At 59.9% G+C, this 110,511-nt stretch carries 123 protein-coding genes and 1 tRNA gene (1 of these 124 running past the window's edge); 70 read left to right on the forward strand and 54 right to left on the reverse strand.

Features of this window, described 5'->3' with window-relative positions; all coding sequences use genetic code 11:
* Positions 1 to 116: 116 nt before the first annotated feature.
* Together FHT84_RS15505 and FHT84_RS15510 are read left to right on the forward strand one after the other, a co-directional pair.
* Positions 117 to 3,362: an adenylate/guanylate cyclase domain-containing protein gene (locus tag FHT84_RS15505; RefSeq protein WP_113250705.1), complete on the forward strand. Its 3,246-nt coding sequence runs from the start codon at positions 117 to 119 to the stop codon at positions 3,360 to 3,362.
* 71 nt (positions 3,363 to 3,433) lie between these two features.
* Positions 3,434 to 4,114, forward strand: a complete 681-nt coding sequence (locus tag FHT84_RS15510) for a peroxiredoxin-like family protein (RefSeq protein ID WP_113250706.1) — start codon at positions 3,434 to 3,436, stop codon at positions 4,112 to 4,114.
* A gap of 72 nt (positions 4,115 to 4,186) precedes the next feature.
* Here FHT84_RS15510 and recO read toward each other — a convergent pair whose 3' ends face one another.
* The 11 genes from recO to rpoZ all read right to left on the reverse strand — a co-directional run bounded on the left by recO (position 4,187) and on the right by rpoZ (position 13,418).
* Positions 4,187 to 4,954, reverse strand: a complete 768-nt coding sequence (gene recO / locus FHT84_RS15515) for a DNA repair protein RecO (protein ID WP_113250707.1) — start codon at positions 4,952 to 4,954, stop codon at positions 4,187 to 4,189.
* Positions 4,955 to 5,012: 58 nt separating this feature from the next.
* Positions 5,013 to 5,495 (reverse strand): response regulator, encoded by a 483-nt coding sequence (locus FHT84_RS15520; protein WP_246781523.1) that lies wholly within the window; start codon positions 5,493 to 5,495, stop codon positions 5,013 to 5,015.
* A 218-nt stretch (positions 5,496 to 5,713) separates the two neighbouring features.
* Entirely contained in the window at positions 5,714 to 6,469 is a 756-nt protein-coding gene (locus tag FHT84_RS15525; RefSeq protein ID WP_113250709.1) for a Crp/Fnr family transcriptional regulator, read from the reverse strand.
* Positions 6,470 to 6,553: 84 nt separating this feature from the next.
* Complete coding sequence (gene era / locus FHT84_RS15530) at positions 6,554 to 7,498, reverse strand: GTPase Era (protein WP_112342697.1); 945 nt, start codon at positions 7,496 to 7,498, stop codon at positions 6,554 to 6,556.
* A gap of 21 nt (positions 7,499 to 7,519) precedes the next feature.
* Positions 7,520 to 8,239 carry a ribonuclease III gene (rnc, locus tag FHT84_RS15535; protein WP_113250710.1) on the reverse strand — a complete coding sequence of 240 codons (720 nt, stop codon included), beginning with the start codon at positions 8,237 to 8,239 and terminating at the stop codon, positions 7,520 to 7,522.
* Entirely contained in the window at positions 8,236 to 8,982 is a 747-nt protein-coding gene (gene lepB, locus FHT84_RS15540) for a signal peptidase I (protein ID WP_113250711.1), read from the reverse strand. The genes rnc and lepB overlap by 4 nt, the downstream gene beginning before the upstream one ends.
* Before the next feature lie 114 nt (positions 8,983 to 9,096).
* Positions 9,097 to 9,501 (reverse strand): holo-ACP synthase, encoded by a 405-nt coding sequence (gene acpS, locus FHT84_RS15545; RefSeq protein ID WP_112342694.1) that lies wholly within the window; start codon positions 9,499 to 9,501, stop codon positions 9,097 to 9,099.
* A 40-nt stretch (positions 9,502 to 9,541) separates the two neighbouring features.
* Complete coding sequence (locus FHT84_RS15550; protein WP_112342693.1) at positions 9,542 to 10,129, reverse strand: DUF2062 domain-containing protein; 588 nt, start codon at positions 10,127 to 10,129, stop codon at positions 9,542 to 9,544.
* Between the two features lie 219 nt (positions 10,130 to 10,348).
* Positions 10,349 to 10,498 (reverse strand): DUF3563 family protein, encoded by a 150-nt coding sequence (locus FHT84_RS15555; protein WP_081615336.1) that lies wholly within the window; start codon positions 10,496 to 10,498, stop codon positions 10,349 to 10,351.
* Positions 10,499 to 10,687: 189 nt separating this feature from the next.
* A complete protein-coding gene (locus tag FHT84_RS15560; RefSeq protein WP_112342692.1) occupies positions 10,688 to 12,919 on the reverse strand; it encodes a bifunctional (p)ppGpp synthetase/guanosine-3',5'-bis(diphosphate) 3'-pyrophosphohydrolase in 2,232 nt (743 codons plus the stop codon).
* 100 nt (positions 12,920 to 13,019) lie between these two features.
* Positions 13,020 to 13,418, reverse strand: a complete 399-nt coding sequence (gene rpoZ, locus FHT84_RS15565) for a DNA-directed RNA polymerase subunit omega (RefSeq protein WP_069616142.1) — start codon at positions 13,416 to 13,418, stop codon at positions 13,020 to 13,022.
* Positions 13,419 to 13,729: 311 nt separating this feature from the next.
* Between rpoZ and FHT84_RS15570 the strand changes: the two genes are divergently transcribed.
* Positions 13,730 to 14,314, forward strand: a complete 585-nt coding sequence (locus FHT84_RS15570; RefSeq protein WP_112342691.1) for an NYN domain-containing protein — start codon at positions 13,730 to 13,732, stop codon at positions 14,312 to 14,314.
* A gap of 176 nt (positions 14,315 to 14,490) precedes the next feature.
* Here the strand turns inward: FHT84_RS15570 and smpB are convergent, their stop codons facing one another.
* A complete protein-coding gene (gene smpB / locus FHT84_RS15575; RefSeq protein WP_112797040.1) occupies positions 14,491 to 14,970 on the reverse strand; it encodes an SsrA-binding protein SmpB in 480 nt (159 codons plus the stop codon).
* A gap of 137 nt (positions 14,971 to 15,107) precedes the next feature.
* Positions 15,108 to 15,992 (reverse strand): 4-hydroxy-tetrahydrodipicolinate synthase, encoded by an 885-nt coding sequence (gene dapA / locus FHT84_RS15580; protein WP_113250712.1) that lies wholly within the window; start codon positions 15,990 to 15,992, stop codon positions 15,108 to 15,110.
* A 217-nt stretch (positions 15,993 to 16,209) separates the two neighbouring features.
* Between dapA and FHT84_RS15585 the strand changes: the two genes are divergently transcribed.
* Entirely contained in the window at positions 16,210 to 18,261 is a 2,052-nt protein-coding gene (locus tag FHT84_RS15585) for a transglycosylase SLT domain-containing protein (RefSeq protein WP_183763145.1), read from the forward strand.
* A 75-nt stretch (positions 18,262 to 18,336) separates the two neighbouring features.
* A complete protein-coding gene (locus FHT84_RS15590) occupies positions 18,337 to 19,230 on the forward strand; it encodes an alpha/beta hydrolase (RefSeq protein ID WP_113250714.1) in 894 nt (297 codons plus the stop codon).
* Positions 19,231 to 19,366: 136 nt separating this feature from the next.
* Here FHT84_RS15590 and FHT84_RS15595 read toward each other — a convergent pair whose 3' ends face one another.
* The 6 genes from FHT84_RS15595 to FHT84_RS15620 all read right to left on the reverse strand — a co-directional run bounded on the left by FHT84_RS15595 (position 19,367) and on the right by FHT84_RS15620 (position 24,711).
* The gene (locus tag FHT84_RS15595) at positions 19,367 to 20,434 is read right to left on the reverse strand and encodes a porin (protein WP_112342687.1); all 1,068 of its coding nucleotides are present in this window, start codon (positions 20,432 to 20,434) and stop codon (positions 19,367 to 19,369) included.
* Between the two features lie 443 nt (positions 20,435 to 20,877).
* Positions 20,878 to 21,939 (reverse strand): porin, encoded by a 1,062-nt coding sequence (locus tag FHT84_RS15600; protein ID WP_112342686.1) that lies wholly within the window; start codon positions 21,937 to 21,939, stop codon positions 20,878 to 20,880.
* A 684-nt stretch (positions 21,940 to 22,623) separates the two neighbouring features.
* A tRNA-Ser gene (locus FHT84_RS15605) sits at positions 22,624 to 22,713 on the reverse strand.
* Positions 22,714 to 22,828: 115 nt separating this feature from the next.
* Complete coding sequence (locus FHT84_RS15610) at positions 22,829 to 23,938, reverse strand: tyrosine-type recombinase/integrase (protein WP_183763142.1); 1,110 nt, start codon at positions 23,936 to 23,938, stop codon at positions 22,829 to 22,831.
* A 156-nt stretch (positions 23,939 to 24,094) separates the two neighbouring features.
* Positions 24,095 to 24,289, reverse strand: a complete 195-nt coding sequence (locus FHT84_RS15615; protein WP_183763139.1) for a hypothetical protein — start codon at positions 24,287 to 24,289, stop codon at positions 24,095 to 24,097.
* Complete coding sequence (locus FHT84_RS15620) at positions 24,286 to 24,711, reverse strand: hypothetical protein (RefSeq protein ID WP_183763137.1); 426 nt, start codon at positions 24,709 to 24,711, stop codon at positions 24,286 to 24,288. The genes FHT84_RS15615 and FHT84_RS15620 overlap by 4 nt, the downstream gene beginning before the upstream one ends.
* Before the next feature lie 112 nt (positions 24,712 to 24,823).
* Here FHT84_RS15620 and FHT84_RS15625 point away from each other — a divergent pair, with 112 nt between their 5' ends.
* Positions 24,824 to 25,072 carry a DUF982 domain-containing protein gene (locus tag FHT84_RS15625; RefSeq protein WP_183763134.1) on the forward strand — a complete coding sequence of 83 codons (249 nt, stop codon included), beginning with the start codon at positions 24,824 to 24,826 and terminating at the stop codon, positions 25,070 to 25,072.
* Between the two features lie 7 nt (positions 25,073 to 25,079).
* Here the strand turns inward: FHT84_RS15625 and FHT84_RS15630 are convergent, their stop codons facing one another.
* The 11 genes from FHT84_RS15630 to FHT84_RS15680 form a co-directional block, all read right to left on the reverse strand.
* Positions 25,080 to 25,364: a hypothetical protein gene (locus tag FHT84_RS15630; protein WP_183763131.1), complete on the reverse strand. Its 285-nt coding sequence runs from the start codon at positions 25,362 to 25,364 to the stop codon at positions 25,080 to 25,082.
* Positions 25,357 to 26,181: a hypothetical protein gene (locus tag FHT84_RS15635; protein ID WP_183763128.1), complete on the reverse strand. Its 825-nt coding sequence runs from the start codon at positions 26,179 to 26,181 to the stop codon at positions 25,357 to 25,359. Before FHT84_RS15635 ends, FHT84_RS15630 begins: the two co-directional genes overlap by 8 nt.
* A 3-nt stretch (positions 26,182 to 26,184) precedes the next feature.
* On the reverse strand, positions 26,185 to 26,511 hold the full coding sequence (locus FHT84_RS15640; protein WP_183763125.1) for a hypothetical protein: 327 nt from the start codon (positions 26,509 to 26,511) through the stop codon (positions 26,185 to 26,187).
* A 60-nt stretch (positions 26,512 to 26,571) separates the two neighbouring features.
* A complete protein-coding gene (locus FHT84_RS15645) occupies positions 26,572 to 27,567 on the reverse strand; it encodes a DUF2303 family protein (protein WP_183763122.1) in 996 nt (331 codons plus the stop codon).
* Between the two features lie 45 nt (positions 27,568 to 27,612).
* Positions 27,613 to 27,957, reverse strand: a complete 345-nt coding sequence (locus FHT84_RS15650; protein ID WP_183763119.1) for a hypothetical protein — start codon at positions 27,955 to 27,957, stop codon at positions 27,613 to 27,615.
* 45 nt (positions 27,958 to 28,002) lie between these two features.
* Positions 28,003 to 28,353, reverse strand: coding sequence for a hypothetical protein (locus FHT84_RS15655; RefSeq protein WP_183763116.1), 351 nt, complete (start codon positions 28,351 to 28,353; stop codon positions 28,003 to 28,005).
* Positions 28,346 to 28,513, reverse strand: coding sequence for a hypothetical protein (locus tag FHT84_RS15660; RefSeq protein WP_183763114.1), 168 nt, complete (start codon positions 28,511 to 28,513; stop codon positions 28,346 to 28,348). The genes FHT84_RS15655 and FHT84_RS15660 overlap by 8 nt, the downstream gene beginning before the upstream one ends.
* Positions 28,510 to 29,016, reverse strand: coding sequence for a hypothetical protein (locus FHT84_RS15665; RefSeq protein ID WP_183763111.1), 507 nt, complete (start codon positions 29,014 to 29,016; stop codon positions 28,510 to 28,512). The genes FHT84_RS15660 and FHT84_RS15665 overlap by 4 nt, the downstream gene beginning before the upstream one ends.
* Positions 29,013 to 29,249: a hypothetical protein gene (locus tag FHT84_RS15670; RefSeq protein ID WP_183763108.1), complete on the reverse strand. Its 237-nt coding sequence runs from the start codon at positions 29,247 to 29,249 to the stop codon at positions 29,013 to 29,015. The genes FHT84_RS15665 and FHT84_RS15670 overlap by 4 nt, the downstream gene beginning before the upstream one ends.
* A complete protein-coding gene (locus FHT84_RS15675; RefSeq protein ID WP_183763106.1) occupies positions 29,246 to 29,728 on the reverse strand; it encodes a hypothetical protein in 483 nt (160 codons plus the stop codon). Before FHT84_RS15675 ends, FHT84_RS15670 begins: the two co-directional genes overlap by 4 nt.
* Before the next feature lie 87 nt (positions 29,729 to 29,815).
* Positions 29,816 to 30,001, reverse strand: coding sequence for a hypothetical protein (locus FHT84_RS15680; RefSeq protein WP_183763104.1), 186 nt, complete (start codon positions 29,999 to 30,001; stop codon positions 29,816 to 29,818).
* Between the two features lie 337 nt (positions 30,002 to 30,338).
* Here FHT84_RS15680 and FHT84_RS15685 point away from each other — a divergent pair, with 337 nt between their 5' ends.
* A complete protein-coding gene (locus FHT84_RS15685; RefSeq protein WP_183763100.1) occupies positions 30,339 to 31,391 on the forward strand; it encodes an exonuclease domain-containing protein in 1,053 nt (350 codons plus the stop codon).
* Positions 31,392 to 31,420: 29 nt separating this feature from the next.
* On the opposite strand, the gene FHT84_RS31445 is transcribed toward FHT84_RS15685, so the two are convergent.
* Entirely contained in the window at positions 31,421 to 32,047 is a 627-nt protein-coding gene (locus tag FHT84_RS31445; protein WP_246698545.1) for a S24 family peptidase, read from the reverse strand.
* Positions 32,048 to 32,118: 71 nt separating this feature from the next.
* On the opposite strand from FHT84_RS31445, the gene FHT84_RS15695 reads away from it, so the two are divergent.
* From FHT84_RS15695 to FHT84_RS15805, 23 genes are all read left to right on the forward strand, one after another.
* Complete coding sequence (locus FHT84_RS15695) at positions 32,119 to 32,304, forward strand: helix-turn-helix domain-containing protein (protein WP_183763097.1); 186 nt, start codon at positions 32,119 to 32,121, stop codon at positions 32,302 to 32,304.
* A gap of 151 nt (positions 32,305 to 32,455) precedes the next feature.
* Entirely contained in the window at positions 32,456 to 32,953 is a 498-nt protein-coding gene (locus FHT84_RS15700; RefSeq protein WP_183763094.1) for a hypothetical protein, read from the forward strand.
* Positions 32,950 to 34,320, forward strand: coding sequence for a class I SAM-dependent methyltransferase (locus tag FHT84_RS15705; protein WP_210278863.1), 1,371 nt, complete (start codon positions 32,950 to 32,952; stop codon positions 34,318 to 34,320). Before FHT84_RS15700 ends, FHT84_RS15705 begins: the two co-directional genes overlap by 4 nt.
* Positions 34,317 to 34,862 carry a hypothetical protein gene (locus tag FHT84_RS15710; RefSeq protein ID WP_183763091.1) on the forward strand — a complete coding sequence of 182 codons (546 nt, stop codon included), beginning with the start codon at positions 34,317 to 34,319 and terminating at the stop codon, positions 34,860 to 34,862. The genes FHT84_RS15705 and FHT84_RS15710 overlap by 4 nt, the downstream gene beginning before the upstream one ends.
* Positions 34,859 to 35,500, forward strand: coding sequence for a hypothetical protein (locus tag FHT84_RS15715; RefSeq protein WP_183763087.1), 642 nt, complete (start codon positions 34,859 to 34,861; stop codon positions 35,498 to 35,500). Before FHT84_RS15710 ends, FHT84_RS15715 begins: the two co-directional genes overlap by 4 nt.
* A 5-nt stretch (positions 35,501 to 35,505) precedes the next feature.
* Positions 35,506 to 35,790 (forward strand): hypothetical protein, encoded by a 285-nt coding sequence (locus FHT84_RS15720; RefSeq protein WP_183763203.1) that lies wholly within the window; start codon positions 35,506 to 35,508, stop codon positions 35,788 to 35,790.
* On the forward strand, positions 35,787 to 36,503 hold the full coding sequence (locus tag FHT84_RS15725) for a DNA methyltransferase (RefSeq protein WP_210278864.1): 717 nt from the start codon (positions 35,787 to 35,789) through the stop codon (positions 36,501 to 36,503). The genes FHT84_RS15720 and FHT84_RS15725 overlap by 4 nt, the downstream gene beginning before the upstream one ends.
* Positions 36,500 to 37,720 carry a helix-turn-helix domain-containing protein gene (locus FHT84_RS15730; RefSeq protein ID WP_183763084.1) on the forward strand — a complete coding sequence of 407 codons (1,221 nt, stop codon included), beginning with the start codon at positions 36,500 to 36,502 and terminating at the stop codon, positions 37,718 to 37,720. The genes FHT84_RS15725 and FHT84_RS15730 overlap by 4 nt, the downstream gene beginning before the upstream one ends.
* Before the next feature lie 28 nt (positions 37,721 to 37,748).
* Positions 37,749 to 38,375: a transcription termination/antitermination NusG family protein gene (locus FHT84_RS15735; RefSeq protein WP_183763082.1), complete on the forward strand. Its 627-nt coding sequence runs from the start codon at positions 37,749 to 37,751 to the stop codon at positions 38,373 to 38,375.
* Between the two features lie 218 nt (positions 38,376 to 38,593).
* On the forward strand, positions 38,594 to 38,983 hold the full coding sequence (locus tag FHT84_RS15740) for an HNH endonuclease (protein ID WP_183763080.1): 390 nt from the start codon (positions 38,594 to 38,596) through the stop codon (positions 38,981 to 38,983).
* Positions 38,984 to 39,103: 120 nt separating this feature from the next.
* Positions 39,104 to 39,730, forward strand: coding sequence for a phage terminase small subunit P27 family (locus tag FHT84_RS15745; RefSeq protein ID WP_183763078.1), 627 nt, complete (start codon positions 39,104 to 39,106; stop codon positions 39,728 to 39,730).
* A gap of 3 nt (positions 39,731 to 39,733) precedes the next feature.
* The gene (locus FHT84_RS15750; RefSeq protein ID WP_183763076.1) at positions 39,734 to 41,473 is read left to right on the forward strand and encodes a terminase TerL endonuclease subunit; all 1,740 of its coding nucleotides are present in this window, start codon (positions 39,734 to 39,736) and stop codon (positions 41,471 to 41,473) included.
* On the forward strand, positions 41,470 to 42,783 hold the full coding sequence (locus tag FHT84_RS15755; RefSeq protein ID WP_183763074.1) for a phage portal protein: 1,314 nt from the start codon (positions 41,470 to 41,472) through the stop codon (positions 42,781 to 42,783). Before FHT84_RS15750 ends, FHT84_RS15755 begins: the two co-directional genes overlap by 4 nt.
* Positions 42,780 to 43,490: a head maturation protease, ClpP-related gene (locus FHT84_RS15760; RefSeq protein WP_183763071.1), complete on the forward strand. Its 711-nt coding sequence runs from the start codon at positions 42,780 to 42,782 to the stop codon at positions 43,488 to 43,490. The genes FHT84_RS15755 and FHT84_RS15760 overlap by 4 nt, the downstream gene beginning before the upstream one ends.
* 65 nt (positions 43,491 to 43,555) lie before the next feature.
* On the forward strand, positions 43,556 to 44,776 hold the full coding sequence (locus FHT84_RS15765) for a phage major capsid protein (protein WP_246698546.1): 1,221 nt from the start codon (positions 43,556 to 43,558) through the stop codon (positions 44,774 to 44,776).
* A 72-nt stretch (positions 44,777 to 44,848) separates the two neighbouring features.
* Positions 44,849 to 45,049 (forward strand): hypothetical protein, encoded by a 201-nt coding sequence (locus tag FHT84_RS15770; protein ID WP_183763064.1) that lies wholly within the window; start codon positions 44,849 to 44,851, stop codon positions 45,047 to 45,049.
* Positions 45,050 to 45,051: 2 nt separating this feature from the next.
* A complete protein-coding gene (locus tag FHT84_RS15775; protein WP_183763061.1) occupies positions 45,052 to 45,693 on the forward strand; it encodes a hypothetical protein in 642 nt (213 codons plus the stop codon).
* The gene (locus FHT84_RS15780; RefSeq protein WP_183763058.1) at positions 45,651 to 46,031 is read left to right on the forward strand and encodes a hypothetical protein; all 381 of its coding nucleotides are present in this window, start codon (positions 45,651 to 45,653) and stop codon (positions 46,029 to 46,031) included. The genes FHT84_RS15775 and FHT84_RS15780 overlap by 43 nt, the downstream gene beginning before the upstream one ends.
* The gene (locus FHT84_RS15785) at positions 46,031 to 46,708 is read left to right on the forward strand and encodes a hypothetical protein (protein ID WP_183763055.1); all 678 of its coding nucleotides are present in this window, start codon (positions 46,031 to 46,033) and stop codon (positions 46,706 to 46,708) included. The genes FHT84_RS15780 and FHT84_RS15785 overlap by 1 nt, the downstream gene beginning before the upstream one ends.
* Positions 46,708 to 47,118 (forward strand): hypothetical protein, encoded by a 411-nt coding sequence (locus FHT84_RS15790; RefSeq protein WP_183763052.1) that lies wholly within the window; start codon positions 46,708 to 46,710, stop codon positions 47,116 to 47,118. The genes FHT84_RS15785 and FHT84_RS15790 overlap by 1 nt, the downstream gene beginning before the upstream one ends.
* Positions 47,119 to 47,159: 41 nt before the next feature.
* Entirely contained in the window at positions 47,160 to 48,638 is a 1,479-nt protein-coding gene (locus FHT84_RS15795; protein ID WP_183763049.1) for a phage tail tube protein, read from the forward strand.
* 24 nt (positions 48,639 to 48,662) lie between these two features.
* Entirely contained in the window at positions 48,663 to 49,082 is a 420-nt protein-coding gene (locus tag FHT84_RS15800; protein ID WP_183763046.1) for a hypothetical protein, read from the forward strand.
* A 23-nt stretch (positions 49,083 to 49,105) separates the two neighbouring features.
* The gene (locus FHT84_RS15805; protein WP_183763043.1) at positions 49,106 to 49,402 is read left to right on the forward strand and encodes a hypothetical protein; all 297 of its coding nucleotides are present in this window, start codon (positions 49,106 to 49,108) and stop codon (positions 49,400 to 49,402) included.
* A 3-nt stretch (positions 49,403 to 49,405) separates the two neighbouring features.
* Here the strand turns inward: FHT84_RS15805 and FHT84_RS15810 are convergent, their stop codons facing one another.
* A complete protein-coding gene (locus tag FHT84_RS15810; protein WP_183763040.1) occupies positions 49,406 to 49,714 on the reverse strand; it encodes a hypothetical protein in 309 nt (102 codons plus the stop codon).
* Positions 49,715 to 49,768: 54 nt separating this feature from the next.
* Here FHT84_RS15810 and FHT84_RS15815 point away from each other — a divergent pair, with 54 nt between their 5' ends.
* The 10 genes from FHT84_RS15815 to FHT84_RS15860 all read left to right on the forward strand — a co-directional run bounded on the left by FHT84_RS15815 (position 49,769) and on the right by FHT84_RS15860 (position 60,564).
* Positions 49,769 to 52,291 (forward strand): phage tail length tape measure family protein, encoded by a 2,523-nt coding sequence (locus FHT84_RS15815; protein ID WP_183763038.1) that lies wholly within the window; start codon positions 49,769 to 49,771, stop codon positions 52,289 to 52,291.
* Entirely contained in the window at positions 52,288 to 52,953 is a 666-nt protein-coding gene (locus tag FHT84_RS15820) for a hypothetical protein (RefSeq protein ID WP_183763036.1), read from the forward strand. Before FHT84_RS15815 ends, FHT84_RS15820 begins: the two co-directional genes overlap by 4 nt.
* Before the next feature lies 1 nt (position 52,954).
* Entirely contained in the window at positions 52,955 to 53,578 is a 624-nt protein-coding gene (locus tag FHT84_RS15825) for a hypothetical protein (protein ID WP_183763033.1), read from the forward strand.
* On the forward strand, positions 53,575 to 54,000 hold the full coding sequence (locus FHT84_RS15830; protein WP_183763030.1) for a hypothetical protein: 426 nt from the start codon (positions 53,575 to 53,577) through the stop codon (positions 53,998 to 54,000). The genes FHT84_RS15825 and FHT84_RS15830 overlap by 4 nt, the downstream gene beginning before the upstream one ends.
* A gap of 3 nt (positions 54,001 to 54,003) precedes the next feature.
* Complete coding sequence (locus tag FHT84_RS15835) at positions 54,004 to 57,078, forward strand: phage tail protein (protein WP_183763027.1); 3,075 nt, start codon at positions 54,004 to 54,006, stop codon at positions 57,076 to 57,078.
* A gap of 11 nt (positions 57,079 to 57,089) precedes the next feature.
* Positions 57,090 to 58,097, forward strand: coding sequence for a hypothetical protein (locus FHT84_RS15840; protein WP_183763024.1), 1,008 nt, complete (start codon positions 57,090 to 57,092; stop codon positions 58,095 to 58,097).
* 1 nt (position 58,098) lies between these two features.
* Positions 58,099 to 58,647, forward strand: a complete 549-nt coding sequence (locus FHT84_RS15845) for a hypothetical protein (RefSeq protein ID WP_183763022.1) — start codon at positions 58,099 to 58,101, stop codon at positions 58,645 to 58,647.
* A 61-nt stretch (positions 58,648 to 58,708) separates the two neighbouring features.
* Positions 58,709 to 59,608, forward strand: a complete 900-nt coding sequence (locus FHT84_RS15850) for a glycoside hydrolase family 108 protein (protein ID WP_183763019.1) — start codon at positions 58,709 to 58,711, stop codon at positions 59,606 to 59,608.
* A complete protein-coding gene (locus FHT84_RS15855) occupies positions 59,605 to 59,862 on the forward strand; it encodes a hypothetical protein (protein WP_183763016.1) in 258 nt (85 codons plus the stop codon). The genes FHT84_RS15850 and FHT84_RS15855 overlap by 4 nt, the downstream gene beginning before the upstream one ends.
* A 255-nt stretch (positions 59,863 to 60,117) precedes the next feature.
* Entirely contained in the window at positions 60,118 to 60,564 is a 447-nt protein-coding gene (locus tag FHT84_RS15860; RefSeq protein WP_183763013.1) for a hypothetical protein, read from the forward strand.
* Here FHT84_RS15860 and FHT84_RS15865 read toward each other — a convergent pair.
* The 10 genes from FHT84_RS15865 to FHT84_RS15910 form a co-directional block, all read right to left on the reverse strand.
* Positions 60,554 to 60,748: a hypothetical protein gene (locus tag FHT84_RS15865; protein WP_183763010.1), complete on the reverse strand. Its 195-nt coding sequence runs from the start codon at positions 60,746 to 60,748 to the stop codon at positions 60,554 to 60,556. The two genes, FHT84_RS15860 and FHT84_RS15865, sit on opposite strands and share 11 nt — an antisense overlap.
* A gap of 1 nt (position 60,749) precedes the next feature.
* On the reverse strand, positions 60,750 to 61,049 hold the full coding sequence (locus FHT84_RS15870) for a hypothetical protein (protein ID WP_183763007.1): 300 nt from the start codon (positions 61,047 to 61,049) through the stop codon (positions 60,750 to 60,752).
* On the reverse strand, positions 61,046 to 61,783 hold the full coding sequence (locus FHT84_RS15875; RefSeq protein ID WP_183763004.1) for an SOS response-associated peptidase: 738 nt from the start codon (positions 61,781 to 61,783) through the stop codon (positions 61,046 to 61,048). Before FHT84_RS15875 ends, FHT84_RS15870 begins: the two co-directional genes overlap by 4 nt.
* Positions 61,784 to 61,794: 11 nt before the next feature.
* A complete protein-coding gene (locus FHT84_RS15880) occupies positions 61,795 to 62,298 on the reverse strand; it encodes a hypothetical protein (protein ID WP_183763001.1) in 504 nt (167 codons plus the stop codon).
* A gap of 54 nt (positions 62,299 to 62,352) precedes the next feature.
* Positions 62,353 to 62,592, reverse strand: a complete 240-nt coding sequence (locus FHT84_RS15885) for a hypothetical protein (protein WP_183762998.1) — start codon at positions 62,590 to 62,592, stop codon at positions 62,353 to 62,355.
* 109 nt (positions 62,593 to 62,701) lie between these two features.
* A complete protein-coding gene (locus tag FHT84_RS15890) occupies positions 62,702 to 63,298 on the reverse strand; it encodes a hypothetical protein (RefSeq protein WP_183762995.1) in 597 nt (198 codons plus the stop codon).
* Positions 63,267 to 63,824 carry a hypothetical protein gene (locus tag FHT84_RS15895; protein ID WP_183762992.1) on the reverse strand — a complete coding sequence of 186 codons (558 nt, stop codon included), beginning with the start codon at positions 63,822 to 63,824 and terminating at the stop codon, positions 63,267 to 63,269. The genes FHT84_RS15890 and FHT84_RS15895 overlap by 32 nt, the downstream gene beginning before the upstream one ends.
* A 2-nt stretch (positions 63,825 to 63,826) precedes the next feature.
* Positions 63,827 to 64,570 carry a hypothetical protein gene (locus FHT84_RS15900; RefSeq protein ID WP_183762989.1) on the reverse strand — a complete coding sequence of 248 codons (744 nt, stop codon included), beginning with the start codon at positions 64,568 to 64,570 and terminating at the stop codon, positions 63,827 to 63,829.
* Between the two features lie 417 nt (positions 64,571 to 64,987).
* Positions 64,988 to 66,205 (reverse strand): FAD-dependent oxidoreductase, encoded by a 1,218-nt coding sequence (locus tag FHT84_RS15905; RefSeq protein ID WP_113250715.1) that lies wholly within the window; start codon positions 66,203 to 66,205, stop codon positions 64,988 to 64,990.
* 146 nt (positions 66,206 to 66,351) lie between these two features.
* Positions 66,352 to 67,470 carry a Gfo/Idh/MocA family oxidoreductase gene (locus tag FHT84_RS15910; RefSeq protein WP_113250716.1) on the reverse strand — a complete coding sequence of 373 codons (1,119 nt, stop codon included), beginning with the start codon at positions 67,468 to 67,470 and terminating at the stop codon, positions 66,352 to 66,354.
* A 232-nt stretch (positions 67,471 to 67,702) separates the two neighbouring features.
* Here FHT84_RS15910 and FHT84_RS15915 point away from each other — a divergent pair, with 232 nt between their 5' ends.
* The 5 genes from FHT84_RS15915 (at position 67,703) to iolB (ending at position 74,518) form a co-directional block, all read left to right on the forward strand.
* Positions 67,703 to 68,575, forward strand: a complete 873-nt coding sequence (locus tag FHT84_RS15915) for a MurR/RpiR family transcriptional regulator (RefSeq protein ID WP_113250717.1) — start codon at positions 67,703 to 67,705, stop codon at positions 68,573 to 68,575.
* A gap of 178 nt (positions 68,576 to 68,753) precedes the next feature.
* A complete protein-coding gene (iolC, locus tag FHT84_RS15920; RefSeq protein ID WP_113250718.1) occupies positions 68,754 to 70,688 on the forward strand; it encodes a 5-dehydro-2-deoxygluconokinase in 1,935 nt (644 codons plus the stop codon).
* A gap of 25 nt (positions 70,689 to 70,713) precedes the next feature.
* Complete coding sequence (gene iolD, locus FHT84_RS15925; RefSeq protein WP_113250719.1) at positions 70,714 to 72,564, forward strand: 3D-(3,5/4)-trihydroxycyclohexane-1,2-dione acylhydrolase (decyclizing); 1,851 nt, start codon at positions 70,714 to 70,716, stop codon at positions 72,562 to 72,564.
* Between the two features lie 66 nt (positions 72,565 to 72,630).
* Positions 72,631 to 73,548, forward strand: coding sequence for a myo-inosose-2 dehydratase (iolE, locus tag FHT84_RS15930; protein WP_183762986.1), 918 nt, complete (start codon positions 72,631 to 72,633; stop codon positions 73,546 to 73,548).
* 172 nt (positions 73,549 to 73,720) lie between these two features.
* Complete coding sequence (iolB, locus tag FHT84_RS15935) at positions 73,721 to 74,518, forward strand: 5-deoxy-glucuronate isomerase (RefSeq protein ID WP_183762983.1); 798 nt, start codon at positions 73,721 to 73,723, stop codon at positions 74,516 to 74,518.
* 64 nt (positions 74,519 to 74,582) lie between these two features.
* Here the strand turns inward: iolB and FHT84_RS15940 are convergent, their stop codons facing one another.
* Positions 74,583 to 75,950: an MATE family efflux transporter gene (locus FHT84_RS15940; RefSeq protein ID WP_113250769.1), complete on the reverse strand. Its 1,368-nt coding sequence runs from the start codon at positions 75,948 to 75,950 to the stop codon at positions 74,583 to 74,585.
* Between the two features lie 64 nt (positions 75,951 to 76,014).
* Positions 76,015 to 76,449: a glyoxalase superfamily protein gene (locus FHT84_RS15945; RefSeq protein WP_113250722.1), complete on the reverse strand. Its 435-nt coding sequence runs from the start codon at positions 76,447 to 76,449 to the stop codon at positions 76,015 to 76,017.
* Positions 76,450 to 76,759: 310 nt separating this feature from the next.
* Here FHT84_RS15945 and FHT84_RS15950 point away from each other — a divergent pair, with 310 nt between their 5' ends.
* Complete coding sequence (locus tag FHT84_RS15950; RefSeq protein ID WP_181592364.1) at positions 76,760 to 77,158, forward strand: PilZ domain-containing protein; 399 nt, start codon at positions 76,760 to 76,762, stop codon at positions 77,156 to 77,158.
* 16 nt (positions 77,159 to 77,174) lie between these two features.
* On the opposite strand, the gene FHT84_RS15955 is transcribed toward FHT84_RS15950, so the two are convergent.
* On the reverse strand, positions 77,175 to 78,083 hold the full coding sequence (locus tag FHT84_RS15955) for an AraC family transcriptional regulator (protein WP_112342676.1): 909 nt from the start codon (positions 78,081 to 78,083) through the stop codon (positions 77,175 to 77,177).
* A 97-nt stretch (positions 78,084 to 78,180) separates the two neighbouring features.
* Between FHT84_RS15955 and FHT84_RS15960 the strand changes: the two genes are divergently transcribed.
* Complete coding sequence (locus FHT84_RS15960; RefSeq protein ID WP_183762979.1) at positions 78,181 to 78,933, forward strand: SDR family oxidoreductase; 753 nt, start codon at positions 78,181 to 78,183, stop codon at positions 78,931 to 78,933.
* 242 nt (positions 78,934 to 79,175) lie between these two features.
* Positions 79,176 to 80,288 (forward strand): pyridoxal phosphate-dependent aminotransferase, encoded by a 1,113-nt coding sequence (locus FHT84_RS15965; RefSeq protein WP_113250724.1) that lies wholly within the window; start codon positions 79,176 to 79,178, stop codon positions 80,286 to 80,288.
* 131 nt (positions 80,289 to 80,419) lie between these two features.
* Here FHT84_RS15965 and FHT84_RS15970 read toward each other — a convergent pair whose 3' ends face one another.
* Positions 80,420 to 80,683: a sel1 repeat family protein gene (locus FHT84_RS15970; protein WP_015339268.1), complete on the reverse strand. Its 264-nt coding sequence runs from the start codon at positions 80,681 to 80,683 to the stop codon at positions 80,420 to 80,422.
* Between the two features lie 467 nt (positions 80,684 to 81,150).
* Between FHT84_RS15970 and FHT84_RS15975 the strand changes: the two genes are divergently transcribed.
* From FHT84_RS15975 to FHT84_RS15985, 3 genes are all read left to right on the forward strand, one after another.
* A complete protein-coding gene (locus tag FHT84_RS15975; protein ID WP_113250725.1) occupies positions 81,151 to 81,489 on the forward strand; it encodes a DUF2147 domain-containing protein in 339 nt (112 codons plus the stop codon).
* A gap of 202 nt (positions 81,490 to 81,691) precedes the next feature.
* A complete protein-coding gene (locus FHT84_RS15980; protein WP_169644828.1) occupies positions 81,692 to 81,868 on the forward strand; it encodes a hypothetical protein in 177 nt (58 codons plus the stop codon).
* 120 nt (positions 81,869 to 81,988) lie between these two features.
* Positions 81,989 to 83,491, forward strand: a complete 1,503-nt coding sequence (locus tag FHT84_RS15985) for an AMP nucleosidase (RefSeq protein WP_112342671.1) — start codon at positions 81,989 to 81,991, stop codon at positions 83,489 to 83,491.
* A 32-nt stretch (positions 83,492 to 83,523) separates the two neighbouring features.
* Here the strand turns inward: FHT84_RS15985 and FHT84_RS15990 are convergent, their stop codons facing one another.
* The gene (locus FHT84_RS15990) at positions 83,524 to 83,754 is read right to left on the reverse strand and encodes a hypothetical protein (protein WP_113250726.1); all 231 of its coding nucleotides are present in this window, start codon (positions 83,752 to 83,754) and stop codon (positions 83,524 to 83,526) included.
* A 156-nt stretch (positions 83,755 to 83,910) separates the two neighbouring features.
* On the opposite strand from FHT84_RS15990, the gene FHT84_RS15995 reads away from it, so the two are divergent.
* From FHT84_RS15995 to FHT84_RS16010, 4 genes are read left to right on the forward strand one after another with little or no spacing between them, the layout of a single operon-like run.
* On the forward strand, positions 83,911 to 84,270 hold the full coding sequence (locus FHT84_RS15995) for a YciI family protein (protein ID WP_113250727.1): 360 nt from the start codon (positions 83,911 to 83,913) through the stop codon (positions 84,268 to 84,270).
* 10 nt (positions 84,271 to 84,280) lie between these two features.
* A complete protein-coding gene (locus tag FHT84_RS16000) occupies positions 84,281 to 84,643 on the forward strand; it encodes a YciI family protein (protein ID WP_112342668.1) in 363 nt (120 codons plus the stop codon).
* 18 nt (positions 84,644 to 84,661) lie between these two features.
* Complete coding sequence (locus FHT84_RS16005) at positions 84,662 to 85,039, forward strand: YciI family protein (RefSeq protein ID WP_112342667.1); 378 nt, start codon at positions 84,662 to 84,664, stop codon at positions 85,037 to 85,039.
* Between the two features lie 10 nt (positions 85,040 to 85,049).
* Positions 85,050 to 86,294, forward strand: coding sequence for an RNA polymerase sigma factor (locus FHT84_RS16010; protein ID WP_162737031.1), 1,245 nt, complete (start codon positions 85,050 to 85,052; stop codon positions 86,292 to 86,294).
* 16 nt (positions 86,295 to 86,310) lie between these two features.
* Here the strand turns inward: FHT84_RS16010 and FHT84_RS16015 are convergent, their stop codons facing one another.
* Complete coding sequence (locus FHT84_RS16015) at positions 86,311 to 87,279, reverse strand: lysylphosphatidylglycerol synthase domain-containing protein (protein WP_113250729.1); 969 nt, start codon at positions 87,277 to 87,279, stop codon at positions 86,311 to 86,313.
* A 95-nt stretch (positions 87,280 to 87,374) separates the two neighbouring features.
* On the opposite strand from FHT84_RS16015, the gene FHT84_RS16020 reads away from it, so the two are divergent.
* Together FHT84_RS16020 and FHT84_RS16025 are read left to right on the forward strand one after the other, a co-directional pair.
* The gene (locus FHT84_RS16020; protein WP_181592366.1) at positions 87,375 to 88,394 is read left to right on the forward strand and encodes a glycosyltransferase family 2 protein; all 1,020 of its coding nucleotides are present in this window, start codon (positions 87,375 to 87,377) and stop codon (positions 88,392 to 88,394) included.
* Between the two features lie 48 nt (positions 88,395 to 88,442).
* Positions 88,443 to 89,063: an NUDIX hydrolase gene (locus FHT84_RS16025; protein ID WP_113250730.1), complete on the forward strand. Its 621-nt coding sequence runs from the start codon at positions 88,443 to 88,445 to the stop codon at positions 89,061 to 89,063.
* On the opposite strand, the gene FHT84_RS16030 is transcribed toward FHT84_RS16025, so the two are convergent.
* A complete protein-coding gene (locus FHT84_RS16030; RefSeq protein ID WP_113250731.1) occupies positions 89,064 to 90,431 on the reverse strand; it encodes an aspartate aminotransferase family protein in 1,368 nt (455 codons plus the stop codon).
* A gap of 145 nt (positions 90,432 to 90,576) precedes the next feature.
* Here FHT84_RS16030 and FHT84_RS16035 point away from each other — a divergent pair, with 145 nt between their 5' ends.
* The gene (locus FHT84_RS16035; RefSeq protein WP_113250732.1) at positions 90,577 to 91,917 is read left to right on the forward strand and encodes a glutamine synthetase family protein; all 1,341 of its coding nucleotides are present in this window, start codon (positions 90,577 to 90,579) and stop codon (positions 91,915 to 91,917) included.
* 5 nt (positions 91,918 to 91,922) lie between these two features.
* On the opposite strand, the gene FHT84_RS16040 is transcribed toward FHT84_RS16035, so the two are convergent.
* The gene (locus FHT84_RS16040; RefSeq protein WP_113250733.1) at positions 91,923 to 92,870 is read right to left on the reverse strand and encodes a diacylglycerol kinase family protein; all 948 of its coding nucleotides are present in this window, start codon (positions 92,868 to 92,870) and stop codon (positions 91,923 to 91,925) included.
* A gap of 320 nt (positions 92,871 to 93,190) precedes the next feature.
* On the opposite strand from FHT84_RS16040, the gene FHT84_RS16045 reads away from it, so the two are divergent.
* The gene (locus FHT84_RS16045; protein ID WP_113250734.1) at positions 93,191 to 94,408 is read left to right on the forward strand and encodes an MFS transporter; all 1,218 of its coding nucleotides are present in this window, start codon (positions 93,191 to 93,193) and stop codon (positions 94,406 to 94,408) included.
* Here FHT84_RS16045 and FHT84_RS16050 read toward each other — a convergent pair.
* Entirely contained in the window at positions 94,373 to 94,777 is a 405-nt protein-coding gene (locus FHT84_RS16050; protein ID WP_112342658.1) for a helix-turn-helix domain-containing protein, read from the reverse strand. The genes FHT84_RS16045 and FHT84_RS16050 overlap by 36 nt on opposite strands.
* Before the next feature lie 105 nt (positions 94,778 to 94,882).
* Here FHT84_RS16050 and FHT84_RS16055 point away from each other — a divergent pair, with 105 nt between their 5' ends.
* Positions 94,883 to 95,896: a zinc-binding alcohol dehydrogenase family protein gene (locus FHT84_RS16055; RefSeq protein ID WP_113250735.1), complete on the forward strand. Its 1,014-nt coding sequence runs from the start codon at positions 94,883 to 94,885 to the stop codon at positions 95,894 to 95,896.
* Between the two features lie 355 nt (positions 95,897 to 96,251).
* Entirely contained in the window at positions 96,252 to 97,625 is a 1,374-nt protein-coding gene (gene mgtE / locus FHT84_RS16060; protein ID WP_113250736.1) for a magnesium transporter, read from the forward strand.
* Positions 97,626 to 97,674: 49 nt separating this feature from the next.
* Here mgtE and FHT84_RS16065 read toward each other — a convergent pair whose 3' ends face one another.
* The gene (locus tag FHT84_RS16065; protein WP_113250737.1) at positions 97,675 to 98,148 is read right to left on the reverse strand and encodes an Lrp/AsnC family transcriptional regulator; all 474 of its coding nucleotides are present in this window, start codon (positions 98,146 to 98,148) and stop codon (positions 97,675 to 97,677) included.
* A 144-nt stretch (positions 98,149 to 98,292) separates the two neighbouring features.
* On the opposite strand from FHT84_RS16065, the gene FHT84_RS16070 reads away from it, so the two are divergent.
* The 3 genes from FHT84_RS16070 to FHT84_RS16080 all read left to right on the forward strand — a co-directional run bounded on the left by FHT84_RS16070 (position 98,293) and on the right by FHT84_RS16080 (position 99,857).
* Positions 98,293 to 99,195, forward strand: coding sequence for a DMT family transporter (locus tag FHT84_RS16070; protein WP_112342759.1), 903 nt, complete (start codon positions 98,293 to 98,295; stop codon positions 99,193 to 99,195).
* Between the two features lie 102 nt (positions 99,196 to 99,297).
* Positions 99,298 to 99,495, forward strand: a complete 198-nt coding sequence (locus FHT84_RS16075; protein ID WP_112342654.1) for a type II toxin-antitoxin system VapB family antitoxin — start codon at positions 99,298 to 99,300, stop codon at positions 99,493 to 99,495.
* Positions 99,492 to 99,857, forward strand: coding sequence for a type II toxin-antitoxin system VapC family toxin (locus FHT84_RS16080; RefSeq protein WP_112342653.1), 366 nt, complete (start codon positions 99,492 to 99,494; stop codon positions 99,855 to 99,857). Before FHT84_RS16075 ends, FHT84_RS16080 begins: the two co-directional genes overlap by 4 nt.
* A 1-nt stretch (position 99,858) precedes the next feature.
* Here FHT84_RS16080 and FHT84_RS16085 read toward each other — a convergent pair whose 3' ends face one another.
* Together FHT84_RS16085 and FHT84_RS16090 are read right to left on the reverse strand one after the other, a co-directional pair.
* Positions 99,859 to 100,386: a GNAT family N-acetyltransferase gene (locus tag FHT84_RS16085; protein ID WP_112342652.1), complete on the reverse strand. Its 528-nt coding sequence runs from the start codon at positions 100,384 to 100,386 to the stop codon at positions 99,859 to 99,861.
* A gap of 6 nt (positions 100,387 to 100,392) precedes the next feature.
* On the reverse strand, positions 100,393 to 102,057 hold the full coding sequence (locus FHT84_RS16090) for an electron transfer flavoprotein-ubiquinone oxidoreductase (RefSeq protein ID WP_113250738.1): 1,665 nt from the start codon (positions 102,055 to 102,057) through the stop codon (positions 100,393 to 100,395).
* A gap of 291 nt (positions 102,058 to 102,348) precedes the next feature.
* Here FHT84_RS16090 and FHT84_RS16095 point away from each other — a divergent pair, with 291 nt between their 5' ends.
* The 6 genes from FHT84_RS16095 to FHT84_RS31450 all read left to right on the forward strand — a co-directional run.
* On the forward strand, positions 102,349 to 103,137 hold the full coding sequence (locus FHT84_RS16095; protein WP_113250739.1) for an SDR family oxidoreductase: 789 nt from the start codon (positions 102,349 to 102,351) through the stop codon (positions 103,135 to 103,137).
* Positions 103,138 to 103,561: 424 nt separating this feature from the next.
* Positions 103,562 to 104,794 carry an efflux RND transporter periplasmic adaptor subunit gene (locus FHT84_RS16100; RefSeq protein WP_113250740.1) on the forward strand — a complete coding sequence of 411 codons (1,233 nt, stop codon included), beginning with the start codon at positions 103,562 to 103,564 and terminating at the stop codon, positions 104,792 to 104,794.
* Positions 104,791 to 107,910 carry an efflux RND transporter permease subunit gene (locus FHT84_RS16105; RefSeq protein WP_113250741.1) on the forward strand — a complete coding sequence of 1,040 codons (3,120 nt, stop codon included), beginning with the start codon at positions 104,791 to 104,793 and terminating at the stop codon, positions 107,908 to 107,910. Before FHT84_RS16100 ends, FHT84_RS16105 begins: the two co-directional genes overlap by 4 nt.
* 224 nt (positions 107,911 to 108,134) lie before the next feature.
* Positions 108,135 to 109,424, forward strand: a complete 1,290-nt coding sequence (locus FHT84_RS16110) for an Hsp70 family protein (protein ID WP_113250742.1) — start codon at positions 108,135 to 108,137, stop codon at positions 109,422 to 109,424.
* A gap of 54 nt (positions 109,425 to 109,478) precedes the next feature.
* Positions 109,479 to 110,363 (forward strand): uracil-DNA glycosylase, encoded by an 885-nt coding sequence (locus tag FHT84_RS16115; protein ID WP_113250743.1) that lies wholly within the window; start codon positions 109,479 to 109,481, stop codon positions 110,361 to 110,363.
* 138 nt (positions 110,364 to 110,501) lie between these two features.
* Positions 110,502 to 110,511, forward strand: partial view of a hypothetical protein gene (locus tag FHT84_RS31450; protein WP_112342541.1) — the start only. The gene runs 182 nt beyond the window's last position; the window shows 10 of its 192 coding nt (coding positions 1-10); its start codon is at positions 110,502 to 110,504; its stop codon lies beyond the right edge, outside the window.

Consider the following 110,511-nt stretch of genomic DNA (forward strand, 5'->3'; position numbering starts at 1 on the left):
CGCCAATTGTTTAGCTTGCGGACCCAAGGCAGCAGGCGCATGCTTATCGCTCGTTTTGAACCCGTCGGTTGCGGCTAAGATAGTCGTGGCGTGCGGGCTTGCGCGAGGTGCGTCCGATGGAGTGCGCCGGCTGCGGTTTCGATATTCAGAGCGGCTTTGCTTTCTGTCCGCGATGCGGGGCAAGGCAGCCTATCTCCTGTGCCGCGTGCGGCTATCCCTGCCAATCCGACTTTGCCTTCTGTCCCCAATGCGGCGCGGCGATTTCCGACAAGGCCCAGCCCGCAGCCAAGCCGGCCATCAAGACTGCGCCTGCAAAATCCGAGGATGATGCCGACCGGCGGCCGGTAACCGTGCTTTTTGCGGATCTCTGCGGCTTCACGACATTGAGCGAGCAGATCGATCCCGAAGTCATGCGGATGCTGCAGAACGAATTGTTCGAGGAAATGACCCAGGCAGTCGAGGCCTATGGCGGCTTCGTCGACAAATTCGTCGGCGATGCGCTGCTGGCGCTGTTCGGTGCGCCGGTTGCCCATGAAGACGATCCGGTGCGGGCACTGAATGCAGCACTCGACATGATCGAGCGGGCGGCGCAGGTCGGCGAGCGCTGGCAACCGCGTGCCGGCGTCCCGCTGCGGCTGCATATCGGCATCAACAGCGGTCCCGTCGTCACCGGCGGCTTCGGTGCCGTCAGCACCAAATCCTATTCCGTGACAGGCGATACGGTGAATACCGCCCAGCGGCTGCAATCCATGGCCGGCGAAAACGACATCCTCGTCGGACCGCTGACCTATCGCCTCACCCGCCATGCCTTCGCCTTCGACAGCCTCGGTGCCCAAGCCTTGCGTGGCAAAAGCGGCAATGTGCTTGTCCATCGGCTGAAGGGACCGCTGGAGGCACCGCATGCGGCGCGCGGGCTCGAAAGCTTCGGCCTTCAGGCACCGATGATCGGACGCGATACGGAACTGTCGCGGCTTTTGACCTGCCTCGACCTTGCCCGCGGGGGTGCGGCGCAGCTTGTCCGGCTCATCGGCGAAGCGGGTATCGGCAAGTCGCGGCTGGTCAACGAGTTCATCGGCATTGCAGGCGACACGGCCCGCTTTCCGGGCCTCGCCATCCGCAAGGCGACCTGCTCGCCTCTCGGCGAACAGTCCTATGGGACGCTTGCCGCAGTCGTGCGCAGCGCCTACGGCATCGGCGAGCGCGACAATCTCGACAGGATGCGACAAATGCTGGCGACGGGTTTCCGCGCGCTCGATCTCACGCAGGAGGATATCGACGGGCTTCTGCCGCTTTTCCTGCATGTTCTCGGCCTGGGTGACCCCAGCGGGGCGTTGCGCCATATCGAGCCGGAACAGTTGCGCCGGCAGATCTTCTATGCGGTCCGCACCGTGTTCGAGCGGCGGCTCGCGCAAGGGCCTTTGCTGCTTGTCATCGAGGATCTGCATTGGGCCGATGCCGCTTCGCTGGAAGTGCTTCGCTTCATGATGGATCGGCTGGAACGCAGCCGGCTCATGCTGCTGGCGATCTACCGGCCGACATCGCAGATCGACCCGCTGGATTCCAATCGGGTCAGCGTCACCGTCCAGCGTCTCGGACCACTCGCCGCCGCCGACGGGCGGAAGCTGCTCGCCGCCTTTTTTGGCGAGAGCCATGGCAAGCTGCCGGTTGCGATGTGTCAGCGCATCCTCGATCGAGCCGGCGGTAACCCTCTCTTCATCGAGGAGATCCTTCGGGGATTGATCGACATGGGCAGGCTGCACAATGACGGTCAGCGTTGGCAAATTGCGGCCGAAGACACGGATGTCGATATTCCGGTCAATCTGCAGGCTCTGTTGCTTGCCCGTGTCGATCGCCTGCCGCAGGAGAGCAGACGGTTGGCGCAGGAGGCGGCGGTAGTCGGGCCGAAATTCGACACCGCCCTGCTCCGCACCATCGCAACCGACCCGGCAGCCATCGATGCTGCGTTGGATTTCCTATGTGATGCCGATGTCATCGAGGAATTGCGCGGGCCGGATGCCGGTGCGTCACCCACCTATCGTTTCAGCCAGTCGCTGTTGCATGACGTCATCTACCATAATCTCCTGCTGCAGCGGCGCATGGAGCTGCATCACCGGATCGGCCGGGTTCTGGAGCGCCAATATGGCTCGACGCCGGACCGACCCGAGCATCTGGCGCAGCTCGGCCATCATTTCAGCCTGACGACAGAGAAGGCAAAAGGTGCCGCCTATCTGATGGCCGCAGGCGATCTGGCGCGCAAGACCTACGCCAATGACGACGCGATGCGCCTTTATCGCCAGGCGCTTGCCACCTTTGCAAACGAGCCCAAATTAGCGCCGGAACAATCGGCGCTCCTAGAGCGTCTTGCCGATCTCTACGGCCCTGCCGGTCGCCGCGATGCCGCGTTGGATCATTATCAACGAGCGCTGGCGATCTATCGCACCGGAGACGATCGGATGGCCGCGGCGAGGATATTGCGCAAGATCGGCCGGCTGCATCTCGAAGCGGGGCGCCGCGATCAGGCGGAAGCGCACTGCGCCGAGGCCGAAGCGATGATAGCGATGATCGACGCACCGGTCGAGCACGCGCATCTCTTGCAGGAGCGCGGCCATCTGGCCTTCCGCATGGGCGACCAGGCTGCAGCCGCCGAATGGGCGACGCAGGCCCTGCAACGGCTGGAGATGCTGCCCATCGACGGAACGACCGAGGCAGGACGGGAGGCGGCCCGCGCCATGGCGGAGGCGCTGAACACCAAGGGCGTGGCACTTGCGCGACTGGGCCGCCGCCGCGATGCCGTGCAGGAAGTGGAACGCAGCCTCACCGTCGCCGAAAAGGCCGATCTGCAAAGTGCTGCCTGTCGCGCCTATTCCAATCTCGGCGTGCTCTACACCATCGTGGATCCGGCTCACGCCATCAAGATTTGCCGGCGGGGGCTGGAGGTCGCGACCCGCATCGGCGATCTCGGCTTTCAGGCGCGCCTTCTCGCCAACCTTGCCGTTTCCTGCTGCACCTTCACCGATCGTTGCGCCGCCGAGGGCGTGCCGGCAGCGGAGAAGGCGGTGGAAATCGACCGGGCGCTCGATCAGCGCGACCACCTTTCCGTGCCCCTGATCGTCCTTGGGCAGATCCATCAATGCCACGGGCAGCCGAAGCTGGCTCGCAAGTATTACGAGGAAGCCCTTGAGGTCGCGAAGGAGATCGATGAACCTCAATTGCTCTTTCCATGCTATGATGGCTTGGCGACACTGAGCCTGGAACATGACGATCTGGCCGAAGCAGAGCGATTTTTCACGCTGGCACAGGATGTGTGCATGCGTCACAACCTCGATCCAGGAACACTCGTCGTATTGCCGTTTCTCGACTGACCGCCTCGCTTTGACGGTCGTCGGCAATTGTCAGGAGACTTTATTCAAGCACATAAAGGGAGGAACGAAACATGCAGGAGAACCACACCGAAAGACCGTTGCAGCCGGGAGATCGCGCGCCGAATGTCGTGCTGGATGCGATTACCCGCCAGGGCAAGATCGCGATCGACGATTTTCGGGGCCAAAAGCCCGTGCTCGTCGGATTGTTCCGCGGGCTGCATTGTCCCTTCTGCCGCCGGCAAATCGCCGCTATGTCCGAACTCTCAGGCGCTCTGCAGGAGAAAGGCATCGATAGCCTGACCGTCGTCAACACGCCGATCGAACGCGCCAGGCTCTATTTCCGGTTTCATCCGCTTCCCAATCTGCTGGCCGCTTCCGATCCGGAGCGGGTATCGCACAAGGCCTTTGGCCTGCCGAATGTCCAGTTCACCGAAGACGAGACCGACTGGCCGCGCAAGGTCGGCATCAGCGCCGTGCGGTCGATGCGCATCGACATGCCGGGCGAACTTCCCGAGCCGATGGATCCGATGGCAGCGACAGAATTCCTCGACAAGGCGGACGGATATGAATTCACGCCGGACGACAAGCAGATGATTGCCACCGGCGAAGGCCAGCTCGTCGGTGAATTCCTGCTTGATCGGGATGGCGTCATCCGCTGGTGTTTCACCGAGGCCGAAGAGGCCGGCCGTCATATGTTCGGCATTCCCGCACCGCGGGAAGTGATGTCGGCGGCGTCGAATATGGCTGTTTGAAGCGACCGGTCTTTCAGCTCCGACCACGCCTCGAGCGTGAACCCCTTTGCCGTGCACTTTGTCCGGCGTGTTCTATCTTTTTGCCGCAATGGCCGGCCGCTCCGGCGACACCGCATGCAGCGCCTTCATCGCGGCCTGAATAAAGCCCTCGCGCGCCGCGGCGATCTCTATGCCGCGCGGTTCGTAGACATGGCGATGCAGGAAGAAGCCGGTCAGGCGGAAGGCCGCCGCAAGGCTCTCCGTATCGGCGGCAACCACAGCTCCCGTCGATAGAAACGGCGGCAGCGCCAGCATCTTGTCCGCCCAAGGCATGCCGGCCGCACGGCAGACGGCACGCCCGCTCTTCGGCGAAACGAAAGCCAAATCCTCGCGCACGCCGGTTGCCGCGCATTCGGTCAGGTCGAGGCCGAAGCCCAGATCGTTCAACACGGCAAGCTCGAAGCGCACGAAAAGCTCACCGGCATCGGCTGGATTCTGCAGATTTTCGAGGATCACATCGAGCGCGTCGTAGAGATGCGGATGCGGATCCCGCTCCGGGAGCAGCCGCAGCAAGGCGGCCATTGCCTGCACGCCATAGACGGCGGTCGCGGTCTCCATCAGCCGCGCGGCCCGCAATGTGACCGGTTCCATGCGAAATTCACCAAGATGCTCATGCAGCCTTGCCCGCCAGGTTACCTCGACGAGATTGCCGGCCTGCAGCACCGGCTGCATGGCACGCGAGCGGCCTGATCGCACCAGCCCCATATGGCGGCCGCGGGCACGCGTCATCACCTCGGCGATGACGCTGGTCTCGCCAAGGCGCTTGACGCCCAGGATGATCGCGTGGTCCTGCCACTGCATCGGCCGGCTGCCCAGAAAGATTTTTGCGATTCGAATTTAAGGCAAATGCGCGCCGCTGTCACATGGCATGGGAATCGCCGGCCGCCAATGTCTGGACAAAGAGGCGCATGGCTTGTTCATCGAAGGGCTTGTTCAAAAGCGGCACATGCCGCAGGTCGGCCGGGAAATCGAGCGTGTCGGAATAACCACTGACAAAACCAAAGGAGATGCCGCGATCCATCAGCAATCGGGCAAAGCCGAAGCTCGTCGATTCCCCGAGGTTCACGTCCAGCATCGCAAAATCATAATGTTCGGAATGAACGGCATTCACTGCCTGTTCCAGATTCGAAGCAATCTCAATATGTTGAATACCCACGAGGCGAAGAATTTCTTCCGCCTCCATAGCGATAATGAGATTGTCTTCCAGAATAAGGACGCGCTGAAACGTCATATCAGCGCCATCCTTGCATGCGCGCGCCAGTCGGCGCTCCCCATAAAAAGTCCCACATCGATCCCTCCGGTGCCAATCATCGGCCCGTATTGAATGAATGGTTTTTGCCATTCGTATTGGCTTAGTCTCTTGTAACATGACCTTGCCTCCAAACCGCTTCGCACTTTTTGCACCGCGGTACTATGGGCTCGTTGACGTGCTCCAATCGCTTTTGCCGCCGGGGTTAGTAAAAGGTGAAACTGGTGGAAAAGTGACGGTGAGATTAATCTATGCTGATACAGTTGCAGTCAGCATTTAAAAAAGACATGCTGCTTTGCACTCAGAATAGCTCAGATGAAGGGGCGTTTGCCCGAATCAAGTCCATCCCAGCCGGCAAGTGCTGCAAGCCCCTCTCCATCCAGCACCTCGCAGCCTCGCTCCTGCCAAGCAAGCAATCCGCGCGCAGCCAGCTTTTTCAATGTCTTATTGGTGTGAACAACGGAAAGGCCGAGCGTATCCGCCACATGCTGCTGCGTGATCGGGATGACTTTGTTGCCATCGAAGAGGCGGAGCGCTCCGGCGCGCTGATGCAGGTATGCGATCAGATAGGCGGCCCGTTCGACGGCGGACCTGCGCCCGATGCTTAGGAGATGTTCATCCAGAATCCGCTCCTCTCTTGCTGCAATCCAGGTCAGATCGAAGGCAAGAGAGGCGTGCGAATTGTAAAGGGTCATCAATTCGGTGCGCTCGAAAACGCAGAGCGATACCGGTGAGAGCGCCTCGGTCGAGTGCTGCATCTCCCCCATGATCGACCCCTGCAGCCCTATGAGGTCGCCGGGCATTACATAGTTGAGGATCTGGCGTCGGCCGTCCTCCAGGGTTTTGTAGCGAAACCCCCATCCCGAAAGGATTGTGAAAAGGTGGGCGCTGTGCGCACCTTCGAGGAAGATCGTGGCGCCGGCATCGACAAGAAGCTCGCCCTTCTTGAAGCTGCTAACGAAATTCAGCTCATCGCGGTCGAATTCACGAAAATGCGGCAGAGACCTCAATGGACAGAGCTGGCACGGTGTTCGCTGTCCATGCATCGCCGCCGCCGCTTTCGCCATGAAACGCTCCCTGAATGGCGGCGGCGTGGACGACACGCCCGATAAACCGCTGCATTATAAAGCATTCATGAAAGCAAAGTTCCATCAATGCGGGAAGTCCAGCCCCATCTCGCGGAAACGCTCCGGATCATCTCCCCAGTTCTCGCGAACCTTGATGAAGAGGAAAAGATGCACCGGCTGCTCCAGGATTTCGGAGAGCTCCTTGCGCGACGCAGTCGAAATCGCCTTGATCGTCTCGCCGCCTTTGCCGAGGGCGATCTTTTTCTGGCTTTCGCGCTCGACATAGATCACCTGTTCGATGCGCACCGAACCATCCTTGCGCTCCTCCCACTTCTCCGTCTCGACATGCGAGGAATAGGGAAGCTCCTGGTGCAAGCGCAGGAACAATTTTTCGCGGGTGATTTCGGCGGCCAGCTGTCGCATCGGCAGATCGGAAATCTGGTCCTCCGGATAATACCAGGGGCCTTCCGGCAGGGTTTTCGCCAGATAGTCCATGACGTCGTCACAGCCGGAGCCATTTTCAGCCGAAATCATGAAGGTCTGATCGAAGGCGATCTTCTCATTGGCGGCGGCGGCAAGCGCCAGCAAATCCTCGCGACGGACACGGTCGATCTTGTTCAAGACCAGGATCTTCGGCTGAGAAACGTCCTTCAGCCCTTCCAGAATGGCTTCGGCATCGCCGCGCAAACCACGCTCGCTGTCGATCAGCAGCATGATGAGATCGGCATCCTTGGCGCCGCCCCAGGCGGACGTCACCATCGCGCGGTCAAGACGGCGGCGCGGCTTGAAGATGCCGGGCGTATCCATGAAGACGATCTGCGCATTGTTGTGAATGGCGATGCCGCGCACGATCGCGCGCGTCGTCTGCACCTTGTGGCTGACGATCGAGACCTTCGCGCCCACGAGCCGGTTGACCAGCGTCGATTTGCCGGCATTGGTGGGGCCGATAAGGGCTACGAAGCCCGAATGCGTCGGGGCGATATGTTCAACCGCACCGTCTTCGGCGGGCGTGTCCTGCTGATTGCTCATTTTTTCATTATTCCCCGGCAGTCACTTCTCAGTCAACTGAGGCTGCCATACGCCTTCGCGCTCCAGGATCCGCGTCGCCGCCATCTGCTCGGCCGCACGCTTGGAGCGTTCTATTCCTGTCTCGGGTGCCGTTCCCGCCACCTGTACCGTCACGGTGAAGCGCGGATCATGATCCGGTCCGCTGCGATCATCAACCCTGTAGACCGGGGTGACGCCAAATTTCGCATGCGCCCATTCCTGCAATTCCGTCTTGGCGTCGCGCCTTGCCCCTTCCGGCCTGATGGCGCGGCGCTCCCAAAAACGCAGGATGAATTTGCGGGCGACTTCGAGGCCGCCATCCAGATAGAGCGCGGCAATCAGGCTCTCGACGACATCGGCGCGAACGTTGAGCATGCGTTTGCCCGTCAGCTTCTTCACGTCGGCGCCCGTACGAATGTAAAGATGCAGCTCCATCTCGTCGGCAACTTCGGCGCAGGTTTCGGCACTGACCAGCTGGTTGAGGCGAACCGAAAGCTCGCCTTCCGTCGCCGCACCGAAGGTCTTGAACAGCAACTCGGCGATGCAAAGGCCGAGGACCCGGTCGCCGAGAAATTCCAGCCGTTCGTAATTGCCCGTCTTGTGCGTGCGTGCGCTGGCATGTGTCAGCGCACGGTCGAGACGCTCCTTCTCGGCGAATTCATGACCTATCGCAACCTCAAGCTTCGTACGATCCGCCTGGGAGAGCGCCTGCGCCTTCGTCATTCGACAACCTTGAAGAGGCGATCCCAACGCATGTTGGTCGGCCATTTCCAGACTTCGCGGAACGAGATGTCATGGCCCAGCGAGAAGAAGATGACGCTGGCGCGGCCGATGAGGTTTTCGGCCGGCACATAGCCGACGTCGAAACGGCTGTCGTCGGAATTGTCGCGGTTGTCGCCCATCATGAAGTAATGGCCGGCCGGCACGACATATTCCTGGGTGTTGTCGCCGCGCGAATTCGGCGAAAGATCCAGCGTGTCATAGACCTTGCCGCTATCCGGCAGACGCTCGCTATAGACGGGGATGTTGTCGCCCGGCTCCTGGCTGTAGTCCGACGAGAACGTGCCGTGCGGCTCGCGCGGAACGGCCTGGCCGTTGATGTAGAGGATATCGTTCTTGACCTGAATGCGGTCGCCCGGCAGGCCGATCACGCGCTTGATGTAATCAACGTCCGGATTCGGCGGGAAACGGAACACGACGACGTCGCCACGCTTCGGCTCGCTGCCCAGAATACGGCCGCTGAAGAGATCCGGCGAGAACGGCAGCGAATATTTCGAATAGCCGTAGGCGAATTTGTTGACGAAGATATAGTCTCCGACAAGAAGCGTCGGCATCATCGAACCGGACGGGATGGTGAACGGCTGAAAGAGAACCGTGCGGATGATCATGGCCAGGACGAGCGCCTGTACGATGACCTTGATGTTTTCCCACAGGGCGTTCTGCTGTTTTACGGCTTTTTCGGACACGCAGTCTTATTCCTTTTTCGCACCCCACCGGCGCACTTGCTTTCAGGCACTGTCTACTCGCTTCACATCATTGCGGCAATGGCGCGGATGCCAAAAGCGACATATGGCTGTGATTCAGCCATCCACCGGCAATGCCTCGATGATCACAAAAGCCTGAGCAAGAGGAAAATCATCGGTGATCGTCAAATGAATGGCGGCGCGATGATTTGGCGGCAGCATGGACGCCAGTCTCTCTGCCGCCCCACCGGTCAATTGCATCGTCGGCTTGCCGCTCCGCAGATTGACGACACCCATGTCGCGCCAGAAGACGCCTTGCGCCAGGCCGGTGCCCAAAGCCTTGGAACAGGCTTCCTTGGCTGCAAAGCGCTTGGCGTAGGAGGCCGCCTTGTTCTTGCGGCCTTCGGACTTGGCGCGCTCGATATCGGTAAAACAGCGCTCGGTAAACCGCGTGCCGAAACGCTCGATCGTCTTCTCCACACGGCGGATGTCGATGAGATCACTGCCTATGCCGATAATCATGGGGAGGCCCTCCTGGCGGCCGGGGCGATGTCAGGCGCCGTCAGACGCTCGATGCGTTTTCGGCAAGCGCCAGCCGTTCGCGAGCGCGCTCCATCAGGCGTTCCTTGCGGCGTGTCTTGAAGGTCTTCACGCCATAATAGGTGAGCGCATAGACGATCACGCCGGTCACGATCGCCGGCGGAATGCCGCCTATCAGCATCGGCTTCAAAACCGGATCCCAGATTTGCGAGAGATCGCCCTTGTGCCACAGCGCAGGCAAATCGATGCTGCTACCCTGGCCGCCGCTGTCGCGCGCCAGGATCAGATGACCGATTTCCCAAGTGAGAGCCCAGATGAAGGGATAGGTGATTGGATTGCCGGCCGCCAGACATCCGAGCGCCGACGCGATGACATTGCCGCCGACCAGATAGGCGATGATGATCGCCATGACGAAGTGCACGCCGATGAACGGCGTCCACGACACCACGATACCAGCAGCAAAACCGGCCGCAACGGAATGCGGCGAGGCGGCAAGGCGAACAAGACGCTTGCCGAAATATTGGAACGAACGGACGAAACCCTTGCGGGGCCATAGGTGCTCCCGCAGTTTTTCCTTGAATGTCAGTGGTTTTCGGCGACGAAATAGCATGCGGCTTATCTAGTGCAATGGGGGCCGTCGTGACAAGACCGGCCTTGCGTATCACGCACCGATTAAGAACCGAAAGTGCGGCCCTTTTTGGGAACGCTGCCTGCTCAGGATGCAGAAAATCGACGTTCCTCATTTGCGGGAAGCAATCCCGCAAGATCGGGATGCTCCAAGGGCGCAACAACGACGCGCCCTTCCTGGTCTTTCAAGTATTAACGGCTGTTAACGCTGACGGAACAGACCGCGATCGACCTGACGCTGACGATATTCAAGGTCAAAACGGTCGTGCGAACCATTCAGATAAGCCATTTCGCGCTCTTCGACACTCGGAACACGCAGGGCGCGGGCGATTTTCTTGATCGGACTAAACATTGTCTTCTCTCATCTCTGTTTCGTTTCTTCGATGATCAGAAGATAAGCGCGACCAAGGTAAATTACCACCGCTCTAAAATAGACGCAGCCATGCGCTTATTGCATATCTATCCGGAAAGGCGCTCGATTTTGGTCATAAAATGATCACAAAATATGCAGCCTGCCTCGGATCGAGTGATATCGCGCGGCTTACTCGTAAAGACGTTTCACCGTCGCGATACAATCGAGCTCCTTGAGCTGCACCAGAAGCTGGTTGAGCTGACGCAGATCCCATACTTCCACGTCGAGCGCCATTTCGGTGAAATCGGCGGCAACGCGAACGGTGTTGAGCACACGAATATTGACATCGACATCGGCGACGGTCTGCGCCACCTTGGCCAAGGTGCCAGGTTCGTTCAGCGCGTTGATCATGATACGCGCCGCAAAGCGGGACTTGTTGGCCTCGTCCAGATCCCAGCGCACGTCGATCCAGCGCTCCGGCTCGTCATCGAACCGCTGCAGCACCGGCGACTGGATCGGATATATGGTGATGCCCTTGCCCTTTTCCATGATGCCGACGATACGGTCGCCAGGAACGGCGCCGGTCGGGGCGAAATGCACCTCGACATTGGCTGCCAGGCCGCGGATCGGCGGCGCGTCGGCATCTGTGCCGTCGGCCAGATCGGCCTTGGTCTTGCCGGGGATCTTGAAGATCATGCCCGCGGCGCTGCGGACGTTGAACCAGCCTTCGTCGCCGGCAGGCTTCACGGTCACGCGCTCATCCTGATGATCGGGGAAGACGGCGCGCAAGACATCCAGCGACGACATCTCCCCTCGCCCGACGGCAGCGATCGCATCCTCGACATCCTTCTGGCCGAGGCGGTGCAGGGCCGGCTTCAGGGCGTCGCGCGAGAAGACCTTGCCGGCGCGCTCGAAGGTGCGCTCCAGAATACGGTGGCCAAGGCCGGCATATTGCTTGCGGATGGCAAGACGGGTCGCGCGGCGGATGGCGGCACGCGCTTTGCCTGTCACGACGATCTCTTCCCAGGCGGCCGGCGGCACCTGCACGCCGGATCGGATAATCTCGACTTCATCGCCATTGTTCAGCCGCGTCACCAGCGGCATGATGCGGCCGTTGATCTTGGCGCCGACTGTGGTGTCGCCGATGTTGGTGTGAACCGCATAGGCGAAGTCGATCGGCGTCGCGCCACGCGGCAGGGCGATCAGCTTGCCCTTGGGCGTGAAGCAGAAGACCTGATCCTGGAACAGCTCGAGCTTCGTGTGTTCGAGGAATTCTTCAGGGCTGTCGCCTTCCGCCAGCGCTTCGATCGTGTGGCGCAGCCAGGAATAGGCATTGCTTTCGCGCGACAGAAGTTCACCATCCGCGCCATTGCTATTGCTATTCGTGCCATCCTTATAGAGCGTGTGGGCGGCAATGCCGAATTCGGCGATTTCATGCATGCGCTTGGTGCGGACCTGCAGCTCGATGCGCTGGCTGGAAGGGCCGACGATGGTGGTGTGCAGCGAGCGGTAGTCATTCTGCTTCGGCGTCGAGATATAGTCCTTGAACCGCCCGGGAACGACGCGCCAGCGGGTGTGCACGATGCCGAGAGCACGGTAGCAGGACGGAATATCGTCGACGAGAAGGCGGAAGCCGTAAATATCGGAAAGCTGCTCGAAGGAGAGCGACTTCGACTGCATCTTGCGGAAGACGGAATAAGGCTTCTTCAGCCGACCCTTGACCATGGCATTGGCAAGGCCGTTGGCGACAAGCAGATCGCGCAGCTCGGTCTCGATCTTCTTGACGAGGCCCTCGTTGCGTCGCGACAGCTCCTCGAGGCGCTTGGTGACGGTGTCATGCGCTTCCGGATTGATGTGACGAAAGGAGAGCTCCTCCAGCTCCTCGCGCATGTCCTGCATGCCCATGCGGCCGGCGAGCGGCGCATAGATTTCCATCGTCTCCTCGGAAATGCGGGCGCGCTTTTCCGGCGACATGTGATCGAGCGTGCGCATGTTGTGCAGGCGATCTGCAAGCTTCACCAGCAGCACGCGCACATCGTCGGAAATGGCGAGAAGCAGCTTGCGCAGGTTTTCCGCCTGCTTCGCCTTCTTGGTGACGAGATCGAGCTTCTTGATCTTCGTCAGGCCCTCGACCAGGCGGCCGATATCCTCGCCGAACAGCTCGTCGATCTCGGCGCGCGTCGCCGTCGTATCTTCGATCGTGTCGTGGAGAAGAGCGACCGCGATGGTCGATTCATCCAGACGCATATCGGTCAGGATCGCAGCAACTTCGAGAGGATGGGAAATATAGGGGTCGCCGCTTGCACGTTTCTGCTGGCCATGCTTCTGCATTGCATAAACATAGGCTTTATTGAGAAGAGCTTCGTTGGCATCGGGCTTGTATTTCTGCACGCGCTCGACAAGCTCGTATTGCCGCATCATTCCAAAGCTACTCCAGCAAAAACAAAAGCGCGCCAGTCATATGACCGGCGCACGCATTTCCCCATCATATCGCTCCTGCCCGGAGCATCAAGGTCGACGATCAGTAATCGTCGCTTTTTTCCGGCGGAACCAGGCCTTCGATACCGGCCAGAAGTTCTTCTTCCGACATCTGATCGAACGTCACGGTCTCCGGCAGATCTTCTTCCTCGTCGCTGGAGGCGGAAGCGCCGGCTGCAAGCAGGCTTGCGGGATCGGGCTCCGGCTCATCCACTTCCACGTGCTTCTGCAGCGAATGGATGAGATCTTCCTTGAGATCGTCCGGCGACAGCGTCTCGTCGGCGATTTCGCGCAGCGCAACGACCGGGTTCTTGTCGTTATCGCGATCGATCGTGATCGAGGAGCCCTGCGAAATCAGACGGGCGCGATGGCTGGCGAGCAGCACGAGCTCGAACCGGTTCTCTACTTTATCAATGCAATCTTCTACTGTGACACGGGCCATTGCCTGTCCTTTGCGGTCGTGATGTCGTCATCATGTCTCGGAGTAGCACGCCGATACAAGCAAACGATGGCAAATTCAAGTTTTTCCTGATTCAGCGCCTTCGCACCCTCCGGGAAAGTGCTAAAATACCCCTAGACAAACGGCGATTTCTACCTGCGATTGCTTGGAATATCACATTTCGTGCCCTACATGTCGGTTATATGAATAATTCATAAAGTACTACGAATTATTCTGCAACACGTTGCAACGGATTGTTTTAGCTGAACTTTGAATGAAATCATTGCGTTTTTATAACAGTGGATATGTAAGCGATGTTTGACCCACGCGAAAAAATTGCACTCTTTATAGATGGCGCCAATCTCTACGCTGCATCCAAGAGCCTCGGTTTCGATATTGACTACCGCAAGCTCCTGAAGGCCTTTCAGAAACGCGGATATCTCCTGCGCGCCTATTATTACACCGCTCTAATCGAAGATCAGGAATATTCCTCGATCCGCCCGCTGATCGATTGGCTGGATTATAACGGCTATAAGGTCATCACCAAGCCGGCCAAGGAATTCACCGACTCCATGGGACGCCGCAAGATCAAGGGCAACATGGACATCGAGTTGGCCATCGACGCCATGGAACAATCCGAAACCGTCGATCATCTGGTGATCTTCTCCGGCGACGGTGACTTCACGACCCTCGTGGAGGCCCTGCAGCGCCGTGGCCGCAAGGTGTCGGTCATCTCGACCATGGCAACGCAGCCGCCGATGATCGCTGACGATCTGCGCCGCCAGGCCGATCATTTCATCGATCTCGTATCGCTGAAGGCCGAAATCGGCCGCGAAGCTTCGGAGCGCCCGCAACGTCCCGCCGAACCGACACCAGCCGCTTCGGATGTCGAAGAATAATTGGGACCGCGTCAACCGGATTCGTTGTCTGCCGAGGGATAATTGCGCACTCGGCGGGCGCGTTTCATAGTTGCCGCGGCAGCCGGCCCTTCGCTAGGGCTCAGGGCGTTCGTCGCTGCAATCGATTCACTGGATCGATTGCTCGGGCTTTGCCCGACCGCTCCTCACCCTCACTATCATCCATTGTCCTTGAGCAGGCGGCTCTTCTGCCTGTTCCAATCGCGCTCCTTCTCGGACTCGCGCTTGTCATGCAGCTTCTTGCCCTTGGCGAGAGCCAGTTCCAGCTTGGCGCGGCCATTGTCGTTGAAATAGATCTTCAGCGGCACGAGCGTCATGCCTTCGCGATTGATGGCCGAGCGCAGCCGGCCGATTTCGCGGCTTGAAAGCAGCAGCTTGCGGCGGCGGCGCGGTTCATGGTTGAAGCGATTGGCCTGCAGATATTCCGGCAGATAGGAATTGATCAGCCAGATCTCGCCGTCCTCGTCGGAGGCGTAGGATTCGGCGATATTGGCCTTGCCTTCGCGCAGCGACTTGACCTCCGTGCCCTTCAGCACGAGCCCTGCTTCGTAAGTGTCGATGATCTCGTAGTTGAAGCGTGCCTTGCGGTTCTCCGCCACAATCTTCTTCACCACGCGCTGGCTGCCTTTGGGTGCCATGGTTCTTCTTCTTTTCTTGCGTCATTGCGGCAGCGGCCAAAAGCGCGCCAAGTTGCTGCCTCCTAAATAAGCGAGACCGCCCTCCTTGTGAAGAGAGCGGTCCGGCAGAGTTTCGGCAGGACGGTTCGTAAGCCGCCTCAGTTCAGAAGACCGGCATGGCGCATGGCGGCATCGATCGCCGCTTCCGTTCCCGGCTCCAGCGTCGACAGAAGCGGCGAGCGCACATTGCGGCTCATGCGGCCAAGGCGGGAGAGCCCGTATTTGGCGCCGCAGAGACCGGGTTCCAGGAAGATCGCCTTGTGCAGCGGCATTAGGCGATCCTGGTAGTCCAGAGCCTTGGCATAGTCACCGGCGAGCGTCGCCGCCTGGAATTCGGCACATAGGCGCGGCGCGACATTGGCGGTTACGGAAATGCAGCCGACGCCGCCATGGGCGTTGAAGCCGAGCGCCGTGGCATCCTCGCCGGAAAGCTGGCGGAAATCGCGACCACAGCTGATACGCTGCTCGGAGACGCGCTCGATCTTGCCGGTCGCATCCTTCACGCCGACGATATTGGCGTATGTCTTCGCAAGCGCCCCCATCGTCTCCGGCGTCATATCGACAACCGAGCGGCCCGGAATGTTATAGATATAGATCGGCAGCTTTACCGCCTCGGCAATAGCGGCGAAATGTGCGTAAAGCCCCTTCTGCGTCGGCTTGTTGTAGTAAGGCGTGACGACCAGAACCGCATCGGCGCCGACCTTTTCGGCGTGCTGCGCAAGCTCGATCGCCTCGCGGGTATTGTTCGAACCCGCGCCCGCCATGACCGGAACGCGCTTGTTGGCGACTTCAATGCAAAGCTCGACGACGCGCTTATGCTCGTCATGCGACAAGGTCGGCGATTCCCCAGTGGTGCCGACGGGCACCAAACCCTTGCTACCCTCTTTTATCTGCCAGTCGACATGTGAGGCGAAGGATGCCTCATCCACCTTGCCGGCGTCAGTAAAGGGCGTAACGAGTGCGGGAATGGATCCCTGGAACATGCAAGTCTCCTAGCGGCGCGGCATTCATGCTTCAGCCGCAATCCATGGTTATGAATCCGCGCACCATAAAGCGCCGGCTTGACGGCGACAAGCACGCTTTGGATGGTAGAGGGCAGTTTCCGATATCATAATTGATTGAAATTCGGACCACCGGTAAGGTTTCGTTAATATAGCGTTTGGCAAATGGAATGGGACCGTTTGTTTTGTGAGTAGCCGGATGAAGAGACCAGTCATGATCTGGACCGTCGTGGGCTTGGCGGTGGCTTGGGGCGCCGTGGCGTCGCAGCTTCCCGGTCAGCAGCAATCCACACGCGCCAGCGCCGATCTCGCCATGGCGACGGATCCCATAAGCACGGCCGCGATCCCGCGCGGCGGCACCATCGCGCCGGTGAGCGGAGACCTGAAGGCAGGCCTGGACGCGCTTTCCAACAAGAATCCGATGCAGGCGCTTGCCATCCGCAACAGCATGGACGAAGGCACGCTTGATCGCCATATCCTGACCTGGGCGATTGCCACTTCGGGCCAGCCGGGCATTCCCTCGGGTGAGATCGCCAGCGCCGCTCGCGAGCTCGCGGGCTGGCCTGGTCTCGGCAGCCTGCGCGCCAATTCCGAGCGAGCGCTCTACTTAGAAAATCCGGCAACGGATCAAGTCCTTGCCGCCTTCGGCAGCTCGCAGCCGGAGACCGTGGAGGGCAGCATCATCCTCTCGCGCGCGCTCATGGCGCGCGGCTCTTCAGCTCAAGCCGGCAAGCTGATCCGCAAGATCTGGCGTGACGAGCCACTCGATAAGGCGCTTGAAGACAAGATTCTCGCAGAATTCCCCAGCCTGCTGTCGCCTGCCGATCACAAGGCGCGCATGGATTATCTGCTTTACCGCGACCGGACTGCGCAGGCCAAACGCTTCGGCGATCTCGGCAAGGCGCAATCGCTCTATAAGGCTTGGGCCGCCGTCAATGACCGCTCGCCGAAGGCTGACGCGCTGATTGCGGCCGTCGATGCGCAATGGCGTAAGGATCCCGCCTATCTCTTCATGCGGATCGAAAACCTGCGCCGCCAGAACAGATATGACGACGCCGCCAATCTGCTGGCGCAAATGCCGCGCGACCGCAGCGTCCTTGTCAGCCCCGGCCAATGGTGGAACGAGCAGCGCATCGTCAGCCGCGGCCTGGTGGACCAGGGTGAATTCAAGGCGGCCTATCGTGTTGTCGATGCCAGTGTCGCGGAAAGCCCGCAGGATGTCGGCGAGGCCGAATTCCATGCCGGCTGGTACGCTCTGCGCGGCCTGCAGGACGGCGCAAGCGCGGCAAGCCATTTCCGCAAGATCCTGCAGGTCTCGAACGGGCCGATCTCGCAATCGCGCGGCTGGTACTGGCTCGGCCGCGCGGCCGAAGCGGGCGGCCCGGGCAAATCGGCCGATTTCTACGCTAGGGCCGCCTCCTATCCGAGCACGTTCTATGGACAGCTCGCAGCCGAAAAGCTTGGCCGCCGCACGCTGAATGTCAGCTACCCCTCACCCTCGGCTGCCGATCGCCAGCGCTTCCAGGAACGTGAAGCGGTGCAGGCGATCTCACGGCTCGAGGCGGCAGGGCATGGCTGGCGTGGAGAGGCGCTCTATCGCGCCCTGGCAAAGCAGCTGGAAAGCCCCGGTGAAATCGCCCTGTTGACCGCTCGAGCCGAGCGCTCTGGCAACCACCAGCTTTCACTGCAGATCGGCAAGATTGCTTATGGGCGCGGCGTCGACGTGGCGGCACTCGCCTTCCCGATCGGCGTCATTCCGGACAACGCCAATATCTCCGGCTCCGGCAAGGCGCTCGCCTACGCCATTGCCCGGCAGGAAAGCGCCTTCAATCCGGCTGCGGTCTCCTCCGCCAATGCGCGGGGCCTGCTGCAGCTGCTGCCGAAGACGGCAAAGGCCGTTGCCGGCCGGCACGGAATGGCCTATTCCGCCGATAAGTTAACGCAGGATGCGGGCTATAACGCCACGCTTGGCGCTCATTACCTCGGCGAGCAGATCGACACCTTCGGCGGATCCTACATCCTCACCTTCATCGCCTACAATGCCGGGCCGAACAAGGTGCCGGAATGGATCAGCCGCTATGGCGACCCGCGCGGCAAGTCGCTCGACGACGTGATCGACTGGATCGAGCGTATTCCCTTCCCCGAGACGCGAAACTATGTCCAGCGGGTCATGGAAAACTATCAGGTCTACAAGGCGCGCCTCGGACAAAAGGCCGACATCGTACAGGATCTGGTCAATGGCCGCGGTTAACACGGGACCGCGGTTGTACGCCTTACGGAAATGCCGTTACATCCCTCGTAATATCCGAAGCATGAGGGACGATGCATGCGCAGTGACGATCAAAGCGGGTTCCTTGCCAGAACCATCCCGGCCACGGACGGCCTGAAGCTTCATGTGCGGGATTATGCCGGTGACAAAGCGGCGATACTGAACCCCACGCCCGTCTTCTGCCTGCCGGGGCTGACACGCAATTCGCGTGATTTTCACCAATTGGCGCTGCTTCTGTCGCGGGATTCCCCGGCCCCACGCAGGGTGATCACACTGGACGCTCGCGGGCGCGGCCTATCCGAACGGGATCCCGACAAATCCCATTACAATCTGCTCGTCGAAGCGCAGGACGTGCTGACAGTTTGCGCCGCTCTCGATATCAAGCAAGCCATCTTCGTCGGCACGTCACGCGGCGGTCTGATCCTGCATATGCTCGCGGCCAGTCGACCGGATGTCCTGGAAGCGGTCATCCTCAACGATATCGGTCCCGTCCTGGAAAAGATCGGGCTGGCGGATATTCGCGACTATCTCAACCGCGACAGGAAACCCGCCAGTTGGAGCGAGGCGGTCGAGATCCTGCGGGAAAACCATGGCAGCGCCTTTACGGCGCTTGCCGAAGAGGATTGGCAGGACATGGCGCGAGCGATCTACACCGCTGTCGACGGCAAACCGGTTGCCGATTACGATCTCGCCATTGCGGCCCAGATGCAGGCACTCGATCTGGAAGCGCCGATTCCCGATCTTTGGACGCAGTTTGAGGGATTTCAGGATATCCCGCTGATGGTGATTCGCGGCGAGAATTCGAAGCTGCTTGCGCAATCCACGACCGACGAGATGGCAAAACGCCATCCAGGCACCATCGTCAAGATCGCCAATGGACAAGGCCATGCCCCAATCCTGCATCTCGGCGATATTCCAGACGCAATTCGAGATTTCATCTCGGGGCTTTGAGGATGGCACCTCAAATCGCTCGGTTCCTAAGGAACAAGAAGGCGGGAACAAGAAGGCCCGGTGGGAGACCGGGCCTTTTCTCTTCCGATCGGAGGTCTGATCGGAAGATCTGTCAAATTCGATTCGGCGAGCCGAATTAGAAGGTGCGCTGGAAGCGGAGGATACCAGCCCAGGTATCCTTGTTGACGGCGTCGTAGTTGACGTAGGTCACTTCCGGCTCGATCAGCAGGTCCTTGACGGGGTTGAACTTGACGTTCGTCGTCGCGGCGAAAGTCTTCAGATCGTCGTAGGAAAGCTGCAGGTTCCACTTCAGCTTTTCGTTGATCGGAACGCCAACGCCGCCCCAGACGGCCCAGTCGCCCCAGCCGAGACCAGCACCGCCGGCACCGGCATACTTGTTGAGCTTGTCGCCATCGGTGTTCCAGCCGCCCATGACGAAAGCGGTGAGAACGCCGAAGTCGGCATCGACACGAGCCTTGACGGCGCCTTCTTCAACGATGGAGTCATAGCCGCCGACGACGCGGAACTGCCATGCGCCGGCCTTGTAGCCAACACCTGCGACAACGTCCGGAGCGTAGTGGTCGGAGCTGTCTTCGCCGTTCGCACCGGTTGCGCCCGTGCCGGAATTGGAATCTTCCAGCGAGATCACAGCCGTGAAGCCGTTGCCGGCATCATACTTGTAGGTGATCTGGTTCAGTTCGTCGGTGCCGTTGATGCCGTATTCGATCACGTCGTCGTTGATGACGTCGCCGGCATAGCCGAGGAAGGTCGAGTAGACCGAATCGGCCTTGCCGACGAGGAAACCGCCGAGGCTGATATTGGCCCAGAGGAGCTTCGTCGTGGTCGCATTGCCGTCGTTCCAGTCCCAACGAGCAACGGTATTGGTCTTCAGCGGACCGTATTCGGTGTCGGTGGCAGTGTCGAGAGAGAGTTCAGCGCGGGTGTGCCAGTAGGTACCGCGGGCACCTGCGTCCTGGCCAGCCTTGTAGGCGTTGTACCAGCCGCCTTCCGTACGGACGCGGCCGCCGATCTTGAGGCAGGTTTCCGTGCCCGGAATGAAGAAGTAGCCAGCACCGTAAGCATCGCAGATGCGGACGTATTCCAGCGGCTCGGGCTCAGCAGCGACGATAGCGTCAGCGGCGTGAGCACCGGAAACTGCTGCCAGCGCAGCAGCGGAGCCGAGAAGAAGGCTCTTGATGTTCATAGTAACTCCAGTTTCAATATCAATTAGGTATGAGAAATCACGCCGAGAAAATCGACGCGCCCTACCCCACCTAGTTTTAAAAGTTGACCCCTGATCCGGGAGAACCAAGACAGTAAGTCTTGCTTCCGATTTGGAACCTACAGATCGTTTTTTTCAGAGCAATATCAGAGATAGACTATCGGCAATTGTGACGGGCGTTTCAAAGTGTGCGTTGCACAAAAATCACGTCGCAAAACTGTCATACTGCGGTCGCGTCGAAAGCCGTATCCTCTGGATAGCTAAAAGATTCACGGAATTCAGCGGATTGAATTTAATGACGGCTGAATGTCCACAACGAATACAGCTTTTTAGTTTGCTAATACTTGCAAGCATGAAAAAGCCCGGCCGATGGCCGGGCTTTTCCTTCACCGTAGTGAAAATCTTATGACCGAGGTCAGATCAGATTAGAAGGTACGCTCGAAGCGGAGGATACCAGCCCACTGGTCTTCGTTGATCGAATCCCAGTTGGTGTAGGAGACTTCCGGCTCGATGAGCAGGTTCTTGACCGGGTTCCACTTGACGTTCGTGGTAGCGGCAAAGATTTTCGAGTCGGTGTAGGCGAGCTGCAGGTTCCACTTCAGCTTTTCGTTGATCGGAACGCCAACGCCGCCCCAAACTGCCCAGTCGCCCCAGCCGATGCCGGAAGCAGAGCCAGCGCCGTTAGCGCCGGCATACTTGTTCAGCTTGTCGCCATCTGTGTTCCAGCCGCCCATCAAGAAGGCCGAGAACGCGCCGAAGTCGGCGTCAACACGAGCCTTGACAGCGCCTTCTTCGACGATCGAGTCATAACCGCCGACGACCTTGAAGCCCCACGCGCCGGCCTTGTAACCAACACCTGCGACAACGTCAGGAGCGTAGTGGTCGGAGCTGTCTTCGCCATTGGCGCCGGTAGCACCCGGGCCCGAATTGGAATCTTCCAGCGAGATCACAGCCGTGAAACCGTTGCCGGCGTCGTAGTTGTAGGTGATCTGGTTCAGTTCGTACGGGCCGTCATAGACCACGTCGTCGTTGATGACGTCGCCGGCATAACCGGTGAACTGGTTGAACTGCGAGTCCGTCTTACCAACGGTGAAGCCGCCGAGGCTGATGTAAGCCCAGAGCAGGTTGGTGGAGGTGGCGTTGCCGTCATTCCAGTCCCAACGGATGATGGTTTCGGTCTTCAGCGGACCGTATTCGGTGTCGGTCGCGGTGTTGACGTTCAACTCAGCGCGGGTGTGCCAGATCGTACCGTCGCGTGCATCCGGGTTGTAGGCATCGTACCACTTGCCTTCGGTACGAACCTTACCGCCGATCTTGAGGCAGGTTTCAGTGCCCGGAATGAAGAAGTAGCCAGCACCATAGGCGTCGCAGATGCGGACGTATTCAAGCGGCTCGGGCTCAGCGGCGACGATAGCGTCAGCCGCATGAGCACCGGAAACTGCTACGAGTGCAGCAGCGGAGCCGAGAAGAAGGCTCTTGATGTTCATATTGACCTCCAGTCAAAGTTTTATCTCGAAAATGAGAACTACCCGAAGGTATTCCCTGTCTCATTCTCGCGTTTCAAGAAGTGGACGATCAATCGCCCTCGCTTCCGAGAGTGAAAATACAAGACGTGCTCTGTCACGCAATCGACATCTTCTCCGAAAGGGGGATTTGCGTGAACCTTCCGCAAGTCCTGTTGCCGAAAGGACACAAGTTAGCAACACCACCGCCACATAGATTTAGACTTCGTTAAGAAATCCTTTAATCTACCGGTACTTAGGCGGCACATAATTCAATAGGCCCGGCATGTGCAAACGGGTGGGAAAATGGCCAATCCGCGGCGATTTCGGGATCTCCATGACAGCAAAGACGCGATCTGCATCATTTCAGGCGACGACTTTCGGTAGTGTGAACGGACAAGTCTTGCTTGCAGCCGTCCCAAATCGAGGCAGGTGCCCGAACGATTCTCGCCGCGCGATTCGCAACAGGGTGACACGGCATCGGCGATATTCCGAAGATGCTCCAGGGGTTCGGCTACATATCGGCTGTCGAATCGAGGAAAGCTCCGTACCCGACGGGCGAAGCTGCTCCGCATAAACGGGAATGGCAGACATCGCACTCCAATCCGGCAAATCGATTATATCGCTTGCGGGACTGACGACGATCAAATGCACGATATTTTGGGAAAATGGCGGAGAAGATGGGATTCGAACCCACGATACCATTTCTGGTATACTCCCTTAGCAGGGGAGCGCCTTCGACCACTCGGCCACCTCTCCGGTGCGGCCTAACTATGGTGAGGCGCTTAGGATTGCAAGGCTTTTTTGTTGTCTCCGCTGATTTTTCGGCTGAAAACTTCTGACGGGCAAAAACCGGAACAGACGTGAACTTTCCTTAGTTTTCGGCTTGAAACCGCAAACTTTCCGCAAAGTCTGATCTCTCTTCGTTCTCAGGGTCGGCGATGAAGCCGAGCTTCAGGGCCAGCCGGCCGATGGAGGGATTTGCCAGTTTCACGTAGCGCTCCCACTCATCTGATTCCCAGCCGCCTTCAGCCTTGAGGCGAACGACGTCCTTCGTCTGGCTGTAGAACCATGTGGCCCACGAATGCCGCGCGACGTGCGGCGTATATATAGAAGTGTCGAAATCCATTTCGCTGATTGCGCGCGTCCAGAAGGTGAACTTATAGCCCCTGTCCTCTTTCTTCTCGTAAGGGCGGCCATCGTAGCGCAGGAAAAGCGGGCCTTTGCTGCCGAGGTTCGGCAAGGTGGAGAGCGCCGCCACGACGCGCGGGCAGAGATTGACCATGCGCTCCTTGCCATTCTTCGTGTCGCGGAGAATCGCATAGCGATGCTCAAGCGAAATGTCATCGCGGCCGTCCACGGCCAGCGTTTCGCTGACGCGCGATCCCTGGCCGAAAAGGAAGGTGGCGAGCGCTGGCGACCATGGATTGGGAAAACGAGAGGCAGAGACGCGCGTCAGGAACGTCAGCGCCTGGTCCGGCCGCAGGAAATGGGTTCGCTTCTCACCATCGTCGGGCCGGGTGATATCGGGGCGGTACTTATTGGCGCGCATCACGGCGATGATTGGGCCGTGCCATTGCCGCCGTCGCGTCGAATCATTGGGGTAAAGCTTCTTCCCTTCCGCGTTGATCAGCTCTTCCTTGATCTGATCAAGAGGCTTCGAAGCTATGGGATCGAAGCGTGAATGAAGGCGGAAGCGTTCGCCTTCCTTGTGGCTGGCCCGCAGAAAGCGGGCCTCGCCGCCGTTCTTTACGTAGTTTTCCGCCGCTGCGCGGAACGTGATAATGGGTTCGCGACCGGTGATATTGCGCTCGGCGACCTCGTTTTCGATTTGCCGGCGGATGGCGTCTGCTTGTGCTTCGTCGCGGACCTTGGTCGATCGTCTGACCTCAGTTGAATGAGGTTCCCCATCTCGCCAGATTGTGACGGTACCGGTGACATAATATATTCCGGACGTTTCATCTCGTTTGAGCTTGAGTGGCATTCGACCATCTTCTCGGACAGCAGGCGCAACTGATCAGGACGCAACTTAACCGTTCGACCGCAGCGGACAAAGGGAATTTCGTGGCGGCGAATCAATTCGCGCACCACGCGGGCGGGGTTTCCGACTTCGGTAATGCCGAGCAGGCCAGCTGCCTCCTCAAGCGGAATGGGTTGCGGGAGAAACATTGATCCCCTCCTTCACCTTGGCAAGCGCGTTGCGGCTGGTGACCATCGTGTAGCCGTCCGCAAAGCGGACGCAGCAGCTGTTCATCGTACCGCGCGCGATGACATCGCAATGTTGGCCTTTGCGGCCCTGGCGATTCCAGCGATAGACGTAGGGTAACGCTGTCATAGCCTTGACCTTCCGTAGGCCGTGATCGCGTCGGCGACAGCCCACCGTGTCTCGCGATCTAGGCTAAAGAAACTGAGCTGCCCACGGCAGGGAATGAGCGGAAGCGGGAATGCGTCGCGCAGGACAAAGCCGTATCGGCCATAAAACCAGCGGCTTTCCATTTCTGTGACGCAATCGACGATGCGGGCCATGCCGACAACGCCGCCGCGCGGCAGCGCCAAATGGTAATCGTCGCCCTCAATCAGCTCGGACTTGGAGATGCCAGCATGAACGATAAACCAGCCGCGCGCATTCGTCGGCCAGTCCCTGTTTTCGACATCCTTGCCATCGTGGAAGATGTGATGCGGGTATGGCTGCTTGATGCTGAGCGCCTTGATATCGCCAGCGTCGACGCGGGACGCTAAGGTAATGTAGTCGATCATGGTCCTACGCCTCCTCGATTCCAGCGGAGTGTGCAGTGTGGTCGCTCTCGGTTTGGGCCATTGCTAGGAACATCCGCAGATCCGCAACGTTCTCCTGTGGGAGGATTTCAACATGTCTGGTTGGGGAAAGCCGGTGATCGTGGAAACGCGCAAGATCGGCCAGCGGCTCGTGATCATGAATGCCGAGCGCGCGGCTGAATTCATGCTGCAGGAATGGCCATCCAGCATCCGAGGCAAAGCCTTCGCCCGAGCGCAGGGCGCGCTGCTCGACGTGCTCGAAGGAACGGCCAGGCCTGACAAGGCTAGAAAGGCCTTTCTGGACGCGCTGAGCGAGAGCGATATCTATGTTTTTCCCGAATGACGCCATGTCAGTTCTCCGGCGTTCCGGAGGAAGGAACGACACGTTCAAAATCTAAGACGAGGCACAGCAGCTTAGCGCGCGCCCATGCCATATGGTGTTTTCGCCACGGTTCGCCCTGCATGACGGCGAGAGCTTCGCAAACCGATAGGCCGCCACGACTGGCAAGCCGGTTTAGGCTCTGGCTGTGATTTCGCTGTGCCTGCGCCTCGTGCGGTGCGATGGCAGCCCAAGGGATCGCCTTGATTACCTGGTCATTGAGGATCGGGAACATCGGTGCGGAGTTCTCAGCCATTGGCGTTGCCCTCCGAGAGTTCCGCCAATTTGATCTGCAGCTGCTCGACGGATTTCAGATACCCGTTTGCCTCGGTCTCTTTGACAAAGACATCGATCAGCAGCTGGTTGACCTTGCCACGCAGGGTCACCAGTTCGGCGCACGCGGCATCCATGACGGCGTAAGCCTCCGGCTGATAGCCGGTGATGCCCGCACCAATGGCCTTCATCCATCTGTCCAGATCCCCTTCAAAGCGCAGGCGTTCGCGCTCGGCGGCTTTCGAGGTTTCGTCGCGCATGCGCTTCATGCTGTAGCGCGGCCGGGTATCCTGATCGGCAGCATCGGTTAACCAGGCATTCGGCTTGCCATAAAGGTAGTGGATCTCGTGCCCGTTATCGCGGGCGTTGGCTTCGATCAGCGGCACGTCGAGGCTCATGTGGAAGCAGCCGGTGCTGTCTTCATACCATGCGGCCTGCGGCTTTACTTCCTCGCCTGCAGCTTCCTTTTCTTTGAGCGCACGGATAGACGAGAGCCACCAGTCCGCCTCGCTGAAGCGCCCATTTGCCGATGCTTGCTGCAGAAGCGGGCCGATATCAGCAGGAAGCTTACATTCGCCCTCCTCGTCGAGGAAATCATCTAGGCTGGGGTATTCTTGCTGCTTTCGATCAAAATATGCCCTTTGCGCTGCGGCCATCGTTTCCAGCTGGTCGAGAAGGGAGCGGCGCGTGAGAGTTGGAGCATTCATTTTCGTTTTCTCCATTTGCGAAAGACGACTGGCGCGGCGACGAGGATCATGAAGGCGGCCCAAATGAATGCGCCGTGGATCGCCATGCGCCATTCGTCAGGCGTGACCATTGGCCTTGTCCGCAAGCGCCAGAAGGTGAAGGCTATTGCGCGGGAGCGAGATGGGCATGATGTAGGCGCCGCCGCTCTTCTCGGTCGCCAGATAGGGAATGACCGTGCGACGATCGTCGGACACGATGCGGCTGAAGCGGGCCTCGTCCAGCCATGCCTGCTTATTGTCGGAAATGAAGTTGGTGACGGTGCGCCAATTATAGCCGCCAAGGCGCGCGGCAATCGAGCTAGGCGTCTCGCCATCCAGATAGGCGATACGGATTGCCTCTTCATCGAATTCCGTGCGGCTGGCGCGGTTTTCTATCCTGTTCATGTCTGCCTCCTGTGCTGGGTACGATTGGAGAGGGCGGCGACGGCGCCGCCCTCGTCTTGCTTAGTCGAGGCGGCTGCCGATCTCGGGCTTGCCCTGGAACGCCGGAAGGCCGGTATCGGAGGCGGTGCGCTCCAGATCGCGCGTGACATGCTCGGTCACCCAGATATCCGGGCGATAGAGATGAACAGACCAGGTGACGGAACCGCCGCCCTGCGGCATGCGGTAGCGCAGGCGGGCCGGCAGGCGTGCCTTTTCGCCCTGGTAGAAGGGCGCGACCGCGATCATGAAGAGGCTCGGCACGATCATCTTGCCGCCATTGGCGTCGCGGGCCGTGTGGGTTTCCTCCCATGTCAGCTCGCCCTCGCCCGTCGCCAGCGTCACGGCGCTGCTCGCCTTCGTTTCCGCGTTGATCTTCAGGCCGCGCGAAAGCATCTGCAGCTCGTTGGGATAGGCGACCTTGCCGCCGAGCATTTCCTGCCAGTAGGAAATCTCGTCTTCATGCGGCGATGTCAGGTCGGCGCGGTGATCTTCGATGAATTCGGCGAACTGCGCCTGGTTAAGGCCCTTGCCGTCGATAGAGATCCAAGCCTTCCACTCTTCCGTCAGCGGGAAAGGATAGTGAATGCGGTGGCCGCAATTGTCCGCCGCGCCGCCGGCCTCGCTGCTGTGATAGTCGATGATCGCGCTCAGTGAGGGCTCGCGCCAATTGGTATCGGCGAAGATGACGCTATTCGGGGTGGCGTGGCGCGTGGTCAGCGCGACGAAGCTTTCCAGCGTGTTGACGATAGCGGTTCCCCTCTTGCGTAGCGGCACTGTGCGCCACTCGTCGAACAGCGCCTTGACGCTGATGGCCTTGCCCGTGGCGCGGTCGATGAAAACCGGAATGGCGTCCGGAATGCCAATGGCCTTTGCATCGTTGGTGATGACCGTGAAGCCGGAACCGGCCTGGTCACAGAACTTCTTCAGCGCTTCAAGATCGACCGGTGTTCCGATGTTGAGCAGCGGAGAGGCCGCAGCTTCAAGCGTGGCGGCGGTGTCATTGGTCTTGCTCGTCATGGGTTTTCCTTTCTGACGGGTTGCAGGTTTTGGCGGGTTGCGGGATTAGCGGTTGTGGATGATCTCGCGAGGGCCGCCGATCATGTCCATTTGCTGGGGGTGCTCAGTGGAAAGGCCGCCGTCGTCGGTCGTGAAATAGACCGTGGTGCGGCGTTTCAGCTCGGGCAGCTTCGGAACCGGGATTTTCGGGTTGATCTCGATCATCTCGCCGCCGTCCTCGACGACGAGGTCGAGATGCAGCGACACGCGCGACTTGAAGGTGCCGCGCGGATTGTCGGCCGCCATGTCGATCAGGGCCTTGATCGTCGTGGTCAGCGTGTTCGAAAGATCTTCGTTGACCTTGCCGGATTCGAGCATGGTCAACAGGGTCTTGGCATCACGAATTTTCATGGTCGTTTCTCCGGTTAGAAAGAGGGATAGATGCCCGCTGCGTCATCAGCTCTCGGGCGGGATATCGGCCAACTCGATCTTGGCCTTTTCCGACAAGGCGGCGATCTTCGCGCGTTGCGCCGCGATGTGAGCTTCGATAATCGGGCGAGCGAGAGACCATGGGACGTTGAAAAGCGTACGGCTCGTCTCGCTAGTGGGAACGCCAAGCTGCAAGCCACCGGCAAGACGCCCAAAAGCGTCACGTATCTCCGGCGTGCGGCCCCGCTCGATTTCATTGGTTATCTTTGCCAGCAGATCTTCGGCGACTTCGATCTCGCGCCAAGCAAGCGCAATATCCATGGCGGATTGCTTGCTTAGGAGGGCCGGACCGAGTGCAGTCCTCTTAGTGTTAGCCATTGGCCTGTTTCTCCTTGACAACCTTGATTTTGCGGATGAAGCCGTCGTGCTGGGCTTTGGCGAGTTTGGGCACGTCGCGGCTGTCGGCGGCGCGAATATCGAGCTTGGTGCCGTCGTCGAAATGCACGCGGAACGTGGTGATGTCGTTGCGCTTGCTCATGAGCCGATCCATCCCTTGCAGAATGCGAAGGCGAGCGCGGCTGCGGTCAGCAGATCGTTCACGAGGATGATGGCGAGGAGGCTCGTAAAGCCGTGGCGCTTCGCCTGGTAAAGGCGCCCGGGATAGACGATCATCCCGTAGGGAGTTTGCACGGCTTTGCGGTCGATCTGTTCGATGCGGGCAATGAGAAGCGCGGCGGCGCGCACGAGATCGCGGCGCTCATCTTTCGGCTTCCACCATTTGCGATCCCAGGGCCAGAACCACGGCGGGTCGTCGCTCGGGTAGGCGCCATTCAGCGCATAGGCAGCGGCGGCGCGCGTCAGGGCATGGCCACCATTCTTGTCGTCATGCTCGATCGTGAAGCCTTCGGCTGAAATCTGCCGATGGCGTTCATCCATGACGTCGCCAATTGCCTTGATCATATTGACCTGCCCCTTTGCTGCTGCGGCCAACGCCGCGCGCCTGTTGATGAGATTGGAGGTGATTTGCTCGATGGTGCTCACAGGCACCTCGCCGCGACGAAGAAGCCGAGCCAGAAGAAGATGACGCTGGCGAAGGTCAGTTCGATCAGGCGCATGCGCCAGATCTGCGCCTCGCGCAGAAGGTCAATCAGCTCTTCGACGTTGGAACGCCGCGCCTGATACGCGGCCGGCGGCATCGTTGCCAGTTCGCGCTGGAGTTTGCGATCGCGGTCAATGATCTCGTCACGACCTATTGCCGGAGTGAAATGATTCATTTGCCGATCGCCCCCGTGGCGAATGCCAAAGCATCCAGATCCGATCGCGTAACGGGGTCGCTCAGCTCGGCAACCAACTCCGTGACATTGATGCATATCTTGTCGGCAAGGAGCGCCATCAGCTCAGGTTCTTCACCATCCTGCGTCAGGATGAGGGTCCGCTTACCAGCGCCGGCCATCCAGCCAAGCTCAAGGTGTGCGCTGCGGCCACATGGGAGGAGCAATACGCATGTATCCGCCCAGCGCATTGCTGCAAAATCAGCCATGAAACCCTGCGCGGCTCGCGGGTGTGAGAGAAGCGCTTGGCGATAGTCCTGAGCGGAGCAAGGCAGTTCGAGGCCAATGTCAGACCACTTAAAGCCCGTCGAGTAAGGCGGATTGCGGAAGTCATAGACCTGATGACCTTGAGACCGCAGAATATTGAGCAGAGAGGGCTGATACTTATTGCGCCAAGACGATGCGAGATAGATGCGTGCCATGAAATGCAGTGCCTCCGTTGACCTACTTCCGATTGGGAAACCGCCGACGCCAGGGGTGAGACGTGGCGGTCGCCCAATCGGATCGGATCAGGCTGCCGCGCCTTCGGCAAAAATGCGGGCTGCGGCGTCGGCATTGCGCTTCGCCTGCTCTTCGGTCAGGCCAAGGGCTTTCCAGTCTTCCAACGTGAGGGCATTGCCGCGTTCGCGCTGGGTATCGGCCATGAACTGCGCGATGTTGCGGACGCGGACGGGATTGTAATTGACTGTCTGCATGATCTTCTCCTGTTGCTGACCTCCGGGACCGCGCCGCCGTCGCTCAGGAGGAGATGAGCGACGGCGGACTTCGGTATCCGGCACGGGAGGAGGAGATGACCGGACGAGCCAAAATATGCATTACGCATAATCGGCTGTCAATCCAAAAATATGCGTAATGCATAATCTGCGTAGCGCATATTTCTGTTCGCCAAAAGTTCCGGACTTTATGCGTGAAGTATCGGGGGGTGATTCGCCGTCATGATCGGCGCACGACCGATTACATGCCCGGCTGGCGCTTGCGATTCCGCCGAAAACAATGTTGTTCTGGCTACAGCGTTGGGTTGGAGAGGATAGAATGGCGGCGCAACTTGCAGATAGAATGGTATTTGTCGATGTCGAGACGACAGGGTTGTATTCATCCGATCGCGTGGTGAGTCTTGGCGTCGTTGAATTGAATGGCGCCGCGCTTCGACATGGACGGCTGGATGCCGAGTTGACACACCTTATTTTCGATCCCGGCAAGAAGAGCCACCCACAAGCAGAGGCGGTTCACGGATATGACGATTGGCTGTTGCGTCATCAGGAGAGTTTTCAGGATTATGCCGAGCCGCTCCGATCGCGATTCGAGGGTGCGGATATCATCGTGGCGCATAATGCATCTTTCGATGAGCGCTTTATCAGGCAAGAGTTCGATGGCGCTGGCATCGTCCTGAAAGCTCCGGCTTTTCACTGCACGATGCAGCAGTATCGGCGAGCACATCAGGGGCGGTCTGGTCTCGATGCAGTTTTGGGGCAAATGGGGCTTTCGCGGCAAGGATCTCGACACGGTGCGTTGGAAGATGCGTGGCTTGCAATGTGTGTCTACCTATGGCTCGCCGGGGTCGACCACCCCGGCTTGCGGGAAGAGGCATTGACGAAGCCGATCAATCTGCGCGATCCGCCCCCTCACCCTGGTCTGCCTCTTCCGCGCCGATCGAAAAAGACGAAAGTGGCAAAACCGGAGATAGTAGTTACAAAGCCGCAGAAGCCACTTTGGTCGGATCGTGAGCGCGATAGCCTGCGCTCCGCGCTTCTGCCCTTCAGCACGGTGATGATGAGATTGGTGTTAGCTGACGGTCATCTTGATCAGACGGAAATCGCGGTCATTAGAGACCTTGTTTCTGAGGAGCGGCAACGACTTACGCTACCTGACGACGATTTGGCAGAGCAGGACATGGCGGCAGCGATATTCGAGATGACGCCATCCCTCAAAGATATTGCCGCCGTAGCCCCAGCTATTCGCGAGGATGAAACCCTCAAGGCCCGAATGGGCGAATGGGTCAAGCGTGTTATCGCGGCTGATGGTGCCTTTCCGGAGACTGAAAAGGCTGCTCTGCGCACGATCGTTAGCATGATCAGAGGATCTTGATCACGCGCAGGTAGTTGGCCCTAAGGTGCCTACATTTTGAGGATAGACATTTTCACGCGTCCAACGACGGGCGGCATATTATCGGGGAAAATCGGCTCGTGCGCGCTGTTGGTTGAGACAGGTTCGAAACGATCAGGGTTAGGTCTGTAGCGTTTATATGTGGCCTCGCCGTTCTCGTCGGCAATCACATAGCAGGCGTTTGGTACCAGGCGCTTGTCGTGGCGGTTGACGATGATGATGGAATTTGGCGGCGATATGCGGTCCATCGAATCGCCGATCACTTCCAGTGCAATCCAATCACCCTCAGGCAATTGACCGACCGTGATAAGACCTTTGGCCTCGTCGATGATGTCGTCGCGCTGCAAATCACCTGCGCTAACAGTCGTGAGCAGCGGGACGTCAATCGCCCGATCCGAAATAACCTCCGTCTCCTCGCCTGGCCCCGCCCCCGTTCCTCGGAGCAGCCAGTCAAGTGATACGCGATATCGCCGCGCATATTGCGCGGCAGCGCGAACGACGCCCCTGCTTCCATTTTCATGGGCGGCGTAGGTGGGATATCGAATTCCCAAAGAGGTTGCGGCATCCGTGGCTGTGGTAAATCCAGCGTGAAGCCGCGCTTCCTTGAGGCGCTTTCCAATTTCTTTCGTGTCACTCATGCTCTACGTTTCGCATAGAACAATATGCGTTAGGCATTGACAGCGAATTATGCGTAACGCATATTCGCGCCATGACAACACCTGATGACATTGTTCGACTTCGTGAAAAGCGCGGCTGGAGTCAGCAAGCGCTGGGTGATTTTGTGGGTGTCGACCAGGGTACGGTCTCAAAATGGGAGAGCGGCAAGGTCAAGCCGAGCCGCCCTGCCCAAAAGCTTCTTGAGCGTCTAGCGATCGTCGAAGAGGCGGCCGAATGATGCCCCCTCTCCTGCGCAATGCTCTGCGTTTTTGTCTGCCATGCGCATGCGGGCCTCCGTGATGTCGTGATGCCCTGAGTTTTCACATTTCAAACTCGTTCCCGCCACGGGAAAAACCGCTCGGATTTCCCGTTGCGGGAAAGGATTTTCCATGTCTTCGGATGCCTGGTTTCACCGCGTCAAAGCGGCCCAACGTGATCTTATCAAGCTGGTTGGCGGCATCGACCGCGCCGCTGAAATCTCCTCGGTCTCGCCAAGCCATATCGGCCGCATGAACAATGCGCGCGACACGGATCTGATGCCGCTTTCCGTCGTCTATGCCCTCGAAAATGATTGCGGCGTTCCCGTCGTCACGCAGGCCATGGCGGAACTTTGCGGGCGCCGCCTGACCGATCCGGAGATCGAGCAGCAGGCGAATATCAACGTTCTCACCTCCTATTCCAACGTGCTGCAGAAGGCGGCGGCACTGATGGCGAGCGGCGCGGCGGCGATGGCGGATGCCTTCGTGACGCCGGCCGAAGCGCATTCGATGGATCGCCACGCCTCTGATATCGAGCGCGACCTATCGCAGTTCCGCCAGGCGCTCGCTGTCGTCAAGGCGACCGGCGGCGCCAAGGCAGGCCTCCATATCGTCGGGAGCGACACATGAGCGTCGCGGCGAAAACGGGTGATCGCGCCTCGCAGATCATGCGCGATGCGGTCGAGCACGGGCAATATCAGAGCAGCGATCTCCAAGATCGTCGCGCCTGCCAGCGCCTGAATGGCAAGGGGCTGCTCACCCGCGACAAGAAAGACGCGGATCTCTGGTTTCCGACAAAGCGGCTGGTCGATCAGCGCACGGCGGTCGCGGCGCTTGCCGATGCGATCGGGGCGGATCATGACAGGGAACTTGCGGCGGCGGCGCAGGCTGACGCATCCGGCCTAGTCGCCACGGTGCAGCGCGCTCGCGCTTTGCTTGACGATGGCGACGTGATGCGCGCGCGGATTGTGGCAGCTGCCGCCTATGACCAAGCCAAAACCGAGGCGGCCTTTGCCGAGAAATTCGGCGCGACTGAGGCGCTGGTAGCCAAGGCGCGCCGCTTGCAGGGCGATGCGCTGCTGATCGAGACGCGGGCGAAAATCCTGATCTCGAACGAATGGGATGCGGCGCACGCGGCTGGGCTGGTTTCCAAGGGCGGCAGGCCGAAAGGCGTTTCCGACGGAAACGAGTTAACTGCCGAGAATACCGGCCTTTCCCGCAAGGAACTTCATGAGGCGCGCAAGCTTGCGGCAGCCGAAGGGCGTTCGCCGGGGCTCGTCGAAAAGGCGATCAATGCGCGCCTCGCCGCCGGTCTTTCCGCGACCCGCGCCAATCTTCGCGCGGCGGTCGGGACGGCCAGCGCCACGAAGGAAGAGCGCGGCCAGAACCTTTACGAGACGCCCCCTGAAGCCATGTTCACGCTGCTGGCGCTGGAAGACTTCACCCCGACCGTGCTTGAGCCGGCCTGCGGACGCGGCGCAATTGCCCGCATGCTGGAACAGGCTGGTTACGGCGTCGTGCTCGCCGACCTCGTCGATTACGAGACGGCCGACCAGCACGGCGAATTGCAGGATGTGCAGGATTTCCTGGCATCGGAACCACCGGAAAGCGGGTCATACGACATCGTCACCAATCCGCCCTACGGCGATGTGCTCAACGCCTTCGTCGCCCATGCCCTGCGCGTCTTCCGGCCGGGCAAGATGGCACTGCTGCTGAACCTGAATTTCCTTTGCGGCTTCGCGGACGATGACCGCAATTTCGTGATGGACGATTGCCCACCGGCCCGCGTGTGGATCTTCAAGCGGCGCCTGCCGATGATGCACCGCGACGGCTGGGATGGGAACAAGGCTAGCAGCCGCATGAACACGGCCTGGTTCGTTTGGGAGCTGCAGCCGGACGGCAGCTACGGCACGCAGACAATCACGAAGCGTGTCGACTGGCGCGATTTCCTGCCTGAGGGCGCCGCCATAGCGGACGCCGAAAGCGAGGCGGCATGAACGCGCCTCAACCGAATCGCGATGCCGAGAAAGCCAAGGTGGAACGCCTGCGCGACATCGCCGACCGTCTGGCCGGCGATGTCTGGCATGTGGATGCCGATGGCGACCGCATTCGGCTCGTCTCGCGCCGCTCGACCGGGGAGGAAGCGCTACTGCTGACTCTGCACAGCGATGCGCTCCACGATGAAGTCGAGATCATTGCCGGGGCGCTCGATCACCTGTTTCTCTTTCTCGGTCTGCGCAGCCGCGCCGTCGAGACGGTGCAGTCGCTGCGCGCCGAGATTGAGCGGATGCGGCGCAAGACGGCGGAAAAGGACTATGCCGCGCAGGCCTCCATGCTCCTTTCCGATCGCGGCTTTCAACGTTTCCTTGAATCGCGTGGGGCTGGCGGCCAGGTTCGCGACAAGACGGCGGCGGATACCCGCCTGAAAAGCCTGCTCGCCATCCGCAGCAAGCGCGAGATCAACACGGATGATCGCGCCCGTCAGGCCTACCTGCAGCTTCGCGGCGATTTCGACCTCTGGAAACGGGGTGGCTCATGAGCAACCGCACCTTTCCCGAAGTCCCGATTAAGGTCGGCGACCAGCAAGTCAAGGCGATGCGGATCGTCTGCTCGGAATGCGACGCCGTTGGCTATTACGCCTTTCAGACCGGGCACAAGCGCCGGCCGCCAATCGCGGCGGTTCAGTATTTTCAAAACAAGGATTGGGTGGTCGGCAGCTCGCCGCGAAAGGACTTGTGTCCTGTCCACGCCAAGCTCTCCAGACGGAAAGGGACGAAGGTCATGCCGGACGCAACCGCGCCTGCGGCGGAAAAGCCGCGCGAGATGACACGCGAAGATCGCCGTATCATCAACGACAAGCTCGACGAGGTCTATGGCAACGGCGCTTACAAGACGCCTTGGACTGATTCCGCGGTTGCCCGCGATCTCGGCGTGCCGCGTGATTGGGTGGCGCAGGTTCGTGACCAGTTTTTCGGCGATGCCGGCACAAATCCGCTCTTCGACGAGTATCTGGCCGCCAAGGCAGGCATTGAGCAGGTCATGGCGGCGGTCCTGGCTTCGCAGGATCTCGCAATCAAGCAATTCGAGGCCTGCACGAAGGAACTCGCCGAACTCCGTAAGAAGCTCGACGACCTGCGCCTGCTCGGTCGCCGCATCGAAAAGGAGATCGGCAAGTGAACAACATGCTGCCGATCGTCGAGCAGTTGGCGGATTGCCAGACGCATGCCGAGCGTGCGGACTGGCTGATGCGCTGCCCGAACTTCATCTTTCACCGTGATCCCCTGGTGTTGCGCCGCATCCTGAATGCCGCCGGCCTGATCGCTGGCGCCGCCTATGTCGATGCCAAATTGGCCGAGCAAACCGCCACCCGCCTCGCGGACGGTTCGTTGCCTTTGACGATCCGCGCCAACGTCTACGCCGCCGAAATCGATCTGAAGATAGCGGCGCGGAAGGGAGGTGCGGCATGATGTATCCCTGGAAGCGCAAAGAAGTCATCGGCGATTGCACGCTCTATCTCGGCGACTGCCTCGATATCCTGCCGACGCTCGAAAAAGTCGGTGCTGTGGTCAGTGATCCGCCTTATGGGATGGCGTTTCGAAGCAACTTCCGCACCATTAAGCATTCGTCCATCGCCAATGATGGCAACGTCAGTCATCTGGTTTCGACCTGTGCGATAGATGCAGAGCACTCAAAATATATCTTCTGCCGTTGGGATAACCTATTCGACGTTCCCAAGCCGAAATCACTCGTCACCTGGGTAAAAAACAACTGGTCGATGGGTGATCTTGAGCATGAGCACGGTCGCCAGACGGAAGTCGCCCTGTTCTACCCTGGTCCAGCACATGATTTTCCGCGTGGCAGGCCAACCGACGTCATCAGCGCTCCGAGAACGGGAAATGCCTTTCATCCGACCGAAAAGCCAGTTCAGCTGATGATGGCTGTCGTTGAATGGACGCGCGGCGTTGTGCTCGATCCTTACATGGGCAGTGGCACGACGGGCGTCGCGTGCGCCAGGGGGGGGCGTCCCTTCATTGGAATAGAAATCGAAGAAAGCTATTTCGAAATCGCCTGCCAGCGCATTCGAGACACGTATCGCCAGGGAGACATGCTCACTCATTCCCGGTCGACGGCGCCGGCTCCGAAGCAATTCGGCCTTGCGTTGGGAGGATCTGACGAATGAGCAACGCCCGTTTCTCCATCATCCCAGCATGGATTGTCACAGATATGCGCCTGAAAGGCAGCGATCTCAAGGTGCTTTGCCTGCTCGGCACATATACGAACAAAGAGGGTTGGTGCCGCCGCAGTCAGGTCAAGATGGCCGAGCAATTGGGTTGCGGACGCTCGACGGTACAAGATTCGCTCAATCGCCTGGCTAATATCGGGGCCGTCGAAAAGCGCAAGGTTGATAGCGCCGATGGTCGCGACAGCGCCCATTGGTACCGTGTCATCCTCGATCGCGTCTTGGGAGCCGATGTCTTCACCGCCTTCGACGAGGAAGACGAAGAGGAATTCGGTCCTAGATCCGGCTCTCAGGCCGGCTGCACCCCTGCCGGCACACCGGCACCCCCTGCCGGTATACCGGCACCCCCTGCCGCCCCTAGACCGGCACCCCCTGCCGGCTCTGGGCCGGCACCTATTAACGATACTCTTAACGATCCTTCTAACGATCGAGAGAGAGCGCGGGATGCGGGCGAAGAGGATCTGAAAAAGATCCAGCGTGATTTCAAGCGCTGGTATCCGACCTGGCCGACTTACATCGGCGACAGCGAAGATGCTGCCTGGCGCGCCTTCCAAGCCCTGACGGCGGATGAGCGCGCGGCTTGCCTCGACCGAACGCCCGAGTTCATCAGCGCCGTGAAGGCCATCAAAGGCAAGTTCACCTATGCCAGCGTCTATCTGAAGGGCAAGGCTTGGGAGAAGCTTGGCGATCCCAGATCAGAACTGGCGACGCCTGTTGTTCACAATCCTTACAGCCGCGCATGGATGGCTTTGCGTCTCGCCGAGCTGCTTAAGCCGATGGCAACCGCCATGCCTGTCCTGACCGCATTCCAGCGTGCGCAGGTGGCGGCGGGTGGTGATGCTGCCCGCCAGGTGGAGCGCGAGCGCCGCGAAAAATACGGCTGGCCGAAGGTAAACACCATGCATCAGTTCGCCGAACGTGCGCAGGGCGTGACCGTGCCGGCGCAGCTCGTCGTGATCTCGGAAGGCTTTGAGAGATTGCACCGCGACAGCGAACAGGCTGCCGCGTGGCAGGAATTGCATGCACGGAAGGGCTGGCCGTGGCTTCCTCTTCCGCAAGGCGTGAACTGGCTGTTCTTCCCGGCAGGCGAGCCGGCGGAAGCAATGGCGGAATTCGAACGGGCAATCAGCGAGGGACGTGACAATGACCATGCATAGGACAATCACCATGGGCGACAAATTCGACATGGCACGGCTGATGCCGATACTCGAAAAGCAGGCGCATCTGCGTTCGATTCGTGCCCGCATGCTCGATCTGGCGAGCGCGAATCAGGACGGCGAACGTCATTGGTATGTGCTGGAGACCTTCGCCAGCTGCGAAAGGGCTGTGGAAAAGCGCCTCGCCGATGAAAATGTTCGTGCCTATCTGCCGATGATCGACGGCGGCAAAGCGGTCATACGTCATCGCGTTGTACAGCGTTTACCGCGCCCTGCCCTGCCCGGTTATTTGCTGGTTTCTCTCGTGCCGTCACCTGCAGCCTTCGCCGCTTTGAGCAATTTGAAGCAGGTGGTTGGCTTCGTTGGCGTCGCCGAGAAACCGCATCGTGTATCCGATGAAGATGTGAACAGATTCAAGATCAAGCTCGGCGAGTATGATGCGAACAGCGTCCACTCCGAGAAGTTCGCCAAGGGTGATTGGGTGCGCTTTGAGGAAGGGCCTTTCATCGGCTATTCCGGCCGCATCGTGAAGATCCGCAAGATGTCTGTGATGCGCGGCATGAAGCCGATCGGGGTAGAGGCGATCGTTGAGATACGCTTCGGCGATCAGGTAAAGCCGATCGATACCCCTCTTGCACTGCTCGAAAAACTGTGAGCTTATTTGCCCTGCGGATGATCTGATGATCCTGAGCAAGCGTTTGACCCGCCCGACAAGAACGGGCCGGAAGTGAGGGAAACCTCCACGTGGGTATGCCGGTCAGACCCTGCCTTGACGGTCTCAAACGGAGACATCGATTCAAGGCCAGTGCGCAAGCTATGTCTCCCGACTTGAACGATAGGCGGCCTTAGGGCCGCCTTTGTCGTACATAGGGTATGGCAAGCAAGCCGAAGTCCTTCCGCCTTCGTGGCACGCCGACCAGTCGGCAGCGCGAACGCGAGTATGACCGCGAGCGTGATCAGCGCCCTGGTCGCCAATGGTATAAGACCGGGCGTTGGCAGAGCGAGCGACGGCAGTTCCTTGCTCTTCCTGAAAACCAGTTCTGCAGACGATGCGAGCAAGCTGGCCTGCTCAATGCCGGTCACCTGACGATGCACGGCGAGCTGCAGAGCAACCCACGGCGCATGCATCTGGTCGTCGACCATATCAAGCGCCACCATGGCGACGAGCGCCTCTTCTGGGATTGGTCGAACTGGCAGCCTCTCTGCCCCGATCACCATGACATCGTGAAGCAGGCGGAAGAGAAGGCGGTCAGGCCCTCCTAGGGGGGGCGGGTCAAAAGTCTGGAGGCCTGAGGGCCTAGACCGGTGGGTGTGCCCGCGCGCATCGCCGCGAAATTAGCCGAATTATTTTTTTTCTCTCTCGCCAAGATAGGAGGGCGAACGATGACGCGTGGTCGTAAGCCCGACACGGCGGAGCAGCAGGCAGCAAAGGGTGCACCGGGAAAGCGCATGACCGCGCAGCAGGCGCAGAAGGTTCGCGATACCAAGCCCATCGCGATCTCTGTTGGTCGCGTCATGCCTCCGAAGTGGCTGACGAAGAACAGGAAGGCCGTCGAGGTCTGGAACGAAATCGTTCCGAACCTGCAAAAGCTGAATCTCATCAACGAACTCAGCAGTGGCCCGTTTGCGCGGTATTGCACCTATGTCGTCGGTTGGATTGCTGCCTGCGAGACGGTGCGCAAAGAAGGCGCCTGGTACGACGCGGTCGGTACCAACGGCGAACCGCTGAAAAAGATGCATCCGGCATTCAAGGCCATGGAGAGCTACCAGAAGTTCTTCAACGATATCGAGCCGTCCTTCGGCCTGCGCCCGGATGCCCACTACAAGATTATGCGTGACCAGGCGGCTGCCTTCGGCCTTGGCAACCTGCCTCTCTGGGGCGGTCAGCCGGCGGCTGCTGGCGAGAAAACACAGCCGGCGCCCGAAGATCCGAAGCCGGAAGCGGGCCAGCAAGAAGCAATGGGCCTGCTGAAATCCTTCGATTCCGCGCCGCCGAGCCGCCCGAATTGACCGATGGACGGCGTATCGACGGCGGCTATTCAGGCTTCTGCCGGTGCGCAGCTGTGGCCGGAGCCGGAATGGATCAAGGAGGCCGCCGATAATCGCGGCTGGGAGTGGGCGCGCACCGCCTGGCGGCGATGCTGCACGGTTGCCGGCGCCTGGTTCGACTATGCCAAGGCTGACGCGGCGGTAAAGCTCTTCCCGGAGATCTTTCGCCTGACGGAAGACCGATTCGCCGGCAAGCCCTTCCGCCTCGGCCTGTGGCAGGAAATTATCGTCCGTCTGCTCGTAGGCTGGAAAGCGCCAAACGAGATCATCGACGAACAGACCGGCGAGCCGACCGTTGTTCATGTCCGGATCTTCCGGCGCCTCATGCTTTGGGTGCCGCGTAAGAATGGCAAATCGGAGTTTTTGGCAGCGCTATCGCTGCTGTTCTTCATCCTTGACGGCGTTGTCGGCGGTCAGGGGTTTGTGTTTGCCCGCGACGAAAAGCAGGCGCGGATCATCTTCGACAAGATGAAGGCCATGATCAGCATGTCGCCCTCTCTCGGCGATGCGCGCATGTTCAAGAAGTCGATCTATTTGCCGAAGATTCGAGCGCTGTTTGAGCTGCTATCGGGCAAACCTGAAGGTAAACACGGCAAATCGCCGACCGTCATAACCGGCGACGAAATGCACGAGTGGGAAACGCCGGATCTGGCGAACTTCCTGCGCCAGGGCACCGGTGCCCGTCTTGAGCCGATTGAGCTGTACGCGTCCACGGCGGGCGTCAAATCGAACAAGACCGGCTATGCGCTGTGGGAGGAAAGTCAGTCGATCCTTGAGGGTCGTATTGACGATCCGACGACACTGGTCGTCATTTTCGCTCTTGCTGAAGACGACGATTGGGAAGATGAGGCGAACTGGTCAAAAGCAAACCCCTCGCTTGGGATATCGCCGACCGTACAATTCCTGCGGCGCGAAGCGGCCATCGCCAAGGATAACCCCCGCGCCGAGGCGCATTTCCGCTGTTACCACGCCAACCAGTGGATTGATGCGGTTGTTCGCTGGCTGAACCTGAAAAAGTGGGATGCCTGCACAGCTGACGCCACGATGTGGAAGAAATGGCGCGACGGTGAAGGGCTTGAGGGCAGAAAGTGCTTCAGCGCCTTCGACGTGTCTGCAAATCAGGACATCACCGCGCGCGTTCTGGCATTCCCGCCTGATGAGACGACAGATCGGTGGATTCTCTCGGCGAAATTCTGGGTGCCGGAGGCAATCGCGCCACTTCGGACCAAACGCGACCGCATCTCCTACGATCAGTGGGTGAAGATAGGCGCGATCGAGCCGACGCCAGGCGATTATGTCGATCAGAGCTTTGTCCAGCATCAGCTGGAGGATGATCTTGAGCGGTATGATGTCGAGTTGATGGGCTACGACCCTTGGAACGCCGTCAAGCTCTACACGGACATGGTGAAGGGCGGCGTTGACGAAGAGCGCTTCCTGAAGATGCGCCAGGGCATCCCGACGCTGGGCGAACCGACGAAGTTTTTCGAGCGCCTTATCATGTCCGGAAAGCTCGATCACGGCGGCCATCCTGTCCTGCGATGGATGGCTGGCAACGCCGCAGTCAAGTTCGATGACAATCTGAACTATGCGCCGACGAAAAAGAAGTCGGCCGAAAAGATCGACGGCATCGTTGCGAGCGTGATGGCTGTCGGCCTGTCGATGGCCGAGACGGAAGAAGAAATGCCCTCCCTGGAGTTGCTATGAACCTGCGAGATCGTATAGCCGGCCTGGTCGCCGGGCGGGACGTTTCGTTGCCGCCGCTGGACAAAAGCGTGGAGCCGCAAATCTCGGCTGCAGGCGAGCCGTTTATTCCGGCGCCGATGATCACGCCTGGCACAGAAATGTGGAGCGTCTTCTCCGAGGTCGCCGGTAAGCTGCCGGCGCCGACCGAGCGCACGGCCCTGACGGTCTCGGCAATTTATGCCTGCGTCAACATCATTGCGGGCGCGATATCGGCGCTTCCCGTCAACATCTATCGCATGAACCTGAAGAATGGCGAGCGCGACCAGATCTATGATGACGATCTGCTTTGGGTGCTGAACGAGCAAATGACAGCGCGTTGGGCCGCCGCCACCGGCTGGGAATTCCTCGTTCAGTCGCTTCTGTTGCATGGTGACGCCTTCGCGATCATCAATCGGAAACCCGGCGGTGCTATCGATGGGCTGACGCCGACGCATCCCCTGCGTGTCACGGTCGGGGTCTGGCCTGACGGATCACGCCTTGTCTATGCGGTCGCGCCGGAGTTTCCCGGCAGCTCGAAAGAGGCGTACCAGATCGTCGACCAGGACGACATGCTGCATATCCCTGGCTTTGGCTTTGACGGGCTGCGCGGTCTCTCTCCCCTGCGCCATGCGCTTCGGATGACGGGCGCCTCGGCCATCGCCATGCAGGAATTTGCCGCCAACTTCTTCGCCAACTCGGCGCGCCCGGATTATGCGCTCGGCACGGAACAGAAGTTCGACGAGAAGCAGATAAAGCAGCTTCGTGCCGAGATCGAGGAGAAGCACCAGGGCGTCGGCAATTCCCATCGGCCGATGCTGCTGCATGGTGGCCTAAAGATCCTGCCGATCACCATGCCGCTGAAGGACATGGAGATGGTCGCGACGCGTCAGCTTCAGATCGAGGAAATCGCTCGCATCTATGGCGTGCCGCCTTTCATGATCGGCCATAACGAAAAGACCACAAGTTGGGGTTCCGGTGTCGAAGCAATGGCGGTCGGCTTTGTCCGTTTCACCCTTCGTCAGCACCTGACGAAGTTCCAGACCGAAATGAACCGCAAGCTCTTCCGAACCGCATCGCGTACCGCCGAGTTCGACACATCGGATCTTGAGCGGGCGGACATGAAGTCGCTCTTTGAATCGCTTCGCACAGCGATGGGGCGCGCTGGCGAGAAGCCGCTTATGTCCCAGAACGAGGCCCGGCGCGTCATCCGACTGAAGCGCGTCGAAGGCGGCGACAATGTCGACGGTATCCCCGCCACCCAGCCAACAAACCAGAACGGATCTCAGCCATGAACAAGCTATTCGCCCTCTTCGCGGCCAATAAGAAGCGCGGCTCGTTTCACGCGGAAGGCAACACGATCTATCTCTATGACATGATCGTCGATGACGAGATGGAAGCCGAATGGTTCGGCGGGATCTCGCCAGCCGGCTTCATTTCGCAGCTGAAGGCTATGAAGGGCGACGTTGCGATCCGCGTAAACTCACCGGGCGGTAGCGTCTTCGGCGCCGTGGCGATTTGCCAGGCCATGCGCGAATATGATGGCAACATTACCGTCCACGTCGACGGCTATGCTGCATCCGCCGCTTCAGTGATCGCCGTCGCCGCTCCGAAAGTGGTCATGGCGCCCGGCTCTTTCATGATGATCCACAATGCTTGGACGTTCGCCATCGGCAATGCCAACGATTTAATGGCTATGGCTGGCGTTCTCGAAAAGATCGACGGCAGCATCGCCGATTCCTACGCTGCCAAAAGCGGCAAGGATGCCGCTGAATTTCGTGATCTGATGGCGGCGGAAACGTGGTTCACAGCTGCAGAAGCTGTCGCCATGGGCATTGCCGACACAATCGCGGAAGACAAGCCGAAGGCGGCGGCTCAATGGGATATGAGCGCATTCGCCGCCGCTCCCAAGCTTGCCGAGCCCCCTGCCGAGCAGGACCATGATGCCATTTCCATGCGGATCAGGCAGCACGCCGCCCGCATGTTGACCAGAGCTGCCTAGCGCGCCGCGCTTGCAGATAGACGGCCGGCAGATCGGCCATTTCAACCAACCGAAAGGATATGACGATGTCTCTACAGGCATTGAGGGAAAAGCGCGCGGCTAAGGCTAAGGCGCTCAATGAACTGGTGAACAAGACCGACTGGAATCCGGAAAAGGACCAGCCGGTTTATGACGCCGGTATGCAGGAAATCGACGAGATCGATGCTCATATCAAGCGCATTTCCGACATGAACGAGAAGGTTGCCCGCGAAACGCTGAACAATGGCGTTATCGAGGCCTCCGAGCGTGCCGGCAAAGACCAGAAATCGGCAGGCGCCGCCGTTTACGCCAAATGGCTGCGTAATGGCGATAAGGCCCTGACGGCAGAGGATTGGGAGATCGTGCGCAACACGATGTCCACCACGACGCCGAGCGAAGGCGGTTATACGGTTGCCACCGAAGTCGCAACTTCCGTTCTTGAGGCTCTAAAGGCTTACGGAGGCATGCGCGCCGTCGCCGATGTCATTCAGACAGCCTCCGGTAACCCGATGACGTTCCCGACCTCCGATGGCACCTCGGAAGAAGGTGAAATTGTCCCGGAAAATACGGCGGCGACGGATGCTGATGTCAGTTTCGGCACCACCGGCCTTCCGGTCTACAAGTATTCGTCCAAGGTGGTTACCGTGCCGTGGGAGCTGCTGCAGGATAGCAGCGTTGATATCGAGGCCTTCGTTCGCGGGCGCCTCGTCACGCGCCTCGGCCGCGTCACCAATCGTCACTTCACTGTCGGCACAGGTGTGGCCCAGCCCAACGGTATCATGGTTGCGGCTCCGATCGGTGTGACGGCGGCGAACGGCTCTTCTCAGGTGACGAGCGTCACCTATGATAGCCTGGTCGACCTGCAGCATTCGGTCGATCCCGCCTATCGTGAGGGCGGCGATTGCCGGTTCATGATGAACGACGACACGGTGCGCATCGTTCGCAAGATCAAGGATGGTCAGCAGCGCCCGATCTTTGTTCCGGGCTATGAAAGCGGCAATCCTGGTGGCGCGCCCGATCGCCTGCTTGGATCGCCGATCCAAGTCAACCAGAGCGTCGCATCCATGGCTGCTAGCGCCAAGTCCATCGCATTCGGTGACTTCAACAAGTACAAGATCCGCGATGTCATGGCGATCCAGATGTTCCGGTTCACCGACTCCGCCTACACCAAGAAGGGCCAGGTTGGTTTCCTCGCATGGATGCGTTCGGGCGGTAACTTCACCGACATTGGCGGGGCTGTGAAGACCTTCGTCAACGGTGCCTCCTAACAAACAAGGGCTTATTCGGGTTGTCGACTGACGGCCCGATTTCTTCCTGATGTCGAAACAAGGAACATGACCATGGCAAATGAAAAGAAAGGCGATGGCGAAGCCGTCGCAACGAAGCGCGTCAAGTTGCTGTCCTTCCTCAGTGGCAAGGATGGTTCGCTGCCTCCAGCCTCGGTTGTCGATCTGGATCAGACGGAAGCGGAACGCCTCATCGAGCTCGGCGCGGCCGTCGAGATCGACGAAGTTAAAGCCGACGAAGAGCAGAAGGGCTAACCATGCCTGTCCAAGTCATCACGCCTCCGGCCCCGATCGTGACGCCGGCAGATATTCCTGGCGGTCATGCCGCCGATGACGCCACGATCGTAGCCATGATCGCGGCCGTCACGGAAGATATCGACGGTCCTGGCGGATGGCTTGGACGCTCGCTCGGAAAGCAGACGCTGGAATTGACCTTGGGGCGCCCCAAGGACTGCTCTGCGAAGTCATTTCCTTCGCGCGCAATCGCGTTGCCCTATCTGCCCGTCATCGCGAATGCGGTGACCGTGAAATATCTTGACCTTGATTTAGCGGTCCAGACAGTCGACCCGGTAAGCTACAAGGTCTTTGACGATGCGGTCTGGTTCAATTCGGACTTCATCTTTCCTGCCGTCGCCGACGCTCCGGATGCCATTCGCATCCGGTACGATGCTGGGTACGGCGGATCTACCGGCAATGGTTCGGTTCCGGAGCGGGCAAGGCAGACGATCATTCTCTGTGTTCAGGATCTCATGCGCCTGCAGGCGAGTGATTTCGCCGTGCGCTCCGAGACTGTCGAAGGCGTCGGCGCCACGAATTACCTCGACCAGGATCGCGTCAGCGCCATCGTGGAAAAAACATGCGAGCGACTGCTCGCCAGGCTATGGGTGCCAGTGCTGTGACGCCGGATGTTGCCATCGCCATGCTCGATCGCCAACTCGCGCAGCACGGCAAGACGGTCACTGTCATGCGCGGCAATCCGGATGCGCCGGCCGCCTCCGTCTCTGCGAAAGGCTTCGTGCGCGGCGACAGGGCGACGGATATTTCCGGCGAGAGCGGGATTCTGCAGCGCACGAGCACCATCGTCCTGTCGCCGACCGATTTCGCAGCGTGGCCCGCGCCGCTGCCTCGGAAGGGCGATTGGGCGACAGTCGCCGGCCAGACGCGCACGATCGTCGAATTCGACCATATCGCCCTCAACGATATCGTGGTCCGCATAGAGCTGACGGTGGAAGACTGATGGCGAAGTTCGAGACATTCGATCGCGATATCAAGATCGCCACCGCAGGCCTGTCGGAAGAGGCAATATCGACTGCCCTCGCCAAGTTCGCCCGCTCCGAGCTTGCGCGCGTCATACAGAGCAAACAGGGCACGTCTGCGTATTCGCGCTTCGTCAACGGCCGCGAGGGCGCGGTTGAGGAAAGCGTCAAGGCGCCAGGTCCCATCGTCTATGTGTTCTCGTGGTGGCAGTCGATCATACAGGATGCGCTTGCCGCCCTGATCGCAGTCAGCCCGACGAAGACAGGCCGCTTCGTGAAATCCTTCATTGTCATCGTCAACGGGCGCCTGGTGACGGACTTTTCCGATATCGAGCCCGGTTCGGAAGTCATCATCACCAATGCGCAGCCCTATGTCCGCAAGATTCAGGTCGGCGCCATGAAGATGAGCGTTCCGCCGCGCATTTTCGAGCAGGCCCGTAAGGCACTGCTCGCCAAATACACCCAGCAGCTCATCAGCTGCCAGGTCACCTTCCTGGATATCGAAGGCGGCGTGCATCCGCTGATCCCTTACATTCTGAAGGGCCACCAGCGCAGTGTTGTGGTCAGCAAGTCAGGTCGAGCGCGGAGCCGCCGCAAGGATACCGAAGCCGGTCAGCCGCTCACCTATCCAGCCCTCGTGTTGAACATGGTGCATTGATGTCCAGCCTGGAAGCCTATGACGCCATCCATGATTATCTGGTTCCCGCATGGTCCGGCCCGACGCTGGCTTTCGAGAATGATGGCTTCACGCTGCCCGAAACGCCGACGCTCTGGGTTCTGGTCGAGATCTTCGGCGATATCTACGAGCAAGCCTCGATCGGTGCCGAAACGGTGCGTTCGAACCTCTGGCGTGAAGAGGGGCAGATCCAGGCCCATTTCATGACGCCGCGCGGCTCCGGCACGCGGGAAGCCCGGCGATATGCTGTGCAGTTCCTCGATCTCTTCCGTGGGCAGGAGATCGGCGACATCATTTTCGAAACCGGATCGATCGGCGCCGGCAGTGCAGGCGATACGACCGGCGCCTACTTCCGCATGACCGCGACGATCGACTGGCGCCGCGATTTCTAGCACCCGGCCGTAATCGGCCCTTACCCTGATGGAGAAAGACCATGGCTGGTAGTGATACCAATCGCGTCCGCATGACCACCGTGCGGGAAACTTCGCTCGGCGTCACGCCGACGCCAACGCCGCGCATGCGCGGCCATCGCTTTACCGGTGAGACCTTGGCCTATGAGCCGGTCTTCATCGACTCCGAAGAGATCCGCGACGACCGCATGAATTCCGATCCGATCAAGGTCGACGAGACCAATCAGGGTCCGGTCAACGGCGAGATTTCTTATCCGGTGGATGGCTCGCCGCTGTCGCAGTTTCTCGAAAGCCTCTTCTTCAACCCGTGGGTCAATACACCCTCGCGTGACAATGACGGCACGGCGGCCAGCGTCATTACCGGCGTCACGGCCTCGACCGGTGTCATCGCCGTGACGGCCGGCGCCGCCTTCGTTCTCGGCCATCTCGTGCGCCTCTCCGGCTTCGCGCAGGCAGGCAATAATGGCCTCTTCCGCATTACCGCTGGCTCGGCCACGGTCCCGGCCGTAGGTGCGGCACAGTTGACGGATGAGGCGGCGCCTCCGGCCACCGCGCGCGTCAAGGTCGTCGGCGCGCAGGGCGTGGCCGGCGATATCGCCGCCGTCGCCGATGGTCTTACCGCGACCGCGCTCGATTTCACCACGCTCGGCCTCGCTGTAGGCCAGTGGATCAAGGTTGGTGGCACAGGCGCCAATTTCCGTTTCGCAACCGCCGCGACGAACGGCTGGGCGCGCATCGTCGCCATCGCCGCAGGCAAGCTCACGCTCGACAATCTGCCGACAGGCTGGGCCGCCGATGCGGGTGCTGGCAAAACCATCCGCATCTTCTTCGGTGACAGGCTGAAGAACGGCACGACCACGCTCAGCCAGACGATCGAGCGCGGCTGGATGGGTCAGGCCGAACCCTCCTACATCATCCAGCGCGGCATGGTCGTCGGTCAGGGCGAGTTCACCTATGAGAGCAGGGCCATCGCCAAATATGTCCTCACCTTCAGCGGCATGACTGGCGAGGCGACGACCGTATCGCTCGACGATACGCCTGATCCGGTGACCACGAACCGCAGCATGGATTCCGCCGTCAGCGTCGGCCGCATCGCCGAGAATGGCGTCGCGGTCGGCGGCCCGAACTTCGTTAAATCGGCCGGCATCACCATCAACAACAACCTGCGCATGCTCGATGCCATTCGCAACGATGGGAAGGTGGGCGCGGTCGATATCGGCACGGGCAGCTGCGACGTGGCCATCAGCCTGCAGACCTATTTCGGTTCGCTCGATCTGCTGACCAGGCTGTTCAACTCGGCCGTCACCAATCTCAACCTGCGCATTGCGAAGGATAACCAGGCGCTGATTACCGCCGTCCCGCGCATGACGATGACGGGCGGCAGCACCAACGCGCCGGGCAAAAACCAGGACTCCATGCTGCCGATCACCGCCAAGGCCTCCAAGGATCCGCTGACCTCGGCGCATATCCTGATGGATCGCCTGGAATATTTCGAAGTCTGATTTTCAACGAAACGGAACGATACAATGGTTGTGAAACTCGCATCCCTCAAAGCCGATCTGGCGCGCGAAGCCAAGGGCGACTGGATTGACTATCCAGATTTGCCCGGCGTCGCCTTCAAGGTTAGCTCCACTCTGTCCGAGCCGTTCGTGACCGAACGCGATCTCTTTCTGAAGAAGATGGCGGCTCGCAATAAGCCGGTCGGGCCGAACGATCCGGAAATGGTGCGCGGCATTGGGCAGCTCTATTGCCAGCACATCCTGCATGACTGGAAGGGCTTTGACGCTGCCTATTCCGAAGAGGTGGCGCTTGAGGCTCTGACGGATGTCGCCCATCGCGACTTGCGCAATGCGGTGGATTGGTGCGCGCGGAAGATTGCAGAGGTGAATGTCGAGTTCGTGGATGCTGCAGTAAAAAACTCCGAAGCGCCTTCCGCTGGCGGCTGACAGAGGAAGGCAATAACGACTGGTTGGCGGATCTCGCCGCCGAAAACCCGGAGGAAGCGGCCTTCATTCAGCTGAAGGTTGCTCCGGATGAAGCCAAGCCGGAGCCCTGGCATGGCCTCTATTTCAGGGCTTGGGAAGATCTGCGGTTCGATCGCTTTTATGGAGCTTTCGGCGGCGAAGCTCCGATCAGCTACGTCGCCATGAGTCGCTTTGCTGAAGATCACGAGATCAGAGGCGAGGAATTCGCGCAGTTTCGTCGCTTCCTGCAGGCGATCGACGCGGAATGGATCAAGTTTGCGGCTGAGAAGACGGAGCAGTGACACTCAGCAGCGCGCCGCATCACCGAGGTAGATTTTTCCTCGACTTGAGAAGAATTTGAACGGCATGAAGCCCGCGTATCCACCCTGGCGGTTCTTTGCATTTACCAGCCCACAAATGATGCCGGGTTCCGGCTGATAAAGCTTCGCCAGCTGGACCGATGACGGGTCTGCGAATTGAACCAACATTGTGTCTGCCAAGACCGTCATTGCCGCCTGATCAAGACCCTTCTCAGTGCCGTCCGCTACGGTAAATGCCATCGCTGGCGCGGCTGCCAAGACGCAGCAACCTATCGCGAAAATGAGTTGTCGCATGTTCTCTCTCCAATCGGCGAGACAATACCGAACACAGATGAAAGGTAAATAGTCGTGGTTGTTGCTCTGTCCTCATTGCGCGTCGGCGCTGAAGTGGATTCCAGCAAGTACACAGCCGGCATGTCCGCCAAGGTGGCCGCTGATAAGGAAGGTGCCGCATCGAGTGTCGCGGTCGGCGAGGCGCTGACCGCGACCAATACAAAGATCAGCCAGAGCGGTGACCTCCTGACACGGCTTCGTCGTCAGTATGTTGACGGTGCCGCCAATGCGCAGCGTTTCGAGAGCGCGATCACGACACTCGGTAGAGGTATCGAACGTGGTGCAGTGCCTCTTAGTCAGGTCAGCTCGATCCTGGACGGCATCTACAGAAAGTATCAGCTGACGGCCGACGCAGCCTCTTTGATGGAGCGCGGTCAGGTAGAGTTGGCGCAGGCTGTAGAAGCCGCAAATGCCAAACTCAAGCAACAGAATAGCATCGTCCCTGCAAACCAAAATGCCAAACCAACTAGCAACTTTCAGACGACGAATGTTGCTTATCAGCTGCAGGACATCTTTTCGACGGCTGCGCTCGGATCGTCGCCATTCACCGTTGCGCTACAGCAGGGTCCGCAGTTGGCCTCGATCTTCGGCGAGACTGGCGCGGCTGGTGCCGTAAAGACGCTCGGCTCGGCATTCCTGAGCCTCATCAATCCCGTTTCTCTCGTCACAATCGGCCTTACGGGCCTGACTGCGGCTGCCATTCAGTATTTCAGCTCGACGGCCGATCAGTCGAAAAAGGTCGAAGGTTTACTTGCGCAGCATGCCGCGAACGTGAGGGCTATCAAGGATGCCTACGGCGTAGCGGCTGAAGGGTTGAAGGAATACGGATCTGAGAGTCGTGCTGTTCTCACCGCGAACAGCACGCAGACATTGAAAGCGACGCAGGAGATCGTTTCGAGTGCGGCGCAAAGCAAGCTGCGCGAAATTCTCAGCCTTCCGATGTCAGACTTTGCCGGTCCAATCGATACCCTCGACAAATTTCGGGCGGCGATGAATAATTTGAGGAATTCCATTAACGCTAGCCGGCCTGATCTGTTGGCGTACCGGAATGACCTTTCGCAGATCGTCATCAGCAACGAAGCCTCTGACTCGCAAAAGAAGCTTGCTGATCGCCTTCGTACGCTCGACGACGAAACGTTAAAGGCCGTAACGTCGCTTCCCATGATGCGGGCGCAGTTGTCGACCATTGGCGGAACGGCTGCAGCGCAAGTGAATGGTATCGCTCAGCTGACTGAAGCGATAAGAGGCCTGCAAAATCTCAGTCTGCCTTCCCTGACCGATACCGAGCAAGCGGACAAACTATATGAGACAGCGGTAAACCGGGCGACGACGCGCGAGCAGAAGGATGACGCTTATAATGCGTACCAGGCTGCCCTGCAGCGGATTTCGGATCAAAACCCGCTGGTCGATATGGGTGACGGCAAATACGCGCCGCCGCCGACGCCAGAAAAGCGCCCCAACATCGAACTTGAAGGCCTCCCCGGTGCTGACAAGATCGACCGGGCGGCGCAGTCGGCCAAGAATGCCTATCGCGATGTCATCAAGAACGCTAATGACCGCATTCAGCAGATGCAGCAGGAAGCTCAGACAGCAGGCCAGACGGGCATCGCCGCCGAGACGCTGAGCTTCAAGCTTAAGATCCTGCAGGATGCCACGGACAAGGGCCGCACGGTCACTGCCGCGCAGCGGGCCGAAATCGACAAGCTGGCGGAATCCTACAGGGCGGCGGCGACTGCGGCGGCTTCGGCCAAGCTCGGCCAGGATATTGCTTTCCAGCAGCGGCAGTTGGGCCGTTCGTCGCTCGATCAGACGGTCGCCTCCACCCTGCAGCAGTACGGTTTGCCGGAAAACCTCAATTCCTATGAGGCGCAGCTGATCCGCTCCAATGAGCAGCTGAAGCTTTCGCGCGACCTGGCCGGCGATTTCGCCTCCACCTTGGCGAATGGCCTGCGGCAGGGCGAAGGCCTCTGGAAATCTCTTGGCGATGCCGCGACCAGCGTTCTCACGAAGATCTCCGATATGCTGCTCAATGACGTGCTGAACAGTCTCTTTCGGGTCAACAGTGCCGCATCGTCCTCGGGAGGCGGCGGTATCCTGTCTGGCCTCGGCAGCCTGCTCGGCCTCGGCGGCTCTTCGGCCTTCCCTCCGGCGCCGACGTCAGGCCTCGGCCTCTTCGCCAATGGCGGTGTCTTCAGCAACAGCATCGTCACGCGCCCGACACTGTTCCCCTTCGCCAATGGCACAGGCCTGATGGGCGAAGCGGGTCCGGAAGCCATCATGCCGCTCCGGCGCGATGCGTCCGGAAGGCTCGGTGTCAGCGCGCCAAGTAATGACAATCGCTCTTCCGGCGGCTCCAGCATTGGCGGCGTGCATGTGTCCGTTGGCGTCACCTTCGATCAGGATGAAGGGTTCCGCGCCTATGTGAAAGATGTGGCGCAGACAGAGGCCGGTTCCGCGGTGCAGGACGGCATATCACAATATGATCAGCAGATGCCGGATCGCGTCGCGCAGATCAATCTGCATCCGAGGCGCCGATGACCGTCATTTATCCCTATTCGCTTTCCGCCTTCGCGGATCTGCTCAAGATCGCCAGTGTCGTTTGGGATGTCCAGCGCAATGACGAGCTGAGCGGGATAGGCGATGGCCGCATCTGGCAGGCCGAACTGGCGCCGCCGCTCTGGACTGGCACGGTAACGCTCGTGCCGATGCTGAACCAGGCGGCAAAGCAGATCGCGGCTCGCATCCGCAAGCTGCACGGCGCACAGGAAGCACTCTTCCTCTATGATCCGCTGTCGCAGTATCCGCAGGCCGATATCGGCGGCGTGACGCTGGGTGCATCGGCCGTCAAGGTCTCTTCCGTCGGCGGCAACTTCGATACCTTGGCGCTCAAGGGGCTGCCCGCGAATTATGTCCTGACGGTCGGTGACAAGATGCAGATCGCCTATGGTGCCAATCCGATGCGTTACGCCTTCCTTGAAGTGTCGGAAACGGTCGCGGCGAACGGCGCTGGTGTGACAGCGAGCTTCGGCGTCTTTCCGTTCGTGCCCACGGGCATCGTCGCCGATCTCGCCGTGACGCTGATCAAGCCGGCCTGCAAATGCGTCATTGTTCCGGGTAGCGCCAATCCCGGTACGGCGGGCGGCAGCAATGGCGGCGGCGTCACCACGGGCCTGACATTCAAGGTCATCCAGAAGAAATAGCATGAAGAACACATCATCAGCATTTCTCGCGGCTCTGTCAGGAGCGCGCGATAGCGCCCTCGTGCCGCGTCAATTCGTCTGGTTCACCGCCAAGGCGCTCGATACCGGCGCGCCGGTATCGCTCGGCATATGGACCGGAGACGAGGATATCAACATATCGGTGATCTCGGGCGTCACCGGCCTGCCGGAGGCGCGCACCTATTATGGTGCAAGCAACCTTTCGGTCGGCGAGATCGCCCGCACATCGGATCTGACGGTCCAGACCGTCAGCATCAAGCTCAGCCAGATCGCCACGGCCGCACAGCAACTGGTCAGGGGTTACGATCTGCGCCTGGCCGCCGTCGAGATCCATGACATGGCTTTCGACATCGCGTCCCGCCAGCCAGTCTCGGCGCCGGAAATCGCCTTCCTCGGCCTGGTCGATGGCGCGCCGATCAAGACGCCGTCGGTGGGAAATGAGGGCGATATCACCATCAAATGCGTGTCTGCGGCAATCTCGATGCTCGACCGGCCGAACACCGTCAAGAGCAGCTACGAGGGCCAGAAGCGCCGCAACGGCGATGAATGGGGCCTCTATTCCAGCACCATCGCGAATTGGACCATCAATTGGGGGCAAAAGGGATGATCGAGCTTGTTCGCCTGCCTAACTGGCGCGCCCGCTTCGCAGCCGAGGTCGATCGCCTGAAGCATACGCCGTTCGCTTGGGGCGCGCATGACTGCGGTCCAGGCCTTGCCGGCAATCTCGTGCTGGCGCTGACCGGCGTCGATTGCGCCGCTCAATGGCGCGGCAGCTATTCCACCGCCGCTGAAGCGCTCGCCCTGATGAAGGAAGCCAAGTTCAAAAACCTTGGCGATATGGTCGCCGCCATGCTGCCGGAGATCCATCCGAGTGCTGCGCGCATCGGCGATGTTGCGGCGATCCCTGTGGAGTCGCCCTTCGGCTTCGCGCTCGGCGTCGTCAATGGCGAGCGTATTTTCGTGCTGCGTGAAGATGGATTGGGAACCGTCGATCTGCTCGACGCAACAAGGGCCTTCCGGGTCGGCTGATCGATGAAGCTCATATCCTTATTCCTGAACGTCCTCAGCATTTGGCTGATGGCGGACCCGGCGCTTGCCGCTCCGGTGGCGGCCGCGATCGGTGTGATTGCCAAGTTCGCGCTTGGCAGCGTCATCGGCAAGCTGCTGGTCACCGTCGCCATCAACTTCGGCGTCTCGCTGATCGCCAAGGCGATGCAGAAGAAGACCAGCACGGCGCAGACGCAGACAGGCGTCAAGCTGCAGATCAGCATGGGCGACGATCAGCCCATGTCCTTCACGCTCGGCAACTATGCCACGGCCGGCCGCCGCAAATATATCGGCACATGGGGTGAGGACGGCAAGACGCCGAATGCCTACCTGACCGACGTCGTCGAGCTTGGCAATCTGCCGGTTTCCGGTCTCAACGGCATGTGGGCCGATGATCGCCACTGCACCATCCTGTGGGCTGAGCCGGCCGCTGATGGACGTGGCTATCCGGTCGCGGAATATCGCGTCAATGGTAAGGATTATCTCTGGATCAAGTTCGTCGACGGCACGCAGGCGACGGCGGATGCCTTCGTGCGCGCCAAGTTCGGCACGGATCCTGATCGCCCGTTCAAGGCGACGATGATCGGTTATGGCTGCCCCTATGTCGTGGTCACCGCGCGCTACAATACCGATCTGTTCTCCGGCCTGCCGAACTGGCTGTTCGAAGTCGGATCGATCAAGCTTTATGACGTGCGCAAGGATAGCACCAACGGCGGGTCCGGTTCGCACCGCTGGAACACGCCGTCCACATGGGAGCCGTCCATCAATCCGGCCGTCATGATCTACAATCTCGTGCGCGGCATCTATTATGGCAGCGACTGGCTCTATGGCGGCCAGAACCTGGCGGCCTTTGCCCTGCCGCCGTCCAGCTGGATTGCCGGCGCCAATGCCTGCGATATCGCCGTCTCGCTGAGTGGCGGCGGCACGGAGCCGGCCTATCGCGCCGGCTACGAGGTTCATTGCGATCAGACAGCGCTTGATACGATCAACGAGCTGCTGAAAGTCGCCAATGCCCACATGGCCGAGGTCGGCGGCATCTTCAAGATCCTTGTCGGCGTTCCGGGAGCTGCCGTCTATTCCTATTCGGATAACGATATCGTCGTCACGAAGGAACAGGATTTCGAACCCTTTCCGCAGCTGCAGGATACCTATAACGCCATAGAGGCGACCTATCCGGAGCCTGCGGAAAAATGGGCGACGAAGGATGCGCCTGGCCGCTACTCTCCGGCTCTGGAGGCGGAAGATGGTGGCCGACGCCTGCCGGTACCGGTCGAGCTGCCGGCAGCGCCCTATCCCAATCAGGTGCAGCGCGTCGGCCAGGCGATGATTCTGGACTATCGCCGCTTTCGGGTGCATCAGATCTATCTGCCACCGGATGCCTATCCGCTGGAGCCGAATGATTGCGTTGCCTGGTCGTCGGCCCGCAACGGTTATACGAACAAGAAATTCCTTGTCGTCAAAGCCGTGCCGCAAAGCAATTTCCTCGTGCTGGTCACGATCAAGGAAATCGATCCATCTGACTACGACTGGAACCCGAGCCAGCAGCTGCCGACCGCGACGGGCTGGGTCGGCCCGATCGTACCTCCGCCCCAGCCCATGTATGGCTGGACCGTCGAGCCCGCAACGATCAATGACAGTGCCGGCGTGCCGTGGCGTCCGTCGATCAAGATCAGCTGCGCGCCGGATCAGGATGATGTCGTCCGCGTGTGGGTGCAAGTGCGCGTGGCCGCGACCGGCGTCATCCAGTTCGACAGCGACAGTACCCGCTACGAGGCGCCCTATAGCTGGATCATAAATTCCGGCTTCAAGGGTAACGAGAACTTCGAGGCGCGCGGCCGGTTCATTCCGTCCGGCAACCGCGTTACCGAATGGTCCGAGTGGTTGCCGGTCACGACGCCGAATGTTGTCGTCACGGATCTGCTCGTCGATCTGCAGCACGTCAAGAACGACATTCTCAATCGCTTCAAGGACCTGCAGCAGGAGCTGCTGGACGTGCGACCGCTTGTCGAGCAGCTGATGATCGACACGCAGCTGTCGGATGCCGTTCTGGACAGCGCGCACCGCAACCTCGTGGCATCGGTCGGGCAGAGCAACGCGACGTTCAGCGAAAATATTCAGGTCGTCGCCGATGCGGCCAATGCGGCAGTCAGTCAGGTCACGACCCTCACGGCGACCGTCGCCGACAACAAGGCGGAAGTGGATGTCGAGCTTGCCGCCGTTTCCGGCATTGCCAATGCTGCGGCCGCGCAGGCGACCTCGCTTTCTGCCACAGTTGGCGATCTCTCGGCGCAAGGCCTGGTGAAATTCTCGGTCGCCGCCGACCAGACCGGCGTCAATGCCCGCTTCTCGATCGCGCTCCGAACATCGACCGCGAATGCCTATGTCGAAAGCGGCATGTTCCTTGAGATCTATACCGTGGGCGGGGTGCAGAAGTCGCGCTTCTCGGTACTGGCGGGCCAGTTCAGTGTTCTCAATCCGGACGATATAGGGACATCGTACCTGCCGCTGGTGTTTCAGGGCGGCGTGCTGAAGCTGCAGGGCGTCAAGGTTGAATGGGCCGATATCGTCAACGCGACGATCACCTGGGCGCAGATCCAGAGCGCGGTCGTCAACAATTTCGTCGCGACGACCGCGAACATCGGCTCTCTGGTCGTCGGCACGTCCAACCTCGGTTACGACTCGATCGCATCGTCGGCTTCAAATACCAGGACAGGCACCACGCCCCCGGGCAATGAGAGTGTGGTCGGTGCGCCGTGGGTCATCAGCAACCCAAATCCGACCGCTGTTCTGACGTCCTACTTTTTCCAGTTCACAGTACAAGGCGTTGGCGGCGGCGGTAGCACGATCCGCGTGCGGCTGGTCAACGATACCACCGGCGCGGAAATCGCGGGCCTGACCATTGTCGTCCCGGCAGCTGGCAGCAGCAGGACCGATAGCGTGCAATCCATGATTATCGAGCCGAGACCGGGCGCGCAGGGCAACTATCAATACTCCATTCGCGGCCAGGCTGGCGCGCAGAACATCACCGCGACAATCAATCAGCTCTGGTGGAAACGGTAAGGGCAACACTTATGGCGAATTACACAGCAGGCACCATTACCCTCATCAACGGCTCGAAGGTTGTGAACGGGACCGGCACGGCTTGGCAGACAGCGCTGATCGTCGGCGGCATCATCTATCCCGAAGCGGCCGGCAATCCCCTGCCGTTCTCGGCCGTCACCAGCGATACGCAGATTACCGCTGATGTGGCATGGAAAGGGACGAGCGGCACCTATTCCTATGCTCTAACGCCAGATACGGCCTATGATCGCCAGGTGCTCGCCAATTCAAGCGCCCTGGCGCAGATCCTGCAGCAGTTGAAGTCGACGCCCATCGCAGCGCTCTCCGCCTTGACGCCGGCTGCTGACAAGATGCCTTACTTCACGGGGGCGAATGTTGCAGCGCTAGCGGATCTAACCGGCTTTGGGCGGAGCTTGATCGGTGATGCGAATGCAGCTGCAGCCTTAACAACGCTCGGCGTCTCTACCTTCATTCAAGGCATGCTGAATGATGCCGACGCGTCGACCGCGCTTAGCACGCTCGGGGTTTCAACCTTTATCAAGGGGCTGTTCGATGATCCGGATGCCAGCACTGCGCTTGGCACGCTTGGCGTTTCGGCCTTTGCAAAGACGTTGCTGGATGATGTAGACGCATCCACCGCATTATCGACACTCGGCGTCTCCGCCTTCGCGAAAACAATCCTCGACGATACTTCAGGCGGCGCCGTGTATGCGACGATCGGTGCGACGCAAAGCCTTGTCGCACGTGGATATCAGCGCCTTCCGAGCGGTGTGATTTTTCAATGGGGATATGAATCCACCACATCGACGGACTTCGCGATCACGTTTCCGATCGCTTTTCCGGTAAATCTGGCCTTCGTCGGAGCCACGATGAATGCCGCAGCGCCCGCAAACACTCTCTATTCGCTCACGACCGCCACTCAGTCCCGCACGGGAACTTCCTTCCTGAAACGTTATGCTCAAGCCGGCGGCGTTGGGCAGGCACCAGAACCCTTTTATTGGCTTGCAGTAGGTTGGTGAAATGACAAAGTTCGCAATGTTTGACGCAAATGGTCTGCCGGTGGCCTTCTATGCCGAGGATATCCACGGTTCGCGCACGCGGCCCGTCTATGGGGCAAATGATGATGGTGAAGCCATTGTAATCGGCTCAGAGCCGAATCCTGATTGCTCCATCCCGGCCGGAACGATCGAGATCGATGACAGCCAATGGATGGAATTCCTTTCGAATGCTGGTTGTCGAAAGTGGCTGAATGGTCAGCTGGTCGAATACACTCCGCCGCCGCCAATTCCGACGCTTGCTGATTATACTGCGGCGATCACCCGCATGCTCGATGCCAAGGCGCAGGAGCGCCGCTACGACAATGCAGTCTCTATCGCGACCTATGCCGGCAGCAGCAATGCGGCATGGTCGGCCGAGGCGCAGGCCTTCATCGCCTGGCGCGATCAGATCTGGGCTTATTGCTATGCCGAACTGGACAAGGTGCAGGCCGGCGAACGCGAGCAGCCAACCATTGCCGAATTCATGGCCGAGCTGGAAACGCAGTTTCCGCTGACCTGGCCGGAAGCCTGATCGCCTCCGGCGTCAATCTCTCTCCTTAAATCCCATTCAACCCAATCCATGGAGCAACCCTATGGACGATTTCGCACGTTCTCTCGCGAAGGTTCTCATCAGCGAGGGAGGTTTCACCAACAATCCGAATGATCCGGGCGGCGCCACGAACAAAGGCATCACGCAGAGGGTCTACAACGAATACCGTACGGCGAAGGGCCTCCCCACGCAGTCTGTCAAGCTGATCAACGATAACGAAGTCTCTGACATTTACCGTTCTCGCTATTGGGATCTGGCAAGCTGCGGCAAGCTTCGTTCCGGCGTTTCCTATGTCCTCTTTGACGGCACGGTTAATTCCGGTGTCTCGCAGGCGGTCAAATGGCTTCAGCGGGCGTTGAAACAGCTCGGCCTTTATCAGGGCGCCATCGACGGCCTTTGCGGTCAGGGAACCATCCTGGCGGCCGGCGGCGTGAATGATGACGACAGCCTGATCAAGATCATCATGGAACGGCGCCTTGCTTTCCTGAAAGCGCTGAAGACATGGAAGTACTTCGGCAAGGGATGGTCGTCCCGTTGCGCCGCCGTGCTCAAAACCGGGCAAGTTTGGGCTTCCGGCTCTGTCGGCCCTGACCCGGCCTTTTCCTTCGTCGAGGGCGGCCAGGCGAAAGCGTTCATCTCGGATGCCAAGGCTGCTCCGGTTCTCGCTATCGCGGACGGCACGACCGGTTCCGGCTTCGCTGGCGCCGGCGTTACCGGCTACATCGCGTCAGCCAAGGACCAGCTTTCGCAGTATGCCGGATCGAGCACGTTCATCGATCATGCGCTTATGTGGATGACGGTCGCCTCGATCGCGCTCGTGGGCGGCGGCGCCGCGTACCGCTGGTATGCGAAGCGGGTTCAAAACAAGCGGGCCGATGTCCTCGATCTACCCACGATCGCACAGGCGGCCGGCGCGCAGAGCCCCGAGGCGGTGGCCGCATGATCGGGGTTCTCGGCGTCTTTTTCAGCAAAAACTGGATTTCGTTGGCTGTGGTCGGCGGCATCCTGCTTGGCGTTACTGCCATCTACATGAAAGGCCGATCGGATGGTTCCGCGTCGGCCGAACATGAGGCGAAGACCGCCATTGTCAACCAGATCGAGGAAAGGAGCGAAACCGATGCGAAGGTCAAGACTATGTCTCGCCCTGATGTTTGCCGGGCTATCGGCGGGGTGTGGCGCGACGACGGGTGCCAGTGACGGCGCCGGCTATGCGGCGTTGCATCCCAACGCGAAAACACGCGCTTTCATCTTCGCGAATGACGAGCCATTCACACGCGAGGTCGCAGCCCACAACGTTCAGTGCGGCAAAGATCCGCTGTGTCGGAAATGACGTTGGCAGCCATCGGGCAAATCATCGGCTTTCTTGCGACATCAACCACGCTGGCGGCGCTTCTGCTGCTGGCGTGGCACTCAGTTTAGGCATTCCAGGGCTTTCGGGGGCACTTCAGGAAAATGAGCGAGGATACCATGCAGATTGAGATCGAGAAGCCGCGCCTGAACCCGGTTCATTTGGCCGCGATCATCGGCGCAGGCTTTATGAATGCCTTCGCCATCGGCGGGGTTTGGGTGAGCCTCAACCGCGATATCGCCGACGTCCGCAACGCGCAGGAGCGGACGCAGAAGGTGCTGGACTCGACCGTCCAGCAGGTCTCGCAGATCGGTCCGCTCTCGTTTCAGACGACGAGGTCGTTGGAGGCTGCGGCTGAGAACAAGAAGGCCACAGAGCTGACCAATGCGAGGATCGATCGCGTCGTTGAATCACTCGGCGGCAAGCTGGACACCGCGATCGACAGCATCAACAAGGTTGGAACGCAGGTTCAGGTTCTCAGCTCAAAGCTGGAGGATATGCAAGGAAGGGCCGACAAGACGTTGTTTCGAACGCCGATCGTCAGACCGTAGGGCGATCACCATATCGAGGCTGGCGATAGTCCAGCCAGCGATGCTCGAAGCAAAACCACTTTGTCTCGCCCTTGCCGATGTCATAGCCGAAGCCGCCCCATGCCTTGCAGTCTGGATATTCGCAATAATGCTCATGCATGGCCGACGGCGTTTGGAAGGGCGCCGCACTGGTTTCGTCGCTCATCTCAGTTCATTTGTCCTTTAATCGCCCGGTCCATAGAGCCTAGCAGCGATTCTGAGAAATACTCCAAAGTCTTTAGCGCATCGGCGAACCGTTGTGCATCTGGCGTGCCGAGGGCGCGCATTCCATTGTCGCGGATATCAAGCCCGACCTGTTGGATAACAGCATTCGTAAATCCTCGTATATCCCCCGATGCAGATCCGAGGCTCCCGAGCAGATGGCCTATGAGGAAATCATGCATAAGACAGCGGGCATCTAGCTCGACGATCGTCTTTTCCAATCTCTCGACGCGACTAGCGATCATTGTACTTCTCCTATGGTTTTCCTGGGTGGCAACAGCACCAGTTCGTCGTCTGGCAACGGCCGCTGGAGCGCCTTCGCTTCCTGCCATGGCGCGGTAAGCCACGTCTCGACCTCGTCTTGATTGCGAAGGATGGCCGGCATCGCCTTCTGATGGATCGGCGCGACGACCCCATTCGGCTCCGTCGTCAGGAAGCCAAAGAGATCGACCGTTATCTCTCCCTCCTTCACCTTCCTCACGGATCGCCACTGCGGCACCCAAAGCCCCGCAAAGAACATCAGCGGTTCATCCGCGCTGCCTGCAAACCAGGCATTCGGCGTCCTTCCTCCCTCGACCTTGCTTGCCGGGTCCGGCTCGGCGAACCGCGTGAAGGGCACGACGCATCGGTTTTCCACGCCAAGCCATCGCGCCCAATGTCTGCTCGAGGTGTTGCGGACGTTCGTCGTTCCGCCATCTGGCTCCATCCTCAGAAGCTCGTCGAAGTTCACTTCCTTGCCTTTGGCGCGAAGCTTGTCGGCGCGCTTGGTTGCCGCGTCCAATTGCGCCTTCTGAGACGACGGCAATCCCCAGCGGACCTTGACCAGTTCTCGGCCGGCCGGCGTGTTCCGGACGATCGGCGCCATCTGATCGGGATAGAGGTCCAGTTCGGGCTCAAGGTTTCCGATGCTGTCGATCATCGCTCTCGAGATCTGCCGAATGGCTTCCTGATTGGTCGTGACATTATAAAGGTTGCACATTCAAGACTCCTCTACCCTCTTGCCTGCGAGACAACGACAATCTTTGCCATCCCCTTGACGCCGCACTTCTTGCACCTGAGCAGCCGCGCCGCGTCGGCGATCGGCGCTCTCGTCCCAAGCACCTTTTCCAGCCTCTTCGGTTCGACCTCGCTTTTCCTCCCGCACGGGCAATGCGCATAAAGCCTATGCCATTCCCTCAAATCGGAAAAGCTGAGCGTATCCTTCTTCTGCGCCTTCGGATCGATGTAGCCCATCCGCCTCGCCCATTCGTCGGGCGAGAAATGAAAGTGCATCTTGCATCGATCATAGAAGGCGTTCTCGGTGCGTTTGCATCCCAGCGACTTCGCGACCAACGAAAGAAGCGACGGCATCGTCTGATTGCCATGCTCTTCCAAGAGAGTGGCCGGCTTTATGCGCTTCAGGATCTCGCAGTCCTCGCAGATAAAATCGACCGTTTCCCCCTTATGATCTGCGAGCATGTTTGGTGGGGAAGTGGCAGGTTCAACGTTGCGCACGTCTCCGCTCCCGCCGCAGCGCGGCGAGCCTTCTCTTCATGTTTTCTGTCTATCTCAGGCGGCGTTCAGGTCGGCGATTTCGCCGTGCTTTGCCAACAATCGCGGCGACGACATGTCGCCGGTCTCTTCGTCGACCATGACGGCATAAGCCGCAACGCCGACAAATCGCGAAGCCATGGAGGCCGCGATCTTCTCCGCAGATGGAATGCTGGTCGCCTGGCGCATCTCACCCGGCACAAGGTTGCCACGGTTCTTTCGATACGGCAGAACAATGAATTTCTCGGCAGTACTCATGGCGTCTTCCTCAATTTGTTCTCAAAATGTTCTCATTTTGAGGAAGAGTCAATATCCCGCCTGAAATCCTCTTTTTTGCCTTGAGATGGCACTGCTGCAGCTACAGCGCTCAGCTTTCATTTGCGAGGGAATGATCATCTGGCGTGCCTGGAGGTGGTAGAACTATAGCGGAAAGTTCTTTGCTATAGTCTTTGTCACATTCGCAGACATGGCGGAAGGGACCGGTCATCTTCTCCCAGATGCCATAAAGAATGTCTGTCCTCTTCGCGCTCTTGAGCCTCTGTTGCTCCTTCGTCAGGTCCGGGCGCTCGCTGAGCACGATGTGGCAATGAGCTTCTTCACCGTTCTCAATTACTTGCTCGACATGAACGTCGTAGACATCGTTAGCTTCGTCTAAGCCGTCTTTCACCGACATCTCATAAAAGCCAATATAGTGCGCAGCACCCTCTAGCGGTACCGGCGGTTCCGCTTTGTTCGCATTGGAAGACGCGGCGCTCCTGCAGCCATATGCGTGCACCTCATCCTCACTTGGCAACAGTTTTCTCCAACCCACAGAGGTAACATGGGTTGAAGTACCCTTCGGCTTTCTAAAATCGAGCAGATATAAGCTCGAAAACCGCTTATCTTTTGGATAAAGGAAGCGTGGGTTAATAGCACACCGCGCAACAAATTCTTCAGCGGATAGGATTTGTGCTGGAGCCGTCACGAATTACCCCGACGTATGGCAGTAATTCTGCCGCATTCGATTCAGACATGTCCGCCACGCCGACCGTGACAGGTTTTGATCCTCGGTCTCTGCGCGCGAAAACAGCACAGTCGCCGCTGACCGTTATGTATTTAACGCCGTCCGAGTCACCCCAACTGAAGACGGCCGCGTCCCCACCATGCGAGAATATCTGCGGCGGCTCGGCAGCTTTAGATGCAAGTAGTGAAAGCACGATATTCGCTTTGTTGAAGGTCTCTGCATCGATCGCCGCTGGATCTTCATCGTCCAGGGCATGCAGTTTCGACAAGGCGCCAAAGAGGCCAACGTAGGTCGCGTTCCTTGCCATTTCCAAGATCAAACTGGAATCCAGAACAAACGTACTCCGGTCAACAGAGCGAAATCTGCTCTCAAACTTACGAGGTCCAACATTTTGACTTGGCATAGCAAAAGGCACCAGATCCTTCAGCTCTGGACCAGCTGCCGAACTGCTCACATCAATGACGTCAAACTTCCACTCGACAAACATTGTTAGACATCCTGAATTTTCGCAAACTGAACCTGATCCAATGCAACAGACGCCAATTTCGAGAAGATGGCCTGGTGCTGAGATGGCTGGTAGATCGATGCGGATACTGCGCTATTCACGTCTATCATATAGTTAAGCTGGAGATACTCTACCAGCTCGCTCGCCAGGGTCTGACCGAACGTTCCCGGAAGATTTACCACCTGCTGTACTTGTACGGTGTTGCAGACCCATTTCAGCAACCGATTGATGTCAGTGCCCTCCAGGCCACCTTCTATGCGCCGGTTCATCTGAAACTGCAGATCGATACTTCCGGAAAAATCTACTACCCCACCAAATAGCTTCGTGAAAAAATCCGATGCCTCACTGGAGGATCCAAGTTTCTTGGATAATGTGAGAATAACAGCCGCTCGGTTAATGTTGCCTATGTCTTGCGCGCCTCGGGCCGCAACCTTTAGCGCCTCCCCCACAAGCTCGGCCGGCTTCGCTTCAAGCAGAGGAATATCGTGGGTTCGCTGCACTCCAGAGATAAGGTAGTCGATTCTACCTGGATGCGAATGTAGCCTGTGCTCTACCCCGTTATCCTCAAATGCCTGCATAGTCATCGGGAACGGCGCCTGCGGCGGCTGTAGCTTTTGAAATGCGTCAGGATCACGACCAAACATCTCATGAAATAGATGCATCGGCGAAGCTAGCTCCGCACCGGTCGTAAACCAAACAAGCTGCAGCGAGGCGGCGCTTTCAAGCATATTACACCCTGAAGTTTCGCATACTTCTAGAACGCCCTATTTTCGATGGCAAGTGTTAAACATAGGTGTGTTTCGGAGCCAAGCAAGGCGGGGAAGTAAGCGGCACATCTATCCGATTGACCGAACATGCCTATGCCAGTCTTCCCGCCGCAAACTATTCGCAAAGAAGCTTTGCTTATACTAATTATAAACCGTACAAGCCATTGAAAATTATATATGAATTTCAAATCACGCTCTTTGAATTACGACCCTTAGCAGGGGAGCGCCTTCGACCACTCGGCCACCTCTCCGGTGCGGCCCTGATAGGGCCATTCATTTATCGACGCAAGCGCTTTTTCGCGCTTGTGTACGTTCTTTCCATGATTCAGCAACAGGCGATTGCCGGCCGAAGCATGGTCCGGCAGATCTGAATTTACGTCAGACCAGCAGCTGCTTCAAATCCGCGGCCGGGTCGGCAAGAACCTCCCTGGATGGATTCGCGCCGGTCTCCAGCAGCTTCTTGCCGGTAACATAGGCCTTTGCATCGTTTATGGCGTCGACCGCGATGAAACGACCCTGCTTGAAATACCAGACGGAGGCTGCGCCCTCGCGGGCGCCCGGCCGTAGCAATGTCTCGTCGTAACCAAGATTAAAACCGGCGATCTGCAGCTTCACATCATATTGATCCGACCAGAACCACGGCTTCGGGTCATAGGCCTTTCCGTTGCCGGCTATGATTCCCGCCGCGGCTTCGGCCTGATCGACGGCATTCTGTACGGATTCGAGCCTGATTCGCCCACCCTCCCACGGCAGTTCGACGCAATCGCCCATGGCGAAGATAGAGGGATCGGAGGTACGGGCAAACGAATCGACGACGATGCCATTGCCGACCTCGAGGCCGGCTTCCTTGGCGAGCCGGTCATTGGGCGCAACGCCGATGCCGACGACGACGAAATCGACATCGATCGTAGAACCGTCGGAAAGTTCCGCGGCAGCAACGTGGCCATTGCGGCCGATGAGCTGCTTCAATCCGGTCTTCTCGCGAATGACGACATCATGCTTCTGATGAATGGCCCTGAAAATATCGGCGGTTTCCTTGGCGGCGACACGCTGAAGGATCCTGTCGCCCATCTCGATGAGGGTCACTTCGAGGCCGCGATGGCGTGCGACGGCGGCCGCTTCAAGGCCGATATACCCTCCGCCGATGATAAGCACCCGGCGCCCGGGACGCATCTCGCCGGCAAGCAGGTCGGCGTCACGCTTGTCACGGGCGAGGTAGACGCCCTCCAGCGCACCGCCGACGGACGGCGGCAGGCGACGCGGCGTCGCGCCCGTTGCAAGCGCCAGCGTGTCGTAATCCAGTCTCGATCCGTCCTGCATGATGATCTGCTTTGCGGCGCGATCGATCTGCTCGACCCAGGTCGACACGCGAATCTCGACATTGTTGTCGGCATACCAATGTTCGGGCCGGAACAGCAGGCGATCGAAAGTCATCTCGCCGAGAAGGTACTTTTTGGTCAGCGGCGGCCGCTGGTAGGGAAGGCTTTCCTCAGCGCCGACGATGGTGATCGGCCTCGAATCACCCAGCCCACGCAATTTGGCGGCGAGCGCAAAACCTGCCTGCCCGGCCCCGACTATGACCAATCTGCCCGTCACGATCCGTACTCCATTATTACTATAGCGATCCAACCCGAACGAATGCGGCGGGACGCATTTGAGCCTCAGGGGTAGCGCTTGCGCCTGCAAGCGTCAATCACGGCTGACCCTGCGCCCCGGATCGGGAGAAAGTTAGGCCGACGGGCTCAGCTTGATATTTCGACCCAACGCCGTTCATGGAAAGATTGGGCCATGGCGTGCACCGATTTCTCGATTCGCAGCCCATCCTTGAAAGCCACGACCGACGCATCCTCGCCGGATATGGCACGGATCAGCTCGCGGCATTCGATGATCTTCAGATCATTAAAGCCAAGGCCATGGCCGGGCGCCGGGATGAAACGGTCATAGGGCTTGTGGGCGGGGGCAGCCAGAACCTTGCGGAAGCCCTGTTCACTCTCCCTGCCTTCTGCCTGATAGAGCTCGAATTCGTTCATGCGCTCCTGGTCATAGGAGATCGAGCCTTTGGAGCCGAAGATCTGCAGCGCTATCCGCCCCTTGCGGCCCCAGGCCGAGCGATTGGCCATCAGCACGGCGGAGATGCCGCCGCCGAGCCGCATCAGCACATTGGCAAGATCGTGGTTTTCGACCGCGCGTCTCCCGCCATCCTTCACCGGCCGCTCGGCATAGGGCTTCATCATATCGGTGATGACAGCCTCGACATGGCCGAACAGGAACCAGAGCAGCGAAAGCGGATGCACGGCGAAATCATCGAGAGCGCCGTAGCCGGAGGCAAGCTCGCTCTTCCAATAGAAGAGGCCGTTCGGATCCGCCATGAAATCCTCATCCATCTCGACGCGGACGTGATTGACCGCGCCGATCGCGTCTTCTGCAATCAGTGCCTTGATGTTGCGCATGACCGGGTTCTGGATATAGTTGTAGCCGAGAATGGCGACCTTGCCCGAGGCCTTGGCCGCAGCCAGCATGCGTTCGGCATCGCCATAGGATGGCGCCATCGGCTTTTCGCACCAGACATGCTTGCCGGCTTCAAGGGCTGCGATCGCCATTTCCGGGTGGAACTGGTTGGGGGTCGTGACCGAGACAATGTCGACTTCAGGATCTGCGATGAGCTCGCGCCAGTCGGCCGTCGCCTTTTCGAAGCCGAATTCGTCGCCGCGCGCCTTCGCCAACTCGGCGTTGGCTTCGGCAAGATGCACAAGACGCGGCCGCGCGACATCGCCGAATACGGTTTTGACCGCATTCCATGCCAGCGCATGGCATTTGCCCATGTAACCGGTGCCGATCAATCCAACGCCCAACGGCTTCATTTGCCCTTCCTCCTCAAATCCGCTCCCGAAGTCGCGCGATTTTTGGAATATTTAGACCGTTTTGACAAGCGCACTCATGGCATCGACATCTCTTCCGCAGATAAGAATTCATATTTACACGTTTAAAATCATGACCTTAAAATTATTCGTGCCGAACGATTCAAAATCCGGTATCGTTGGAAATATGGAACGTTTGTTTCATTGCGGGCGTTGGGGAGCTTAAGGATGGCGCATGGACAATAATATCGGGATGCAGACCAAGGTACCGCGCGACTTCGAAAGCCTGCGCAGCACCATCATAGAGCGCAAGAATGCCATGCCGAAGCGGTTGGCCCAGGTTGCCGCCTTCGCGTTGGGCAATCCCGATGAGATCGCCTTCGGCACAACGGCAAGCATTGCAGCCGCAGCCGAGGTTCAACCTTCCACGCTCGTGCGCCTGGCGCATCACCTCGGTTATGAGGGCTTCTCCGACCTGCAGAGTATCTTCCGCGAAAGGCTGCGCGACCGGACACTGAGCTACGAGGAGCGGCTGGTAACGCTCGAACGCTCCGCAGTAGAGAACGAGGAGGCCAGCATTCTCTCCGGCTTCCTCTCTGCGGCGAGCCAATCCGTCAACAAGCTCGCCGTAACCATCGAGACTGACACCTTCGCCAAAGCCGTCGACGTGCTCGCCGCGGCCGAGACGATCTATCTGATCGCCAAGCGCCGCTCCTATCCGCTGACGGCGCATATGACCTATGCCTTTTCCAAGCTCAACATACGTCACCAGATCGTCGCCTCGCCGAACGGCATCGACGGTGAGATCACCCGTTTCGCCACGGAGAAGGACGCCGCCATCGCTGCGAGCTTTTCGCCCTACGCCGCCGACAGTCTGGCGCAGGCGCAGGATCTCGCCTCGCGCAATGTGCCCGTCATCGCCATCACCGATTCGGCCTTTTCCCCGCTCACCGCCTGCGCAACCCATTGGTTCGAGGTGGCCGAGTCCGACTTTGCCGGCTTCCGCTCACTATCGGCTTCGATGGCGCTGATCATGGCCTTTCCCGTCGCCATTGCCGAACGCCGGCGAAAAGGCGCAATAAAAGCAGACAAAACGAAAATGGAATAAATATTCCGAATTGACAAAATCTCGGAACCAATGTTTCACTACGATCAGGATCACGGCTACGGGAGATGGCTGCCCGATCCATCGCAACCGGAACGAAACGAACACCGGCACTTTCAATGACGCATGATCTCGACGCAAGCTGTGGAGCGAAGAGATAATGCCCCGACGGGAGGACATCATGGCACACGACAATCCTGGCGCTCAGCCGGAGACAAAACTCGATGTGATCACCATCGGTCGCTCCTCCGTCGACCTTTATGGTCAGCAGATCGGCTCGCGGCTGGAGGACATCGCCTCCTTCGCCAAATCGGTCGGCGGCTGCCCGGCCAATATCGCCATCGGCACGGCGCGTCTCGGCCTCAAATCCGGCTTGATCACCCGTGTCGGCGACGAGCAGATGGGCCGCTTCATCCGCGAACAGGCGGCGCGCGAAGGTGTGGCGATCGATGGGATCAAGACGGACAAGGAGCGCCTGACGGCGCTGGTCCTGCTGGCGGTCGAGGCCGAAGGCGTCTCGCCGATGATCTTCTACCGGTCCGACTGCGCCGATATGGCGCTCAACGAAGACGATATCGACGAAGGCTTCATCAAGTCCGCGGGCGCCGTTCTGGTCTCCGGCACGCATTTCTCCAAGCCCAATACCGAAGCCGCCCAGCGCAAGGCGATCCGCATCGCCAAGGCCAACGACCGCAAGGTGATCTTCGATATCGATTACCGGCCGAACCTCTGGGGCCTCGCCGGCCATGCCGAAGGTTTCGAGCGTTATGTGAAATCGGATCGCGTTTCCTCGAAGATGAGGGAGACGCTGCCGGATTGCGATCTGATCGTCGGCACGGAAGAAGAGATCATGATCGGCTCGGGCGTCGACAACGTGCTCGGCGCGCTCAAAGAAATCCGCCGCCTCTCCCCGGCGACCATCGTGCTCAAGCGCGGCGCCATGGGCTGCATCGTCTATGAAGGCCCGATCTCCGACGACCTTGAAGCAGGCATTGTCGGCCAGGGTTTCCCGATCGAGGTCTTCAACGTTCTCGGTGCAGGCGACGCCTTCATGTCAGGCTTCCTGCGTGGCTATCTGCGCGGCGAGCCACTGAAGACCTGCGCCACCTGGGCGAATGCCTGCGGCGCCTTTGCCGTTTCCCGCCTGCTCTGCTCGCCGGAATACCCGACCTGGACGGAGCTCGATTTCTTCCTGAAGACGGGCAGCAAGCATAGGGCGCTGCGCAAGGACGAGGCGATCAACCACATTCATTGGGCGACGACCCGCCGCGGCGGCGAAATCCCGCTACTGATGGCGCTTGCGATCGATCATCGCTCGCAGCTCGTCAGTGTTTGCGATGAACTGGGCATCGGCCATGACAAGATCGTCGCCTTCAAGCGGCTGGCCGTCGAGGCGGCGGCGCGGGTGGCCGACGGCCGTCCAGGTTACGGCATGCTGATCGACGAGCGCTTCGGGCGCGACGCCTTCTTCGATGCCGCCACCAAGAATTTCTCCTGGATCGGCCGCCCTGTCGAACTGCCGGGATCGAAGCCGCTGAAATTCGAGTTCAGCCAGGATATCGGCTCGCAGCTTGTCGAATGGCCGCTCCATCACTGCATCAAATGCCTATGCTTCTACCATCCTGACGATCCGCAAGAACTGAAGGCGGAGCAGCAGGAGAAGCTGCGCACGCTCTTCGAAGCCGCGCGCAAGGTCGGCCGCGAACTGCTGGTCGAGATCATCGCCGGCAAGAACGGACCGCTGACCGACGACACGATCCCGACGGCGATGGAAGAGCTCTACGCGCTCGGCATCAAGCCGGACTGGTGGAAGCTGGAGCCGCAGGAATCGGCGGCTGCGTGGAAAAAAATCGATGCCGTGATTGCCAAAAATGATCCATGGTGCCGCGGTATCGTGCTGCTCGGCCTGGAGGCGCCGGCAGAGGAACTGATCCGCAGCTTCGAGGCGACCCTGGCGGCGCCCTCGGTCAAGGGCTTCGCCGTCGGGCGGACCATCTTCTCCGATGCGGCCCGCGCGTGGCTCTCGGGCGGCATGAACGACGAGGAAGCGATTGCCGACATGACCGGCCGCTTCCGGCAATTGACCGCGGCGTGGCTTGAAACCCGCGGTCTGTGAGAATCAAGCATTTGGGAGGCGCCCGATGGGCAAGACGATCCGATTGACGATGGCGCAGGCCGTCACGCATTTCCTCAAGAAGCAGATGACCATCATCGACGGACAGAAGCAGCCGATCTTCGGCGGCGTCTGGGCGATCTTCGGTCACGGCAATGTCGCGGGCATCGGCGAGGCGCTCTATCAGGTGCGCGAGGAGTTGCCGACCTTCCGCGCCCACAATGAGCAGGGCATGGCCCATGCCGCCATCGCCTATGCCAAGGCGAGCTTCCGTCAGCGTTTCATGGCCTGCACGACCTCCATCGGCCCCGGCGCGCTGAATATGGTGACTGCCGCCGGCGTTGCGCATGTCAATCGTATTCCGGTTCTCTTCCTGCCGGGCGACGTCTTTGCCAACCGCGCGCCCGATCCGGTGCTGCAGCAGATCGAGGATTTCGGCGACGGCACTGTTTCCGCCAATGACGCCTTCCGCCCGGTCTCCCGCTACTTCGACCGCATCACTCGCCCCGAGCAGATCATCTCGGCTCTGAAGCGCGCCATGCAGGTGCTGACCGATCCCCTCGATTGCGGCCCGGTGACGCTTTCGTTGTGCCAGGACGTGCAAGCCGAAGCCTTTGATTATCCCGAAAGCTTCTTCGAGGAGCATGTCTGGACGCAGCGCCGCCCGCAGCCGGATGCAGACGAACTTGCCAATGCCATCTCGCTGATCCGCCGCTCGGAAAAGCCGGTCATTCTCGCCGGTGGCGGCGTGCTCTATTCGCAGGCGACGAAGGAACTCGCCGCTTTCGCCGAAGCGCATGACATCCCCGTCGTCGTCACGCAGGCGGGCAAATCGGCCATCGACGAGACGCATCCTCTCGCGCTCGGCTCTGTCGGCGTGACAGGCACATCGGCGGCCAATGCCATCGCCGAGGATACCGATCTGGTGATCGCCGTCGGCACGCGTTGCCAGGATTTCACCACCGGCTCCTGGGCGCTGTTCAAGAACGAGAAGCTGGCCATGATCGGCCTCAATATCGCGGCCTATGATGCGCTAAAGCACAACAGTCACCCGCTAGTGACGGATGCGCGTGAGGGACTGAAGGCGCTTTCCGCCGGCCTGACCGGCTGGCGCGCGCCGGCATCACTTGCCGAAAAGGCGACGCGGGAAAAGAAGATCTGGATGGAGGCTGCCGCCAAGGCGACTGCGACGACCAATGCCACCCTGCCCTCCGACGCCCAGGTCATAGGCGCCGTCACGCGTACGCTCGGCGGCAAGGACAGCATTCTGGTCTGCGCAGCTGGCGGCCTGCCCGGCGAACTGCACAAGCTTTGGCCGGCGACGGCGCCCGGCAGCTATCACATGGAATATGGCTTCTCTTGCATGGGCTATGAAATTGCCGGTGGCCTTGGCGTCAAGATGGCGCGGCCGGAGAAGGATGTCGTCGTCATGGTGGGCGACGGCTCCTACATGATGCTGAATTCCGAACTAGCGACATCAGTCATGCTCGGCCTGAAGATCACGGTCGTTCTCCTCGACAACCGCGGCTATGGCTGCATCAACCGCCTGCAGATGGCGACCGGCGGCGCGAACTTCAACAATCTCCTGAAGGATGCGCGCTTCGAGGTGATGCCGGAGATCGACTTCCGGGCGCATGCGGCCAGTATGGGTGCGATTGCGGTCAAGGTTTCCTCCATCACCGAGCTGGAACAGGCCATCGAAGCCTCGAAGAAGAACGACCGCAGCTCGGTCATCGTCATTGACACCGACCCGCTGATCACCACGGACGAAGGCGGCCACTGGTGGGACGTCGCGGTCCCGGAGGTCAGCCCGCGCGCCGAGGTCAACAAGGCCCGCGCCGCCTATGAACAAGCCCGCGCCGCCCAGCGCATCGGCTGATCCATTTCCGTCATTTTTCTGGAGGAGCTTTCGGCTCCTCCAATTAGCTTTTCAAGGAGACCATTGATGAAGGCCAAACTCGGCATGTCGCCCATCGCCTGGTGGAACGACGATCTTCCGGAGCTCAGCGACGACGTATCTCTGGAAGAATGCCTGCGCCAGTCGCGCGGCGCCGGCTTCACCGGCATGGAACAGGGCCGGCGCTTCCCCAGCAACCCCGATGAGATGCTGCCGATCCTGCGCGCCGCCGACGTGACGCTTTGCGGCGGCTGGTTCTCAGGCACGCTGGTCAATGAGGAGCTTGCCGCCAACAAAGATCGCATCGCGCCGATGATCGAGCTGTTCAAGGCCGTCAATGCGCCTTGCATCGTCTATGGCGAAGTCGGCCGCTCGATCCAGGGAGACCGCTCCAAGCCGCTCGCCACCAAGCCGCGTCTTTCGGATGACGAGATGAAGGCCTATGCCCACCGCGTCACCGAATTCGGCGAATGGTGTGCCGACCAGGGCATGCCGCTCTCCTACCACCATCACATGGCGGCCGTCGTCGAAACCGAGCCGGAACTCGACGCCTTCATGCGCAATTCCGGTGAAGGCATTCCGCTGCTGCTCGATGCCGGTCACCTGGCCTTTGCCGGCGGTGACGTGCTGCGCGCCATCGACAATCACCACGCCCGCATCAACCATGTCCACGTCAAGGATATCCGCAAGTCCGTCGTCGACGGGCTGGATCGCAGCCGGCAGTCCTTCCTCGATGCCGTTGCGCTCGGCGCGTTCACGGTGCCGGGCGACGGCTCGCTCGATTTCGGCGCCATCGTCCAGCGCTTCGCCGATTACGGCTATGAAGGCTGGTTCGTCGTCGAGGCCGAGCAGGATCCGCGCAAGGCGCCGCCGCAGAAGATGGCGGAGATCGGTCATGCCGAGCTGATGCGCGTCATGACGGCGGCAGGCTACACCGTGGAAACAGAAGGCTTTCCCAAGGGATAGCTAGAGCGCTTCCGCTTTTCTTCGAATCGCGAAAACGCTCTAGCTCTTTGTTATCTAGCAATTCCAAACGGAAAACCGCTGCGCACTTTTCCTGGAATTGCTCGAGAGATGAGCGCCCCTCGCCCCGTTGAAAGATGGCGAGGAGCGTTTTCCAAGCAATGGAGGAAGAACCATGCCCAATCTCAAGGTCAAACCTGACAGCTCCCATGGCTGCGTCACCCATGTTACGCCCGAAAGCGCCGGCTGGACCTATGTCGGCTTCGACCTCTATCGTCTGAAGCCCGGCGAGACCGCTTCGGGGGAGACCGGCGATCGCGAGGTCTGTCTCGTCTGGGTCAGCGGCAAGGGCAGCGCCAAGGCGGGTACGAAGGATTTCGGCTCGCTCGGTGGTCGCATGAGCCCGTTTGAAGGCGCGCCCCACGCGCTCTATATTCCCTCGGGCTCAAGCTGGTCGGTAACCGCCGAGACCGATCTGGAACTGGCCGTCTGCTCGGCACCGGGAGGCGGCTCCTATGAAGCCCGCGCCATTCCGCCGGGCACGCACCCGGCATTGACGCGCGGCAAGGGCACCAACGTCCGCTACGTGAACAACATCATGCCGGAAGATGATGGCGCGGCGCATTCGCTGCTCGTCGTGGAAGTGATCACGCCGGGCGGGCACACCTCCTCTTACCCTCCGCACAAGCACGATCAGGACAATCTCCCGAACGAAAGCTTCCTGGAGGAGACCTACTACCACCGCCTCAACCCGCCACAAGGTTTCGGCTTTCAGCGCGTCTATGCGGACGATCGGTCGCTGGACGAAGTCATGGTGCTGGAGGATGGCGACGTGACGCTGGTACCTAGGGGATATCACCCTTGCGCCGCCTGCCACGGCTACGACCTCTATTACCTCAACGTTATGGCCGGCCCGAAGCGCATCTGGAAATTCCACAATGCCGTGGAGCACGAGTGGCTGCTGAAGTCCTGAATAACGCCTGACATCGATTCAGAGTCGAAAAGGCCGCGCCCTGAAAGCGTGGCCTTTTCCATTCTTACGCCGGCAACAAGCCGTAGCGCCATTTCCGATCCCTGGCATTGCGCGACAGCACCAGCCAGGTCAGCAGGATCATCCCCATTTCCGCGAAGATCGGCGTCATCCAGATCCCGCGTTCGCCGAAGACGAGCGGCAGGAGGAATGTCAGCGGCAGGGTGAAGAGGTAAGACCGTGACAGGCCGAAGATCGCGCCGCGTTTCGCATCGCCGATCGACTGGAAATAGGACGACAGGATGATCGCCTGGCCGAAGAGGAAATAGGCGCCGATCGTCCAGGGCAGGATGCGGCCGACTTCGGCGACAATCAGGGGATCGGCGACGAAGATCGAGCCCAGATGCCCCGCCAGGAGTTCAACGACGAGTTCGACGGCGGCGCAGTAGACCAGAGCCGAGATCAGGGCGATCAGGACGCTATAACCGACGCGCGCCGGAAGAGCCGCGCCGTGGTTGTGGCCCGATATGGTCTGCAGCGCGATGCTCAAGCCCAGTAGCGGCAGATAGGCGAAGGTCATGACGCGGGTGACGATGCCATAAGCGCCGACGGTCGCGACATAATCCCCGTGGTGCCAGATCGAGACGTTGAAGAGAATCGCCGCCGAGCTTAGCGAAATGCCGGTGAAGCCGAGGCTCATCGGTGCGCCGAAAGCGAAGATGCCGCGCCACTCGCGAACGTGCAGCGTCATGTCGACCCAAAGCCCGTTCGGCCGACGCAGGCGATAGATGACGACGATCGCGAGGCAGATGAACTGCGCCAGGATCGAGCCGCCGGCGGAGCCGACCACACCCCACCGAAAGACGGCCATCAGCAGCCAGTTCGCCATGATGTTCAGCAGTGTCGAGGCAAGAGTCACCAGCGTCATGAAGCCGAGCTTTCCTTCACAGCGCAGCCCATCGAGATGCAGCGACAGGAAGAAGCTGATCGGCGCGAAAGCGACCATGACACCCATGAAGGCCTCGGCGCTGTGGGCAACACCGACATTTCCTGCCGCAGCCACGGCAATGAACTGCCGTCCTGCGAGCCAGTAGATGAGGTTGATTGCGACCACGACGGCGAGTGCCAGCGTATGGGCGCCGGTAAATACCGATCTTGCCCCAGCTCGATTTCCGGCGCCGAGGCGGCGGGCGAGAATGCTTGCCATGCCGTTCGAGACCAGCGTCTGCAGCGTGATCAGCAGCATGAGCGCGGGAAAGATGAGGCTGACGGCGGACAGCGCGTCGGCCCCAACATAGACCCCGAGGAAATAGGCGTCGACGACGGCAAACAGGCCGCTGACTGTCGTGATGATGATGATCGGTGCGGCTGTCTTGGCAAAGACGCCAGGCAGCCAGCCGGTGAGAAACATGTTGTTTTCGATGGTGTGCGTCATGGTGGTATCCGGACGGAATCGCTCGCAAGCGGCGAAGATAGCGGTCTGATGATGAAGGATGAAGTCAGAGATCGAGAACCAGGTGCGGTATGCCATTCGATGTCTTGCGCGGCGAAATGCCGTCGGCATCGACCTGGGCGTTGACGCGCTGACGGAATGCCGAGAAGCTCTCGAATTCCACCACATCGACCGGTTCATCGAAATGGATCGTTATCTTGTAGAGTCCGCCGGACTTCGCCGACATCGCCAGAACCTTGCCCGTGAAGGGCTTGTTCAGATAGCGCCCGCGCACGGCGGAGCCGACATCGAAGGGCGCATCCGGCCCATCGTTGGGTTTTGCGGCAAGCGCCGACAGCGTGTTCCAGTCACGCAGCCCGTGTTGCTTGGCGATGAGTTCCAGCGCCGTTGAGTGGCTCATGTCGTCACCACGCTCGGCCATCGCCTGACGCAGACGCCGGGCCTGAGCCTTCAATTCATCTATGGACGGATACGTCGTCATAGGATCAGCCTTTGCTAAGGCACGCACTTACGACCGTGAAACGGGGCTCGCATTACCGTCAGTCAGCATGCCCTGAATGGCTATGACCTAAAACAGCGAGGACTTCACCTTGGATTTTCATCCGCGAGCGGCAGGCGCCTCGAACCGTCAATCCGTATGATCGAAGCTGGTTTTGCTGTCAAGATGCGGTCAAATCGGCACAAAAGACGAACCCGTTAAAATTCTACCAATGCAATTGACGCTTCCGCAAAATCTCCGTGCAAGGTTCATGGTGTAACCGAGATGAATTCGGTCTGTTCTTCAACAGGGAATGACAATGCTTCGCGCAACGCATCTGGCGAAAGTCAAATCCGAAGTTTACGAACGAAGCTGGGAACGGTTCTATGTCCAGAGGCCGGCGCGTCTCGTGGCTGTTCGTCCCTGCCTGACCGGCATTTCCGTGCGCAGCGCCGAAATTACCGACATCTCACGCGGCGGCGCCAGCTTCACCGTCGCCACGACCGTCGGCCTGCCGAGCCACTACTACCTGAACATCCTCGGCCTCGCCTACCGCATCGCCTGCGCTGAAACGAGCCGCAACGGCAACCGCGTCCATGTCCGCTTCATCAACCTGATCGAACCGGAAACGCTGCGTCGCGTCGTGCGTGCCGACTTCATGATCGGCAATGTTGAAGCCCTGGCTGCACGCGGCAAGAGGCGGCCGGTATAAATTCGGCTTCACGTCCTCAATCGCTTCGCACGTCCCCGCGGGCATATCGTGCAGGCGGCATTCCTGCGTATCGCGCAAAGGCAACGCTGAAAGTGCTTGCCGATCCGTAGCCAACGCGTTCAGCTACCTGATCCATGCCCAATTCGCGGCTGCGCAATAGCTGCTTTGCAAGAGCCATGCGCCAAGCCAATAGATATTCCATTGGCGGCAGGCCGACGACGCGGCTGAAACGCGCAAAGAAAGCCGATCGGGACAGGGCCGCTTCGGTCGCAAGATCCGCGACAGTCCAAGGATGGGCAGGACGCGCATGCATTGCGTGAAGTGCTGCGGCTAGGCGTTCATCGGCAAGGCCGCGACTCAAGCTCGACGTGACGGTTGTTTCCGTGCCGGATCGCAATGCCTCGATCAACAACACCTCCAGCAGCCGTTCCAGCACGAGTTCGCGCGCCGGCCGGCGCTCGCGCGTTTCCTCACCGACCAATTGCATCAGCGTCGCGAGTCGGGGCTCGTCACGAACGATAACTACGTCAGGCAAGAGGGAAACGAGCAAGGCCGCATCCGGCGCACCGAAGCTGCAATGCCCTATGCGCATGCGCATATCCGCCGGCCCTTCGAGGCGGCCGACACGGAAATGGCCGTCACTCAGCTGCGTTGGAACCATGGCGGACAGACCGGCCGGTACGTCGACACTCTCGTTGACGAGGTCGCGCATGGCCGGCACGAGCACGAAATCGCCGGCTCGGAGGATGAAAGGCTGATGTCCTCCAAACGTTACACGGCAACGCCCCTCAAGGATCGCGCAGTAGAATGGCTGGCCTGTGGCCTCGCGATGAATTCGCCAGGCGCCGGCGCATTCCACCAGCTTCGAAAAGCGTGCGGCCGGCTGCAGCAGCGTGACGATTTCGGCAAGGGGATCGACGGTCATAATCAGGACTAACGCTAAAGAAAGGGAGACTATAGCATATATAAAGTCTCTCGCGCGGTCACTACCATGGCATCATTCCTTTTGTTTGGAGAGGCTCATGTCCACGATATTGATTACTGGTTGCTCGTCTGGTTTCGGCCTGGAGACCGCGAAACTGTTTTTCGAACGAGGGTGGCATGTCATCGCGACAATGCGCACGCCCAAACCCGAGCTGCTACCGGTTTCCGAACGCCTGCGTATTCTCGCGCTCGACGTCACCAATCCGGCAAGCATCGCGGACGCCGTGAAAGCTGCCGGTCCGATAGACGTATTGGTCAACAATGCCGGTTTCGGAGCGCCCTCACCAATCGAGCTGACTGCGCCGGAGACGGTGCAGTCGCTGTTCCAGACAAATACGATCGGCACATTGGCGATGATTCAGGCCGTATTGCCCCAGATGCGTCAACGTCGGGCTGGAGTCATCGTCAACGTCACCTCCACGGTGACGGTCAAGACTCTGCCTGTGATTGGGATCAACCGGGCGAGCAAGGCAGCGGTGAACGCCTTCACCGAGTCCTTATCGGTAGAGATGGAGCCATTTGGCGTGCGGGTGCATATTGTCCTGCCAGGCCGGTCGCCGGAAACTCGCTTTGGGGAGAATGCGCGTCCACATTTGCGTGGCCTGGACGATCCGGATTATGCGCCCTTGATCCAGCAATTCATAAAGAATGTACAGGACGACACCGGCCCCGTGACCTATGCTCCCGACGTAGCGAAGGCAGTGTGGCGGGCAGCCACCGATCCATCCGCCCCGCTGCGCATTCCGGGCGGCGCGGATGCTGAACTCTGGATGGCCGAGGCAGGTTTGTAACCGGAATCGGCGGCAGCCAAAAAGCTGCTGCCGTTCCGATTCGGCCCTGCATTAGAGGGAACACGCAGCCGTCTGGCGAAGCGCGTTACTTCTGTTTCACGGATTATCGAACGGATGATCCTACATCGGTTGCGATGAGCACAAATGGCGCAATGCAAACGAACGGTTTTCCGCTCTTGCAACCACCCACCAAGCGCCTATTCTGCCGCACCCTGCAACCGAATTCGGGAAACAAAGCCAGCATGTCCGCCTTCTCGCGCTTCACGCCGCTGATCAGCGCCTTGCCCTCCACCGTTCCTTTCGTCGGCCCCGAGGCGCTGGAGCGTCAGCGCGGGTTGACGGTCAAAGCCCGTATCGGCGCCAATGAAAACGGCTTCGGGCCGGCGCCCTCCGTCATCGCTGCCATGCGCGAAAACGCCGGCGATATCTGGATGTATAACGATCCTGAAAATTTCGAGCTGAAGCAAGCACTGGCGGCGCATCTCGGCGTTCAATCCGCCAATATCGCCGTCGGCGAAGGGATCGACAGCCTGCTTGGCCTGATCGCGCGTATGGTGATCGAGCCGGGTACGCCCGTCGTCACCTCGCTCGGCGGCTATCCTACCTTCAATTTCCATGTCGCCGGGTTCGGCGGCCGCCTCGTCACCGTGCCCTATGTCGACGATCGCGAGGATCTCGATGGTTTGCTCGAGGCAGTGAAACGCGAGAAGGCGCCGCTCGTCTATTTCGCCAATCCCGACAATCCGATGGGAAGCTGGTGGGATGCCGACAAGATCGTCGCCTTTGCCCGTGCATTGCCTGACAACTGCCTGCTGATCCTCGACGAAGCCTATAGCGAAACCGGGCCGGCCAGCTCGCTTCCTGATATCTCAACCCTGATCGACCTGCCGAATGTCTTGCGCACCCGCACCTTCTCCAAGGCCTATGGCCTTGCCGGCGCCCGCGTCGGCTATGTCATCGGCGCGCCGGAGACCGTGCTGGCCTTCGACAAGATCCGCAATCACTTCGGCATGAACAGGCTCGCGACCGTGGCGGCGCTCGCCGCGCTGAAGGACCAGGCCTATCTTGCCGGAGTGGTCGGCAAGATCCGGGCTGCGCGCGAGGAGATCGGCACGATCGCCCGCGACAATGGGCTTTTGCCTCTCGCCTCCGCCACCAACTTCGTCGCCATCGATTGCGGCCGCGACGGCACTTATGCCCGCGCGATCGTCGACGGGCTGATCCAGCATGGCGTCTTCATCCGCATGCCCGGCGTAGCGCCGCTCAACCGCTGCATCCGCGTGAGCGTCGGCCCGAAACAAGATCTGGAGCTGCTTGCCGAAGCGTTGCCCAAAGTGTTGAAGGCGATCGGTTAAGCCCAAACGACGAAACCGCGCCTGCCTTGTCCCGGCCGGTCGCGGTTTTCATCGTTCGGCGGTTCGCCTCTCCCTCGTCCGCCGACATCCCCTCCCTCAAGGTCAGTACGTCGTATTCGGTTTGGCCCGCTTCAGTGCGTGGTCATCCATTCGCGGGCGGCGCGCAGCGCTGCTGCGAGCTGCATCTTGGTCAAGGTCGCGGCGACGTCGGCGCGAAGCTCAGCGGCGCGCTCGCTGCCACGGATGGCGGCGATATTCAACCATTTGTGGGCGGCAACGAGGTCTGCATTGCAGCCCCTGCCGGTCGCGTAGTTCACGCCCAGTTCGCAAAGGGCATCGGCGCTGTTACCACCCATCATGGCATTTCCAGACATCGGCGTTTCGAAGCGTGCCATTGCTATTATCCCTGTTTGACTTCTGTTCGTATCTGCCCTGTTTTCCGTCCGAACCTTGCCGTCATTCGCGGCTTTCCGGTTCTTCCGGCCGGCGGGTTTGCCCCGCTCGTTTGATGGCTTCACTATCGCAGACGGCTTTCAAAAAACGCCTAAAATGCATGATTAATTCGATGCAAACAAAGTGCAAATGCTTGGTAAACTTGGGATTTTGTTAAACATCGCTTCCCTTGCAAATTAAGGATTTTCGCGCAGGCTTAACCTTCCGTTAGGATTTGGATTTAAACCCTTCGTTCACTACAAAATCAGCGCAGTTCAACCCGATGCCTTGTTCTGATGATGCATGGATAGCCTGGAGACAGGAGATCTGCGTGCCAAAGACCGTATTTACCTTTACGTTCGCGTTAGATAATCTCGCCACGTTCCCGGCCATGGAGCCGGATGGCACCTTGGGGAGGAATAATAACATTATGATCCGTGCCACTATTCTTGCTGCCGCGCTGCTGCTGAGCGCGAGTGCGGCCTTTGCCGAGGAGCCGATCGTCGGCAACTGGAAAACAGTTGAGGGCGATACCGCCGCCATTGCACCTTGCTCTGACAGCTATTGCGTGACGCTGAAGACCGGCAAATATGCTGGCAAGCAGATCGGCAAGATGCAGGGCAAGGGCGGCAGCTATACGGGCGAGCTCACCGACCCTTCCGAAAACAAGACCTATAGCGGCTCCGGCACCGTGAGCGGCAACAGCGTCAAGATGAGGGGCTGCGTGCTCAAGATATTCTGCAAGTCGCAGACCTGGACGAGGTTGTAAAAAGGCGATTTCCTATCCGCCATACTATCGGCCCGCCCGCCGCTGGTCGGCGGGCCTGCTTCTATGTACCTGCGAACACATGCAGGCGACCATTCGAGACCGGTAATATTTCTGAACGCCGGATGAACCGGTATCTCAGCACCTGTTCAGCCTGACCATGGCAAAACAGTGTCCAGTATAGGGCACGGGTAGGGCCAAGGACATGGACTCGATCATCATGGCACGGCGTTTTGTCATCATCATGCTGTTTGCCGCCATCTTTGCATTCAGCTTCTCGGTTGCGGTCGAACACGCAGGCCGCAGCGGCGCACAATCGCATTTCGGCGCAAGCTTCACCTGCGTAGAGACCGGCGCGCCTTATTGCACCACGGTGCAATGACGAATGCCTGCGCGATGATCCCGCGCAGGCATCGAGGCGGCTGCAAAAAATAGCTGCGAGAATCCGGGCCACCTCCTGACACGTCGTTTGCTTGTTACCAACGACACTCTATAATGGCTCATGAGCAACAGAATCTCTTCTCTTTCACCTCTCGACATCTCCTCCCCCAGCCCGTTCCAGCCGCGGACCTTCGATGATCCGGGCAAAGCCGTCGAAGCGCTGACGGAGCTTTACGAGCGCAATACCGCGTTCCTGATCGACAGTTTCACCAAGCTCGCCAAGGGCGCGCCGATCACCGCGCGCTACCGCGCCTTCTATCCGCAGGTCAGCATCGAGACGACGAGCTTCGGCCATGTCGACTCGCGCCTCTCCTACGGCCATGTCACGGCGCCCGGCGTCTACACGACGACCATCACCCGCCCGCAACTCTTCAAGCATTATCTCAAGGAACAGCTGACGCTCCTGATGCGCAGCCACAATGTTCCGGTCGTCGTATCGGAATCGACGACGCCCATCCCGATTCATTTCGCCTTCGGCGAAGGCGCTCATGTGGAAGCAACCGCCAGTATTTTCGAAGACATTCCGCTGCGCGACCTCTTCGACACACCGGACTTGAACACCACGGACGACGAAATCGCCAACGGCGAATATATCCCGCCGCCGGGCGAGCCCTCGCCGCTTGCGCCATTTACCGCGCAGCGCATCGATTATTCGCTGGCCCGCCTCGTCCACTACACCGCGACCAGTGCGGCGCATTTCCAGAATTTCGTGCTGTTCACGAACTACCAGTTCTATATCGACGAATTCTGCAAATGGGCGCGCGACCTGATGGCGAGGGGCGGCGACGGCTATACCGAGTTCGTGGAACCGGGCAACATCATCACCAAGGCTGGCTCCAGCCAGCCCGAAGGCGATGTGGCCGCGCCGCGGCTGCCGCAAATGCCGGCCTACCATCTGAAGAAGAAGGGCCATGCCGGCATTACCATGATCAATATCGGCGTCGGTCCTTCCAACGCCAAGACGATCACCGACCACGTGGCCGTGCTGCGCCCGCATGCCTGGCTGATGCTCGGTCATTGCGCCGGCCTGCGCAACAGCCAGCGGCTCGGCGACTATGTGCTCGCGCACGCCTATATGCGCGAGGATCACGTTCTCGACGACGACCTGCCGGTCTGGGTGCCGATCCCGGCGCTCGCCGAAGTGCAGGTGGCGCTTGAAGCGGCCGTTGCCGAAATCACCGGCTATGAGGGCTTCGAGCTGAAGCGCATCATGCGCACGGGCACTGTCGGCACCATCGACAACCGCAACTGGGAACTGCGCGATCAGGCAGGCCCGGTGAAGCGGCTGTCCCAGGCCCGCGCTGTCGCGCTCGATATGGAATCGGCCACGATCGCCGCCAACGGCTTCCGCTTCCGTGTTCCCTACGGCACGCTGCTCTGCGTTTCGGACAAGCCGTTGCATGGCGAATTGAAGCTGCCCGGCATGGCGACGGCCTTCTATCGCACGCAGGTCAACCAGCATCTGCAGATTGGCATCCGCGCCATCCAGAAACTGGCCGCCATGCCACCGGAAGCATTGCATTCGCGCAAACTGCGCAGCTTCTTCGAAACTGCATTTCAGTAAGCCACGAGCCAGCAAGGCAATGGGGCGTCACCCTATTGCTTTTCTGCTGACACCGATTGCATCTGATAAGCGGCCGCGACCTGCGGCCGTTGGTCGTTGGGCGTTGCCCACAAATTCAGACCGAGGATCATCACGGCAAAAATGGCAAATCCGATCACCGTGCGGGCAATCACTTCGCCGGGATTTGACATTTGCAATAGCTCTTCGTCCGACAGGGTCTTCTTTTGCCAATGATAGATAAGGGCTGCTTCGAGGTTGTACATGTCCGTTTCTCCTTTTTGAGATGACGGAACTGGTCGACCGGGCTCGGGCTTTTTCGACAGCGCCGAAAATTTTTGTCATGCTGCGGATCGGGATGTCGATTTGCTTCGCGGCCGCTCGTCTATGGCTGTCAGCAAATTGAAAGAGGAGACGCTGCGATGAAATATCTCTGCCAGGTCTGGTTCGATGGCACGACGCTCGACGTCATGACCAAGGATGAAAAGCACAAGCTCGATTCGGATTCGCTCGGCTATGACCGTGACCTGATGGCGAGCGGCAATATGATCCATGCCGAAGCGCTGCAATCGCCAAGATCTGCGGTGACCGTACGGGTCCGCAATGGCGAGACGTCGGTGACGGATGGGCCTTTCATCGAAACCAAGGAGTATCTTGGCGGCTTCATCCTGATCGAGGCGAAGGATCTGAACGACGCGATCCGGATTGCCGCCGGCATTCCGCTCGCCAAGCTCGGCGCGATCGAGGTGCGGCCAATCCATAACTTCGGCCCTGACGTTTGAGGAGGTGCAGATGAAGTTCCTTTGCCAGGTGTGGTTCGATAGCGCTGAGATCGCCAAGCTTTCTGAAGAGGAAGGGCGAAAGCTGACGCAGGATTCGATCGATAACGACAACCGGCTGCGCGAGAGCGGCCATCTCCTCGTCGCCAATGCCCTGCGCGAGCCGGAGACCGCAAGGACGGTTCGGGTGCGCAAGGGTGATGCGATCGTCACGGACGGCCCTTTCGCCGAGATCAAGGAGCATCTCGGCGGTTTCGTGCTGATCGAAGCGCGGGACATGGAGGAAGCGACCGAAATCGCCGCCACTTTCCCCGTCGCGCGCTACGGCATGATCGAGGTTCGCGCCGCCTTCGACATCCGCTTTCCGGACGAATAGCCGCGGAGGAAAAGAGACATGCGGTTTCTATACCACATCTACACATCCGTCGATGTCGACGGACGATTGACGCCGAACGAAATGAACCATCTGATCGGCGAGCATTTCGTCTTTGACGAAGGCCTGCGGCGGGACGGCACGCTCATCGTTTCGGACGCGCTGGAGCTCCGAAACAAATCGATCGTCATTCGCCCCGACGGCGACACGTTTTCAGTGACCGACGGGCCGTTCGTCGAAACGAAGGAATATCTGGCCGGGTTCTATCTCATCGATGCCCCCGATCTGAATAGCGCGATCGATATAGCCAAGCGCATTCCCTCGGCGCGCTACGGCGCCATCGAGATTCGTCCAGTGCGTATCCTGACCCTTCGGGGGGACCTGGCGGAGGAAGGCTGATGCCGTGTCTCTGAACCAGACCATCGACAGCATCTATCGCAGCCATTCGCGCCGCGTGCTGGCAACGCTGATCCGTCTGCTCGGCGATTTCGACCGGGCCGAGGAAGCGCTCCACGACGCTTTCGCGGCAGCGGCGCAGCAATGGACGGAGGAGACGATCCCGGCCAATCCCTATGCCTGGCTGGTCTCCGCCGGTCGTTTCCGCGCCATCGATCATATCCGGCGCAGGACGCGCTTCGACGCGGCCCGCTCGGATATTACAGACAGCCTTTATCCGGAGGGAGAGGCGATGGAAATCGCCGAAAACGCAGAGATCGAAGACGACATGCTGCGGCTGATCTTCACTTGCTGCCATCCGCTTATCGCCTCCGAGGCGCGCATGGCGATGGCGCTGCGCGAGATCTGCGGGCTGACGACGGAGGAGATCGCCCATGCTTTCCTCATCCCGGCACCGACCGTCGCCCAACGTATCGTCCGCGCCAAGAACCGCATTCGCGACGCCAATATTCCTTATGAAGTACCCGGCAAGACGGAGCTGCCGGAGCGGCTGGCACAGGTGCTGCATGTCATCTATCTCGTCTTCAACGAGGGCTATTCGGCATCGTCAGGTGCGGCGATCATCCGCGCCGACCTTGCAGCCGAAGCCATCCGGCTGGGCAGGCTCCTGCTGCAGCTGTTGCCGGATCCGGAGGTCGAAGGGTTGCTTGCGATCATGCTGCTGCAGGATTCGCGGCGGCATGCTCGCACCAATGCCGCAGGCGATCTGGTGCTGCTTGTCGATCAGGATCGCGCGCTCTGGGATCACAGCCAGATCAGCGAGGGCCTGACACTGTCGGCAAGAGCGATGGCGGCCGAAAGCGTCGGCAGCTATGCGCTGCAGGCCGCGATCGCGGCGGAGCATGCCCGCGCCAGAACCACTGCTGATACCGACTGGCGAAAGCTCGTGACGCTCTACGACCTGCTGCTGACGGCGAGCCCCTCCCCGGTGATCGAGCTCAATCGTGCAGTCGCCGTCTCCATGTGCGACGGTCCGGCGGCGGCACTCGCCATCGTCGATGGGCTGCTGCAGGAGGAACGAATGGCGCGGTATCATCTCACTCATGCGGCGAAAGCGGATTTCCTGCGCCAGCTTGGCCGGACGGACGAGGCGCGGCAATCTTACCAAACGGCGCTTTCGCTATGTCAGCAAACGCCTGAGCAGGCCTTCCTGCGCAAGCGTTTGGCTGAGCTTGACGATAAGACGACTCGACATTGAAGCGCGTCGCAACCCTTCAGAGCGCGGTCGCGCGTTTGCGCGAAACAAGCAATCCGATCGCGGTTCCCGTCAGCGCTGAGACGACGATCAGCAGATGCGCATTGATGCTGGCCTGGGCGAGATTTTCGATCGCCGCCTTCTCGCCCGAGGCACCGAAGGCCATGGCTCCGGCGGTAATGCCGGCCGGATAGGTGCCCACGCCTCCGGGTGCATGCACCGGCAGAACGGAGGACAGTTCACCGCCGAGCGCGCCGCCGAAGCTTGCTGAAAGTGGCGTGACGTTCATAAGGCCGAGCGCCCAGGCGAGCACCACGACCTTCACCAGCCAATTGACCACCGTCGTCAACCAGGCGCGCGCAAAGGCTTGTGCATCGACCGGCAGGCCGCGTTCCAGCTCGTGCACCAGCCCTTGCGCCTTTTTCGGGAAGATGCGGGCGGCAAGGCGGATAAGCGGCCGGCGGGAGGCAAAGCCTACGACCGGCAGGAGCAGGAAAACCACCCATGCGATCCAGGCCAGAACGCGATAAGGCGAGGCAAGTGCAAGGCCGACACCGGCGGCAGCCAGCAGTGCATGCAGGTCGAGCAGCCGCATGACGAACAGCGCCGAGGTGCCGCGGGCCAGCGGGATGCCGAATTCGGACCGCATCAGCACCGGGAAGCTGGTCTCTCCGGTGCGGAAGGGCATCATGATATTAAGCAGATTATGGACCTGCGTGACGCGGAACAGCGCTGCGAAATGACCCGAGGTTTCCTTCGGGAAATAATCGTAGATGCGCCAGGTGCGCAGGAAATAGGTGCCTGTCAGGAGCGCCAGTGCCAGAAGGATCGGCAGGGCGCCGACATTGCCCCATTGTGCCAGGATCGATGTCCAGCCCCAGAACCATTCGATGAAGGCCGCATAAGCAAGAACGACCGCGAGCGTCAGTAGCGTCATTCGGTTGCGAATAAACCAATTCTGTCGGCTGGCAACCGTCGGAGTCTTCATGTAGTTAGGGCACCCAAAGGCGAGCGGAGGCTGAAACCGGACTTCTCGCTCGTTTCGTCCGGCAGGTACTGCCGGTCTTTTAGGAGAAAGAAGTGTTGCAGACAACGGCAGAGTCGACCCTCCCCCAGGCCGATCCGGCAAGCCCTCTCGAGCTTTCGCTGGTCGTACCCGTCTTCAACGAGGAAGAAAGCGTCGGACCGCTGATCGAGCGCATCAGCTCCGCCATGCGTGGATTTGGCAAGTCCTGGGAACTGATCCTGGTCGATGATGGCAGCACCGACGCGACACTCGTCAATGCCCGCCGGTCGCTTTCGCAAGAAGGGCTGACGCTGCGCATCGTCGAGCTCCAGCGCAATTTCGGCCAGACGGCCGCCATGCAGGCTGGCATCGATGCGGCGAGCGGCCGCTTGATCGCCACCATGGATGGCGATCTGCAGAACGACCCGAAAGACATTCCTTCCATGGTCGAGGAACTGGAGCGGCGGCAGCTCGACCTGCTGGTCGGCTGGCGCAAGAACCGGCAGGATGGGCTTCTGCTGCGTAAGATTCCTTCCTGGTGCGCCAATTACCTGATCGGCCGCATCACCGGCGTCAAGCTGCATGATTATGGCTGCAGCCTGAAGATCTATCGCTCCTCCATCATCAAGCAGGTCAAGCTGATGGGCGAGATGCACCGTTTCATCCCCGCCTGGGTCGCCGGCGTCGTGCCGAGCTCGCGGATCGGCGAAGTCCCGGTCACGCACCATGCCCGCCAGCACGGCACGTCGAAATACGGGATTTCCCGCACCTTCCGCGTCATCCTCGATCTTTTGTCGGTGATGTTCTTCATGCGCTACAAGGCTCGGCCGGGGCACTTCTTCGGTTCGCTCGGTCTCGGCCTCGGCGCGCTCGCCGCCCTGGTCCTGCTTTGGCTCTTTGTCGATAAATTCATCTTCGGCGACGATATCGGCAGCCGTCCGCTGCTGATGGTCGGCGTCGTGCTGCTCCTGTCGTCGGTGCAGATGATCACGACAGGCATCCTCGCCGAAATGATCGCCCGCATCTATTATCGCGACGATCTCTCGCCGAACTATATCGTGCGCAAGATCTTCGATCGAGATCATCAGGACGCCTAGGTATCTCGCCTATGCACGGGCCTATCCGCAACGAGAGCTGAACCGCGCATGAGCTCGGAAGACGATATCGCAAGCCTGCTGTCCGACACCGCGGATCTTCCGTCCTGGCGGACGACGAACTCGACGCGTCTGGTTCATGATCGTTGGTTGAAGGTCCGCGCCGATGACTGCGTGACGGCCGACGGCGTGGAGATTGCGCCCTATTACGTGCTGGAATATCCCGATTGGGTCGGGATCATCGCGCTCGATGCCGAGGACCATATCTACCTCGTCCAGCAGTATCGCCACGCGCTTGGCGTCGTGGCGCTCGAGCTTCCCGGCGGGGCCGTGGATGCGACCGACGCGAGCCCGGTCGAGGCCGCAGCGCGCGAGCTGCGCGAGGAAACCGGCCTTTCATCCTCCGATTGGGAATATGTCGGCAAGCTTGCGCCCAATCCGGCCACGCATACCAATCTCTCCCATATCGTCATTGCCCGCAATGTCGAGCTTGCCACCAAACCAGCGGAAGACCCCACCGAGCGCATCCGCCTGATCCGCATGCCGATCCGGCGGGCGATAGAGCTGGCGCTGGAAGGCAAGATGATCCAGGTCATCCATGTTGCGGCGCTGACGCTTGCCCTTCACAAGGCGGGAAAGTGGGAAGTGCCAGCACCGGCGTTCAGGCCCTGATTACGATTTCACTTCCGCCCAGACGGCGTCGAGAGCGGCGCGCGCGATGCGTACCATGGCATCCACTTCCTCGTGGCTGATAACCAGCGGCGGCGAGGCCAGCATGCGGTCGCCGGTGGCGCGCAGCACCAAGCCGTTCGCCAGAGCATGGTTGCGAACGGCCGAGCCGATCGCATCCGGCTTTTCGAAGCGGCGGCGTGTGGATTTATCGGCGGCGAGCTGCAGGCCGCCCATGAGGCCGATGCTGACGGCCTCGCCGACCATGTCGTGATCGGCAAGACTGCCCCAAGCCTTGGCGAAATAGGGACCGATATCGTCGCGCACACGCTCGACCAGTCTTTCCTCCTCGATGATCCTCAAGTTTTCGAGGGCGGCAGCCGCGCAGACAGGGTGGCCGGAATAGGTGAAGCCGTGGTTGAATTCGCCGACTTCGTTGATAAGCACATCAGCGATACGGTCGCTGACAAGCACGCCGCCGATCGGCAGATAGCCTGACGACAGCCCCTTGGCGATCGGCGCGAGATCGGGCTCGACGCCGAAATGCTGATGGCCGAACCATGCGCCGAGGCGGCCGAAGCCGCAGATCACCTCGTCGCAGACCAGCAGGATGTTCCTTGCCTTGCAGATGCGTGCGATCTCCGGCCAATAGGTCGATGGCGGAATGATGACGCCGCCGGCGCCCTGCACCGGCTCGGCGACGAAGGCCGCCACGTTATCCTCGCCCAGCTCATCAATCTTGGCTTCAAGCTCACGAGCCATCTTCAGACCGAATTCCTCCGGCGAGAGATCGCCGCCCTCGACATACCAATAGGGCTGGCCGATATGGACGACACCCGGAATCGGCAGATCGCCCTGCTCGTGCATGTATTTCATGCCGCCCATGCTGGCGCCGGCGACCGTCGAGCCGTGATAGCCGTTCTTGCGCGCGATGATGGTCTTCTTCGTCGGCTTGCCCACAGCAGCCCAGTAGACCCTTGCCATGCGGAACCAGGTGTCGTTTGCCTCGGAGCCGGAATTGGTGAAGAAGACATGGTTGAACTGCGGTCCGGCATGGGCGCAGACCTTCTCGGCAAGAAGCGTCGCCGGCGTCGTCGTGGTGCCGAAGAAGGTGTTATAATAAGGCAGCTCATTCATCTGCCTGGCAACAGCATCAGCGATTTCAGTGCGGCCGTAGCCGATGTTCACGCACCAGAGGCCGGCAAAGCCATCCAGATACTTCCGCCCTTCCGCATCGAAAATATAGACGCCCTCGCCGCGCTGGATGACGCGTGCACCGTCTACGTTCAGCTTCTTCATGTCCGCGAAGGGATGAAGGTGATGAGCAGCATCGAGGGCGGCGAGATTGGAGCGGCTTGGCGTATCGGACATGCTTATTTCGAACCCTCTTTGAATTGGTATTTGTCAGGCGAGTCCACCGACACCGCGACGACGTGCAGGCCGCAACGCAGCCACACTTGACTGAAAGCTATCTTGGTTTACGACCATGCCGTGAGCATTGGGGATTTACAAGAGCATGGCGGCCGACAACGCAACCGAAGGTAACGCGCGCATCGAAGTGCTGATCTCGGACATGAACGGCCGGCTGCGCGGCAAGCAGATCCCGATTGCGGCCGAAAAGAAGGTCTGGTCCGGCGCCGTGCGGCTGCCGACCTCGACGCAATCGCTCGACATTTGGGGTTACGACAATGACGAGATTACCGGATTGTCGATGACGATCGGAGATCCCGATGGAACCTGTGTTGCAGACGAGCGCACGCTGGCTGACATGCCCTGGGCGCCGCAGGGATCGAAGCAGGTACTCGCCACCATGCACGAGCTCGATGGCAGTCCGAGCTTTCAGGATCCACGCGCTATTCTTTCGTCCGTTGTCGATCGCTATAAGGCGCTTGGATTGACGCCCGTCATCGCGACCGAGCTGGAATTCTATCTGCTTGCCGGAGACTGGCGCGACAGAGGCATTCCCTCGCCGCCGCCGGCCCTGACCTACCGGGGCGAACCGAACGGCTTTCAGCTCTACGACATGGATGCCGTCGATCTCCTCGACGATTATCTCGAAACGCTGCGCGCCTATGCGCGGGCTCAAGGATTGCCGGCGGATGCGACGACGGCGGAATTCGGCCCGGGCCAGTTCGAGGTCAACCTGCTGCACCGCCCGGATGCGCTGGCCGCTGCCGATGACTGCATCATGCTGAAGCGCGTGGCCGAGCAGGCGGCGCGCAAGCATGGCCTGAAATCGACCTGCATGGCCAAGCCCTATACGGATCACGCCGGTTCCGGGCTGCATGTGCATGCCAGCATCATCGACGTTCAAGGCCGCAACGTCCTCGATGCGGCCGGCGGCGAGCCGAAGAGACTGAAATCGATCTGCGCGGGTCTCTTGCAGACGCTGCAGGATGCGCAGTTGATCTTTGCACCCTATGCCAATTCCTATCGCCGGTTCCAGCCGGGCTCGTTTGCACCTGTCGATCTGACCTGGGGCCTCGGCCATCGCGGCACGGCCGTGCGCATTCCAGAGAAGGATGGGCCGGGTGCGCGCATCGAGCATCGCGTCGCGGGCGCCGACGCCAATCCCTATCTGATGCTGGCGGCAATCCTGGGCGGCATGCTGCTCGGCCTGCAGAACGACCTCGATCCCGGCGAGGAGACGACGCCGGCTTATGTGCCGGCCGATGCGCCCAAGCTGACGCATGATTTCCTGACGGCCGTCGAGCGCTTCCGAGGGTCAGCCTTCGTTGCCGATATTTTCGGTGAGCGGTATCAGAAACTCTACGGCGAGACGAAGCATAAGGAAGCGCTCAGCCACCTGCGCACGGTTTCCGATTTCGATTATAGGACCTACCTGCCCCGCCTCTGAATGTGTCAGATGGCGACGCTGTCGACGGCGCCCTCGCGCGCAATGCTGGCGGCTGTCCCCTCTCGGACCATCACCTTGAGCTCGCCGGGATGCACCTTGAGCGTAACGTCGCGCTCAAGCGGTAAAAGCTCGCCATCCATGACGCAGTTGGCGAGCTGGCGCAGCTTCGGGAAATGCAGATGCACCTCCGGCGCATGCATGACCATAACATCGGCATTCTCGCGAACCCGGCCGCGCAGCATGTCGATGGCAAGCCGGGCGACGCCGAGCGGCCGAAGGGGCTTTGCGGTATAGAAGCCCAGTTCACCGCTGCGCAGGCTGTCGGCATAAAGCAACGCATTGGCACCGAAAGGGTTGTTGGAGACGGAGATCGCTGAGACATGGCGGCGCTCGCGAATACCGCCGGCTTCGAAGTCGACATCGAATTCCGGCGGGTTGGCGATGACGCCGAAGGCGGCGCGGGCGCTGGCCGACATTTTTCCGAAGCGGGAGCGATAGGTGTAGCCATTGCGGTAGCGCACCATGCGCGCATGTAGACCGGCCGAGAACTGATGCACGAAGGCGCGGCCATTGGCGCTGCCGATATCGACATTGTCGACCTCGCCTGTCGCGAGCACGCCCAACGTCTGCCATATGTCGAGCGGCAACCGCAGCGAACGGGCAAAGAGGTTCATGGTGCCGGCCGGAATGACGCCGAGGGCGACACCGTTCTTCCAGGCGATGGCGGCAGCTGCCGAAATCGTACCATCGCCGCCGCCGGCGACAATGCCGTCGATATCGTCGCGCCGTGCCGCGCGCTCCATCGCCGAGACGATGTTGCGCCCCTCCACGACCACAGCTTCGAAATCATGACCGGCGTCGCGGAAGACCTGTTCCGCTTTCTTTTCATAGGCAGCCATGTCAGTCGTGCGGAAAGTGCCGCCATCGCGATTGAAAAAGCCGATCAGTTTCATGGGGCTCTCGGTTTTCCGAAAAGTTTTACTTCAATAAAGGGCTAAGAAGCCCCGTGCGCTCTTTCACAAATGGTTCCGGATGAAGCGATTTCAAGAATCGCTGCCTTTGCCCGGGTTGTGCAACGCGCACTTATGCATGATACGACATGCTGCACTGCAATAAATGCACGCGACAGAAGTACCGGCGTCATCGATATTGTCGCGCGAGGCATGTCCGTGCCGTTCCAGTTCCTTATTCGTCCTGATGCACTGAGCGCCGAATGTGGGGTTCGCTGCCTGATCGCGGCGCCCCGTCTTGGTGTGTCGCCCAAGGAGTTTCCGTGAGCGATATTTCCGTCGAGGCTCTCGATAGCCAGACCATCCTCGAAGCGCCATCTCGCGCTGCCATTGCGCTGGTGACCTTAGCGCTGGCCGTCGGCAGCTTCGGCATCGGCACTGGCGAATTCGTCATCATGGGACTTCTGCCCAACGTCGCCGACACCTTTGGCGTCACCACGCCGGAAGCAGGCCACGTGATCAGCGCCTATGCGCTCGGCGTCGTCGTCGGTGCGCCTGTTATCGCCGTGCTTGCCGCCAAGATGGCGCGCCGCACGCTGCTCCTCTTGATGATGGCGATCTTTGCCGCCGGCAATATTTCCAGCGCCTTTGCGCCGACTTTCGAAAGCTTCACGGCGCTGCGTTTCATCACCGGCCTGCCGCATGGCGCCTATTTCGGCGTCGCGGCGCTCGTCGCCGCCTCGATGGTGCCGGTCCATCGCCGCGTGCGCGCCGTCGGCCAGGTCATGCTTGGTCTCACGATCGCGACGCTCATCGGCACGCCGATCGCCACCTTCCTCGGCCAGCTGCTCGAATGGCGGGCTGCTTTCATGATGGTCGGTGCTATCGGCCTCGCCACCATGTTGCTCATCGCCCTCTTCCTGCCGAAGGACAGGGTCGAGGAAGGCGCCAGCATCACGCGTGAGCTCGGCGCGCTGAAGCGCATCCAGGTCTGGCTTTCGCTTGGAGTCGCCGCCGTCGGCTTCGGCGGCATGTTCTCGATCTTCAGCTATGTCGCCACGACGACCACAGAGGTCGCCGGCCTCGGCACTGCCATGGTGCCGGTCGTGCTTGCGCTCTTCGGCATCGGCATGAATGTCGGCAACATCGTCGGTTCGCGCCTTGGCGACATCTCGATCAAGGGCACGATCGGCGGCATGATGATCTTTAACATCGTCATCATGACGCTCTTCTCGCTGACGGCGGCTAATCCGATCATGCTCTGCATCTGCGTCTTCCTGATCGGCTGCGGCTTTGCCGCCTGCCCGGCCGTACAGACGCGCCTCATGGATGTGGCTGCCGACGCACAGACGCTGGCCGCCGCCTCCAATCACTCTGCCTTCAACATCGCCAATGCGCTCGGCGCCTGGCTCGGCGGCCTGGTGATATCCTGGGGCTTTACGGCGGCTGCCACCGGCTATGTCGGTGCGGTGCTTTCCGTTGCCGGTCTTGCCGTCTTTGCCGTTTCAGTTGGCCTGGAGCGCCGCACCGGGCGCGCATGACGTCCCTGGGGCGCCCAGCTGCTGGCGCCCGTCACGACAAAATACATTCTCCTCGCCCCAGACGGCCATTGCGTTGATGATCGGCCCGAGGCTGGCGCCAAGCGGCGTCAGCGCATAATCCACGCGTGGCGGCACGACCGGAAAGACGGTGCGCGATAGCAGCCCGGATTCTTCCAATTCCCGTAATTGCTTGGTCAGCATGCGCTGCGTCACCGACGGCAGCTTGCGGCGGATTTCGTTGAAGCGCAGCGTTCCCTCCATCAGGTGAAACAGGATCACGCCCTTCCATTTGCCGTCGAGCACGCTCAGCGTCGCCTCGACCGGGCATCCGGGAAAATTCCTGACAAGCTTGGAACGGGGAACCGACATTTGACAGTATCCTTTTTGTACCTACGTACAGAAATTGTGCATTCTTGCGCCCTTTGAGGATAATGCGCATCTAGCCTCTGTGCAACCAACCCAGGAGCTTCTCCCATGCGCGCAGTCGCCTATAAGCAACCACAGCCCATTTCCGCAGAGACATCCCTGATCGACATCGAGTTGCCGACGCCCGAGGCAAAGGGTCATGATCTGCTCGTCGAAGTAAAGGCCGTTTCCGTCAATCCGGTCGATGTCAAGGTCCGTGCCAATGTCGCGCCGCCCGAAGGCGCATACAAGATCGTCGGCTGGGATGCCGCCGGTATCGTAAAGGCGGTTGGCCCTGACGTCACCATGTTCAAGCCTGGAGACGAGGTCTTCTATGCGGGCTCCATCAGTCGCGATGGATCGAATGCCGAATTCCAGCTTGTCGACGAGCGCATCGTCGGCGCCAAGCCGAAAAGCCTCGATTTCGCCGCCGCTGCCGCTTTACCGCTGACATCGATCACTGCCTATGAAACGCTGTTCGACCGGCTGAAGGTACAGGATCCGGTTCCTGGCTCCGCCAATGCCATTCTCGTCATCGGCGGAGCCGGCGGGGTTGGATCAATCACCATCCAGATTGCACGCGCGCTGACCGATCTCACCATTGTCGCCACGGCATCGCGACCCGAAACGCAGGCCTGGGTGAAGGAATTGGGCGCCCATCACGTCGTCGACCATTCGAAGCCGCTTGCGCCGCAGATCGAGGCGCTCGGCATCGGCGCACCGGCCTTCGTCTTCTCGACGACGAACACGTCAGATCATATCGGCTCGATCATCGAGGCTATCGCGCCCCAAGGCCGATTCGCGCTGATCGACGACCCGAAAACGCTCGATGTGGTACCCTTCAAGCGCAAGGCGGTATCGACTCATTGGGAACTGATGTTCACCCGTCCCCTCTTCCACACCGCCGATATGATCGAGCAGCACAAGCTGCTGACGAAGATCGCCGAACTGGTGGATGCCGGCAAGATCAGGTCGACGCTGACCGAGACCGCGGGCACGATCAACGCAGCCAATCTCAAGAAGGCGCATGCCCTCGTCGAGACCGGCAAGATGAAGGGCAAGGTCGTTCTGGCCGGCTTCTGAGCGACCAATATTCGCGACAGATCGGGCCGGGCGCATGTCGTCCGGCCGCTTTGTTTTAACGCCTTTGCACCACGTTTTGTTGCATCGCAAAAATTTGCAGCCGCCTAAACAAATTTTTATTGCAGGATTGCGCGTTTAGGCATGTCCCACCTCTTGACTTTTTATGCCTTCGGCGCGACTTCTCCGCTCGTGGGGAACAGCGTTCTCCATACCGATCAACCGGAGTCATCTTTCGATGCCTAGCGACAGTAGTAGTCGATTGCCTTTGCCGTCAGTAGCATTCGTGCACTAACCGACTCCTGTCGGCTCGCCACGATCCGCTACGACGGCGGATCGACCAGAAAGGCGAGCTATAATGAACATCAACAGCTTTCCCACGCGGGCCGGCAATGCCGCTCGTGCATTCATTAATAACAACCGAGCCGTAACCATCGCCGAGCGTGTCGAGTCGCTGAATGCGCTTGGGGCATCAGAGGCTGCGCGCATCCTCGCCAAAATGCCGGAAGAGCGCGCCGTGCGCATTCTCGACCGGCCAGAACTTCGCAACGCGCCTGCCATCCTCGAAGTCATGAGCAATGGGGATGCCGCGCGGCTGCTGCACGGCATGTCCAACGACCGCGTCGCCGACGTGCTGCTGGAAATGGATGTCGAGGCGCGCGCCCGGCTCTTCGCCACCTTCGACGAACATACAAGGCAGGCGATCCAGGGCCTGATGGGCTATCCGCCCCGCACGGCTGGCGGCATCATGACGACGGAATTCGTCAGCGTTTTCGCGAGCTGGACCGTGGCCCAGACGCTCGATCACGTTCGCCAGGTCGAGCGCTCCCGCGAAACGGTCTATGCCATCTATGTTCTCGACGACGAAACGCATGTACTGCTGCATGTCGTGACGCTGCGCCGTCTCATCACCGGTGAACCAGATGCCTGCATCCTGACCGTAGCTCAGAAGGGCACACCGATCACGGCGCCGCCGCTGATGAAGCAGGAGGATGTCGCCCGCCTGATCCGACGCCACGATCTGCTGGCGCTCCCGGTCGTGGACGACAGGGGCATGATGCTCGGCATTGTCACGGTCGATGACGTCATCGACACCATGATCGCCGATACGACCGAGGACGCCCAGAAATTCGGTGGTATGGAAGCACTCGGCCAGCCCTATATGAAGATCAGCTTTGCGGGCATGATCCGCAAGCGCGCCGGCTGGCTCGCAGCCCTCTTCCTCGGCGAAATGCTGACGGCAAGCGCCATGCAGCACTTCGAGGGCGAGCTGGAAAAGGCTGTCGTGCTGACGCTCTTCATCCCGCTGATCATGAGCTCGGGCGGCAACTCCGGTTCGCAGGCGACCTCGCTGATCATCCGGGCGCTGGCGCTCGGCGAGCTCAAGCTTTCGGACTGGTGGCGCGTGGCGTTCCGCGAATTGCCGACGGGTATCGTGCTCGGCGCGATCCTCGGCCTCGTCGGCTTCGCACGCATCGTGCTCTGGCAGACTATCGGTCTGTTCGATTATGGCCCGCACTGGCAGCTGGTCGCCGTTACCGTCTTTGCGGCCCTGATCGGTATCGTCACTTTCGGTTCGCTCGCCGGCTCGATGCTGCCGTTCGTTTTGCAGAAGCTGCGGCTCGACCCCGCGAGCGCATCGGCGCCGTTCGTTGCGACGCTGGTCGATGTCACCGGCCTTGTAATCTACTTCTCGGTCGCTCTGCTGATCCTCAGCGGAACGATGCTCTGAGGATAATCAGATTCTCATCGCAAAGGGGCCGGCAACGGCCCTTTTCACTTCATTCCGGCACTGGCAGTTTCAATGCGCCGTTGGTCTTGATGGTGCGAATCGCGAAGTTCGAGCGCAGATCGACCACACCGGGAAGCACCAGAAGCTTTTCCGACATCACCTTCTCATAGGCGGCAAGATCCTCCACGACGACTTCCGCCAGGAAATCGGCCGTTCCCGAAATCAGATGGCAAGCGACGATTTCCGGAATGGCGAGCAGTGCTGCCTGCTGCGCTTCCGAATTCTCCTTCGAATGATGACCGACCTTTAGTTCCACGAAAACCGTTAGACCGAGGCCGGCTTCCTTGCGGTCGATATCGGCGCGATAGCCGCGCAGGAGCCCTGATTTTTCCAGATTGCGAATGCGCCGCAAGCAGGGCGATGGAGAGAGGTTTACGCGCTCGGCGATCTCGACATTGGTCGCCCGCGCATCCTCCTGCAGGCAGTTGAGGATCGCGATATCGAATTTATCGAATTTTGGCATATTAAGGAAACCCGTATTTTAAAATTGGTAGATTATTGCTGATAGCATCATTTTAGAGCCATAACTAGCAAGGACATGCCTCGGCCTTCGGCGCTATCTTTTCCTCATTCGAAAGATAACCGGATCGTTGGAAAGGATATGTCGATGACCGCTTTGTCTCTCTCCACCCGCAAGGCAACACCCACCATGGTCGGCTATGCCGGCGCCGTCGTCACTGTCTTGATCTGGGCAAACTGGATTCTTGCAACCCGCCACACGGCCGAAACGCAGATGGGCACCATCGATCTCGGCCTGATCCGCTATGGCGTGCCGGCCCTGGTGCTGGCTCCCGTCTGGTGGAAGACGGGCCTGCTGCCGAAGGGCGTACCGCTGAAACTGCTGGCGCTGATGGTCTGCGGCTCCGGCGCCGTCTTCTTCCAGCTGACCACGCTTGCCATTCAATTCACGCCCGCCTCCTCGGCCGGCATTTTGCTCGGGGGTTCCATGCCACTGGCGACCGCCCTGATCGGTGTGCTGTTGTTTCGCGAGCGGCTTGATATCACTCGATGGCTCGGTCTTGGCGGCATCGTCGCGGGTGTCGTGATATTGCTTGCCCGCAGCCTCTACGGCGTGCAGGTCTCCTGGGAAGGCTTTACGCTGCTGCCGCTGTCTGCCGTGCTCTGGGCAAGCTACACTCATGCTTTCCGCCGCTCTGGTCTCAGTGCTCTGCAGTCGAGCGCCATCATCGCCGTCTGGTCGTTCCTGATCCATCTCGGCCTGGCCGCTGTCTTCGGCAGCTCACTCGCCTCGGTGCCGCTGCCGGAAATCGGCCTGCAGATCGTCAGCCAGGGATTGCTCTCCGGTCTTGCCGCCACACTGGCCTACGGCCTTGCCGTCCAGGCTCTCGGTGGCACGCAGGCCGCAGCCTTCACCGCCATCACCCCTGTTCTTGCCACGATCGGCGGCGGCTTTCTGCTCGGCGAGGAAATCGGACTGGCCGGGATTGCAGCAGCGATCGTTACGGGACTTGGGGTGGCACTTTCGACCGGAGTGCTGGCCCGGAAATAAATCCTTCAACTGCAAGACAATGGATCGAAGGCTGCCATGTGCAGTCTTCGGCATTGAAAGCGGCATCATCTGATGCTAATTTTGATGACAACGGAGATATCAATGCGCACCACCGTAGCCATCGACGATAAGTTGCTTGCGGATGCACGCGAGGTTACCGGTCTCGCCGAGACCTCGGCGATCCTGCGTGAAGCATTGAAAGCCCTTGTGGAACGGGAAGCCGCCAAAACGCTGATACGTCTCGGCGGCACCGAACCAAATATCACGGCTCCCCCTCGTCGTCAGCTTGGCGTCGAATGATCCTGGTCGATACGTCGATCTGGATCGATCACTTTCATGCGTTGGAGGCGCGGCTTCAATCCCTGCTGGAGCAAAAACAAGTCGTCGTTCATCCTTTCGTCGTCGGTGAGATCGGTCTTGGCAATCTGCGGCAATATGATCTGGTGATAGGAAGCCTCCGCCGACTGCCTCCGATTGCGAGAGTCTCGGATGAGGACGTTCTTTATTTCATCCGGAGCAACAAACTGCAGGGTACCGGAATCGGCTATATCGATGCTCATCTCGCGGCCGCGACGATACTGGCGCCTGGAACTTATCTCTGGACGCGCGACAAGCGGCTACAACGTGTCGCCGAGAACCTCGGAATTGCCGCGCCGCTATAGTTCAGAAACGCAACGCCATGGCCACGCGTCGGGCCGGATCGGCGCCATGGGCAACCTCATTCTCCAGGATCTGCGTGAGAACGGCTGGCCTTTCTTCGTCATCGAGGATTTGAAATCCTAAGGAGGCATAGAATGGCGCGTTGAAGGCCACCTGCCGGTCCGTCGTCAAAGTGACGCCAGCGGCCCCTTGCGTTTTCGCCGCCGCAATCGCAGCTTCCATCAGCCGCCGCCCAACGCCTCGCTTCTGCCAACGTCTGACGACATCGAGTTCGGCGATATGAACCGAGCCATCCTCAAGAAGACCGGCCACGAAGCCGAACGGTTGATCCATGCCGTCGACGGCGACAAACAACAAGTCTTCCGCCAGAGATTGTTGCAGGACATCGAGAGGCAGCGATGTCGGCTCGCAGGCGACCGCGCCGGCCTCATGCAGAGCCCAGAAGGCATCGATCTCGATGGCAGCGAGCAGATGCAGTTCGCCGGCCCTGGCCGAACGGATCGTCCAGGCGCCTCTTTCCATCTCCGTCATCGCATCTCACATATTCGGATAGACCGGTCCTTCGCCACCCTGCGGCGGCACCCAGTTGATGTTCTGGTTGGGGTCCTTGATGTCGCAGGTCTTGCAGTGGACGCAGTTCTGGGCATTGATGACGAAGGTGTCCTTGCCGTCCTTCTCCACCCATTCGTAGACGCCGGCCGGACAGTAGCGCGTCGACGGACCGGCATAGACATCATGTTCTGACGACACCTGCAGTGCCATATCCTTGACCTGCAGATGCACCGGCTGATCTTCCTCGTGATTGGTGTTCGACAAGAACACCGAGGAGAGACGGTCGAAGGTCAAGACGCCATCCGGCTTGGGATAGTCGATCTTCTGGTGCTGGGCTGCGGGCTCCAGGCTCTGCGCATCCGTCTTGCCGTGCTTCAGCGTGCCGAAGAAGGAGAAGCCGAGGAGCTGGTTCGTCCACATGTCGAGGCCGCCGAGGGCCACGCCGATCGCCGTGCCGAATTTCGACCACAGCGGCTTGACGTTCCGGACGCGCTTCAGATCCTTGCCGATATCCGAAGAGCGCCATTCGTTCTCGATCTCGATCACCTCGTCATTGCCGCGACCGGCCGCGATCGCCGCGGCGATCTTGTCCGCCGCCAGCATGCCTGACAGCACCGCATTGTGGCTGCCCTTGATACGGGGCACGTTGACGAAGCCGGCCGAGCAGCCGATCAGGGCGCCGCCCGGGAAGGTCAGCTTCGGCACCGACTGGTATCCGCCTTCGGTGATGGCGCGGGCGCCATAGGAGATGCGCTTGCCACCCTCGAAGGTGCCCCGGATCGCCGGATGCGTCTTGAAGCGCTGGAATTCCTCGAAGGGATAGAGATAGGGGTTCTTGTAGTTCAGGTGCACCACGAAGCCGACCGCGACGAGATTGTCCTCCAGGTGATAGAGGAACGAGCCGCCGCCCGTCTTCATCCCCAGCGGCCAGCCGAAGGAATGCTGCACCAGGCCCTGTCTGTGGTTTTCCGGCTTGACCTGCCAGAGTTCCTTGATGCCGATGCCGAACTTCGGCACGTCGCTATCGCGCGCAAGATCGAACTTGGCAATCAGCTGCTTGGCGAGCGAGCCACGCACGCCCTCGCCGATCAGTACATATTTGCCTAAGAGCGCCATGCCGCGGGTATAGTTCGGGCCGGGCTCGCCATTCTTCTCGATGCCCATATCGCCGGTGGCGACACCGATGACGGCACCCTCGTCATTATAGAGCACTTCGGTCGCGGCAAAGCCGGGATAGATCTCGACGCCCAAGGCTTCGGCCTTTTCGGCCAGCCAGCGACAGACATTGCCGAGCGAGACGATATAATTGCCGTGATTGTTCATCAGCGGCGGCATCAGGAAATTCGGCAGGCGGACGGAGCCGGCTGGCCCTAAGAACAGGAAGTGATCGTCCGTCACCTCGGTCTTGAAGGGATGCCCCTCCTCCTCGCGCCAGCCCGGCAGCAGCCGGTCGATGCCGATCGGGTCGACCACGGCGCCAGACAGGATATGCGCGCCGACCTCGGCTCCCTTCTCGAGCACCACGACGGACAGATCCGGGTTGACCTGCTTCAGCCGGATCGCCGCCGACAGGCCCGCAGGACCTGCGCCGACAATCACAACGTCGAATTCCATGCTCTCGCGTTCCGGCAGCTCGCTCGCGTCAGTCATTCATCTTCTCCGCTTGGCGGCGTCCGATGATATCGGATCGCAGCCTCATCCCCTTGGGCGTATTCCCCGTTTCGTTTATCTCTTGTCAAAACGGAAAAGGATTGTCGAGCCGGGAAGCGACAGGCAATCCTCCAATTCGTCCAGCGCGCAAAACAAGTTAAATTACCCTTACGTTAACGTCAATGTTCCGAGGGTATTTATCGCAATCTCCGGAGCATGCCTTCCATAATCGCCCGCTGGCGCTCTATAAGAACCGATCGGGAATTGCGGATAGCATGAAGGGTGATCGAGATGGATCTTCGTATCGGCGGAAAGCGCGCGCTGGTGCTTGCCTCATCCAAGGGGCTCGGCCATGGAATCGCCGTGGCACTGGCCCGCGAAGGCGTGAACGTCCTGCTCTGTGGTCGCAACGGCGAAAGGCTTGACGGTAATTGCAAAGCCATCAATGCCGAAGGCAAGGGCCGTGCCGACTGGATCTGGGCCGATCTTAACGACAAGAACTTCGTTGAGGTCGTCACCAAGGCTGTGACCGACAAGCTCGGCGGCATCGACATTCTCGTCAACAATAGCGGCGGCCCGACGCCCGGAACGACAGAGGATATGACCGCCGACAAGCTGGAGATCTATTTCATCTCCATGGTGTCGCGGATCATCACGCTGACCAACGCCCTGCTGCCGGGCATGAAGGCGCAACGCTGGGGGCGCATCGTCACAGTCGCCTCCTCCGGCGTTATCGAACCCATTCCCAATCTTGCACTCTCCAACACGCTGCGCCCGGCACTGGTCGGATGGAGCAAGACGCTGGCAAGCGAGGTGGCGGCGCATGGCATCACGGTGAACATGCTTCTGCCTGGCAGTATCGCCACCGATCGATTGGCCGAGCTTGACACTGCCGCGGCCAAACGTGGGGGCCGGAGCCTGGAAGATGTCAGCGCCGAGCGTCAACAGCGCATTCCCGCCGGCCGCTATGGCCGTGTCGAGGAATTCGCTGCGACGGCCGCCTTCCTCTGCAGCGAACCGGCAAGCTACGTCACGGGAACGCTGGTCCGCTGCGACGGAGGAGCTGCGCGCTCCCTTTGAACTTGTGACGGACGAGCAGTTTGCAGGCCTCATAAAGGGCCTGACAACACAATTCCGTGAGCGGCGCGACGCCTCCTTGCACGCTGAAGCACGTCTTCGGAGTATAAATACTGCCTCAGGCTGTTTTTCCTGCCGAATATTACATAACGGCAATCAAAAAATAGTCATTCGACTGCTTGCTACGCTGCATAAACGAAACCTATTCCAAAGCTTTCCAAGCTTTAATTTTTCGCCCTGTAGAACTGTGGTAAATTGCACGGCATCAGCGTTCATGAATTCGCGTAAAAAGGGACAGAATTACCGAACGTTAGCGGCGACGGCGATGTGATGAATTGCGGCGAAACGCGTCTTTGTTGTGCGACGCAGTAGATACACCTCAACGTCCCCGCGCATCCTGCAACAAGCCCCGACCGGTTCTTTAAATATGAAAAAACTTTGGCTTCCCCTCGGCCTTCTCGTCGTCGCAGCCCTTGCAGCATGGAGCTACCGCGACCGTATTCCTTTCCTTTCCGCCTTTGTCGACCAAGCCTCCGCAGAAACCAAAGATGCCGGCAAGCCGGCGCAGGCCGGCGGCAAGCGTCAGGCCGGCCCAATCGCGGTAAAGACCGTTGCCGCCGTCAAAACTACGCTCCCCATGGACGTTCCCGCGACCGGCTGGGTCGTGCCGATCGATTCAACGACGATCGCCGCGCAGGAAGCCGGGCTGATCACGCAGATCGCCGTAAAAGATGGCGTGACAGTCAAAGCCGGCGACCTGATCGCAAAGCTCGATCCGCGCACGGCACAGGCTGCCGTCAACAAGGACCAGGCGAACATTACGAAAGACCAGGCAAACCTTGCCCAAGCGGAGACCGCGCTGACCCGTGCCAATAGCTTGCTTACGAACAGCGCCGGCACTCAGGCGACGGCCGATGAAGCACGTGCGACCCGCGACGCCGCCATTGCCACGCTCAGCGCGGACCAGGCACAGCTTGCCTCGGATCAGGTCCTGCTCGGAAATACCGACATACGGGCACCCTATGATGGCCGGCTTGGCGATGTTCAATTGAGCCTGGGGGCTTATGTCAGCGCCGGCACGCCAATCGTGACGATCAGCAAATATGATCCGGCATACATCAAGTTCACCATGCAGGAAAACAATCTGCGCGAACTGCAGGAACAGCTGGCCGCGGGCCCTGTCCACGTCACCACCGTTCCCCGCTCTGCGCAGGGCAAGCCTCGCACCGGAACGATCACCTTTTACGACAACACAGTCGACCAGGCTTCCGGAACGATCGCTGTGAAGGCAACCTTCGAAAACGCCAACGGTGCCTTGTGGCCGGGACGCTCCGAGAACGTCATGGTTCACTTCGCCGACAACGAGCAGCTCATCGTCGTGCCGACCGTTGCCGTCAGCCCGGGGCCGGACGGCTATATCGCCTTCGTGGTAAAGGACAACAAGGTCAAGATCACGCCGGTGACAATTGCTCGCGCCAATGGCGGCCGCACAGCCGTCGCCACAGGCCTTTCGGTGGGCGATCATGTCGTTGTCGAAGGCCAGTCGCAACTGAACAACGGCACCGAAGTCAAGGAACAGTTCAGCGACAATCCAAACGAGAAGGTCGCTTCGGCCGATGATGGAAAAACCGAAACCATCGCAGTTGGAGCGCAACAATGATCCCGACCTTCTGTATCCAGCGTCCGGTCGCGACCACGCTTCTCGCGATCGGCGTGGTGCTTGCTGGTCTCGCCGGCTATCAGCTCATCCCCGTCGCAGCAGTGCCGCAGGTGGATTTCCCGACGATCAACGTTTCGGCCCAGCTGACGGGCGCATCACCACAGACGATGGCGACATCGGTCGCCACGCCGCTGATCAAGCAGTTCGAGACGATCCCCGGCATCAGCGAAATTTCTTCGACAAACTCGCTTGGCAATACCAGCATCGTGCTGCAGTTCAATCTCGACCGCGACATCGACGCCGCCGCCGGTGACGTGCAGGCGGCGATTTCGACCGCGCAAAGAAAACTTCCCAACAACCTGACCACCCCGCCAAGCTACCGGAAGACCAACCCGGCCGACGCGCCTGTCATGCTGATCGCCGTACAAAGCGACACTTTGCAACGCAGCAAGCTCGACGATATCGCCGAGAACATCATCTCTCCATCGATCTCGACACTGCCTGGCGTCGCTGAAGTGACGGTGAACGGGGCGCAGACCTACGCGGTGCGCATCGACGTCGATCCGAACAAGCTTCTGGATCGCGGCATCGGTATCGACACAGTCAATACAGCCGTCGTCAACGCCAATAACCAGGTCCCGGTCGGCACGCTGCAAGACTCGGCGCAGAGCATGACGATCAATGCGGATACGCAGCGCGTCAACGCCGACCAGTTTCGCACGCTTGTGATTGCCAATCCCAATGGCAAGCCAATTCACCTCGGCGACGTCGCCGACGTGCAGGACAGCGTGGAAAACCAGAATATCGGTAGCTGGTATGATGGCCAGCGAGCGATCATTCTGGCTATTCAACGCCAGCCCGATGCCAACACCGTCGACGTCGTCGATGCCGTCAACAAGACACTGCCGAAGCTGCAGGCCGAAATGCCGGCTTCCGTCAAAATGACCGTTATGAACGACTCGGCCCAGCCAATCCGCGAGGCCATCTCGGACGTCAAGTTCACCTTGCTGCTGACCATCGGCCTCGTCGTTCTCGTCATCTACCTGTTCACAGGCCACGTGACGGCAACGATTATCCCCGGCCTCGCCGTGCCTCTTTCGCTGATATCAACTTTCGGCATGATGTATGTGCTCGGCTATAGCGTCGACAATATCTCGCTGCTCGGATTGACGATCGCGGTGGGCCTCGTGGTGGACGACGCCATCGTCATGCTGGAGAACATTCTACGGCACATGGAAGAAGGCATGCCTGTGTGGCAGGCGGCCATCCAGGGCGCGGCAGAAGTCAGCTATACGATTATCTCCATGTCGGTCTCGCTCATCGCCGTGTTCATCCCTATCCTGCTGATGGGCGGCGTCGTTGGTCGTATCTTCAATGAATTCGGGATGGTCGTGGCAATCGCCATCGTATCGTCCGCGGTGGTCTCGCTGACCGTCACGCCGATGCTCGGTTCGCGTCTCTCCAACGCCCACAGCCATCCCCCGCTGCCGGTGCGCCTCTTCAACAAGGGCTTCAACTGGACCGAGGTCAACTACGGCAAGGGCGTGGAATGGTGTATTCGCCATCGCTACATCGTGCTTGGAAGCTTCCTTGCTTCGGTCGCACTCTCGGCCTATCTCTTCCTGACCCTGCCAGCCAGCTTCTTCCCGCAGGAAGACATCGGACGGCTGCAGATTTCAACGCGCGCCCGCCAGGATATTTCCTTTCCGGCGATGCGTGACCTGCAGAACCAGGCCGCTGCGGCGATCAAGGCGAACCCTGCCGTCGAGCACGTGATGTCGGTTGTCGGCGCCAGCGCGCGTCAGACACTCAACAACGGTACGATCTATGCCCAGTTGAAGGACAAGAAGGATCGCGAACCGCTTGACCAGACGCTGCGCGAACTGCGCGCCGCCGTTGCCAAAATCCCAGGCATTCAGATCTTCATCAATCCTCAGCAAAGCCTTCGCTTCGGCGGACGCCAGACCGCCAGCCAATATCAGCTCGTCATCCAGGCCCTCAACGCTGATCTGACCAACGAGTGGGCCAACAAGATGCTGCAGGAGATGCGAAAGGATCCACGCTTTACCGACGTGACCACCGACGCGCAGTACAACGCATTGCAGGCCAACATCGTCGTCGATATGGAGAAGGCCGCCGCCTACGGCATCAACAACAACCTGCTGCGCACCACGCTTGAGGAGGCCTTCAGCGACTACGCCGCCGCCCAGATTCAGTCGACCGGCGACAGCTATGACGTGATCATCGAATATGATGCGAACCAGCCTTGGGACGACCAGAAACTGTCGCGCATCCATGTGACGTCTTCGAAGGGCGAGCAGGTTCCATTGTCCGCCTTCGCGCACATCGTGCGCAACACCGGTCCAGTGACCATCAACCAGACCGGTCAGCTCGTCTCGACCACGGTATCCTTCAACCTGCCGGCTGGCGAAGCGCTTGGCGACGCCACCGCACAGATCGAGCAGATCAAGAAGGATATCAACATGCCGGCGGACGTTTTCACGTCCTACGGCGGTACGGCTCAGATCTTCCAGCAGTCGCAGGGCAGCACGCCCTATCTGATCCTGGCTGCAGTGCTGACGATCTATGTGGTTCTCGGCGTTCTCTACGAGAGCTTCATCCACCCGCTGACCATTCTCTCCGGTTTGCCGGCCGCCGCTCTCGGCGCCCTGCTCGCCCTGAAGCTCTTCGGCTTCGATCTGTCGATCATCGCGCTCATCGGCTTGCTGATGCTGATCGGTATCGTCAAGAAAAACGCGATCATGATGATCGACGTGGCGCTGGAAACGCTGCGCTCGAGTACTGGCATGTCGCCGGCGGAAGCGATCCACGAGGCCTGCGTACGCCGTTTCCGGCCGATCATGATGACCACTTTCTGCGCCCTGCTCGGCGCCCTACCGATCGCGGTCGGCAGCGGCGCAAGCTCGGAGCTGCGCCAGCCGCTCGGTATCGCTGTGGTAGGCGGCCTGGTGGTTTCGCAGCTTCTGACCTTGTTCATCACACCCGTCATCTTCCTGGAGATGAACCGCCTGAGCGACTTCCTCGGTCGTTTCGGCCGGCGCAAGCACGACGACCCGCACCAGAACGAACCGCCGACGGCGATTGCCGCGGAATGACAAAACGGGCGCCGAAAGGCGCCCATTCCTTTTCAAGCAAAGCGAAACGCATCGCCGGTGAAATACTGCCGGGGATGTCATAGCGAGTAAAAATAAAAGCACCCTTCCGGCTTGAACTTGAAGCTTAGCCATGTCATGACGCGCCCTCTTTGCGACAGGGCGCGTCAGCGTCTCACAGGGGCTCGGCCCCAATCCAGACAATTTCGACGGAAAGGAGTGCGGGCATGGCTCGGGCGCTTGGTTTCGACTTCGGCACGACGAACACGGTTCTGGCGATGGCCGATGGGTCCGCGACACAGTCGGTCGCCTTCCATAGTGCAGCCGGCACAACCGACAGCATGCGCACGGCGCTCTCCTTCATGAAAGATCCGGGATTGGGCGCGACCGCGCTCAAGGTGGAGGCCGGGCATGCGGCGATCCGGCAATTCATCGACAACCCCGGCGACTGTCGCTTCCTGCAGTCGATCAAAACCTTTGCGGCGAGCGCCCTCTTCCAGGGCACGCTGATCTTCGCCAAGCGGCACAGCTTCGAGGATCTGATGGAGATCTTCGTGCGCCGCCTGCGCGCCTACGCCGGAGAGGGATGGCCCGAAAATGTTTCGCGCATCGTCACCGGACGGCCGGTGCACTTTGCCGGCGCCAATCCGAACCCAGCCCTTGCGACGGAGCGCTACAACGCCGCTCTTGCACGGTTCGGCTTTCCCGAAATCCATTATGTCTATGAGCCGGTGGCGGCGGCCTTCTACTTCGCCCAGCATCTGGAGAAAGATGCGACCGTGCTGGTTGCCGACTTCGGCGGTGGTACGACCGACTATTCGCTGATCCGCTTCGAAACGCATGCCGGAAAGCTGACGGCCACCCCCATCGGCCACTCGGGCGTCGGTATCGCCGGCGATCATTTCGATTTCAGGATGATCGACAACATCGTCTCGCCTGCGATCGGCAAGGGCAGCTTCTTCAAGAGCTTCGACAAACTACTGGAAGTGCCGACCTCCTACTACGCCAATTTCGGGCGCTGGAACCAGCTTTCGATCTTCAAGACCTCGCGCGAATATGCCGATCTGAAGACACTCGTACGCAGCAGCCTGGAACCGGAAAAGCTGGAAACCTTCATCGAGCTCGTCGACCATGATGAGGGCTATCCGCTCTATCAGGCCGTATCGGCGACGAAGATGGCGCTTTCGCGCGAAGAAGAAGCCGAATTCAACTTCCCGCCGCTCGGCAAGGCCGGCCGCAAGCATGTTCGCCGGGCCGATTTCGAGAGCTGGATTGCCGACGACCTCGCCCGCATCGAGAGTGCGCTGGACGACGTTCTGACGACCACGAAGACGTTGCCCGATTCGATCGACAAGGTGTTTCTGACCGGCGGCACCTCTTTCGTGCCGGCAGTTCGGCGCATCTTCACGGAACGCTTCGGCCAGGAGCGTATCGAAACGGGTGGCGAACTGCTATCGATCGCCCACGGTCTTGCCCTGATCGGCGAGCGCGACGATATCGCTCAGTGGACGGCCTGACATAGCACCCGCCCCGCTCTTTCGTTCCTGTGTCGCTTTGGCTAGAGTTCGCTAATGATTTCCGCCAGCGACCTCACCCCGGCCGAACTTGCCGCGCTTCTGCATTTTCATGCGGATGCCGGTGTCGATTGGCTGCTGGAAGAACAACCGGTGGATCGGTTTGCCGAATTCGAGGCCATGCGTGCCGCCAGGGAAGGCGCGCGCGCCGCGCAGCCCCGCGCTGAAGCTTCGGCGCCTGCGACGCGGACGCAGCCGGAGCGTCGGCAGGCTGCAAAGCCGGCCGCACCTTCTGCCGCACCACCGCGCGCCGCGCCCGCCATTCCCGATGAGCAGGCTGTGGAACAGGCGCGGTTCGCCGCCGAAAGTGCACGCTCGCTCAGCGAATTAAAAACCGCGATCGAAGCCTTCAATGGCTGCAATCTCAAGAATAGCGCCCGCTCGACGATCTTTGCGAGCGGTACCGCGGAAGGCCGAATCATGGTGATCGGTCCGATGCCGAGCGCCGACGATGACAGGGAAGGCGCACCGTTTTCCGGCCGCGCCGGCCTGTTGCTGGACAAGATGCTGGCCGCCATCGGCCTGCAACGTGACGGGATTCTGCTCGCCAACGTCATTCCGTGGCGGCCGCCCGGCAACCGGGCGCCATCCGCGCCCGAAATCGAGATATGTCGTCCGTTCATAGAACGGCAGATCGCGCTCGCCGAGCCGAAGGCCTTGCTGCTGCTCGGCAATTTTACCGCCAGATACTTCTTCGGAGGGGGCGAGACCATTCACGGATTGCGCGGACAGTGGCGCGAATTAAGCATTCTTGGCCGGGCCGTGCCGGCAATCGCCAGTCTCCATCCGCAGGAACTGCTGACCGCACCGATCAACAAGCGCCTGGCTTGGAACGACCTGCTGGCCTTCAAACATTATATCGACGCCGAAATATTAGGCTGATTTTCGCCACAGTTAACGAAAAATGACGCTAGCCGTGCATTTTATGCATGGCAGTCTTCTGGCGTTGTGCATTGCGGAATCAATGTTGCGTTGCAATATAGAGTGGCGTCTTGGGAGGAATCGAAAGGAACCAAGGCCATGACTGCAC

Origin of the sequence: Rhizobium sp. BK289, from assembly GCF_014193575.1 — a bacterium.
Lineage (GTDB): Bacteria > Pseudomonadota > Alphaproteobacteria > Rhizobiales > Rhizobiaceae > Rhizobium > Rhizobium tropici_C.

Coding starts and splice junctions, on each gene's coding strand:
- FHT84_RS15505 (WP_113250705.1), top strand. CDS start 117: ATGGAGTGCGCCGGCTGCGGTTTCGATATTCAGAGCGGCTTTGCTTTC.
- FHT84_RS15510 (WP_113250706.1), top strand. CDS start 3,434: ATGCAGGAGAACCACACCGAAAGACCGTTGCAGCCGGGAGATCGCGCG.
- recO (WP_113250707.1), bottom strand. CDS start 4,954: ATGCAGTGGCAGGACCACGCGATCATCCTGGGCGTCAAGCGCCTTGGC.
- FHT84_RS15520 (WP_246781523.1), bottom strand. CDS start 5,495: ATGGCAAAAACCATTCATTCAATACGGGCCGATGATTGGCACCGGAGG.
- FHT84_RS15525 (WP_113250709.1), bottom strand. CDS start 6,469: ATGGCGAAAGCGGCGGCGGCGATGCATGGACAGCGAACACCGTGCCAG.
- era (WP_112342697.1), bottom strand. CDS start 7,498: ATGAGCAATCAGCAGGACACGCCCGCCGAAGACGGTGCGGTTGAACAT.
- rnc (WP_113250710.1), bottom strand. CDS start 8,239: ATGACGAAGGCGCAGGCGCTCTCCCAGGCGGATCGTACGAAGCTTGAG.
- acpS (WP_112342694.1), bottom strand. CDS start 9,501: ATGATTATCGGCATAGGCAGTGATCTCATCGACATCCGCCGTGTGGAG.
- FHT84_RS15550 (WP_112342693.1), bottom strand. CDS start 10,129: ATGCTATTTCGTCGCCGAAAACCACTGACATTCAAGGAAAAACTGCGG.
- FHT84_RS15555 (WP_081615336.1), bottom strand. CDS start 10,498: ATGTTTAGTCCGATCAAGAAAATCGCCCGCGCCCTGCGTGTTCCGAGT.
- FHT84_RS15560 (WP_112342692.1), bottom strand. CDS start 12,919: ATGATGCGGCAATACGAGCTTGTCGAGCGCGTGCAGAAATACAAGCCC.
- rpoZ (WP_069616142.1), bottom strand. CDS start 13,418: ATGGCCCGTGTCACAGTAGAAGATTGCATTGATAAAGTAGAGAACCGG.
- FHT84_RS15570 (WP_112342691.1), top strand. CDS start 13,730: ATGTTTGACCCACGCGAAAAAATTGCACTCTTTATAGATGGCGCCAAT.
- smpB (WP_112797040.1), bottom strand. CDS start 14,970: ATGGCACCCAAAGGCAGCCAGCGCGTGGTGAAGAAGATTGTGGCGGAG.
- dapA (WP_113250712.1), bottom strand. CDS start 15,992: ATGTTCCAGGGATCCATTCCCGCACTCGTTACGCCCTTTACTGACGCC.
- FHT84_RS15585 (WP_183763145.1), top strand. CDS start 16,210: ATGAAGAGACCAGTCATGATCTGGACCGTCGTGGGCTTGGCGGTGGCT.
- FHT84_RS15590 (WP_113250714.1), top strand. CDS start 18,337: ATGCGCAGTGACGATCAAAGCGGGTTCCTTGCCAGAACCATCCCGGCC.
- FHT84_RS15595 (WP_112342687.1), bottom strand. CDS start 20,434: ATGAACATCAAGAGCCTTCTTCTCGGCTCCGCTGCTGCGCTGGCAGCA.
- FHT84_RS15600 (WP_112342686.1), bottom strand. CDS start 21,939: ATGAACATCAAGAGCCTTCTTCTCGGCTCCGCTGCTGCACTCGTAGCA.
- FHT84_RS15610 (WP_183763142.1), bottom strand. CDS start 23,938: ATGCCACTCAAGCTCAAACGAGATGAAACGTCCGGAATATATTATGTC.
- FHT84_RS15615 (WP_183763139.1), bottom strand. CDS start 24,289: ATGACAGCGTTACCCTACGTCTATCGCTGGAATCGCCAGGGCCGCAAA.
- FHT84_RS15620 (WP_183763137.1), bottom strand. CDS start 24,711: ATGATCGACTACATTACCTTAGCGTCCCGCGTCGACGCTGGCGATATC.
- FHT84_RS15625 (WP_183763134.1), top strand. CDS start 24,824: ATGTCTGGTTGGGGAAAGCCGGTGATCGTGGAAACGCGCAAGATCGGC.
- FHT84_RS15630 (WP_183763131.1), bottom strand. CDS start 25,364: ATGGCTGAGAACTCCGCACCGATGTTCCCGATCCTCAATGACCAGGTA.
- FHT84_RS15635 (WP_183763128.1), bottom strand. CDS start 26,181: ATGGCGCATGGCGATCCACGGCGCATTCATTTGGGCCGCCTTCATGAT.
- FHT84_RS15640 (WP_183763125.1), bottom strand. CDS start 26,511: ATGAACAGGATAGAAAACCGCGCCAGCCGCACGGAATTCGATGAAGAG.
- FHT84_RS15645 (WP_183763122.1), bottom strand. CDS start 27,567: ATGACGAGCAAGACCAATGACACCGCCGCCACGCTTGAAGCTGCGGCC.
- FHT84_RS15650 (WP_183763119.1), bottom strand. CDS start 27,957: ATGAAAATTCGTGATGCCAAGACCCTGTTGACCATGCTCGAATCCGGC.
- FHT84_RS15655 (WP_183763116.1), bottom strand. CDS start 28,353: ATGGCTAACACTAAGAGGACTGCACTCGGTCCGGCCCTCCTAAGCAAG.
- FHT84_RS15660 (WP_183763114.1), bottom strand. CDS start 28,513: ATGAGCAAGCGCAACGACATCACCACGTTCCGCGTGCATTTCGACGAC.
- FHT84_RS15670 (WP_183763108.1), bottom strand. CDS start 29,249: ATGAATCATTTCACTCCGGCAATAGGTCGTGACGAGATCATTGACCGC.
- FHT84_RS15675 (WP_183763106.1), bottom strand. CDS start 29,728: ATGGCACGCATCTATCTCGCATCGTCTTGGCGCAATAAGTATCAGCCC.
- FHT84_RS15680 (WP_183763104.1), bottom strand. CDS start 30,001: ATGCAGACAGTCAATTACAATCCCGTCCGCGTCCGCAACATCGCGCAG.
- FHT84_RS15685 (WP_183763100.1), top strand. CDS start 30,339: ATGGCGGCGCAACTTGCAGATAGAATGGTATTTGTCGATGTCGAGACG.
- FHT84_RS31445 (WP_246698545.1), bottom strand. CDS start 32,047: ATGAGTGACACGAAAGAAATTGGAAAGCGCCTCAAGGAAGCGCGGCTT.
- FHT84_RS15695 (WP_183763097.1), top strand. CDS start 32,119: ATGACAACACCTGATGACATTGTTCGACTTCGTGAAAAGCGCGGCTGG.
- FHT84_RS15700 (WP_183763094.1), top strand. CDS start 32,456: ATGTCTTCGGATGCCTGGTTTCACCGCGTCAAAGCGGCCCAACGTGAT.
- FHT84_RS15705 (WP_210278863.1), top strand. CDS start 32,950: ATGAGCGTCGCGGCGAAAACGGGTGATCGCGCCTCGCAGATCATGCGC.
- FHT84_RS15710 (WP_183763091.1), top strand. CDS start 34,317: ATGAACGCGCCTCAACCGAATCGCGATGCCGAGAAAGCCAAGGTGGAA.
- FHT84_RS15715 (WP_183763087.1), top strand. CDS start 34,859: ATGAGCAACCGCACCTTTCCCGAAGTCCCGATTAAGGTCGGCGACCAG.
- FHT84_RS15720 (WP_183763203.1), top strand. CDS start 35,506: ATGCTGCCGATCGTCGAGCAGTTGGCGGATTGCCAGACGCATGCCGAG.
- FHT84_RS15725 (WP_210278864.1), top strand. CDS start 35,787: ATGATGTATCCCTGGAAGCGCAAAGAAGTCATCGGCGATTGCACGCTC.
- FHT84_RS15730 (WP_183763084.1), top strand. CDS start 36,500: ATGAGCAACGCCCGTTTCTCCATCATCCCAGCATGGATTGTCACAGAT.
- FHT84_RS15735 (WP_183763082.1), top strand. CDS start 37,749: ATGGCACGGCTGATGCCGATACTCGAAAAGCAGGCGCATCTGCGTTCG.
- FHT84_RS15740 (WP_183763080.1), top strand. CDS start 38,594: ATGGCAAGCAAGCCGAAGTCCTTCCGCCTTCGTGGCACGCCGACCAGT.
- FHT84_RS15745 (WP_183763078.1), top strand. CDS start 39,104: ATGACGCGTGGTCGTAAGCCCGACACGGCGGAGCAGCAGGCAGCAAAG.
- FHT84_RS15750 (WP_183763076.1), top strand. CDS start 39,734: ATGGACGGCGTATCGACGGCGGCTATTCAGGCTTCTGCCGGTGCGCAG.
- FHT84_RS15755 (WP_183763074.1), top strand. CDS start 41,470: ATGAACCTGCGAGATCGTATAGCCGGCCTGGTCGCCGGGCGGGACGTT.
- FHT84_RS15760 (WP_183763071.1), top strand. CDS start 42,780: ATGAACAAGCTATTCGCCCTCTTCGCGGCCAATAAGAAGCGCGGCTCG.
- FHT84_RS15765 (WP_246698546.1), top strand. CDS start 43,556: ATGTCTCTACAGGCATTGAGGGAAAAGCGCGCGGCTAAGGCTAAGGCG.
- FHT84_RS15770 (WP_183763064.1), top strand. CDS start 44,849: ATGGCAAATGAAAAGAAAGGCGATGGCGAAGCCGTCGCAACGAAGCGC.
- FHT84_RS15775 (WP_183763061.1), top strand. CDS start 45,052: ATGCCTGTCCAAGTCATCACGCCTCCGGCCCCGATCGTGACGCCGGCA.
- FHT84_RS15780 (WP_183763058.1), top strand. CDS start 45,651: ATGCGAGCGACTGCTCGCCAGGCTATGGGTGCCAGTGCTGTGACGCCG.
- FHT84_RS15785 (WP_183763055.1), top strand. CDS start 46,031: ATGGCGAAGTTCGAGACATTCGATCGCGATATCAAGATCGCCACCGCA.
- FHT84_RS15790 (WP_183763052.1), top strand. CDS start 46,708: ATGTCCAGCCTGGAAGCCTATGACGCCATCCATGATTATCTGGTTCCC.
- FHT84_RS15795 (WP_183763049.1), top strand. CDS start 47,160: ATGGCTGGTAGTGATACCAATCGCGTCCGCATGACCACCGTGCGGGAA.
- FHT84_RS15800 (WP_183763046.1), top strand. CDS start 48,663: ATGGTTGTGAAACTCGCATCCCTCAAAGCCGATCTGGCGCGCGAAGCC.
- FHT84_RS15810 (WP_183763040.1), bottom strand. CDS start 49,714: ATGCGACAACTCATTTTCGCGATAGGTTGCTGCGTCTTGGCAGCCGCG.
- FHT84_RS15820 (WP_183763036.1), top strand. CDS start 52,288: ATGACCGTCATTTATCCCTATTCGCTTTCCGCCTTCGCGGATCTGCTC.
- FHT84_RS15825 (WP_183763033.1), top strand. CDS start 52,955: ATGAAGAACACATCATCAGCATTTCTCGCGGCTCTGTCAGGAGCGCGC.
- FHT84_RS15830 (WP_183763030.1), top strand. CDS start 53,575: ATGATCGAGCTTGTTCGCCTGCCTAACTGGCGCGCCCGCTTCGCAGCC.
- FHT84_RS15835 (WP_183763027.1), top strand. CDS start 54,004: ATGAAGCTCATATCCTTATTCCTGAACGTCCTCAGCATTTGGCTGATG.
- FHT84_RS15840 (WP_183763024.1), top strand. CDS start 57,090: ATGGCGAATTACACAGCAGGCACCATTACCCTCATCAACGGCTCGAAG.
- FHT84_RS15845 (WP_183763022.1), top strand. CDS start 58,099: ATGACAAAGTTCGCAATGTTTGACGCAAATGGTCTGCCGGTGGCCTTC.
- FHT84_RS15850 (WP_183763019.1), top strand. CDS start 58,709: ATGGACGATTTCGCACGTTCTCTCGCGAAGGTTCTCATCAGCGAGGGA.
- FHT84_RS15855 (WP_183763016.1), top strand. CDS start 59,605: ATGATCGGGGTTCTCGGCGTCTTTTTCAGCAAAAACTGGATTTCGTTG.
- FHT84_RS15860 (WP_183763013.1), top strand. CDS start 60,118: ATGAGCGAGGATACCATGCAGATTGAGATCGAGAAGCCGCGCCTGAAC.
- FHT84_RS15865 (WP_183763010.1), bottom strand. CDS start 60,748: ATGAGCGACGAAACCAGTGCGGCGCCCTTCCAAACGCCGTCGGCCATG.
- FHT84_RS15870 (WP_183763007.1), bottom strand. CDS start 61,049: ATGATCGCTAGTCGCGTCGAGAGATTGGAAAAGACGATCGTCGAGCTA.
- FHT84_RS15875 (WP_183763004.1), bottom strand. CDS start 61,783: ATGTGCAACCTTTATAATGTCACGACCAATCAGGAAGCCATTCGGCAG.
- FHT84_RS15885 (WP_183762998.1), bottom strand. CDS start 62,592: ATGAGTACTGCCGAGAAATTCATTGTTCTGCCGTATCGAAAGAACCGT.
- FHT84_RS15895 (WP_183762992.1), bottom strand. CDS start 63,824: ATGTTTGTCGAGTGGAAGTTTGACGTCATTGATGTGAGCAGTTCGGCA.
- FHT84_RS15900 (WP_183762989.1), bottom strand. CDS start 64,570: ATGCTTGAAAGCGCCGCCTCGCTGCAGCTTGTTTGGTTTACGACCGGT.
- FHT84_RS15910 (WP_113250716.1), bottom strand. CDS start 67,470: ATGAAGCCGTTGGGCGTTGGATTGATCGGCACCGGTTACATGGGCAAA.
- FHT84_RS15915 (WP_113250717.1), top strand. CDS start 67,703: ATGGACAATAATATCGGGATGCAGACCAAGGTACCGCGCGACTTCGAA.
- iolC (WP_113250718.1), top strand. CDS start 68,754: ATGGCACACGACAATCCTGGCGCTCAGCCGGAGACAAAACTCGATGTG.
- iolD (WP_113250719.1), top strand. CDS start 70,714: ATGGGCAAGACGATCCGATTGACGATGGCGCAGGCCGTCACGCATTTC.
- iolE (WP_183762986.1), top strand. CDS start 72,631: ATGAAGGCCAAACTCGGCATGTCGCCCATCGCCTGGTGGAACGACGAT.
- iolB (WP_183762983.1), top strand. CDS start 73,721: ATGCCCAATCTCAAGGTCAAACCTGACAGCTCCCATGGCTGCGTCACC.
- FHT84_RS15940 (WP_113250769.1), bottom strand. CDS start 75,950: ATGACGCACACCATCGAAAACAACATGTTTCTCACCGGCTGGCTGCCT.
- FHT84_RS15945 (WP_113250722.1), bottom strand. CDS start 76,449: ATGACGACGTATCCGTCCATAGATGAATTGAAGGCTCAGGCCCGGCGT.
- FHT84_RS15950 (WP_181592364.1), top strand. CDS start 76,760: ATGACAATGCTTCGCGCAACGCATCTGGCGAAAGTCAAATCCGAAGTT.
- FHT84_RS15955 (WP_112342676.1), bottom strand. CDS start 78,083: ATGACCGTCGATCCCCTTGCCGAAATCGTCACGCTGCTGCAGCCGGCC.
- FHT84_RS15960 (WP_183762979.1), top strand. CDS start 78,181: ATGTCCACGATATTGATTACTGGTTGCTCGTCTGGTTTCGGCCTGGAG.
- FHT84_RS15965 (WP_113250724.1), top strand. CDS start 79,176: ATGTCCGCCTTCTCGCGCTTCACGCCGCTGATCAGCGCCTTGCCCTCC.
- FHT84_RS15970 (WP_015339268.1), bottom strand. CDS start 80,683: ATGGCACGCTTCGAAACGCCGATGTCTGGAAATGCCATGATGGGTGGT.
- FHT84_RS15975 (WP_113250725.1), top strand. CDS start 81,151: ATGATCCGTGCCACTATTCTTGCTGCCGCGCTGCTGCTGAGCGCGAGT.
- FHT84_RS15980 (WP_169644828.1), top strand. CDS start 81,692: ATGGACTCGATCATCATGGCACGGCGTTTTGTCATCATCATGCTGTTT.
- FHT84_RS15985 (WP_112342671.1), top strand. CDS start 81,989: ATGAGCAACAGAATCTCTTCTCTTTCACCTCTCGACATCTCCTCCCCC.
- FHT84_RS15990 (WP_113250726.1), bottom strand. CDS start 83,754: ATGTACAACCTCGAAGCAGCCCTTATCTATCATTGGCAAAAGAAGACC.
- FHT84_RS15995 (WP_113250727.1), top strand. CDS start 83,911: ATGAAATATCTCTGCCAGGTCTGGTTCGATGGCACGACGCTCGACGTC.
- FHT84_RS16000 (WP_112342668.1), top strand. CDS start 84,281: ATGAAGTTCCTTTGCCAGGTGTGGTTCGATAGCGCTGAGATCGCCAAG.
- FHT84_RS16005 (WP_112342667.1), top strand. CDS start 84,662: ATGCGGTTTCTATACCACATCTACACATCCGTCGATGTCGACGGACGA.
- FHT84_RS16015 (WP_113250729.1), bottom strand. CDS start 87,279: ATGAAGACTCCGACGGTTGCCAGCCGACAGAATTGGTTTATTCGCAAC.
- FHT84_RS16025 (WP_113250730.1), top strand. CDS start 88,443: ATGAGCTCGGAAGACGATATCGCAAGCCTGCTGTCCGACACCGCGGAT.
- FHT84_RS16030 (WP_113250731.1), bottom strand. CDS start 90,431: ATGTCCGATACGCCAAGCCGCTCCAATCTCGCCGCCCTCGATGCTGCT.
- FHT84_RS16035 (WP_113250732.1), top strand. CDS start 90,577: ATGGCGGCCGACAACGCAACCGAAGGTAACGCGCGCATCGAAGTGCTG.
- FHT84_RS16040 (WP_113250733.1), bottom strand. CDS start 92,870: ATGAAACTGATCGGCTTTTTCAATCGCGATGGCGGCACTTTCCGCACG.
- FHT84_RS16050 (WP_112342658.1), bottom strand. CDS start 94,777: ATGTCGGTTCCCCGTTCCAAGCTTGTCAGGAATTTTCCCGGATGCCCG.
- FHT84_RS16055 (WP_113250735.1), top strand. CDS start 94,883: ATGCGCGCAGTCGCCTATAAGCAACCACAGCCCATTTCCGCAGAGACA.
- mgtE (WP_113250736.1), top strand. CDS start 96,252: ATGAACATCAACAGCTTTCCCACGCGGGCCGGCAATGCCGCTCGTGCA.
- FHT84_RS16065 (WP_113250737.1), bottom strand. CDS start 98,148: ATGCCAAAATTCGATAAATTCGATATCGCGATCCTCAACTGCCTGCAG.
- FHT84_RS16070 (WP_112342759.1), top strand. CDS start 98,293: ATGACCGCTTTGTCTCTCTCCACCCGCAAGGCAACACCCACCATGGTC.
- FHT84_RS16075 (WP_112342654.1), top strand. CDS start 99,298: ATGCGCACCACCGTAGCCATCGACGATAAGTTGCTTGCGGATGCACGC.
- FHT84_RS16080 (WP_112342653.1), top strand. CDS start 99,492: ATGATCCTGGTCGATACGTCGATCTGGATCGATCACTTTCATGCGTTG.
- FHT84_RS16085 (WP_112342652.1), bottom strand. CDS start 100,386: ATGACGGAGATGGAAAGAGGCGCCTGGACGATCCGTTCGGCCAGGGCC.
- FHT84_RS16090 (WP_113250738.1), bottom strand. CDS start 102,057: ATGACTGACGCGAGCGAGCTGCCGGAACGCGAGAGCATGGAATTCGAC.
- FHT84_RS16095 (WP_113250739.1), top strand. CDS start 102,349: ATGGATCTTCGTATCGGCGGAAAGCGCGCGCTGGTGCTTGCCTCATCC.
- FHT84_RS16100 (WP_113250740.1), top strand. CDS start 103,562: ATGAAAAAACTTTGGCTTCCCCTCGGCCTTCTCGTCGTCGCAGCCCTT.
- FHT84_RS16105 (WP_113250741.1), top strand. CDS start 104,791: ATGATCCCGACCTTCTGTATCCAGCGTCCGGTCGCGACCACGCTTCTC.
- FHT84_RS16110 (WP_113250742.1), top strand. CDS start 108,135: ATGGCTCGGGCGCTTGGTTTCGACTTCGGCACGACGAACACGGTTCTG.
- FHT84_RS16115 (WP_113250743.1), top strand. CDS start 109,479: ATGATTTCCGCCAGCGACCTCACCCCGGCCGAACTTGCCGCGCTTCTG.